Genomic DNA, 111,807 nt, shown 5'->3' with positions numbered 1-111,807 from the left:
CCGTGCACGCGGCCGGCGGTCGTATCTTCCTTCAGCTGTGGCACGTGGGCCGCATCTCGGATCCGCTCTTCCTGAACGGCGACAAGCCGGTGGCGCCCTCAAGCATCAAGCCGGCCGGCCACGTCAGCCTGGTCCGTCCGGTCAAGGACTACGAGACCCCGCGCGCGCTCGACCTGGAAGAGATCCCGGGCATCGTCGCGGCCTACCGCAAGGGTGCCGAGAATGCCAAGAAGGCCGGTTTCGACGGCGTCGAAGTCCACGGCGCCAACGGCTACCTGCTCGACCAGTTCCTGCAGGACAAGACCAACCGGCGCAACGACGCCTATGGCGGCCCGATCGAGAACCGCGCCCGCCTGATGCTGGAAGTCACCGATGCCTGCATCGCCGTCTGGGGCGCCGACCGCGTCGGCATGCACCTGGCGCCGCGCCGCGACGCGCACGACATGGGCGATTCGACCCCGCTGGAGACCTTCGGCTACGTCGCGCGCGAGCTGGGCAAGCGCGGCATCGCCTTCATCTGCGCGCGTGAAGCGGTCGGCGACGACCGCCTCGGCCCCGCACTCAAGAAAGCCTTCGGCGGCGTCTACATCGCCAACGAAAAGCTGACCCGCGAAAGCGCCGAGCAGCTGCTGAGCAGCGGCGAAGCGGATGCGGTCGCCTGGGGCCAGTGGTTCATCGCCAACCCCGACCTGCCGGAGCGTCTGAAGCGCAATGCGCCGCTGAACCCGGCGCGCCCGGAAAAGTTCTACTCTCCGGGCCCGGAAGGTTACATCGACTATCCGGCACTGCAGGCCAACGGCTAAGCGCCGCCTCCCGCCCTTCGATGTATGCATGCATATATCGAAGGGCGGTTTCTTCTCCCTCCAGCCTTCCCCGACAGCAAAAAATCCCTGTTCCGGCCCGCATGCCAGTACGATTGATGTTGCTGACATGCTATTCTTGCGCGATCCATTCCTCGTCAATCGTCGCAAGGACAACCGTGAAAATCTCCGCTCTTCGCCTGCTGCCGCTCGCCATCGCCACCGCGCTGGCCTTCGCCCCCGCCACCCACGCCGCCACCGCGGCTGCCCGTGCCGAGAACGCTTTCCTGTCGCAGGCCGACGCCGCCGCGCGTTCGGCGCGCGTCTCCAACGTCGACTACGTGCTGGACTTCACGCTGACCGGCAAGGAGAACTTCGGCGGCACCACGACCCTGAGCTTCGACCTGAACGACGCCTCGGCCCCGCTGACCGTCGACCTCGACAAGGCCAGCGTCAAGTCGGTGAGCGTCAACGGCAAGAGCGTCACCCCGGCCTACAACGGCTGGTTCGTGACGCTCGCCACGCAGGACCTGGTCAAGGGCCGCAATACCGTCACGATCGTGTACGAGCGCCCGCACAGCACCAACGGCGAAGGCCTGCACCGCATGGTCGACCCGGTCGACGGCCGCGTCTATACCTATTCGCACTTCGAGCCGGCCGCCGCGCACCAGATGTTCGCGGTGTTCGACCAGCCCGACCTGAAGGGCAGCTACCAGGTCAACGTGACCGTGCCCGCCGACTGGGAAGTGATCTCGACCACCCGTGAAACGAACATCGCCGCGAATGGCGACGCCAAGCGCTGGACCTTCCCGAAGAGCAAGAAACTCAGCCCCTACAACTTCTCTATGCACGCCGGTCCCTATAAAAAATGGGAAGACAGCAGCGGCAAGTACCCGATGCGCCTGTTCGCGCGCCAGTCGGTGGCGCAGCAAGTCAAGCCGGCCGAGTGGTTCAAGTACACCAAGGCCGGCCTGGCCTTCTTTGACGACTACTTCGGCATCCCCTACCAGTTCGAGAAGTACGACCAGATCCTGGTGCCGGACTTCCTGTACGGCGCGATGGAAAACGCCGGCGCGATCACCTTTGCCGAACGCGGCTTCATGTACAAGGCCGACATGACGTCCGAGCAGCGCGCGCGCCTGGCCGGCGTCATCATGCACGAGATGGCGCACCAGTGGTTCGGCGACCTGGTGACCATGAAATGGTGGAACGGCCTGTGGCTGAACGAAAGCTTCGCGTCCTTCATGGGCACGCTGGCGACGGCCGAGGCGACCGAGTTCAAGGACGCCTGGCGCGCCTTCTACTCCGAGGGCAAGCAGGCCGCCTACGCGCAGGACCAGCGCGCGACGACCCACCCGATCGAGGTGCCGGTGCCGTCGACCCGGAACGCCTTCGACAACATCGACGCCATCACCTACTCGAAGGGCGCGTCGACCCTGATGCAGCTGCGGCACTTGCTGGGCGCCGACGTGTTCCGCAAGGGAGTGCACAACTACCTGGTCAAGTACCAGTACCGCAACGCCACCCTGGACGACTTCATCGGCAGCCTGGGCGAGGCCGCCGGCCGCGACTTGAAGGGCTGGACCAGGGACTGGCTGTACCAGCCGGGCGTGAACACGATCGCCGCCGACTTCAGCTGCAAGAACGGGAAGATCGCCGCGTTCAGCCTGGACCAGAGCGCAACGAAACAGTTCCCGACCCTGCGCGAACAGCGCGTGCAGGTCGCCAGCTACCGCCTGGACGGCAAGCAGCTCAAGCTCGACAAGACCGTGGCCGTCACCTACAAGGGCGCGAAGACGGAGGTGGCAGGCCTGGTGGGCGCCGCCTGCCCGGACCTGGTGTACCCGAACTTCGAGGATTGGGGCTTCGTGAAGGTCCAGCTCGACAAGCGCTCCTTCGACACCGCGCGCGCGGGAGTCTCCAGCGTCGACGATCCGCTGCTACGCGCCATGCTGTGGCAGAGCCTGTGGGACGGCGTGCGCGACGCCAAGCTGCCGCTCAACGAGTTCATCAGCACCGCGCTGAACAACGCGCCGCACGAAAAGGACTACACGCTACTGGGCGACGTGCTGGGCAAGGTCGGCGCCGCCAAGCACTACCTGGCCGCGAGCGACCCGGACAGCGCGTACGCGCAGCAGGACGGCCGCCAGCTCGAAGACATGGCCTGGAACGCGGCCGTCGCCGCCAAGGGCAACGACGACTTCCAGCGCCGCTGGTTCGGCACCTACGTCAACCTGGCCAGCTCGCGCCAGGCACTCGACCGCCTGGCAAGCCTGCTGGACGGCAAACAGACGCTCGACGGGCTCACCATCAACCAGGACCTGCGCTGGACCATCATCGCGCGCCTGAACCGCTTCGACTACCCGGGCGCGGCCGGCCTGGTGAAGGCCGAGCAAGAGCGTGACAAGTCCGACAGCGGCCAGGCCGCGGCGCTGGCGGCGACCGTCGTGCGCCCGGACCCGGCGGTGAAGAGCGAGTGGCTGGACACCATCCAGGATCCCAAGACCAAGCTGCCGTTCTCGAAGGTGCGCACGGCGATGGGCAGCCTGTACCCGACCGAGCAGAAAGCCCTGGCCGAGCAGACCGCCGACCAGCGCCTGGCGAAGCTGCCGGAGCTGGACAAGAACGCCGGCCCGGTCTACATGCGCGCCTACGGCCCGAGCATGATCCCGGCCAGCTGCACCCCGGCCAGCGTCAAGCGCCTGCAGGCAGCCAGCACGCGCATGACGGCACTGTCGGCCGGCACCCGCCGCGCGCTGCTCGACACGCTGGAAGAAGACCAGCGCTGCGTGGCGATCAAGCAGGCCATGACGGTCAAGTAATGGCCAAGTAAGCGCATGAAGGCAAACGCATGAATCACGGCGCCGGCGCGGCAGGCTTCCCCTCCAGGAACCGGGCTGCGCTGGCGCTGGTGTTCGGCATGCATATGCTGGCGCTGCTGTGCTGGATGCAGCAGCGCCAGCAGCGTCCCTCTACGCCGGCCGTGGCGCGCATGGTGTCCATCCTGCTGCAGCCGCAGCGTCCGCTGTCCCAGCCCCGCGCCGTCCCGCCACCTCCCCCGTCCGCTCCCGCCCGCCCTGGCGCCCGCCCGGCGACGCCCCATGCGGCGCCGCCTCGAGTTCCCGCACCAGTTCCCGCACTTGAGCCCGCAACTGAGACCGCACCTGAACCGGCGGCGCCCGCGGCCGCGCCGCGCCTGGAAGATGCGCGCGTCCCCATCGACGTGCAGCAGGCCATCCGCGCACAAAAGGAAGCCGGAGACGGCTTCGCGCTCGGCCTGTCGAAGCACCAGGCCGGCCGCATCGACCGCGAACTGCGCAAGGGGAAATCCGGCGTACCGGACGAACCAGACACGCCGATGGGACGGTTCCGGCGCGGGCTGGACGCGGCCCACATCGACCGTTCGAACGCAGTCTACGAAGACAGCTATACCTCGCCGGACGGCGTGATCATTTACCGCAAGCGCATCGGCAATACGACCATCTGCCGGCGCAGCGGCAGCATCAATCCGCTGGGCATGCGCGGCATGCTGTTCGCCAACGAGGCGGGCGATGTGCCTTGCCCCAAGGGCGTGCAGTGGAAGAAGGACTAAGAAGCCGGGCCGCTAGCGCTTGCCGCCGGCCTTCTCGCCGCCGTTCGACGCCGGCGGCTTCGCCTCCCGCGGCGGCGGACCGCACATCTCGGCCACCCTTGCCCACGCGCCCTCGGCCTGGCAGCCCAGCGGCGGATTCTGCTGCAGCAGCTTGCCCAGTTCGACCGGCTTCATCTGGTTGACGCTGACGTTCGGGTTGAGCTTGATGCACATGACGTCCTGCCACGCGGCCTGGACGTTGCGCGGAATCGGAATCGGCCCGCGCAGCTTGGCGGCGGCGGCCTCGCAAGCCGCTTTCGTGCGGAATTCGCCGCGCAGGTTGGCCTGGTCGAGCGTGACGTCCAGGCCCGACTGCAGATACAGCAACAAGATCATCGTGTACATGGGTTTCCCCGTTATTGGACGAATGCTTGACCACGAACCTGCCGTGATGTTCCCCGGCGCACGCCTGAGCTGGATCAGCCCGGCCGCCCCGCCCCGCATTAGCCTGAGTGCTTCGAACGCTCAAGCATCCATGGACGCCATGCTCAAGCTCCTTACCTGGAACATCCAGTCCGCGCGCGCGCCGGGCGGCGGCACCGACCTCGACGGCGTGCTCGCCTGCCTCGACGGTTTCGCTCCCGATGCCGACGTGCTGTGCCTGCAGGAAGTCGCTTGCGGCTTTCCCGGGCGCGACGGCAAGCCTGCGGGCGACCAGTTCGCCGGCCTGGTGCAGCGCCTGCCCGGCCGGCATTCCGCGCGCGCCCATGCCGTCGACACCCTGGCGCCCGACGGCGGGCGGCGCCGGCTGGGCAGCATGGTGTTCTCGCGCCATCCCATCCTGCAGGTGCTGCGCCACTCCCTGCCGTGGCCGGCGGATGCCACCCCGAGCATGCCGCGCATTGCCCTCGAAGTCACGCTGGACACGCCGCTCGGCCTGCTGCGCCTGCTGAACGTCCACCTCGAATATTTTTCCGAGCGCCAGCGCCTGGCCCAGGTTGGGGCGCTGCGTTCCCTGCAGCGCGAAGCCTGGAGCCATGCGCGCCAGCCACGCCAGGGCGGCCCCGGCGGCGATCGGGACTCGCCGTTCGCGGCCCTGCCCCGGCCCGCGCCGGCGCTGCTGCTCGGCGACTTCAACATGTTGCCCGGCTCGCGCTGCCACCAGGCCCTGCTGGAACCGTTTGGCGACGGCACCCCACCCTGGCGCGACGCCTGGCCGCTGGCTCACCCGGCCCGGGCGCATGCGCCCACGGTCGGCCTGCACGACCCGGGCGGCGCGCCATGCACCTTCGACTATGCCTTCGTCGGCAACGACCTGGCGTCGCGCGTACGCGGCCTTCATGTCGGCGAGGTCGCGCATGGTTCCGATCATCAGCCGCTGCTGCTGGAGCTCGGCTAACCCTCTTGCCATTATCGCAAACTGCTTCCTGGCGTGTCGCATGGACGGACTGTAGAATGGCTGGCCCAAGCACAACCGCCAGGAAGGAATGCCTTGAACTGGGATTATCCGAACGCGTTTACGCTGCCGCGTGTGCCCCAGGCCGCGGACATCGATGGGCTGAACCACACCAACAATGCCGTCTACGTGCGCTGGTGCGAGCAGATCGGCTGGGCCCATTCCGAATCGCTGGGGCTGGGACTGGAGGACTACCGGCGCATGGACCGCGCGATGGCGATCCGGCGCGGCGAATACGATTACATCCTGCCGACGGTCGAGCACGAGGAGCTGCTGCTTGCCACCTGGCTGGTGGGCGGCGACGGCAAGCTGTCGATGGAGCGCCGCTTCCAGCTGGTGCGCAACAGCGACGGCGCCACCGTGCTGCGCGGGCGCTGGGACCTGGTCTGCATCGAACTGGCGAGCGGCAAGCCGCGCCGCATGCCGCAGGAATTCCTGGACGCCTACATGCCTGTGATCACATCGCGTCGATGATCCAGTCGGCCGGCTTGCCGCTGGCCTGGCGCGGCAGGCGCGCGCCGAAGCTGATCGCGGCCGGCCGTTCGGGTGTCGCCAGGCGCGCCGCGCACCAGTCCAGCAGTTGCCCGCGCAGCGCCTCCAGGCTTGCGTCGTCGCGGGCCTCCGCCGGCACCACGAAGGCTTTCAGGCGCCGGCCCTCGTCCGGCCGCATCAGACGCACGGCGGCGTCCGCTACCGCCGGATGCATGCGCAGCACCTCGGCCACGTAGGGCGGGAACACGTTCACCCCGCCGACCTGCACCGCCGCGTCGACCCGCCCGGCCGGCCTGAACCGGCGTTCGTCCTCCCATTCCAGCTTGTCCTGCAGCGGGTAGCGGGCCATGCCGCCGTCCGGCAAGGCGCGTGCCAATTCCGCCGGCGCATCGACGCGCGACCAGTGCGGCAGCAAACTGAATGGCACGCCGGCTTCCTCACGCCAGCCGATCCCGGCCGTCTCCGAACTGCCGTACACCTGCAGCAGGCGCAGGCCGGCATCCGCCAGCCCGCGCGCCAGCGGGTCCGGGCATGGCGCGGTCGAACTCACGCCCGCCACGCCGGCGGCGAAGCGCGGTGCCAGGCGCGCGGCCTGTTCCCACCAGCCCGGATGGGCCACGACCAGGTCGCCGGGACGCGCCTCGCGCAGCAGCGTGCCCGGCGTCGCCGCGCGCAGGTCCCTCACCTCGGCGGGGGCATCACCGCTGCCGAGTGCGCGCGGCAGCAGGATCGTGAACAGGAAGCCGTAGATGTGATGGCTGGGCACCACGCTCAGGATGCGCCTGCGGCCCGGCTGCAGGCGCGCCAGCTCCAAAGTTTCCTGCCACAGCAGCGCGAGCGCATGGGTGCAGCGTTTCGGGCTGCCCGAACTGCCCGAGGTGCGGAAGCTCATGGGCGCGCCGTCGACGCCGGCCGCCGCGCACAGGCCCGCGCGCGCGGCCTCCACCCAGGCGTCCAGGCGTGGCGTGGCCAGCAGGCGTGCGTCGACATCGGCGCGCTCCAGGTGCAAGGCTTCGGCCAGCGCCGTCCCCATGCCGAGCAGCTCGAGCGAATCGGCGCCGAGGTCGCGCACGAAATCGCACTCCGGCGGCCACGGCAGCGGCGCCGCCATGCGTCCGGGCCGTGCCTGCGCCAACTCCGCCGCCAGCAAGTCGCTCACGAAGCGCCGCACGGCAGCCTGGTCGTTCCACCAGGCGGGCGTGGCTCGATTCCTCATGTCATTTTTCGCCTATAAAAGAGGGGTCCCGGATGGTGCAGGCAGGCGGCGTGCCTGTCAAATCCGCCGCCGCTTGCGCGAATGTCACACCTGCGCACGATTGATTTGACAACAGGAAACCGCCATGTCACCATTCGTTTCTTAGCTGCAACAATCTTCCCGTTTTATCACGAGCACCGCTGCCATGAACGCCGCCACCGACCTGTCCTTTACCGCGCCCGGCCTGCATGGCCAGCTTTCCCGACTGAGCGCCGAACAGCTCGACCGCCTCGATTTCGGCGTGATCGGTTTCGGCGCCGACACCATGGTCAGCCAGTACAACCAGACCGAATCCGAGGCCGCCGGCCTGACCGCGCCGCGCGTGCTGGGTCAGCCCCTGTTCACCAACGTCGCGCCTTGCATGAACAACTTCATGGTGGCCCAGCGCTTCGAGGATGCGCAGGACGAAGCTAGCGCGCTGGACGCCACCATCGACTACGTGCTGACCCTGCGCATGCGCCCGGTGAAGGTGAAGCTGCGCCTGCTGGCCGAACCGGGCAGCGACCGACGCTACGTGCTGGTACAACGCAAGTTGTGAGCGGCGACGCGCACGCCCAGCTGGCGGCCGAGCACGAGGCGCTGATCCAGTTCCTGTACCTGGCTCCGGTGGGCCTGGTGCAGACCGGCATCGACGGCGAGATCGTGATGATCAATCCGATCTCGGCCCAGCTCCTGATGCCGCTGTCGCGCGACGGCAGCCTCACCAACCTGTTCACCGCACTGGAAGACGTGGCGCCGGAACTGCGCCACCTGTGCGCGATGTTCACCCGCCCGAGCGGCATGATCTGCGACGGCCTGCACATCCAGCTGAACAGCGGCAGCGCCGGCAAGCGCACGCGGGTGCCGCAAGTGCTTTCGCTCAGCCTCCTGAAACTGGACGGCGCGCGCCTGATGGCGGTGCTGCAGGACGTCAGCGAGCAGGTGCGCCGCGAGCGCCAGCTGCGCCAGAGCGACGCTTGGCTGAACGCCCTGCTGACCAGCATCAGCGACTACGCGCTGGTGGGCCTCGACCGCGAAGGCCGTGTCAGCGACTGGAACGAAACCATCGGCCGCGTCACCGGCTTCACGCCAGCGGTGGTCGGGCGGCCGTATTCCGTGTTCTACCCTGAAGATGCGACCACGCCGGAACGCGTGCACGACCGCCTGCGCGAAGCGGACGCCAACGGCTGGAGCCTGGACGAAGGCCCGCGCCAGCGCGCCGACGGCAGCCGGTTCTGGGGCAGCACGATGATCTCGCCAATGCCGGAGCGCGACTCCGAAGCCGGCAACGGCGGCGAAGACGACGGCGAGCCCGCCTATTGCCTGGTCCTGCGCGACATCAGCGACAAGCGCGAGGCCATCGACCAGCGCCGCAAGTCGGCGTACTGCGACGACCTGACCGGCGTCGCCAACCGCCGCGCGTTCTTCGAGGCGGCCGAACTGGAGCTGGCGCGCCACCGCCGCACGCCGCGCCCGACCGCCCTGATCCTGTTCGACGCCGACCACTTCAAGCGCATCAACGACCGCCACGGCCATCCGGGCGGCGACTGCGTGCTGCGCCAGTTCGGCGCCGCCCTGGCGATGAGCTTCCGCCAGGTCGACGTGGTGGCGCGCGTGGGCGGCGAGGAATTCGCGGTGCTGCTGCCTTCCTCGACCCTGGCCGCCGCCGCCGCCCTTGCCGAGCGCCTGCGCAAGCTGGTGGAGGGCCAGCCGGCCGTGTTCGACGGCACGCCGATCGCATACACGGTCAGCGCCGGCGTCGCCGCCATCGACGAGGGCGAAACGCTCGACCTCGACACCCTGATCAAGCGCGCCGACCGGGCCCTGTACGCCGCCAAGGCGAACGGCCGCAACCGGATCGCGTGCTGGAACGGAGACCGCGATGCAGCGTGACATGCAGGCCGGGTCGAACGGCATCGACGCCTACGAAGCCCTGGTCCAGTTCCTGTACCGGGCGCCGATCGGGCTGGTGCAGGCGAGCCTGGACGGCACGGTCGACATGCTGAACCCGATGTCGTCCAGCCTGCTGATGCCGCTGGTGCGCGACGGCAGCATGGACAACCTGTTCACCGTGCTGCAGGACGTGGCGCCGCAGTTGCGCGAGCTGACCGAGCACTTCAGCGAGCCCTCCGGCGCCGTCTGCGAAGGCCTGCGCCTGCAGCTGGGCGATGATGCCACGCCTGGGGCGCCGCAGTGGCTGTCGCTGTCGGTGCTGAAGCTCGACCCGGGCCGCCTGATGGCCGTGGTGACCGATGCCTCGCACGAGGTGCAGCGCGAGCAGGAACGGCTGGCGAAGCGCCTGAAGACGGCGGCCCGCATCGACCTCCTGACCCGCATGCCGAACCGCGAAGCGCTGCTGGAGCAGGCCCAGCAGATGCTCGCCCGGTTCCCGGATGGCAGCGCGGGCCGCAGCGGTTTTGCCCTGCTATTGATGAATTGCGACCGCTTTCGCCAGATCAACGACGCCCTCGGCCAGGTCGCCGGCGACCGCCTGCTGGTACAGATCGGCGAGCGCATCCGCGCGACCTTGCGCCCGCCCAGCGACCGCATCGATCCGAACGCCGCCGCCGGCCAGATGGCGGCCCGGGTCGGCGCCGACGAGTTCGCCGTGCTGCTGGACGGCCTGCGCTGCCGCGAGGACGCCGAACGGGTGGCGGCGCGCCTGCTCGAGGCGCTGGCGCGCAGCTACCAGCTGGCGGGCGGCCAGGTCGTCAACTGCAAACTGTCGATGGGCCTGGTATGGGGCGCGGACGCCAGCGATCTGGCCAGCGAGATGCTGCGCGACGCCGGCATCGCGATGGTCGAGGCCAAGCGCGCCGGCGGCGCCCTCTGCACGGTGTTCGAGCCGGCCATGCGCGAACGCGCGGCGCGCCGCGCCGACATCGAATCGGAGCTACGGCAGGCCTTGGTCGGGGACGAGCTGTTCGTGGTCTACCAGCCGGTGGTCGGGCTGCGGCCGGACGGCGGCACCGACCTGTCGGCCGGGGTCGAGGCCCTGGTGCGCTGGCAGCATCCGCTGCGCGGCGTGGTGCCGCCCTTCGAATTCATCCCGGTGGCCGAGGAATCGGGGCTGATTGGCGCGCTCGGCGACTTCGTGCTGCGCCGCGCCTGCCGCGATTTCATGGCTTGGCAGCGCGAACTCGGCGATCAGGCGCCGCGCCTGCTGGCGGTGAACCTGTCGCGCGCCCAGCTGGGCCAGCCGGACTGGCCGGCGACGGTGCGCGGCATCCTCGACGAAGCCGGCATGCGCCCGGCCCAGCTGCAACTGGAAGTGACCGAAAGCCTGGCGGCCCAGGACCAGCAGGTGCAGGACCGGCTGCACGAGCTCAAGGCGCTCGGCATCACGCTGGCGCTGGACGATTTCGGCACCGGCTATTCCTCGTTGTCGAGCCTGCACCAGCTGCCGGTGGACACGGTCAAGATCGACCGCTCCTTCGTCTGCCAGGCCGATACCAGCCACCACCACCGCGTGCTGATCGAAGCCACCGTGAAGGTCGCCCAGAGCCTGGGCATGAACACGGTGGCCGAGGGCATCGAGACCGAGGCCCAGGCCGCCGCCGTGCGCGAGCAGCAGTGCGCCAAGGGCCAGGGCTACCTGTTCAGCCGCCCGCTGGCATCAGAGGCGCTGCTGGACTGGCTGCGTGCCGGCCTACCGGCGGCCGCCTGACATAGCGCCTCATCGAAACATGACGACGATCCGCCTCGTCGTCCTTTGCGCAGGCGGTTTTTCTGCGCATCACGACGCTCGGGCAAACACAACGCATGCCACGGTCCTGGATCTGCTGGCGATCATGGCGCGCACCGTAGGCACGGTCGGCGCGCCGGCAGGCTGGACGTTTCCGTGCTCATTCTTGGCCAGGCCGGGGCACGCAGGCATCAAGGACCGGTCCAGTCTGCGCCGCATCGCTGCACTGCCCGGATCGATGTCCGGGCACGAGGGCCGAGCATATCAGGCACGAACGCTGCGCCGCCCAACGAGCACATGCGCGACGAACAGCAGCGCAGCCAGCCCGCCAACAATCCAGTGCAGCAGGGACCATAGCGGACGGTCGCCCTCGCTGGCCACGTAATACAAGCCGTAGCCGGTCAGGATCAGGAACGACAGCGTCACGATCAGCGCCCACCCCGTGACGAGATTTCTTCCGGCCCTGAGCGCCCGGCGAATATGCAGGTGAAGGACGCTGCCGATCAGGAACAGGACAATCATCGCCGCCGCGCCGTGGAACTTCATGGTCCAGGGTTCGAGTGGATGGACGGCGTCGCCGAACTCGTTCACCGGACGCATGAAGTAATGCAGCACCAGCCACGCCACACCGGACAGCAGTAACAAGAGTCCGCTCGCGTAGATGCTGAGGCGATGCCACCGTTCGAGCTTGAACGAAATGGGTCGTGAGGATGTTGCGCTGGGCATGCGGGTCATGAGTTCAAATCAGAAAAGCGGTCGCGCCGAACGCGGCAAGCGCCGGATGGCCGCAATCACCGGTCGCCAGCACGACCTTGGTCAGGGCGTCCGCGACTACGCAGCGGCCGGCGCGCACGGAGGCGCTGGCGGTAGCCACCAGCGGCCTGCCGTCGCGCGCATCGAGCAAGGCGCTGACACGATGTGACTGGTGATCGCGCTCGGAAAAGTAGCTGGCCGACGTTGCCATCGCTTCGCCGCACAGCATTATATGACGTGCAGCCCGGCCAGGCGCCGCCGGCGAGCGCACGGCCACCGGGGCCTGCATCAATCCGAACACACGCAGGTCGCCCCCCGCATTCACGCAGCCTCCAGCAACACCGGCCGATTCCAGGCTGGCCACGGCGGCATCGACCGCATACCCCTTGGCGATTCCGCCGACGTCGATCCAGCCGGGCGCCAGCTTGCGTACGCGCCATCCATCCTCGAGCGCAAACACGTCGGCCGATGTCCGTGGCGCCGGCCGTTCCGGTGTCGCCGATGCCCAGGGTGCCGGTAATATCCGGCGCTCGACCAGGTGGGGCGCACAAGCCACGTCGAACGCTCCGCCCGACAGGTCCGTCACCTCGCGCGCGAGGCGCAGGACCTGCCATGTGTCGGCGTCGACCTGGACCAGCTCGCCCGGCGCGGCGCGGTTGATGCGCGCGATGTCGCTGGCCTCGTCGTGAAAACTCATCAGCCGGTGCAGGCGCGCAATTTCGATGAACGCGTCCGTCACCACGTCGTGCCCCGGCGCGCCCTCGACCGTGATGTCGACGAGCGTGCCGAGCCAGGGCTGCGCGCGGCGGATCATCTGCCCAGCGCCACCTGGGCCACGGCGGCGATGCGGCGCACGCCGTCGGTGACGTGGGTGCAGGACAAGGTCGCCCCGCTGATATTGCTGATGCCGGCGCCGATCCGCAGCTCGCCGCTCCTGGCACTCTTGCCGACGAACTGCCTGCGCCATGCGGGCAACCTGATCTCGCTGCCATGGCTTTCGCGGTAAGTCAGGATCTCGACCTGGCGTATGCTGGCGTCGGGATTGACGCCGACGGCATACGAGATCAGTTCGAATTTGCCGATCACGTCGTCGAACACCATGTAGCCGAGCAGCGTGTCGCCCTTGTAGGCGCCGACGACGCGCCACTGGGCCGAGCGCGCCGGCAGCCCCGCCAGTTGCTCGACCTGGTGCATCTGCGCCGTTTCCAGCGACAGCGGCTGCGCACGGAATGCGTCCGCTTCCGGAAACATCAGCTTCTGGGCCTGCTCCGGGCTGAGGTATTGCGTCGCAAAGGCCGGCGCGGTGACTGCGCAGGCAGTGAGTAAAGTGAGGGAAACATAGCGCATCGCGACTCCAGATGAGTGATCAATAAGCGAAGCCCAGGCCCAGATTGATCCGGTCGAGAGACTTATCCTGGCGGAATTTCTGATAGTCGGCCTTGAGGACCACGCCCTGCCCGACCATCAGGTTGGCGCCGATGGTGGCCACGCGCTCGTATGGCGTCGCGGGCACACCCAGCCCGGCCGGCTGCGCCGCATAGGATCGCGCCGTGTTGAAGCTCTCGAAGCGGGCGAATGGGCTGAGTACATAGTCGCCGCTCTGCCAGAGCTTGTAGGCCGCCTGCAGGTACCATCCCGCGAAGCTGCTGGGCACCGGCGTCGGGTTGCCAACGAAGGTCGCGTTGAGCGCCTCCGTATTCGAAATGCGGCCGTAGGCCCACAGCGCCGACAGATCCCAGGCGCCCGGCGTGAATCGGGTGTGCAGGTCGAGCAGGGTCAGGCGTGCGTCATTGGCGGCAAATCCGGGCGTGGCATGGCCGGCCTTGCCGGTGAAGACCGAGCCGCCGACCAGCAGGCGCGGATAGCCGCGCCAGTTCAGTGCGCCGTGCAGGGACAGGTCGCGCGACTTGGCCAGTTGCCCCTCCTGGTGGATCGAGCCCGGCGGCGACTCGCGGCCTTCTCCGGACGCCGGATCCCACTTGCTCAGGTCGAAGCCCGTGGTCAGTCCCGTGTCCCAGGCAAAGCCATCTCCGAATTCACCCGACAAGCCAAGCCCGGCTTCGCGCCAGGTGGTCGGGATGATCGCGGTCTCGACAAAGTTGCGCTCGACGCCGTAGTAGGCGGTCGGCTCATGGGTCTGGTTGAGCAGGCCAACCGGCATCAGGAACAGGCCCGCCTTGCCGCGCAAGCCGCCATTGAATTCACGCTCGACGTACAGTTGCTCGACCTCGGATTCGCCCTTGTCCGAGGCCGAGACGACGCCGTGTTCCCACTCGAATTCGGCGACGACCTTGGTCTTGTCGTCGAAGCGGTGCTGGATGCCGATCACGGCGCGGCGCACGTCGGTCTGCGTGCCGCTGGCATTGCGTACCGGACGGTTGTAGTTGACCTCGCCGTAACCGGAGAAGACCGTGTCGGAGGCCAGCGCGGCTGCCGGCGTGGCCCAGGCCGTCGACACCGGCGCGTTGGTCATCGCTTGCGCCGGCGCAGTCGAAGGGACCGGCGCGGCGGTACGCGGCGCGGCGGCCGCTTGCGCACGCTGGGCCGCGAGTTCGGCCTTCACTTTTTCGAGTTCGGCGGCGAGCTGCTCGACACGTTTCGCCAGGTCGGTCTCCTGGGCCATGCCGGCAACCGGGGCGGTGAGGAATACGGCGGCCAGGGCCGCTCTGATCGCGTTCTGTTTCATGAATATCCTTAGGATCGGTGATTTATTGTTTATAGCCGTCGGTAAGCGTGCCCAGGAATTGCACCAGGTCGGCAATTTCCGATCCGTCCAGTGCCGGTGCCATGCCCGGCTTGCGGTTGTAAGGCCCCTCCGTCGTATTTACATTCTTGCGATATGCCGGCGGCAGGTCATTGAACTTGTCCACGGTCCCGTCGGGATTGACGGGATACCAGCGTTCCGGGTTGGTGTCGCGCGTCACGTAGAACCGGACGACGTCGACCAGATTGCTGAACGCACCGTTATGAAAGAAGGTGTTGCGCGTCGCTACGTTGCGCAGCGTGGGGACCTTGAAGGCGCCGCACAGGTCCGTTCGGGCGGCAAGATCGGTCCGATCCGGGCCGCACAAACCCATATCGAAATAGCTCGTTGCCTGCGTGGCCGGAATGCGCGGGTTACGCGGCACGCCAAGATTGTCGTAGCTGAAGTCGGTGAACAGTGGTGCACTGCCATCGGCGCCCCGGGCGCTCGAGTGGCAGGCCGCGCAATTGCCTTTTGCCGGATTGTTGAACAAAGCCAGGCCGCGCAGTTCGGCGTCCGTCAGCGGGACTTTGCCGGCCAGGAACAGGTCGTATTTCGAGTCGAAAGGATGAAAGCGCGGGTCTTCGTTCTCGAATTGCTGCAGCGCGAACTCGGCGCGGCTGAATGCCTGGTCGACGTTATCGAATATGTTTTCGCCGAATACGGCCTTGAATTGCGCAGCGTACGGCGCGCGCTGCAAGCGCGCGACGACGTCAGCCTTGCTGGCGTTGGCCATCTCGTGCGCGGCCAGGAAGGGACGCTCGGCCTGTTCGTGCAATGTGCCTGCGCGGCCGTCACGATCGAAGCCGCCGACCGGCGTGCCGTCCGCCTCGAAGTGAAAGGCCGGTGTCTGCTGCATGTAGCGCAGCGAAGGCGACGCGCGAAATCCGGAAACGTCACCATTGGGACCGCCCAACTGCACGGAAAGACCGTTGCCTGGGCCATGCGCGTTGTCGGGGTTGTGGCAGCTCGCGCACGACTGACGGCCGGATGCCGATAGCGAAACGTCATTGTAGATCTGTCCTCCCAGGGCTGCGCTCTGGGTCAGCGAGCCCGCCGCCAGGGCCGATGACTGGGACGGCGCCGGGCTACCGTCCGTCCCGCCCCCGCAGGCCGTAATGGCGCCGGAAAGCACGATTGCCATGAACGACACTGCGCGCCGTGAAGAAAGTCCAAACATGTGGAGAAACAATCGAAATCTTAATGAGAATGATTCTAATTTACGATTAAGCTTATGGCAAGACGAAAATGTCGTCGAAAGGCAACAATTAATCCTAGTTGTACGGGCCACGGGCACACAAATCCCCCATCTTCGTCGCCACTTGAAAGCACTTCAGTGGCGCCTGCAAAACCCCATCAGATACCCGTCGAACGGTATGGGCCCGACATGATGTTTGCAGCCGAGTTTGCCACGATCTGTTGGGTTCCGACCGGTATGTCCGCCGCCACGTGGCGAGGGAACGCACGCAGGATCAAGGTATGTCAGTTCTAAAGGTAAACAGAATCCCGGTCAGAACAGCCCGGTCACTAATACGTGAACGACCGCGTTCGGGATGGCGGTGTACTGGAAGACGAACCTCGATAAGGGACCAGAGCTCGTCGGACACGAGTGCTTTGGGCATGGCATCAGTCCGGCGAAGAATACACTCGCCAGGTTCATCGCCCTCTGAACCTTCCCGATCTAACTTCGTTCAGTCAGACACACCCTAGCGCATCGCCAGCGGCCGGCGCCGGTGCGGCACCGGAAAACCGGCGTCGAGCTGGGCCAGGTCCTGCGGGCTCAGCACCAGATCGAGCGCGGCGCGGTTCTCGCGCACGTGCCGCGGCTGCACCGCCTTCGGAATCACGACCACGCCATCCTGCCGCAGCAGCCAGGCCAGCGCCACCTGCGCCGGCGTCACCCCGTGGCGGCGCGCGACCGCAGCCAGCTGCGGATTGCCCAGCAAGCCATTTTGCTCGCCCGGATTCGACTCCAGCGGCGAATACGCCATGACCGGGATGTGGCGTTCGCGGCACCACGGCAGCAGGTCCCATTCGATGCCGCGCTGGGACAGGTTGAACAGCACCTGGTCGGTCGCGACCAGTTCGCCGCCCGGCAACGCGACGGCTTCCAGCATGTCGTCAAGATCGAAATTGCTGACCCCGAAATCGCGGATCTTGCCCTGCTCGCGCAGGCGCACGAAGGCTTCCAGCGTTTCCGCCAGCGGCAGCGTGCCGCGCCAGTGCAGCAAATACAGGTCGATGCAGTCCGTGCCGAGGCGCCGCAGGCTGCGCTCGCAGGCCGCCTGCACGCCCTTGCGGTCGGCGTTATGGGGATACACTTTGCTGACCAGGAACACGTCGTCGCGGCGGCCGGCGATCGCCTCGCCCACCACTTCCTCGGCGCCGCCCTCGCCGTACATCTCGGCCGTATCGATCAGCGTCACGCCCAGGTCGATTCCCAGGCGCAGCGCGGCCACCTCGTCGCGGCGCGCGGACGGGTCCTCGCCCATGTTCCAAGTGCCCTGGCCGAGTACGGGGATTCGATTACCCGACGGTAAAAGCAAAGCGTTCATGGCCTCTCCTTTCGCGTAAAGTCCGACGATAACCCAGGCGCGGCGCTTGTGCGCGCTCAAGAGCGAGATTGAGGCAGACGGGCTTGCGCAAAAATCGGGGGCGCACACTTGGCCGGTTAGCTGCTCCATGCCTCGCGACCATGACACTGACACGCCTCGTTTCCCTATTACCCGCCCTCGTCCTGGCCGTCCTCGTGGCCGGCTGCAGCGTCAAGGACGAGCACACGGTGGCGGTCACGCCCCAGGTCGTGCCGACCGAACTGACCGTGGCGCCGGACGGCCTGGACAGCAATCCCGGCACGCCCGCCGCGCCGCTGCGCTCGCTGGCGCGGGCGGCCCAGCTGGTCATGCCGGGCACCACGGTCAACGTGCTGCCCGGCACCTACCAGGGCGGATTTCGCACCACCGTCAACGGCCTGGCCAACGCGCGCATCGTGTTCCGTGCAAGCGAGCGCTGGCAGGCACGGCTGGTACCTCCGCCGCTGTCGCGCAGCGCCGTCGCCTGGGACAACCGCGCCAGCTACGTCGACATCCAGGGTTTCGACATCGACGGCAGCGCCCACATTGCCGGGCAGGCCTGGAATACCGGCATCGACAGCGGCGGCGCCTACAACCGCATCGCGTTCAACCAGGTGCAGCACATCGCCACCGCGCTGCCCTGCGGCGCCAAGGGCGGTACGGGAATCGGCGTCGGCGTCGACGGCGATGGCCAGGGCAAGGGCCTGGTCATGGTGTCGATGGTGGTGGGCAATAGCGTGCACGACGTCGGCGCGGCCGCTTGCCCCTACGTGCAGGGAATCCGCATGAACACGCCGGGCACGGTGCGCAATAACATCGTCTACCGCGTCGCCGGGGCCGGCATCCAGCTGTGGCACGACGCCCGCAAGGTTATCGTGGTCAACAACACGGTCGCGGCCTCGACTACCGGCATCCTGGCCGGCAGCGGCGACCACAACCACGTGATCAACAACATCGTGTTCGACAACCGCTACGGCGTCACCGAACAAGGTGCGAGCGGCAAGCACAACAGCTACCGCCGCAACCTGGTGTTCGGCAACCGGGAAACGGACTGGCGGCTGGCCGAGGGCATGCGCCATTCCGGCACCGTCGCCGCGGCGCCCGGCTTTATCGCCTACTCCCGCACCGGCACCCCGGATTTCCGCCTGGCGGCGGGCTCGGCGGCAATCGGCAAGGGCCTCGAGCATGGCGCAGACGGGCCCGACTTCTACGGCAAGTCACGCGGCCAGCGCGATGCGGTCGACCTCGGCGCCTGCCAGCACTAGGCTAGAGAATTTCCTTGAGCAGCTCGGCCGGCCGGCACAGGCGCACGCCCTTCGGCGTGATCACGAAGGGCCGGTTGATCAGGACCGGGTGGGCCACCATGGCGTCGAGCAAGGCCTCGTCGCTGAGGTCCGGCGCATCCAGGCCGAGTTCGCCGTACACGGCTTCCTTGCTGCGCACGGCATCGCGCACGCTCAGGCCGGCGCTCGCGATCATTTCCCTCAGCTGCGCGCGCGCGGGCGGATTGGCCAGGTAATCGATCACTTCCGGCTCGTGGCCGGCATCGCGGATCAGGCCGAGCGTGGTGCGGGAGGTACCGCAGCGTGAATTGTGAAAAATCTTGATGTCCATCGTTAAATCCCTTGTCGAACCATGCATGAGTCTTGTTGCTCAGGCAAGGCATGATACCGGCGGCGCTACAACGCTTCCAGCTTTTTCGCTTGTCCCGGGTTTTTTCCCGCTATAGAATCCCCGCTTTAATTTCCGCGGCGCAATGGCAGAAGCCCGGTTGAAAGAGACACGATGGAAGAACACCTGATGCGCCCGCCGGCGCTGCCGACCTGGGGCCAGCGCACCGCACTGCGCCTGCTGAACATGATCGGCTGGAAACTGTACTTCCAGCCCCTACCCGGCCCGCACGGCATCGCGGTGGTCTATCCGCACACCTCGAACAAGGACTTTTTCGTCGGCCTGCTGGCCAAGTGGGCGGTCGGCCTGCAGTTCCGCTGGCTGGCCAAGGATTCGCTGTTCCGCGGGCCGATGGGCGTCGTCATGCGCTACTGGGGCGGGGTGGCGGTCGACCGCAGCGCGCCCCAGGGCGCGATCCGGCGCCTGGCCGAGAACATGCTGGCATCGAAGTGGTTCTGGCTGGCGATCACGCCGGAAGGCACGCGCGGCTACCGCCCTTGCTGGAAGAGCGGCTTCTACCGCATCGCGCTGGCGGCCCGGGTGCCGGTGTTGCTGGTGTCGCTCGACTACGGCAAGAAGGTCGTCGACGTTACCAAGAGCATCATGCTGACCGGCGACGAGGCCGCCGACATGGCGGCCATTGCCAGGGCGTATGAAGGCGTGCAGGCGATGTATCCGCAGGATGCGGCGCCGATCCGCCTGGCCGAGCCGGGCTCGGAAGAGGCCCGCAGGCAGGCCTGAGCCGGCAGGCCGGCTTCAGCGCAGCCGGCGGCGCGTGTGGCGGGCGGCGGCGACGGCCCGCACCCGGTCCAGTCCCCGCTTCCAGAGCACCAGCTCGAAGACCATGGCCGAGATCAGGGTGGCCCACGCCAGGCCGATGTCGATGCCGGAATGCATACTGATGGCGACCAGCAGGGCCGCGGACGCCAACAAGACCAGAGTGGTTCGACTTGCCATGCTTCCCTCCGAAATGGATTCAACTGCTCCATACTGCCACAAGCAGCTCAGACTGACCAGGATTCATCCCCGGTGGACAAGGTATTCCAGGCATTCGCCGTGCTCAGGAACACCTGGCCGCTGAGGCGCTCCAGCAGGCTCGACTGCTTCAGCCTGTCCAATACCGGTCCCTTCACCTCGGCCAGGTGCAGGCGCACGCCGCGCCGGACCAGCTCCCCATTAAGCTCCAGCAGGCCGAACAGGGCCGAGGTATCGATCGCATTCACGGCCGACAGCACCAGCACCAGCTCGCGCGTGCCGGGATGCAGGTCCAGCTCTTCCTCGACGTGGGCGGTGACGGCTTCGACGTTGCCGAAGAACAGGCCGGCATCCACGCGCAGCAGCAGCACGCCGCTGCGGGTCTCGGCATCGTAGCGTTCGATATTCCGGAAATGCTCGGTGCCGGGAATGCGGCCCAGCACCGCGATGTGCGGCCGGCTCTCGCGCCAGATCGTCGCGCCCAGCGACAGCAGCAGCCCGAGCATGACCCCTGCCTCGACCCCGAGCAGCAGCACGCCGCCGGCGGTGGCCAGCAGCGCCAGCGCGTCGGCGCGGTCGTAGCGCCAGGCGGTGCGCAGGGTCGTGGCCTCCAGCATGCCGAGCACCGCGACGATGATGGTGGCGGACAGCACCGGCAGCGGCAGCAGCGCCAGCCAGCCGGTCGGCAGCACCAGGGCCGCGCCCAGCAGCAGCGCCGCGATGACGCCGGACAACTGGGTGTTGGAGCCGGCGGCGAAGTTCACGGCCGAGCGCGACAGGCTGCCGGTGACCGGGAAGCCACCACTCAGGAAGCTGCCGACGTTGGCCGCGCCCAGTCCCACCAGCTCGGCGTTCGTCAGCAGCTTCTCGCCCTTGCGCGCAGCCAGCGCCTGGGCGCCGGACATCGAGATCAGGAAGCACATGAAACCGATCAGGAGGGCCGGCTTGGCCAACTCCTGCCAGTGCGCGTTGGACACCCCAAGGTGCAAGCCCGGCAGGCCGGCCGGCACCTGGCCGATCACGCGCACGCCCATCCGCTCCAGGCCGAGCGCGCCGACCACGGCGATCGAGCCGGCCACCAGCAGCATCGGCGCCAGGCGCGCACCGACGTCGGCGGCGGTCGGCGGCAGGCCGCAGCGCTGCAGCAGGCGGGCGCCGTAGCGGCGCGCCAGCACCAGCAGCGCCAGCGCGCCCAAGCCGAGCGCGGCGCTCGGTCCGTGCCAGTGCGGCGGCCGCGCGCCCAGCAGGGTGCCGAGCTGGTCGAACGCGATCAGGACCGAGGAGCCGATGGTGAAGCCGTTCATCACCGGGCGCGAGAAGAAATTGGCGAGGAAGCCCACCCGCAGCAGGCCGCAGGCCAGCAGCACCAGCCCGGACAGCAGGGCCAGCTGGGCCGCCAGCACGCCGTACAGCGCGCTGCCGGGAGCGGCCAGCGGCGCCAGGACCGACGCGGTCATCAGCGAGATGATCGCCATCGGCCCCACCGACTGGGTGCTGCTGGTGCCGAACAGTGCGTACAGCAGCGGCGGCACGATGCTGGCGTAGATGCCGGCTACCGGCGGCAGGCCGGCCACCAGCGCATACGCCATGCCCTGCGGGATCATCATCATGGCCACCACCACGCCCGCCCCCATATCGCCCGCCAGCCACGCGCGGCGATAGCCCTTCAACCAAACAAGCATGAATCCCTTTCTTCTACTGCATCGCCAGTTCGACGCAGTTGCGCCCTGCCCGCTTGGCGCGCGCCATCGCGGCGTCGACCCGCTGGGTCAGCGAATCCGCGCTCTCCTGCTCGCCCAGCTGGGCCACGCCCAGGCTGACGGTGACGTGGTCGCAGCCCGGGATGGCGGCCTGTTCGACCGCATGGCGGATCTTCTCGGCCATCTTGAGGCCGTCGATCGCGCTGGTATGCGGCGCGATCACGTGGAATTCCTCGCCGCCCGAACGCACCAGCACGTCGCTCGAGCGCAGCAGCCCGCGCACGCAGTCGGCCACGGTGCGCAGCGCGACGTCGCCGACCGGATGGCCGAAGCTGTCGTTGATGGCCTTGAAGCGGTCGATGTCGAAGGACAGCAGGGCCAGCGGGGTGCGGTAGCGGCGCGCGCGCCGGACTTCACGCTCGAGCAGCTCCTCGCCGTGGCGGCGGTTCGCCACGCCGGTCAGGGCGTCGGTGGTCGATACATAGGTCAGGCGCGCCAGCAGCTGTTCGGTTTCGAGGTCCATGTCGATCAGGCGCAGGCCCAGCGCGGCCAGGCCGGCGCAATCGCGCAGCGTCGCGAACACTTCCGGCGCCAGCGGGCCGGCATCATCCAGCAGCAGCGACAGCGCGCCGCGCGGGGCACCAGGGCCGTCGGCCGGGACCGGGATGCCGAGCGCCTGCGCCACGCCGTGCGCGCGCAAAGCATCGGCAAGGGCCGGCTCGCCGGCCTGTTCGGGCGTGTCGAGCAGCGCCGGCTCGCCGGTGGCGGCCGCCAGCAGGCCGGGGAAGGCATGGCGCAGCGGCACCTGCAGCAGCCGTTCGCTACGCTGCAGGAGCGTGCCCAGGCGCAGGCCGGCGGCCGGCCCCCGCCCCTGTTCGGCGTCGAGCTGCAGGTCGCCGTCCGCCTTCAGCCGGAACATGGCGGCATGCAGCACGCCGGGCCATTCCACCAAGGCCTGGCACAGGCGCTCGGCCAGGGTCGGCTCCTCGTCGCGTTCGTCGAGCGCCGCCTGGACCCGCGCGCGCAGCGCCAGCAGCGCGCGCAGGGAGTCCACATCGGCGGCCGGGGCCCAGCTGGACGACGATTCCAGGCAGCGGCGCACGCTGGCTTGCAGGCGCTCCGGCTCGATCGGGGTGATCGCGTAGGCGGCCGGGCCGAAGGCGTTCAGCAGCGGCAGCCAGCGCGCGTTGGCGAAGGGGCACAGCAGCAGCGTCGGGGCGCCGGCGCGGCGCGCCAGCAGCGCGCCGAGGGCGTCGAGGTCGATGCCTGGCTCGAAGCGTTCGAGGTCGATGACCAGCAGGCCGGGGGCCGCCTCGGCCATGAGAGCGGCAGCCGTGTCGGCACTGTCCGCCAGCTGCAGGCGCCCGAACAGCGGGCCGCACGCCTCGACGAAGCCGGCGCGCCGCTGCGCCATCGGGCTGAGGTAGATTCCTTGCTGCGACATCCTGTGCTCCCAAGACAGTGTTACGGGGTCAAGTTTGCCACAAAGCACCTAGCGCGCATAGCAAATGCGGCGCTGTGTGTGGAAGCGCACGGTAGCGAAGCCCGGCCGGCGGGAATACTGCCGGATCGAGTCCCACCGAATGCACAAGGAGATCGGCATGGCAAACCAGGACGATGTAGCGAACAAGCAGAAGGCGATCCAGAACCGCCAGGACCAGCACGACGGCAGCATGCAGAAGGGCGATCAGGGCAGCGGCGGCGACAGCGCCGCGCAGACCGGCATCCGGCAGCCGTCCGGCGACTTCCCGTCGCAGCACCTGGCCAAGCCCGGCCTCGAAGCCCAGATGGAACTGAAACCGAAGTTCATGGCCGAGCAATACAAGGGCAGCGGCAAGCTGGCCGGCCAGGTGGCGATCGTCACCGGCGGCGATTCCGGCATCGGCCGCGCGGTCGCGATCCTGTTCGCGCGCGAAGGCGCCGATGTCGCCATCCTCTACCTGAACGAGCACGAGGATGCCGCCGAGACCCAGCGCTACATCGAGGCCGAGGGCCAGCAGTGCGTGACCGTGGCCGGCGACGTCAAGGACATGGAATTCTGCCAGCAGGCGGTCGACCAGATCGTCGCCAAGTTCGGCCGCCTGGACGTGTTGGTCAACAACGCCGCCTTCCAGGAGCACGCCGAATCGCTGCTCGACCTGACCGAAGACCGCTTCGACGAGACCATGCGCACGAACATCTACGGCTACTTCCACATGGCCAAGGCCTGCCTGCCCTACATGAAGCGCGGCGCCGCGATCGTGAACACCGGTTCGGTGACGGGCCTGAAAGGCTCGAAGAAACTGCTCGACTACTCGACCACCAAGGGTGCGATCCACGCCTTCACGATGTCGCTGGCCGCCAACCTGCTCGACAAGGGCATCCGCGTGAACTGCGTGGCCCCGGGCCCGGTGTGGACGCCGCTGAACCCGGCCGACCAGTCGCCGGAAGACATCGCCAAGTTCGGCCAGGCCACCACCTTCGGCCGCCCGGCCCAGCCGGAAGAGCTGTCGCCGGCCTATGTGTACCTGGCGTCGAGCGTGTGCTCGGGTTATGTGACGGGCGTGGTCCTGCCGATCACGGGATCGGTCGGGGAATAATCTAAGGAGGAGTCAGCCATGGCACGCAGCATGTGGAAGGGGGCGATCAGTTTCGGACTGGTACACATCCCCGTCGAGTTATACCCGGCAACCAGCGACAATTCGCTCGACCTGCACATGCTCGACCGGCGCGACTTCTCGCCGATCGGCTTCAAGCGCTACAACAAGAACACCGGCAAGGAAGTCTCCTGGGACGATATCATCAAGGGCTACGAATACGCCACCGATGAATACGTGGTGCTGTCGGACGAAGACCTGCGCCGCGCCAACCCGGAAGCCACCCAGACGATCGACATCCTGGCCTTCGTCGACGCCGAACAGGTGCCGCTGATCTACTATGAGCAGCCCTACTACCTTGCGCCCGGCAAGGGCGGCGACAAGGTCTACGCACTGCTGCGCGAGACCCTGCGCGAAGTCGGCAAGATCGGCATCGCCAACGTCGTCATCCGCGTCAAGCAGCACCTGGCGGCGCTGGTGTGCGTGGGCGACACCATCGTCCTGAATACCCTGCGCTATCCGGACGAGATCCGGCCCACGGACGAACTGAAGATCCCCGACGGGGACTCCCGGGCGGCCCAGATCTCGGAAAAGGAACTGCAGATGGCCAAGGCCCTCGTCGAAGGCATGAGCGAGAAGTGGAAGCCGCAGCAGTACCACGACACCTACCGCGAGGACGTGATGGCGATGGTGAAGAAGAAGATCGCTGCGAACCAGACCAAGACCATCACCATGCCGGAGCCGGAGGAAGACAAGCCGAAGAAATCCAATGTCATCGACCTGGTCTCGCTGCTGCAGGCCAGCCTGGGCAAGAAGCCGGCGCATGCGGATGGCGACGACGACGATGACGACGATCCGCCGCCGCGCAAGTCGCGCAAGCCGTCCAGCGACGAGGACGAGGACACGTCGGACACGCCGCCGCCGCGCGCGCGCAAGACGACCTCGAACAGCCCCGTGCATGCGCGCGCCACGGCGGCCAAGAAGCCGGCTGCGAAAAAGGCAGCGGCGAAGCCGGCGGCAAAGAAAGCCGTCGCCAAATCGGCCAGCACGGCCACCGCCGCGAAGGCGCCGGCGCGGCGCAGGAAGGCGGCCTGAGTGGATTGGGATACGCTGATCGACCTGCTGCAATGGCCCGCCATGGCGGTCACCCTGGGCGCCGCCTTCCTGGTCGGCGCCCGCCACGCGCGGCGCCGGATTGTCGGCTTTTACACCTTCATCGTGTCGAACCTGCTGTGGATCGTCTGGGGCGTGCATGACGGGGCCTGGGCGCTCATCGCGCTCCAGGCCGGCCTGCTGGCGATGAACCTGCGGGGGATCGTGCGCAATCACAAGGAAGCCGAGGCGGAGACGCAGCAGGAGACCAAGGCCGAGCCGGCCCGCAGCTCCTGAACGTCGTTCCCACGTGCCCTCGGCTTGCAAACGTCGTTCCCGCGAAGGCGGGAACCCAAGCGTTCGTCCGGAGCCAGCGCAAGCACCGAACTTGGGCCCCCGCCTGCGCGGGGGCGACGGGCTTTATTTCGGCTTGAACCCGAGCGCCTTCATCGCCTTGGTCAAGGTGGTCGCACTGTCCTCGTAATCCTCCCACGGCGTATTCCCCACCGCCAGACGCTCGCCCACCGTGCGCACCGTCCAGTGCGCCCCCGAGCTCAGCTCCGCCAGCTCTTCCCAGCGTACCGGCACCGAGATGCCGAGCCCCGGCCGCACGCGCGCCGACCAGGCCGAGACCGTGGTCGCGCCGCGACCGTTGCGCAGGTAGTCGATGAAGATGCGGCCGACCCGGTTCTTGGCGCCGCTCTTGTCCGAGAAGCGGTCCGGCAGGGTCTTGGCCAGGTGGGTCACGATCGCATGCGAGAAGTCTTTCACCGTGTCCCAGTCGAGCTTGGGCTTGAGCGGCACCACCACGTGCAGTCCCTTGCCGCCGCTGGTCTTCAGGAATGGGTTCAGGCCCAGCTCCTGCAGGAAGGCGCGCGTCACCTGGGCCGCCTCCTGCACCATCGGCCAATCGATGCCTTCGCCCGGGTCGAGGTCGAACACGAAGCGGTCCGGGGTCTCGTAGCGTTCCTCGACCGCGTTCTGGCTGTGGATCTCGACCACGTTCCACTGGGCGCAGGACAGGATGCCCTCGACGGTGTCGATGCGGGTCATGCGCGGGTGGTCCGGATCGAGGGCCTGGTCGAGCAGGCCCACGCCCGGCATCTTGCGCGGATCGACCACATGCTTCTGGAAGAACAGCTCGCCGCCCACGCCCTCGGGCGCGCGCACCAGCGATACCGGGCGGCCCTTCAGGTGTTCCATCATCAGCTCGCCAACCAGCGCGTAGTACTCGACCAGTTCGAGCTTGGTGACGCCGCTCTGCTTGTCCATCACGCGCTCGCCGTGCGTGACCTTGAAAGTCGCCGGAAGCCCGCTGTCCTGCGTAGCCGCTTCGGCCGTCCCTGCTTCGGCCGTCCTCGCTTTGGCGCCGGCGCGCTTGCGCGGTGCCGGCTTGGCGTCCGCCGCCTGTTCGTCGCTGTTCACGGTTTCGGTCTCCTGAACGTGTTTGGCCTTTTCCCGCACCACGCTGGTGGCCGGCTTGTCCTTGCGCAGGCCCTGGAACACGGGGTGGCGGATCGAATCGGTCGCGGTCCACTCCGAGAAGCTGACCTCGGCCACCAGGATCGGCTTGACCCAGTGGTTGGTGCGGCCGGGGACGGCGCGCGGCGGGAACGGATTCTCGTCGCTGGCGATCGCTTCCAGCGTCTCGCGCATGTGGCGCAGCGACGCGCCGTTGAAGCCGCTGCCGCAATTGCCGGCATAACGCAGCACGCCCTTCTCGTCATAGTAGCCGAGCAGCAGCGAGCCGATGCCGGTGCGCGCGCCGTGTGGATCGGTATAGCCGCCGATCACGAATTCCTGGCGCATCCCGCATTTCAGCTTGATCCACTCCGGCGAGCGGCGCGTCACGTAGCGCGAGTCGCGCCGCTTGCCGATCACGCCTTCCAGGCCGATCTGGCAGGCCGCCACCACCAGCTGGCTGGGGTCGGTGCCGAATTCGCTCGAAAAGCGCACGGTGTCGGACGGCCTTGCCGCCAGCACCTCTTGCAGGAGTGGCCGGCGCTGGTCGAGCCGCACGTCGCGCAGGTCGTAGCCCTTCATATAGGGTGCGTCGAAGATGAAGTAGACGATCTGGGCGCGGTTGGAGCCGTCGAAGGCCAGCTGCAGCAGGTTGAAGTTCGGCTTGCCGTTCTCGTCGTGGACCACGATCTCGCCGTCGTACCAGCCGTCCGGCAGCTTCATGCGCTTGATCTCGTCGCGCAGCGGGCCGAGCTTGTCGGTCCAGTCGTTGCCGTTGCGGGTGATCAGGCGGATGTCCTTGCCCTTGTTGTCGACGCGGGTCAGCATCCGGTAGCCGTCGAACTTGATCTCGAAGATCCATTCCTCGGGGCGCTCGGGCGGGCCGTCGACCAGGGTCGCCAGCTCGGCGCTGAGCGTTTCGGGCAGCTCGGCCTTCACCGCGCCTGCGGGCATGGCGCCGCGTCTGGCGGTTTTTACCGGCGCCTTCGCGGCAGCGGCTTTGGCAGCGGGCTTCTTCGCCGGCTTGGCCTCCGCCTTCAAGGCAGCGAGCTTGGCCCGCGCCGCTTCCCGGTCCTCGGGCGCGCCCGGCATCGGCAAGTCCTTGACGCTGTCCGGCATCTCGTCGACCACCGAAAACTCGGACGCCGGCCGCATGTACTCGTCGTTTTCCTTGATCAGCAGCCAGGGCTCTTGCTTGTCGTCCTCATGACCCCGCAGGCGCACCAGCACCCAGCGTCCGTGCATCTTGTGGCCGTGGATCTCGAACTTGATCTCGCCCTTGGCATAGCCCTTGCGCGGGTCGCCGATCGGCTCCCAGGTGCCCTTGTCCCAGACGATGACCTCGCCCGCGCCGTACTGGTGCGGCGGGATCGTGCCTTCGAAGTCGGAATAGGAGATCGGATGGTCCTCGACGTGCACCGCCATGCGCCGGTCATGGCTGTCGAAGCTGGGGCCTTTCGGCACGGCCCAGCTCTTCATGGTGCCGTCGAGTTCGAGACGGAAATCGTAGTGCAGCCTGGTGGCCCAGTGCTTCTGGATCACGAAGGTCAGCGCGCCCTTGCTGGCTTCGCCTCCTTCCGCGGGTTCCGATGTGACGGAAAAATTCCGCTTGGCCTTGTATTCCTTGAGTGCGTCCGGCATGGCATCACCTGTACATCAGCAGCAATGCTGCCAATATACCGTGATGCCACGGGCGCGACTGTACGGCAGATAACGCTTAAATCCTGCCTGTTTTCAACTTACTTTCGCTCGGCGGCGCTCTGGTCGCGCGCCGCACGGAACTCGGACTCCCGGGACCAGTTCGGCCAGGCGTTCGAATCGGCCAGTTCGCGGCCGACCGCGTACAGGATGCCGAGATCGCGCGCCATGCCGTCGAAGGTCCATTCCGAATGCCATTCGTCGGACGGCTGGTGGTAGTTCTCCTTGACGTAGCGCTCGGCTTCCTTCTTGCCGGCGGCGACGCCGCCCTGCTCCCAGTGCTCGCCCGAACCGAAGGAGATCGCCGGCACGCCGCGCTTGGCGAACGGGAAGTGGTCGGAACGGAAGAAGTGGCCGGCTTCCGGTTTCGGGTCCGGCGAGTAGCTCAGCTTGGCCAGCTTGGCCTTGCTCACCAGGCGGTCCAGCAGTTCCAGCTTGGCGCTGCCGGAAATCGTGAAATCCTTCGCCTTGCCGTGCGGATCGAGGGCGTCCATATTGATCACCCCGACCGTCTTCGCCAGCGGATACACCGGGTTCGCGGCATAGTATTCCGATCCCAGCAGGCCCTTCTCTTCGGCGGTCACGGCCAGGAACACCACGCTACGCTGCGGTGCCGGCGCGGCCGCGTACACGCGCGCCAGCTCCAGCAGGGCGGCGACGCCGGTCGCGTTGTCGACCGCGCCGTTGTAGATGCGGTCACCCTTGGCGTCCGGCAAGCCGATGCCGAGATGGTCCCAATGGGCGCTGTAGACCACGTACTGGTCCGGATGCTGGCTGCCCTCGCGCACCGCGATCACGTTCTTCGAGGTGATCACCTGGGCGTCGACGGCATAGCGGCCGGACATCGAGAGGCCGGTCAGCTCGACCGGCTTGAAGTTGCGCGACTGGGCCGATTTCTTGAGCTTGTCGAAGTCCAGGCCAGCGCGCTTGAACAGGTCGACCGCCAGGTCGCGCTGGATCCAGGCCTCGACCGGCGCGTGGGCCTCGAGCGGGTTCTTGCGCACCACGTCGTACATCACGTTGGTGTTGGAGTTCTTGACGGTCGCCCAGCCGTAGGATGCCGGGGCGGTCTCGTGCACGATCAGGGTGCCGAGCGCGCCGCGGCGGGCCAGCTCCTCGAATTTATAGGTCCAGCGGCCGTAATAGGTCATGGCCTTGCCGCCGAACTCGCCCTTGCCCGTCTCGAAGTCCGGGTCGTTGATCAGGACCACGGCCAGCTTGCCCTTCAGGTCCTGGCTCTTGAAGTCGTCCCACTTGCGCTCCGGCGCGGTCACGCCATAGCCGACGAAGACCAGCGGCGCATCCTTGAATTCGACGCTTTTCGCGCCCGTCATCGCGGCGCGCACGGCGATCTGCTCGCCCTGGGTGAGGGTTTCTTCCTTGCCGCCGCCCTTGATACTGAGCTCGACCGGACCCTTGATCTCGAAACGGCCCAGCGGCACGTCCTGGGTCCAGCCGCGCTTGCCGTCGACCAGGTCGCCGCCCGGCTTGAGGCCGGCCGCTTCGAACTGGTTGACCAGATAGGCGACGGTCTTGGTCTCGCCCGGCGTGTTCGGGCCGCGGCCTTCGAACTCGTCGGACGCGAGCACCTTGACGTCCTGCGACAGGTGGGAGGGTTCGATCTGCACGGCCTGCGATGCGGGCACGGCGGGTTTCAGGGCCGGGGCGGCATTGGCGGCGGCGGCCAGGGCGGCCAGCACGGCCGCGGAAAGGATGGTGGTGGTGTTCTTCACGGTCTCGTTTGATTTTGTTGGTGAACGGAAATGCTGATCGAGTATCCTTGGAATAATTTCCAATGTCAAACAGGCATCAATCGTGCGCATCGCATATAGTTGCGTTTCCGTCAGTATCGTTCAGAGAGGTCTTGTGAAAACGTCCATCGCGCCCGCCCCTTCCCTCTTCCTCGCCGCCTTGCTGGCACTGGCCCTGCCCTCCGCGCAAGCGCAGACCGCGCCGGCGCCATCGCCCGCAGCCGCGGCGCCGGATCCGGTCGCCGCCCTGGTCGGCCAGCTCGACCTGGGGCGCTACAAGGACACCATCCGCGGCTTGGCCCGCTTCGGCGACCGCCGCCAGGGCACGGAACGCAACCGCAAGGCGATCGACTGGATCGAAGCCCAGCTGAAATCCTACGGCTGCGCCACCGAACGGATCCGCTACGAATTCACGCCGCCGGCGCCACGCGCGCCCGGCACCCCGCGCCCGACCGGTACGGGCGGCGGCCGCGGCGGCCCGTCCGGCCAGGGCGGCAGCACCCTGTTCGGCACGCGCGCGCCGACCAGCGTCAACGAAAACCCGCTGGCCCAGCCCGATGAGCGCCTGCGCGCGTTGAATGCCGAGCAGCCCGATCCGAAAGGCGGGCCGCGCGAAGAGGTCTACTGCACCAAGGTGGGCAGCAGCCGCCCCGACGAGATGTACATCGTGGCCGCCCACATGGACGGCATGGGCTACGGCGAGGCCGCCAATGACGACGCCTCCGGCACGGCGCTGGTGCTGGAGCTGGCGCGCATCTTGAACGCGCCCGGCGTCACGACCGAGCGCAGCATCCGCTTCGCGCTGTGGAACAACGAGGAGACCGGCCTGAATGGCGCCTCGGCCTATGTCGCCCAGCGCAAGGATCTGCAGGGAATCGAGTCGCCGAAAGGCTCGGGGCGCTATCCGGAACCGCGCTGGCTGGGCATGGTCCAGCACGACATGATGATGTTCGACCACGGCATGCCGGTGGCGCATAGGGACTCCAGCGGCAACACGGTGACGGCGCCGCCGCCCGAACAGCGCCGCGAAGCCGACGTCAACATCGAGTTCCAGGCGAATTCGCGCCAGGCCGAGGGCTCCCAGAAGCTGGCCTGGGCCTTCCGCGCGGCCAACGACAAGTACGCCTCCGACTACCCGGCCTCGGTCGGACCGCACATGACGAACACCGACTCGACCCCGTTCATGGACCTGGTGCCCGCGATTTCGCTGCGCGAGAACGAGCGCGGCCAGCAGATCGGCGCCGGCTGGGACCCGCACTGGCACCAGCCGAGCGACCTGGTCTCGAGCTTCAGCGACAAGGATTACCTGCTGGGCCTGAACGCCGCTCAGACCACGCTGGCGGCGATCGCGAAGCTGGCCGGCGCGAGGTTGCAGCAGTGAAAGGTATTTGTAAATAAATGTAAAGAGGCGTCAACTGGCCGGCTGGCGGCCGCGTTGAGGGGTCAGCAGCACCCGGGAATGTCCCAACACCTCTACGACAACACTGAAGGAAACATCGCCATGAGCAAAATCGTCGCTACCCTGATCGCCGGTCTGTTCGCCACCTCGGCATTCGCCGCCCAGTCGACCGCCACGTCGCCGACCACGACGACGACCCACGCCGCCAAAGCCGATGTCAAAGCCGACAAGGATGTTACCAAGGCCGAAGCCAAGGAAGCCAAGACCGCCGCCAAGGCCGATGCCAAGGTAGAGAAGAAAGCAGCCGAAGCCAACTCGGACGTCGCCGTCGCCAAGGCCGACGCCGCCAAGACCAAGGCAAAAGCACACAAGAAGGCCGCAAAGGCCAAAGCGGACGCAGCCGCCGACAAGGCCGCCGCTCACGCAGACCAGAAGGCCGACACGGCAGCAGCACACTAAGCCCAGCGGCTCAAGCCCCATCACCTCAGGAAGACAGGGTGCATCATGCCCCTGTCTTTTTTTATATGGTGGGCAGTCGATAAACCTGCTGCGCGTTGCATTTTCGTCCTGCGCTGCTCGCCGTACCGTAAGTACGGCTGCGCTTCTCGGACGAAACTGCGGCCGCTCGCGACGGTTTCTCGATCCGCCGATACAATAGTGGTCTGCTTTTTTCTTGGACCGCTATGAAAATTGTCTTCCTCGACCGCGACAGCCTGATCGCCGACATCCGCCCACCCGCCTTCGAGCACGCCTGGCAGGATTATCCGGCCACCGCGCCGCACGAAGTGGTCGAGCGCCTGCGCGGCGCCACGATCGCTATCACCAACAAGGTGCCGCTGCGGGCGGCCGAGATCGCCCAGCTGCCGGACCTGAAGCTGGTGGCGGTGGCCGCGACCGGCACCGACAACGTCGACCTCGCCGCCTGCCGTGAGCGCGGCATCGCGGTCTGCAATATCCGGAATTACTCGGTGGTGTCGGTGCCCGAGCACTGCTTTGCCCTGATGCTGGCCGTGCGCCGCAACCTGATGGCCTATGCGGCCGACGTCGCCGCCGGGCGCTGGGAGCAGTCGACCCGCTTCTGCCTGCTCGACCACCCGATCGCCGACCTGGCCGGCAGCCGCCTCGGCATCCTCGGCTACGGCGCGCTGGGCCGGCGCGTGGCGCAGATCGGGCGCGCGTTCGGCATGGAGATCGCGGTCGCTTCGCGCTCGCCGGTGGCCGATACGGACGTCGTGCAACTGCCCCTGCCCGAGCTGCTGGCGACGTCCGACGTGATCAGCCTGCACCTGCCGCTGACCGAGCAGACCCGCCACATGATCGGCGCGGCCGAGCTGGCATCGATGAAGAAAAGCGCCATCCTGATCAACACCGCGCGCGGCGGCCTGGTCGACGAGGCCGCGCTGGCCGAGGCGCTCCGCAAGGACGTGATCGCCGGCGCCGGCTTCGACGTGCTGAGCAAGGAGCCGCCGGTGCCCGAGAATCCGCTGTTGACATTGAACCTGCCGAACTTCGTGCTGACGCCGCACGTGGCCTGGGCCAGCGGCGGCGCGATGCAGACCCTCGCCAACATGCTGGTCGAGAACATCGACGCCTGGGAAGCCGGCACCCCGAAGAACCTCGTATGACGCAATGACAGATTCCACCGCCATCACAGCATCAAGCATCGTCCAGCTGGTCGACACTTTCTACGGCCGGGTGCGCGAAGATGCCGTGCTGGGCCCCGTATTCGAAGCCCGCCTGGCCGGCCACTGGGACGAGCACATGCCGCGGATGTACGCCTTCTGGACCAAGGTGCTGCTCGATACCGGCGAATTCCAGGGCAATGTGTTCGGCAAGCACATGGCCTTGAGCGGCATCGGGAAGGAGCACTTCGTTCGCTGGCTTACCTTGTTCAAGATGACCGCGATCGAGGTGTTCGGCCCGGAAGGCGCCGATCCGGCGATCCTGGTCGCGAACCGCATCGCCAGCAGTTTGCAGCTGGGCTTCTTCGGCGACATCCAGGTCCAGGTCTGAACGCTCCGCTCAGTCGAGCCGGGCGATCCGCAGCAGGTTGGTGTTCCCGGAGGCGCCGAAAGGCATGCCGGCGGCGATGACGATGGTCTGGCCCTCGCGCGCCAGGCCCTCGCGGCGGGCGGTGGCGCAGGCGAAGCCGGTCATCTCGGAGACGTCGGCGACATCGTGGGTCAGCACCGCGTGCACGCCCCACACCAGCGCCAGCGCGCGGGCGGTGGCGAGCTTCGGCGTCATGCCGATGATGGGCGCCTGCGGCCGTTCGCGCGCCAGCCGCAGGGCCGAGTGGCCGGAACTGGTGTAGGCGACGGTGGACGCGACCTCCAGCACATCGGCGACATTGCGCATCGCCAGGCCGATCGCATCGGCGATCTCGGCGCGCGCCGGGCTCTGGCTGGCGGCCATGCTCTCGCGGTAAAACGGGTCGGACTCGGTCTGGACGATGATGTTGTTCATCATGGTGACCGCTTCGACCGGATAGCTGCCCGACGCCGACTCGGCCGACAGCATGACCGCATCCACGCCGTCGTAGATCGCGGTCGCGACGTCCGAGGCTTCGGCGCGGGTCGGCACCGGGGTCGTCACCATCGATTCGAGCATCTGGGTCGCGACGATGACGGGCTTGCCGAGGCTGCGGCAGACGCGCACGATGCGCTTCTGGATCGCCGGCACCTGCTCGGCCGGCATCTCGACGCCGAGGTCGCCGCGCGCCACCATGAGGGCGTCGGCTTCCTGGACGATGGCTTCGAGGTCGCGGATCGCCGCCGGCTTCTCCAGCTTGGCGACGATGCGGGCGCGGCCCTGGACGATCTCCTTGATCTCGCGGATGTCCTCGGCCCGCTGCACGAAGGACAGCGCGACCCAGTCGATTCCCAAACTTAAGCCGAACGCCAGGTCCTTGCGGTCCTTGTCGGTCAGCGCCGACAGCGGCAGCACCACGCCCGGGACGTTGACGCCCTTGCGGTCGGACAGCACGCCGCCGTTCACGACCGTCGTCTCCGCCGACTCCGCGTCGAATCGCTCGACCTTCAGCGCAATCCGGCCATCGTCGAGCAGCAGGGTGGTGCCCTGCTCCAGCGCCGCGAAAATCTCGGGATGCGGCAGCGCGACGCGCTTGCGGTCGCCCGGCTGGGCAGCGTTCAGGTCGAGCCGGAACGGGGCGCCGGCTTCCAGCACGACCTTGCCTTCGGCGAAGCTGCCGATCCGCAGTTTCGGTCCCTGCAGGTCGATCAGCACGCCCACCGGGCGGCCCAGCGACTGTTCGAGCGCGCGCAGCTTGTCGAGGCGCGCCTTGTGGTCTTCATGGCTGCCGTGGCTGAAATTCAGGCGGAACACGTCGGCGCCGGCGCGGAACAGGGCTTCGATGGTGGCGCCGTCGGTGCTGGCCGGTCCCAGGGTGGCGACGATTTTCGCCTTGCGACTACGATGCATGTGCTTTTCTCTCGAGGGGCGCGTCGATCAGGATCGCGCGGAAGTCGTTCACGTTGGTCAGCGTCGGGCCGGTCACGACCGCGTCGCCGAGCGCCTGGAAGAAGCCGTGGCCATCGTTCCGGTCCAGGCTTTGCATCGGCCGGATGCCCTTGTCGAAGGCCCGCTTCAGGGTATCGGGCGCAAAGTAAGCGCCGGCGATTTCCTCCTGCCCGTCGACGCCGTCGGTATCGCCGGCCAGGCCGTACACGCCGGGCTCGCCGCGCAGCGCAATCGCGGCGGCCAGCAGGAATTCGACATTCCGTCCGCCGCGGCCGTCGCCGCGCACCGTCACCGTGGTTTCGCCGCCCGACAGCAGGATGCAGGGCGCGGCGAAGGGTTGCCCGCGCCGGGCCACCTGCAGCGCCATGCCGGCCATGAGCTTGCCGACCTCGCGCGCTTCGCCTTCCAGGCTGTCGCCGAGGATGTGGACGGCGACGCCGGCCTCCCTGGCAACGCGGGCCGCCGCCTCCAGCGCCATCTGCGGGGTCGCCACGAAGCGCACTTCATGGCCGGCCAGGCGCGGGTCGCCCGGCTTGATGGACTCGCCGGCGCCGCTCTCCAGCACTTCGCGCACCTTGCCCGGCAGCGCAATGCCGTAGCGGCGCACGATGTCGAGGGCGTCCGCACAGGTGCTCGGGTCGGCCACCGTGGGGCCGGACGCGATGTCGAAGGGCTGGTCGCCCGGCACGTCCGAGATCAGCAGGGTCACGACCTGCGCCGGATGGCAGGCCGCGGCCAGGCGCCCGCCCTTGATGGCGGACAGGTGGCGCCGCACGCAGTTCATTTCGCCGATGCTGGCGCCGGAGGCGAGCAGCGCGCGGCTCACCAGCTGCTTGTCCTCCAGGGTGATACCGGCCAGCGGCAGCGGCAGCAGCGAGGAGCCGCCGCCGGAGATCAGGCACAGCACCGTGTCGTCGGCATGCAGGCCGCGCACCAGCTCGAGCATGCGCTCTGCGGCCCGTTCGCCGGCCGCGTCGGGCACCGGGTGCGCCGCCTCGACGATCTCGATGCGCTCGCACGGAACCGCATAGCCGTAGCGGGTGACGACCAGGCCTTCCAGCTTGCCCGGGTAGCTGCGTTCGACCGCCCGCGCCATCGCCGCCGATGCCTTCCCTGCCCCGATCACCAGCAGGCGGCCGCGCGGCGGCGCCGGCAGATGGGGCGGAATGCATTTGTCCGGCTGGGCCGCCGCGATGGCGGCCCGGAACATCGCTTCCAGCAGTTCCCTGTTTTTCATGTCTGCCCGTCCTCAGGCCGACACGTTCTGGGGCTTCGCCAGGCCGACCGGAAGGTCTTCGCGCATGCCGTCGCCGTGCGGCGCAACCAGGTCCTCGATCTCGACCTCTTCGCCGTTGAGGACGCGCTGCATGCGCGAACGGTCCACCGCGCCCACCCAGCGTGCGACGACCAGGGTGCCGACGCCGTTGCCGATGGTGTTGGTGATGGCGCGGGCCTCGGACATGAAGCGGTCGACGCCCAGCAGCAGCACCATGCCGGACACCGGGATCTTGCCCATCGACGCCAGGGTGGCGGCCAGGGTGATGAAGCCGGAACCGGTGACGCCGGCCGAGCCTTTCGAGGTGATCATCAGCACGCCCAGCACGATGAACTGGTCCATCAGCGACAGCGGGGTGTTGGTGGCCTGGGCGATGAAGATCGCGGCCATGGTGTAGTAGATGCACTGGCCGTCGGGATTGAAGGTGACGCCGGCCGGCACCACCAGGCCCACCACCGGCTTGGAGACACCCAGGTACTCCAACTTCTTCATCAGCTGCGGCACCACCGATTCGGACGAGCTGGTGCCGAGAACGGTGAAGATCTCCTCGCGGATGTAGCGCAGGAACTTCCAGATGCTGAAGCCGGAGATCCGGGCGATCGCGCCGAGCACGATGAACACGAAGGCCACGCAGGTCAGGTACATGGAACCCATCAGCTGGCCGAGCGACAGCAGCGAGCCGAGGCCGTATTTGCCGACGGTGAAGGCGATGGCGCCGAAGGCGGCCAGCGGTGCGATCCGCATCACCATGCCGAGCACCATGAACATGCCGGTGTTGAAGGCTTCGAGCATGTCGACCACCGGCTTGGCGTGGCGGCCCATGCGCGAGAGCGCGATGCCGAACATGGTGCCGAACACCAGGATCTGCAGGATATCGTTCTTCGCCAGCGCATCGATCGCGCTGGTCGGGACCATGTTCAGCAGGAAGTCGACGAAGCCGGTCGATTTCGCGGCCGCCGCCGTGTAGTTGCTGATACTCTTGGTATCAAGGTGGGCGGCATCGACGTTCATGCCGACGCCGGGCTGGACCACGTTCACGACGATCAGGCCGAGCAGCAGGGCGAAGGTCGACATGAGCTCGAAATAGATTAGGGCACGTGCCCCGACGCGCCCCAGTTCCTTCAGGCTTTCCATCTTGGCGATGCCGAGCACCACCATCGCAAAAATCACCGGCGCGAACACCATCTTGATCAGCCGGATGAACAGGTCGCCCAGCGGCTTCAGGTCGGTGCCGAGTTTGGGATACAGGTAGCCGAGCAGGCCTCCTGCGATGACACCGATCAGAACCTGGACGTACAGCCTTCCAAAGAAACTCCTGGACATGATGTCTGTCTCCTTTTATATGTTGTGTTTCGGGTCCCCCCGGCTCTTTGCGGCCGGTCGGGGACGGGCTGAGGTGCGAAGCGGCCGGATCAGGCGGCCGCGCGCTCCCGGCTGCCCTCGAGGATCTCGCACACGGTCCTGGTCACGTCCGCGGTGGTGGCCGTGCCGCCGAGGTCGCGGGTGTGCAGCGATGGCGTCGCGGTGACGCTTTCGATGGCCTGCATGAGCTGCTGCGCTGCCTCGTTTTCACCGAGGTGCTCGAGCAGCATGACCACCGACCAGAAGGTGCCGATCGGATTGGCCAGGCCCTTGCCCATGATGTCGAAGGCCGACCCGTGGATCGGCTCGAACATCGACGGATAGCGGCGCTCCGGGTCGATGTTGCCGGTCGGGGCGATGCCGAGACTCCCCGCCAGCGCCGCGGCCAGGTCGCTCAGGATGTCGGCGTGCAGGTTGGTGGCGACGATGGTGTCGAGCGTGGCCGGGCGGTTGACCATGCGCGCGGTGGCGGCGTCGACCAGCTCCTTGTCCCACTTCACGTCCGGGAAGTCCTTGGCCACCTGCACCGCGACCTCGTCCCACATCACCATCGCATGGCGCTGGGCGTTGCTCTTGGTGATGACGGTCAGCTGCTTGCGCGGACGCGACTGGGCCAGCCTGAAGGCGAAGCGCAGGATGCGCTCGACGCCGACGCGGGTCATCATGCTGACGTCGGTGGCGGCTTCGATCGGGTGGCCCTGGTGCACGCGGCCGCCCACGCCCGAATATTCGCCTTCCGAGTTTTCGCGCACGATGACCCAGTTCAGGTCTTCCGGCGCGCAGCGCTTCAGGGGGCCGTCGATGCCGGGCAGGATGCGGGTCGGCCGCACGTTGGCGTACTGGTCGAAGCCCTGGCAGATCTTCAGGCGCAGGCCCCACAGCGTGATGTGGTCGGCGATGTCGGGGTCGCCGGCCGAGCCGAACAGGATCGCGTCCTTGTTGCGCAAGGCGTCCAGGCCGTCTGCCGGCATCATGACGCCGTGCTGGCGGTAGTAGTCGCCGCCCCAGTCGAAGTCCTCGAAAGCGAACTTGAACTTGCTGCTGGTCGCGGCCAGCGCTTCCAGCACCTGGCGCCCTGCCGGCACCACTTCCTTGCCAATGCCGTCGCCGGGGATCGTCGCGATGTGATAGGTCTTCATATTCCTGTCTCCTGAGGTGGTCTGTATGGGTAAAACTGCATCCGTGGAGCCACTGTATGCGCTGGACGAAGGCAAATATCCTGGCTAGACTTAATCCGTCTTTAACTCAGAGTTAAGAATCGACATGAGCAGTGGCATTCAGCCGGCCGAACTCGGCTTCTTTGTCTCCTTGGGAAACTGCGGCAGCCTGAGCGGGGCGGCGCGCGAACTCGGGATCAGCACGGCGGCCGTCAGCAAGCGCCTGTCCCAGATCGAAGCGCGGCTGGGCGTACCGCTGGTGAACCGCACCACGCGCCGCATGAGCCTGACGCCGGATGGCGAAGTCCTGTTCGAGCACGCCCGGCGGATACTCGGCGAGATCGCCGACCTCGACCAGATCCTGAGCAGCTCGAAAGGCCAGCCGAAAGGCCTGTTGCGGGTGAACGCCACCCTGGGTTTCGGGCGCCTGCACATCGCGCCCGCGATCTCGCAATACGTCCTGAAATACCCGGATGTCGACGTGCAGCTGCAGTTGTCGGTGAATCCCCCGCCCCTGACCGAAGACCAGTTCGACGTCTGCATCCGCTTCGGCGAACCGGGCGACACGCGCGTGATCGCAAAGAAGCTGGCGGCCAACCGCCGCCTGCTGTGCGCTTCTCCCAGGTATCTGGCTGCGCGCGGCGAGCCGCTGACGCCGGCGGACCTGGTGCGCCACAACTGCATCTGCATCCGCCAGGGCGACGAAGCCTACGGCAGCTGGCGCCTGCACCGCGACCGCGACGACGGCCCCGGGGAGACGGTCAAGGTGCGCGGCAATCTGACCACCAACGATGGCGAGATCGCCGTCAACTGGGCGCTCGACGGCCACGGCATCCTGATGCGCGCGGAATGGGACATCGAGCGCTACCTCGAAAGCGGGCGGCTGCTGCGGGTGCTGCCGCAGTACCGCACGCCCGATGCCGACATCTATGCGATCTATCCGCAGCACCAGCACCAGTCGGCGCGGATCCGCACGCTGGTGGCCTTCCTGGCACAGGCCTTCGAACGGTTTGCCTTGCATCGGGGCGAGCGTCCGGCGGAGACGCCGGGAGCGTGAGGGCCGGTGTCAGGCCATCCCTTCGGTCGCCGCGCAGTTTGTCTGGATCTGGTTGCGCCCTTGGCGCTTGGCCAGGTACATCAACTTGTCCGCGCGCTCCAGGACCTCGGCCCGGTTCACGCTAGCCGCGCTGTCGATCAGATACACGCCGATACTGGCGCCTACTTCGGCGCCGGGGGCGATGTTCAGCATCGCGATGTCGGTCCGCAGCCGTTCGAATGAAGTGACGACGTCATGGTGCGTGCCGGGGCTCTTCAGCGCGAAGACGAACTCGTCGCCGCCGTAACGCGCCGCCGCACCGGCAATGTGATAGCGGATGAGGTCACTCACGCGCGCCAGCAATTCGTCGCCGCTGCGGTGGCCATACGCATCATTGAAGCGCTTGAACCCATCCAGGTCCATGGCTGCAACGGCGACCAGGCCGCCTCTCGTGCCGATCGCCGAATCGATGACCTCATCGAGGCCGAAGCGGTTCAGCAATCCGGTCAGCGAGTCCCGCCGGACCTGGACGTCGGCCGCTTCCTTTGCGACCAGCAGCTCACCGGCATGCCGGCGTATGCGCCAGTTGTCCTTCCTGAGCTGCTGGGAGATCGCGGCGGCATACGCGGGCAGGCAGCTGTTCGACACGATCAAGCCCGCAGCGGCCAGCGGAACACTGCGCCAGTATTCCGACAAGGCCATCGCCGGTACCAGGCAGACAAGCCCGGCAGCGGCACTCTTGTAGGCGTAGGCCGGCCCATACCGCACGCCGTAACCGATGGAGGCAAGCGCGGGACACAACAGGAGCGGCGCACCGATCTCCCCGAATGCGACGTACAGCAAGGCCATGCAGAACTGGTCGATCACGAGGCACAGGTTCAGGCGCGTCGCCGAGATCGCCGCCGCCCTCTGCGAGATCACGACCATGCCGCCGGCGAAACTCAAATACAGGGCAAGCGCACAATAGCTGAGGACATTCGCGGCAGCCCGGTCGAACCGGTAGGCACAGGCGAGGTAGGCCATGAAGATGGCCACGAAGGACAAACGGAACCTGGCCTGGCTTTTTTCCAGGGTGTGGAGATACTCTTGCATGGGGATCGTGGTGGCGGCGTGCGCTCACAGGGTTTCCGTTAGCGCGGGAATTGCTTAACTGTACACGATATTTTTCCCAGGAAATTCACGCATTGTCACGGGCTGGCCGGGGGCACGCGATTGATGAGTTCTTCGCCACGTTCGAACGCAGTGATACTGTCGATCGTGGTTTGCATGATCTGTCCGATCGCCTCGACGGTAAAGAATGCCTGGTGACCCGTGACGATCACGTTGGGAAAGGAGACCAGCCGCTGGATGATATCGTCGCAGATGATCGTCGAGGACAGGTCCTGGAAAAACAGATTGGCTTCCTGTTCATAGACATCGATCGCCAGGCCGCCGAGCTGCCCGGTTTTCAGCGCCTGGATCGCGGACTCCGTATCCACCAGGCCGCCGCGGCTGGTGTTGATGAGAATGCTCCCGTGCTTGGCGTGCGCCAGCGACTGCGCGTTGACGATATGTTTTGTCGACTCGCTGAGTGGACAGTGCAAGGACACCACATCGCTGGACGACAGCAGATCGTCGAGCGACACATAGCGTCCACCAGCCGCTTCGAACGCGGGATTCCGGTACGGATCATAACCGACGACCTGACAGCCGAAGCCGCCCATGATGCGCGCGAAGATCACGCCGATCTTGCCGGTGCCGACGACACCGACTGTCTTCCCATGGAGGTCGATGCCCATCAAGCCATCGAGGTCGAAATTGCCGTCGCGTGTGCGGACGCTGGCACGCGCGATTTTCCTGTTCACGGCAAGCAGCAATCCGACCGCAAATTCCGCAACGGAATGCGGTGAGTAATCGGTGACACGCACGACAGCGATGCCGTGCTGCCCGGCGGCAGCGATATCGATATGGTTGTAGCCGGTGGAACGGGTGGCAATCAGGCGCGTTCCCTGTCGCGCCAGGATGGCCAGCACGTCGGCATCGACGACATCGTTGACGAATACGCAGACGGCCTCGCAGCCTTCTGCAAGCGGTGCGTTCTCGACCGTCAAGCGGTCGTCGAAAAAACGCAATTCGTGCCCGGCCGAGCCCTTGGCCCGCGCCAGCATCGTCCTGTCATAGCGTCGCGCACTGAACACTGCTGTCTTCATCGTCACTCCTTGGGTAAATGCAATCGAGGATGAGGGCTGCGTCAGGTCTATTCTAGATTACAAGTTGGTAATGTGTGAACGGACGCACAGTCCTGAGCATACCGAAGGCTTAGCTTGGTCACTGAACCAACACCTGGAGGAAATTGTCATGAATACGAAACTGAAACTCGCCCTCGCTCCTGTCGTCTTTGCGTTTGTTGCCGCTTCCGCCCATGCGGGTTGCGGTAAAGGCGCCGTTGCCGGCGGGGTCGTCGGTCACATGGCAGGCAAGCATGGCGCCGCCGGCGCCGCTGTCGGTTGCGCCATCGGTCATCATTCCGCGAAAAAGAAACAGGCTGCGGCAAACGCCGCTTCGACCACTCCGGCGCCCGCAAGCGCAACCACCGCAACGACCGCAACGTCAAAGTAAATCGATGATGGCCGGGTGCCCGACACATGCGGCACCCGGCCAGCGACATTGTCGGCAACTCAGATGATGTCGCGGATCGCCTCGCAGATCCGGTCGACATCCGCCACCTCCATCCCGCAATGCAGCGGCAGGGTCACCGTCTCATCGCCGATCCGCTCGGCGTTCGGGAATTGTCCGCGCCGGTAACCGAGGCTGCGCCCCAGGCTGGTCGAATGCGAGGGCTCGTAAGACAGGCCCGTCGCAATGCCGCGCTCGCGCAGCGCCGCGCGAAAGGCCTGGCGCGTGCTGCCCAGTCCTTCGTACGGCAGCAGCACGCAGAACATGTTCCAGCTCTGCCCTTCCACGCCGCTCGGCGGCAGCACCGCATTCCCGATCTGCGGGAACACCTCGAAGTAGCGCTCCGCCAGCCTGCGGCGATGCGCCAGAAAGCCCGGCAACTGCGCGAGCTGCGCCAGGCCGATCGCGGCCGACACGTCCGACATGTTGTACTTGCCGCTGGCGACCGCGACGTCGCGCGTGTCGTCCGGCAGGCGCTCGATGCCGTGGAAGCGCAGCACCTCGATGCGGCGCGCCGTCGCTTCGTCCGGCACCACGATGGCACCGCCTTCGATGGTCGTCATGTTCTTGTTCGGGTGGAAGGAGAAGGTCGCGATGTCGCCGAAGCTGCCGACCGGCCGCCCCTGCCACTCCGAGCCTTGCACCAGCGCCGCGTCTTCGATCACGCGCAGGCCGTGGCGCCGGGCCAGCGCGTAAAGCGCATCCATGTCGCCCAGCGCGCCGGGAAAATGGGTCGGCACGATCGCCTTCGTGCGCGGCGTGATCGCGGCCTCGACCTGGTCCAGGTCGATGGCGCGGGTGACCAGCTCGCAATCGACGAAGACCGGATGGGCGCCCACCTTGACGATCATGTTCATCGTCGAAAAGAAGCTCTGCGTCGAGGTGATGACTTCGTCGCCGGGACCGATGCCGCAGGCCAGCAGGGCGAGTTCCATCGCACCGGTCGCCGAGGTCAGGGTACGCGTCGGGCGGCCGCCGAAGGTCTGCGACAGCGCGGCTTCGAACTCCAGCACGCGGGGGCCGCTGGCGATCCAGCCGGAGCGCATGGTCTGCGCCATCGCGGCGATGGTGTCTTCGGAAATGCAAGGTTGCGAAAAATTGAGGATTGCCACTGGACTCTCACTAAAGGAAGGATGACGGGACCGCCTGCGCCGCACGCAGCGGCAGGTCGAGGATGAACGCCGTGCCGCCGTCCGCGCCGCTGTCGACGCGGATGGTCCCGCCCAACAGGCTGGTCACGATATTGTAGGCGATGTTCAGCCCGAGCCCGGTGCCGCCCTGCCCCATCCGCGTCGTGAAGAAGGGGTCGAAGATGCGCGACAGGTGTTCGGCCGGGATGCCGCGGCCGTCGTCGCGGAATTCGATGCGGACCCGGTCCGCGCCGGCACGGCTGGCCGCCAGCACCATGGTCCCGCCGGGGCCGTCGAAGGCGTGCAGCAGCGCGTTGTTGACGAAGTTGATCAGGACCTGGCCGAGCGGGCCCGGATAGCTGTCCATCACGAGGCCCGGTTCGACCCGGACCTCGAGGGCATGGCCGCCGCGCCGCACCTGGTTCATGATGGTGGCGGCGATTTCCTGGCAGGCCTAGGCCAGGTCGAAGCGCCGGCGCTGGGTGCTGGCCTGGTCGACCGATACCTGCTTGAAGCTGTTCACCAGATCCGCCGCGCCGTGCAGGCTGCGCTGGATCAGCGCGCTGGCTTCGCTGGCGGCGGCGATCCAGCCTTCCAGGTCCGATTTCTTCAGGTTCGCCTGGGCGAAGCGTGCCGCCAGCACGTCCGTCTTTTCCCGCAGCGTGCTGGCCATCAGCAGGCTGTTGCCGATCGGCGTATTCAGCTCGTGGGCGACGCCGGCCACCAGCGAGCCGAGCGAGGCCAGCTTCTCGTGGGCCGCCAGCTGCGCCTGGGTATCGTTCAGCTGGCGGTAGGCGTCGGCGTTGTCGAGCGCCACGCCCAGGTAGGCCGCCAGGGTGCCGAGCATGTCGAGCTGCACGTGCTGGTAGGCGTAGCGCGCGCGGCTCTGCACGCACAAGACGCCCAGCGCGCGGGCGCCGACCACGATCGGCATGAACATCAGCGAGGCCGGCGGCCGCGCGCCGGCGTCGTCGGCCAGCTTGCCGATCCAGCGCGCGGCTTCCTGGTCGAGGTCGTCGATCAGGATCTCCTCGCCGGCTTCCAGGCAGCGCCGGCCCAGCGCCAGCACGCGCGCGCTGCACGCGTCCGCCTGACCGACACGCAGACCGTCCTCCATCACGAACGGATAGTCGAGCTGTCCGCCGGGGCCGGCCACGCCGATCGCGAATACCTGCACGTCCATCAGCTGGCGCACCTGGCCGTGGACCTTGGCCATGATCGCTTCGCTGTCCAGGTTGGCGGTCAGCTCACGCCCGATGTCGGACAGCAGCGCGATGTTGCGGCGCGCCCGCAGGGCCGCTTCCTTCTGCTGCTCGGCCGCTTCCTTCTGCAGCACCAGTTCGGCGGTGCGGGCGCCGACCGTGCGCTCGAGCCGTTCGGTCTGCTGGACCAGCACCCGGATGCGCAGGCGGTAGATGGCGACGCCGGCGCCCAGCAGGGTCAGCGTAACGAGGAACCGGAACCACCAGGTCATCCAGAACGACGGCGCGATCGTGATTCCGAGCTGCGCCGGCGTGTCGCTCCACATGCCGTCCTTGTTGGCGGCGCGGACCTCGAACACGTAGTGGCCCGGGTCGAGGTTGGTATAGGTGGCGAAGCGCTTGCCGGCGTCGGTCTCGGTCCAGTCCTCGTCGAAACCACGCAGGCGATAGCGAAAGCGGTTGCTTTGCGGGTCGGCGTAGTGCAGCGCAGCGAACTCCAGGGTGAACACGGAATCGCGGTGCGGCAGTGCCACTTCCGGCGCCGCGCCGGCACCGTGCGGCAGGCGCGAACGGTTCTGCACCAGGAAATCGGTGATGACGGGCTGCGCCGGATACGGGTTGTCGCGCACCGCGTCCGGCATGAAGGAGGTCATGCCGTTCACGCCGCCGAAGTACAGCTCGCCGTCGGCGCCGCGCGCGCCGGCGCCGACGAAATACGTGCCGTCCAGCAGGCCGTCCTTCGCGCTGTAGCTCTTGAACTGGCCGGTGGCCGGATCGACGCGGGTCAGGCCGACCGTGGTGCTGACCCAGATCGCGCCGCGGCCGTCCTCGAGGATCGCGCCGATCGGCACCGGCTCGTGCCCCGCCGTCACCGGAAAATAGCGGAAGCCCACGCGCCCGCCGGCGTCGCGCTCCATGCGCTGCAGGCCGGCCGCGGTGCCGACCCAGATCTCGCCGCGCGCCGACTGGTACAGGTAATAGACGCGGTTGTGGCGCAGGCTGGCCGGATCCCGGTCGTCGTGGCGGTAATGGGTGAAGGTGCCGCTGGCGCGGTCGAGGCGGTCCAGTCCGTTCTCGGTGCCGAGCCAGATGCTGCCGGCGCCGTCTTCGAGCAGGGCGAAGCTGTAGTTTTCGCCGAGGCTGCCCGGGTCCAGCGGATCGTGGCGCCAGGCGCTCAGGATGCGCCCGTCCGGGTCCAGCAGGAACAGGCCGCCGTGGGTCGCCACCCACAGGCTGCCGGCGCGGTCGAGCATCAGGTCCTGGACGACGTTGCCGGCCGAGTCCCGGCCCAGCGGGACGGTGGTGAAGCGGCCGCTGGCGGCGTCGCGCCAGGACAGTCCGGTCGCCGAGCCGACCCACAGGCGCCCGCGCCCCGGCTGCACGGCGGTGATGGTGTCGTCCGGCAGGCTGCCGCGCCGCGCCGGGTCGTAACGGATGCGCTCGACGCGGCCGCTGATCGGTTCGAGGTGGATCAGCCCGGAACCGGTCGTGCCGAGCCACAGCTTGCCGTCGGCGCCGGCGGCGATCGCCCGGATCTTGCGGCTGAGCGTCGCGGAGCCCCCGCCCGGTTCGCCCGGCAGCAGCGTGAAGCTGCCGAAGCCGCCGCTGGCGAGGTCGGCCCGGTTGATCCCGCTGAACAGGGTGCCGACCCACAGCGTGCCGGTGCGGTCGACGCGGACCGCGCTGACCTGGTTGTCGGACAGGCTGTGGCGGTCGAGGGCCACGCTGGTATAGCCGATGAAGCGCTGGCTGACGGGGTCGCGCCATTTCAGGCCGTCGAGGTCGGTGCCGACCCAGAGATTGTTGCCGGCATCGTGGTACAGGGTCAGGATGCCGCTGTCGCCCATGCCTTCATCGGAACCGATATGGCGGCGCTGCGGCGGGCCCTCGCCGGTGCGCCAGGCGTCGAGGCCGGCGGCGGTGCCGATCCACAGGGTCCCGTTCTGCGCCATCGACAGCGACAGCACCGTATTGCGCTTGGCCCCGCCGCGCGGGTCGATGTCGTAGTGATCGAAGCTGCGTGAAGCGGCCGGCAGGTGATCGATGCCGACCCCGGTGCCGACCCACAGGCCGCCGCGTCCGTCCGGGGCCAGCGCGCTGACGCGGTCGTCGCGCAGGCTGGCGGGGTCGCCCTCGGCGTGGCGGAAGGCGCGGAAGCGTCCGCTGGCCGGGTCGAGGTGGACCAGGCCGTCGCCGGTGCCGATCCACAGTCCGCCGGCGCCATCCCCGGTAATGGCGCTGACGGCGCGATTGCGCGCCACCCGCTCGCTGCCGGACACGAAGGGATACCGGACGAACTTCTGGCCGGTCTCGTCGAAGCGGGCCAGGCCGCCGCGCGTGCCGAACCACAGCCGCCCTTCCCCATCCTCGTAGGACGTCTGGACGAAGTTGTCGGGAAGGCTGGCGGGATCGGCGGGGTCGCTGCGGAAGCTGCGGATCCGGTAGCCGTCGTAACGGTTCAGGCCGGCCTGGGTACCGAACCACATGAACCCGGCCCGGTCCTGCAGGATCGTCTTCACGGTTTCCTGCGACAGGCCCTGTTCCAGGCTCAGGTGCTCGAAGCGCAGGCTGCGCGGCGCGCCGGCGTGCGCGGGCAAGCTGGCCGCGGAGATCAGCACGCAGGCCACGGCGGCGAAGAGGGAGCGGAACATAAAGACGGTTTTCCGAAGTACAGCCCTCAATCTACCAGAAGCCCTCGTTATGTTGAGAAAAATTAAGACTTCCACTGGCGGGATGTCACTGCTATAATGCGTGCATCGGGCGGCTGTAGCTCAGCTGGATAGAGTACTTGGCTACGAACCAAGGGGTCGTGGGTTCGATTCCTGCCAGCCGCACCAGTGATTCATGAGGAATGGCTCAGAAAGTTCTGCTTTCTGGGCCATTTTTCTTTGTGCGCTCCGCCCTGAATTGGCATCCACGTGTTCGCTTTCGTAGGGGTTTGCCAATCCTGGAGGCACTGCTATAATGCGTGCCTCGGGCGGCTGTAGCTCAGCTGGATAGAGTACTTGGCTACGAACCAAGGGGTCGTGGGTTCGATTCCTGCCAGCCGCACCAGTGATTCATGAGGAATGGCTCAGAAAGTTCTGCTTTCTGGGCCATTTTTCTTTGTGCGCTCCGCCCTGAATTGGCATCCACGTGTTCGCTTTCGTAGGGGTTTGCCAATCCTGGAGGCACTGCTATAATGCGTGCCTCGGGCGGCTGTAGCTCAGCTGGATAGAGTACTTGGCTACGAACCAAGGGGTCGTGGGTTCGATTCCTGCCAGCCGCACCAGTGATTCATGAGGAATGGCTCAGAAAGTTCTGCTTTCTGGGCCATTTTTCTTTGTGCGCTCCGCCCTGAATTGGCATCCACGTGTTCGCTTTCGTAGGGGTTTGCCAATCCTGGAGGCACTGCTATAATGCGTGCCTCGGGCGGCTGTAGCTCAGCTGGATAGAGTACTTGGCTACGAACCAAGGGGTCGTGGGTTCGATTCCTGCCAGCCGCACCAGTGATTCATGAGGAATGGCTCAGAAAGTTCTGCTTTCTGGGCCATTTTTCTTTGTGCGCTCCGCCCTGAATTGGCATCCACGTGTTCGCTTTCGTAGGGGTTTGCCAATCCTGGAGGCACTGCTATAATGCGTGCCTCGGGCGGCTGTAGCTCAGCTGGATAGAGTACTTGGCTACGAACCAAGGGGTCGTGGGTTCGATTCCTGCCAGCCGCACCAGTGATTCATGAGGAATGGCTCAGAAAGTTCTGCTTTCTGGGCCATTTTTCTTTTCCGCGGCACCCATCCCCATCGACGACATGACAACCCGGCTACTTCCCTGCTCGGCAAGTACATCCTCGTTGGCCTCGCCTATCTCGGCCAGGCCGGCGCGGTGGCGAGGCTTGCCCAGCTGGAGGCCGGGCAAGCCGGGCGACGGACTTGGCCATTCGCGAAGGCACTGCTATAATGCGTGCCTCGGGCGGCTGTAGCTCAGCTGGATAGAGTACTTGGCTACGAACCAAGGGGTCGTGGGTTCGATTCCTGCCAGCCGCACCAGTGATTCATGAGGAATGGCTCAGAAAGTTCTGCTTTCTGGGCCATTTTTCTTTTCGGCAAACGCCCGGAGCGGCACCCGCTGGCCCGGCTGCGCCACACGGCCCAGCGGCTCGATGATCTCGATGGCATGCTCGACGGGCGACGCATCGCCAGCCCGGAGGCCTTCCCGAGAGCGGCGCTGGGCAGATTCGACACGTGACGCTAACCGTGCCTCCTTTTTCGCATCCGGTTTCACAAGCATACTGTCAGCCGATTCCGACCGACTCGGACTCTGCCGTAAGGCCACCGGGCCGATCCTTTGCCAAATGGCAAAATTACGCTATAATGCGTGCCTCGGGCGGCTGTAGCTCAGCTGGATAGAGTACTTGGCTACGAACCAAGGGGTCGTGGGTTCGATTCCTGCCAGCCGCACCAGTGATTCATGAGGAATGGCTCAGAAAGTTCTGCTTTCTGGGCCATTTTTCTTTTCGGCAAACGCCCGGAGCGGCACCCGCTGGCCCGGCTGCGCCACACGGCCCAGCGGCTCGATGATCTCGATGGCATGCTCGACGGGCGACGCATCGCCAGCCCGGAGGCCTTCCCGAGAGCGGCGCTGGGCAGATTCGACACGTGACGCTAACCGTGCCTCCTTTTTCGCATCCGGTTTCACAAGCATACTGTCAGCCGATTCCGACCGACTCGGACTCTGCCGTAAGGCCACCGGGCCGATCCTTTGCCAAATGGCAAAATTACGCTATAATGCGTGCCTCGGGCGGCTGTAGCTCAGCTGGATAGAGTACTTGGCTACGAACCAAGGGGTCGTGGGTTCGATTCCTGCCAGCCGCACCAAATTTTCATGACGAATGGCTCAGAAAGCGATTTCTGAGCCATTTTTCTTTGGCCCAGCCATATCTGCCTCACAAAACCCCTCCTAACTGGAAATTTTATTGCCGAGCGTTCAATAAAAATTCGCCAACGGAAATACCCTGAAACGAGGAGTTGTGCGCGTCATTAAGTAGGACAGGTCCTACAAATACTTGGCAACACAGATAATTTTTTCTACTCGTCAATGCAAACAGCCCCCTCTCCTCTATGAGAAGCGGGTAAATCGTGAATCCAACGGGAAATAATTGAGTGTAGGCATATTTCTGCGAAGAAGCGCACACATCAATCGTTTTTCGCGCACTTTATCGACATTTTGATACGATGAAGTTCCCCGATTCTTGAAAACCAAGCTGCAGGACGCGGCTGTCTAATTTGCGAGGTAAGAAATGAAAAAATCTCTGATCGCTGGTATCGTGTTTGCTACCGCAACGTTCGGTTCCTCCGCTGTCATGGCGCAAACCACTGGTGGTACTGCTTCCACCATCGGCAACACCCCGCAGGTGCTGGACCTGACCAACGGTAGCGGTTTCTTTGGCGATTCCTTTGGCGCCAACCACAACGGTTCCACCTTCGCCGACCGCTTCACGTTCTCGGTCAACGGCACCAGCAACATGAACTTCGATGCCATCATCTCGTCGATCAGCCGCTCGGCAAATACCGGCCTGGATATCACCGGTCTGTCCCTGTACCGCGCAATGGGCACCGGCACCGGCACCGGCACTGGCGGCGTTGGCACCGGCGACACACTGGTCTCGTCGGGCAAGTCGCTGCAGTCGGGCGCCGTGGACGTCTGGACCCTGTCCAGCAGCAACGCGCTGGCTGAAGGTAACTACTACGTGCTCGTCAGCGGCAAACTGGTGTCGGATACCAGCGCAGCCTTCGGCGGCGCCGTCATGATGTCGCCGACCGCTCCGGTTCCGGAACCGGAAACCTACGGCATGATGCTGGCCGGCCTGGGCGTCCTGGGCGTCCTGGCTCGCCGCCGCAAGGCAGCTGGCAAGCAAGCCGCTTAAGTCTTAGCACCCGCCTACACGGCACCGAAGCGGAAGCGCGCAAGCGCCTCCGCTTTTTTTACGTCCGCAGCTTCTTGATCAGGCTGCGGTTGCCGAGGATTTCCTCGATCTGCTCGAAGCGCACCGGCTTGACCATGTGGTGGTCGAAGCCGGCCTCGAAAGCCAGCTGGCGGTCCTTTTCCTGGCCCCAGCCCGTCACCGCGATCATCACCGTCATCGCGCCGCAGGACAGGTTGCGGATGCCGCGCGCCAGGTCGTAGCCGGACATCTGCGGCAGGCCGATGTCGAGGAAGGCGTAATCCGGGCAGAAGCGCTTGGCGGCCGCCAGCGCGTCCGGGCCGTTGTGGGTGATGACCACGCTGTGCCCCATTGCCGTCAGCAGGGCGCCGATACTGTTCACGAAATCGACGTTGTCGTCGGCCAGCAGGATGCGGTAGGTCTCGGCGCTGATGAAGGATGCCGGGGTCGGCTTGGCCGGCAGCTCCGGATCGACCACGATCGGCAGGCGCACCACGAACTGGCTGCCGTGGCCCAGCCCTGCGCTGTGCGCTTCGATGCTGCCGCCGTGCAGCTCCACCAGCTTGCGCGCCAGCGACAGGCCCACGCCCAGGCCGGCGGTCGAGCGCTCCAGCGTCGAATCGACCTGCACGAACATGTCGAACACGGTATCCAGCATGTCCGGCGCGATGCCGATGCCGGTATCGGCCACCACCAGCACCAGGGTGCGCTCGTCGACCGTCGCCTTCAGGCTGACGCGCCCGCCGCGGTTGGTGTACTTGGCGGCGTTGTTGAGCAGGTTCGACAGAATCTGGGCCAGACGGGTGGCGTCGCCGTTCAAGAACACGGGGCGGTCCGGCAGGTCGATCTGCAGCTCGTGGCCGTGCAGCTCTATATAAGAGCGCACTACCTCGAGCGCGTCGTTGACCACCGCCTTCAGCTCGACGCGGCCGGACTTGATCGTGAACTTGCCGGTATTGATGCGCGAGACATCCAGCAGGTCATCCACCAGGCGCACCATCTGGCGCAGCTGGCGTTCCATGATGTCGGTGGCGCGCTGGGTCGCCTGGGCGTCGCCGCTGCGCAGGCGCAGGATGTCCAGGCCAGTGCGAATCGGCGCCAGCGGGTTGCGCAGCTCGTGCGCCAGGGTCGCCAGGAACTCGTCCTTGCGGCGGTCGGCCACGATCAGCGCCTGTTCGGCGCGCTCGCGCACCTGCATCTCGTGTTCCAGGGTCGCGTTGGCTTGCTGCAGCGCGTGCGAGCGGCGCCCGATCTCGGCCAGCATGTCGTTGAAGGCGTCGATCAGCACGCCGATCTCGCCGCGCTCCTTGCCCGGCACGCGCAGGCTGAAGTCGCGCCGCTGCATCACCTGGCGCGCGACGTCGGTAACGGACTCCAACGGGCGGGTGATCGCTTCCTGCAGGCGCGAGGCCACCAGCCAGGCGATCGCCAGCGCGCCCAGCATCACCGCGCCGAGGATGGCGCCGTAGCTGAGCAGGCGGTCGAACAGGCCGTAGCGCGCGCGCAGGTAAACGGTACCGACCATGTCGCCGTTCTCGACGATATTCCGGAACACCACCAGCTCGCTGCCCTCGATGCGGTAGCCGGACGCCTGCGGACGCTCCGGCAGGCGCAGCGCGGCTCCCGAGGCCGAAGGCGCCACGTAGCCGGCGAAGCGCGCGCCGTTGCTGGTATAGATGGCGGCCGCCAGGATCTGCGGGCGCACCCTCAGCACCGCCAGGTTCTGGCGCGCCGTCTCGTCGTCGTTGAAGGCCAGCGCCGGCGCGGTCACGCGCGCCATGATGTCGGCCTGGGTCATCAGGTCGTCGGTCCAGTAGCGCTGGAAGGCGCGCAGGTCGACCAGCAGCATCGCGCAGGATGCCGCCACCAGGGCCGCCAGTGTGGTCGAAACCGCCATGAGGATGAGTTTGCGGCGGACCGAGCCGCCGTCGCGCATGCGCATTATCCTGCTCATTGCTGCGCTCCTTTCTGCACCCGGTTCGCCACCGTCAGCAGGCGCGAACTGAGTTTGATGCCATTACGTTCCGCGGCGTCCAGCGCGACATCGAAGCGCACTCGCTCGTCGACGATGCGGAAATTGATCGCACTGCCCTGGTGCAGGCCGCCTTCGCACTCGGTAACGACCAGCAGCGCGCCGCTGGCCGCGCGCACCATGCGCCCCACCCTGCCGGCATCAAGGCCGCCGATGAACAGCAGGTGCACCGAGGTGCCGAGCTCGGACTCGCGCAGCACGCGCACCGCGATCGGCCGGTTGTTGACGGTGCGTCCGCTGACGATGTGCGCCAGTTCGGCCGCCAGGTCGTCGGCGCCGATCACGCCGATGGTGACCGGGCTGGCGGGATCGGCGAAGGCCCCGGGCGGGAATTCGGCATAGCCGAGGAATTTATATAGAAAGGCTGCCTTCACGCGCCGCTCGAGGGCCGGGCTGGTGGCCGCATTTTCGGCCCGCGCCGGCGCTACCAGGCCGTGCTCGCCGCACAGGGCGGCGGCGCACAGCAGCGCCCAGCCGGCCAGCTTGTGACGCAGGCCGCGATTCAGGGATGAGCTCGGGTGACGATACATCGGCCGGGTCAGAAGGCGAAGACAGCGTTGGAGAAAGCGGTGCGCAACGCCGGCCGTAAGGACGGCGCCCCGGACAATGCAGACGGCAAGGGGGAACTCGTGATCATCTTGCTATCCTAGAGCATTTTCCCCAGTGCACCAAGCGTGCGCGTGCCGGCAAGCGTTCAGACAGCCTCTGCTGTGCTATTTAAGCGATTAATAACCGTCATCAGAAATCTCAATTGGATTTCTTTTTTGCGATGCAGCATGATGCTCATGTCTCCTCTATTCTCCTCCAAGGATAGATTCAGCCCGCTCCCGTAGCGGGCTTTTTTTTGCCTTGTCTCCTTGCGCACGTGCGTGCCGCCCTCCATGAAGGTTTTAGTGTAGGATTTCGTTCTTTTCGTCCAGATAACAATATTTACATCTCGCCATGACCCAAACCGGACAGCCCGCCCGCTCCTCCAGCTCCTTCGACTGGTCCGCCACCCGGCTCGGCGAACCCGGACAGTGGCCATGGCCGCTGCGGATGGCAGCCGACCTGCTGTTCAACCTGCCCCTGCCGGCGCTGCTGGTATGGGGACGCGGCATGACGGTCTTCTTCAACGACGCCTACGGCGCCCTCGCCGGCCCCGGCTACGGCAAGGTGCCGGGCGGCAGCGTGCCGCCGGTGATGCCGCCGCCGCTGGCCGCCGCGCCGGAAGAACTCGAACGCGCCTGGAACGGCGAGGCCGCCATCGCGCGCGCGCGCGCCTTCGGTTTCGCGGGCGCGGCCGCCTCGAACGGCGCGAATTCCCCCCGTGACCTGCACTTCACGCCGCTGCGCGCGGCGGACGGCAGCGTCGAGGGCGTGCTATGCGTGCTGGCCCCTCCGGCCAGCGTTGCCGCTTCCGAGGAAGCGCCCGCCGGCCCGCTGCGCATTCTGGTGGTCGAGGACAATCTCGACTCCCAGTACCTGGTCTGCGAGATGCTGCGCGCCTTCGGCCACCATGCGGACGGCGTCGGCCATCCGGACGATGCGCTGGCCCACCTCGCCGCCGGCCGCTACGACGTGCTGTTCACCGACGTCAGCCTGCCCGGCATGTCCGGTGTCGAACTGGCCCGCAAGGCGGTGGTCGATGCGCCCGCGATGCAGGTGATCTTCGCTTCCGGCTATGGCGACACGCTGCTGCGCCACCTCGAGTTCCCCTATCTGTCGCTGCAAAAACCCTACGAACTCGACCAGCTCCAGGCGGCCCTCGACAAGGTGGCCGCCCAGAAGCAGGCACGCACCTGAAGCGGGCAACGGTGTGCATCAAATCGCTAGGGCTGGGCTAGAATCCATGTACGGCTTGCCAACGACGCAGGGCGGGAGCGTCCGCGCCTGCCGCGCGGCAGCCCCTGGAGCGCGCCCACAGCCACGAACGATGACCCTGACCGATTTCACTGGCATTACCCACCGATCGTCCGCGTTCTTCCGCCGCGGACCAGTCGCGGCACCGGAGGGGCGATGAGCGACGAGCTGCGCCAGGCCAGGGAAGCCCTGCGCCGTGCCAACGAGCGCATGGAGAACATGCTCGAAAGCCTGTCCGACGGCGTCTGCGCCGTCGGCCACGATTGGCGCATCATCTATATCAACGGCCGCGCGCTGGACATGCTGGCGCCGCTGCAGCGCACCCGCGCCAGCCTGGTCGGCAGCGACGTCTGGGATGCCTTTCCCGAGCTGCGCGGCAGCCCGCTCGAGGCCATCTACCGCGAGGCGATGGACAAGCGCGAGACGGCGATCCAGGAATTCTTCTATCCGGCCCTGCGGCGCTGGTTCGAGGTGCGCGCCCATCCTTCGCCGGACGGGCTGACCCTGTACTTCCAGGACATCGACCGCCGCAAGGCCGACCAGCAGGCCCTCCTGCTGGGCAACAGCCGCCTGCAGGTGGCGCTGGCCGCCGGCGGCCTCGGCGACTGGCGCTGGGACGCCGCCAGCGACCGCCTGACCCTGGGCGAACGCGCCGCCGTCATCTTCGGCCTGCCGGCCGAGACGCCGCTGGCCTGGAGCGAGCTGCGCACCCGCCTCGATCCGAACGACCGCGAGCCGGTGCGGCGCGCGGTGCTGCAGGCCTTCGCCGGCCACAGCGACCTCGAACTCGAATGCCGCTTGCTGCCCGACGGCGGCGACGGCAAGGAAACCCGCTGGGTGATCCTGGTCGGACGCGCCGACTATGCCGAGGCGAACCGCCGCGGCGGCGTGCTCGGCATGACCGGCGTGGTCCAGGACATCAGCGCCCGCAAGAGCGCCGAGGACACCCTGCGCCAGAGCGAGGAAGTGCTGCGCGCGCTGGCCAACACGATTCCCCAACTGGCCTGGATGGCCCAGGCCGACGGCGCCATCGTCTGGTTCAACGAACGCTGGTTCGACTACACCGGCACCACGCCCGATCAGGTGGTCGGCTGGGCCTGGCAATCGACCTGCGAGCCGAGCGTGCTGCCGGCCGTGATGGAACGCTGGCAGGCGTGCGTGCGCAACGGCGATCCGTTCGAGATGGAATACCCGATCCGCGGCGCCGACGGCAAGTACCGCTGGTTCCTGACCCGGGTCAACCCGGTGCGCGACCGCCATGGGCGGGTGCTGCGCTGGTTCGGCACGAATACGGACGTGGACGAGGTCAAGCGCGCCGAACAGGCACTGCGCGACGAGTCGCACGTCCTCGAATTGTTGAACAGCACCGGCAGCGCGCTCGCCTCCACGCGTGAGTTGCGGTCCCTGCTGCAGGCTGCGGCCGACGCCGCCACCGGCATCGCCGGCGCCCGCCACGGCGCTTTCCTGTATCACGGCCGCGACGGCGTGGACGGCAAGATGTTCTCGCTCTACACGGTATCAGGCGCCAGCACCGCCGAGTTCGAACCCTTCGGCGAAGCCGGCGCGAACGCCCTGTTCGGCCCGGGCGTGCCGGCCCAGCGGCTGGCACCCCGGGACGTCATGCGCTCCGACGACGTCACCCACGACCCGCGCTTCAAGGACGGCACGCCCTCCGGCCTGCCGGCCAGCCATCCGACAGTGCGCAGCTACCTCGCGGTGCCGGTGGTCGCGCATTCCGGCGAAGTGCTGGGCACCATGTTCTTCGGCCATCCCGAGGCCGGCGTGTTTACCGAACGCACCGAGCGCATCGTACGCGGCATCGCCGCCCAGGCCGCGGTCGCGATCGACAACGCGCGCCTGTACGAAGGGGCCCAGCGCGCCGCCGAGGAGCGCAAGGTGCTGCTCGAAAACGAAAGGCTGGCGCGCGCCGAGGCCGAGCGCACCAGCCAGATGAAGGACGAGTTCCTGGCCACCCTGTCGCACGAGCTGCGCACCCCGCTGTCGGCGATCCTCGGCTGGGCCCAGGTGCTGCGCCGCGGCGGCCGCGACCAGAACGACCTCCAGAAAGGCCTGCAGACCATCGAGCGCAACGCGCGTGCCCAAGCCCAGCTGATCGAAGACCTGCTCGACATGAGCCGCATCACTTCCGGCAATGTTCTGCTCGACATGCAGACGATTCCGCCGACCGGCTTCATCGATGCCGCCATCGAGACCGTGCGTCCGGCCGCCGACGCCAAGAACATCCGCATCGAGAAGCGCTACGTGAGCGATCCGGGGATGATCGCCGGCGACCCGGCGCGCCTGCAGCAGGTGGTGTGGAACCTGCTGTCGAACGCGATCAAGTTCACCCCGCGCGACGGCCTGGTCGAGGTGATCCTGGCGCGCAGCGAGGCGAACGTGGCGATCACGGTGCGCGACAACGGTGCCGGCATCAAGCCCGAATTCATTACCCACGTGTTCGAGCGCTTCCGCCAGGCCGACGCCTCGATGACGCGGCGCCACGGCGGCCTGGGCCTCGGGCTGGCGATCGTCAAGCACCTGATCGAACAGCATGGCGGCACCGTGCGCGCCGAAAGCGCCGGCGAAGGCCGCGGCGCCAGCTTCACGATCGAACTGCCGCTCTCCAAGCAGCAGCCGGCGCCGGGCCGGACGGCGCGCGCCGCGATGATCCTGCCGAGCCCGAGCACCCCGGAAATGACGGTGCGCGACCTCAGCGGCGCCAACGTCCTGGTGGTCGACGACGACCGCGACGCACGCGAACTCATCAAGCGTATCCTGACCGATTGCGGCGCCAGCGTGCGCATCGCGGCCAGTGCGCGCGAAGCGTTCGCGCGCTTCCGCGAAGCCATGCCGAACCTCCTGATCAGCGACCTCGGCATGCCGGAGGTAGACGGCTTCGAACTGCTCGACTGGGTGCGCCACCTGCCCAAGGAAGAAGGCGGCCAGGTCCCGGCCATTGCCCTTACCGCCTTTGCGCGCTCGGAAGACCGGCTGCGCGCGCTCGAGGCGGGTTTCTCGGCGCACATTTCGAAGCCGGTCGAGCCGAGCGAATTGATCGCCGCCGTGGCCTCGGTGGTGGGTCCGACCGCGCCCCTGGCGCACCGGATCGCGACCCCGGCGATGGGGCAAAATGGTGTACGCTAGTGTGTTGTTATAGTTCCTACCCACGCACGCGGCGCTGTCCTACAAGAAATTCTCTGGCATTTGTTAGACTTAGGGATGTTGTGCTGAAGGTGGGTCCGGGGTCAATCCTGCCCGGCCGTCAGCCCTTGATTTGACGAGAGTACGCATGCCCAGCCGCCAAGACATCCTGAACGCAAAGATACTGGTTGTAGACGATTCCCCCGACAATATCGAATTGATGGAAGAGATATTGCGCGAGGAAGGCTACAGCGATGTCAGCTCCACGATGCTGCCGGAGCAGGTATGCCCCTTGCATCGCGAACACAACTACGACCTGATCCTGCTCGACCTGCAAATGCCGGGCCTGAACGGTTTTCAAGTCATGAAGGGCCTGAAGGAAATTGAACAAGGCGGCTATCTGCCGGTACTCGCGCTGACGGCCCAGCCCAGCTTCAAGATCGCGGCGCTCGAAGCCGGCGCGCGCGACTTCATCAGCAAACCCTTCGACCTGCTGGAAGTGCACAAGCGCATCCATAACATGCTCGAAGTGCGCCTGCTCTACAAGGAGCTGGCCCAGTACAGCCGCGCCCAGCAGGAACTGGCGCTGCACGACGCCCTCACCGGCCTGCCCAACCGGCGCCTGCTGGAAGACCGCATCGAGACCGCGCTGCAGCACGCCAACCGCAACCACCACAAGGCGGCGGTGATGTACCTCGACCTGGACGGCTTCAAGGCGATCAACGACACCTACGGCCACGCCTACGGCGACGAGATCCTGAAGATGGTGTCGCAGCGCCTGCTGTCGAATTCGCGCAAGGAAGACACGGTGGCGCGCCTGGGCGGTGACGAATTCATCGTCCTGCTGGGCGACATCCACAGCCTGGGAGACGCCCAGGGACCGGCGGCCAAGCTGGTCGAGGCCCTGTCCGAGCCCTTCTTCATCAATGACCTGACCCTGCAACTGTCGACCAGCATCGGCATCAGCATGTATCCGGACGACGCCGAGAACGTCACCGACCTGATCAGCATCGCCGACTACGCCTTGTACGAAGCCAAGCGCGCCGGCAAGAACCGCTTCTGCGCCAACGGCAGCGCGGCACGCCAGGCGGCCCAGGCGGTCAAGCCGGCCACACCGGCACCGGCGCCCGCCTCGGCGCCGGAGCTGGCGCAGCATCGCTGATACGCACATTGCGGCCGCGGGCGTTCGCACGTCGTTCCCGCCTGCGCGCGAACGACGTATCGCCAATGCAAACAGGCGCAGCCGTTTCCGGCTGCGCCCGCAGCTCAACCCCCGAACAATCAGGCCGCGCCGGCCGTCTTGTCGCCGCCCTGCCCCAGTGCGTGGCAGCCGATGGCTTCCTGGTTATGCGCCTCGATGGCCGCGGCGCCCTGGTGATCGGTGCTCGCGTCGACCTTCTCGGGCGCCACTTCGATGCGGGTGATGCTCGATTGGATCGATACCGGATCGCTGGCCGGGAAGGTCATCTCGACGGCGTCGTCGATCAGGGCTTCCTTGGCAACATTGGCGCTCGGCTCGGATTCGGCCGCGGCCATGGTGCGGATCGCGCGAGCCCATTTGACGGCCTTCAGGTCGGCCAATTCGCCGACGGTATTGATGCCGAACGCATCGCGCAAGGCGTCGGCCTGCTGCTTGGTCATGCCGCGCAGGGCCGTGACCGGCTGGTTGACCAGTTCGCGGAAGCATTTATCGTGATGCGTATCATTTACGATGATTTGAATATTCATGTCTGTCCTTTCAAGTTGGCGCCTGTCTTCCATTGACACGGTTGAAACAGACACGTTTCTACTATCGCACACCCCTTTGCGATGCGTATGTGCGGCAGCGAACCGTGGTGCGGGGCTGCGCACGATTGACTTTTTGTCTGTACCTGGGCCGTGTTATCATGACTGATTGCAACAATTCTTCCAGATTCATTTTGCAATGGAGCATGCTCTGCTATCCTTGCAAGGTTTGTGAATACAATGCAATGACGCCAGCGTGACCGCCGTGCCGAACACTGAAAAACCTAAGATCCTCGTCGTCAACGACGATCCCGCCAGTTTGCTGGCGCTGACCAGCCTGCTCGAACAATGGGCCGAGGAAAGCAATTACGACGTCCTGTCGGCCCGCTCGGGGCAGGACGCGCTACGCCAGGTGTTGCGCCACGACTTCGCCGTCATCCTCCTCGACGTCAACATGCCCGGCATGGACGGTTTCGAGACCGCCGAAGCAATCCACCAGCGGCCGCGCTCGGCCGACATCCCGATCATCTTCGTTACTGCCTTCCTGGCCGACGAGATCGACCGCCTGAAGGCTTACCAGCGCGGCGCCGCCGACTTCCTGTTCACCCCGGTGATCCCGCAAGTGCTGCGCGCCAAGGTGCAGGTGTTCGTGGCGCTGGCCATGAAGAACGAGCAGCTCAAGCGCCAGGCCGAAAAGCTGTCGCAGCGCACCACCGAGCTGACCGCCACCAACAAGCGCCTGGTATGCGAGATGGAAGAACGGCGCGCGGCCGAGCGCAAGAGCAGCGCGAAAGACGAATTCCTGGCGATGCTGGGCCATGAGCTGCGCAACCCGCTGTCGGCCATCAGCAGCGCCTCGTCCCTGCTCGGCTTGCCGAGCGCGGGCGTCGAATCGGTCGGGCGCGCACGCCTGATCATCCAGCGCCAGACCCAGCACCTGTCGCGCATCGTCGACGACCTGCTCGACCTGTCGCGCGCGATGTCCGGCAAGATCCTGCTGTCGAAGAAGCGCCTCGACCTCGGCCCGCTGGTGGCGGGCTGCCTGGACACTTTCCGCGCCACCGGCCGCACCGCCGGCTACCAGCTGAACTCGCGGACCGGCCCCGGCTGGGTCGACGGCGACCCGACCCGCCTTGAGCAGATCGCCACCAACCTGATCGACAACGCGCTGAAATACACGCCGAGCGGCGGCGAGATCGAGATCGCCATCGACACGGCGGGCGATGACGTGGTGCTGATCGTGCGCGATTCCGGGGTCGGCATCCCGCCCGACCTGATACCGCATGTATTCGACGTGTTCGTGCAGGGCTCGATCTCGATCGACCGCTCGCAGGGTGGCCTAGGCATCGGCCTGTCGCTGGTGCGCCGCCTGGTCGAGCTGCACGGCGGCAGCGTCAGCGCCACCAGCGCAGGCAGCGGCAATGGTTCCACCTTCGAGATCCGCCTGCCGCGCGCGGAAGCCGCCGTGGCGGTGGATGCGCCGGCGAGCGCCGTCAGCGCGGACGGCAAGCCGACCGTGCTGCTGATCGAAGACAATGACGATGGCCGCGAGATGATGGCGACCATGCTGGGTTCCTACGGATATGCCGTGATCCAGGCGCGCGACGGCCTGGAAGGCGTGGAGCTGGCCGCCTCCGAGCGGCCCGGCGTGGCCCTGGTCGATATCGGCTTGCCCGGCATCGACGGCTATGAAGTGGCGCGCCGCCTCCGCAAGGATGCGGCCACCCGCGGCATCCGCCTGATCGCCCTGACCGGCTACGGCCTGGCCGAAGACCAGCGCCGCGTGCTGGAGGCCGGCTTCGACCTGCACATGGTCAAGCCGGTCGACCTGGCGACCCTGCTGTCGCAGCTGGCCGAACCGGCCGACGCCTGAGACGCCGGCTGAGGCGAGGGATTACAGGGTCGACAGGATTTCCTGTTTGCGTTGTGCCATTTCCTGGCCCAGCGCCATCAGGTCGAGGCCGCTCTTCCTGGCCTGCTTGAACATTTCCTCTTCTTCTTCCTTGACGTGGTGCTCGACTTCCTCGCCGAGCACCTTGACCTTCGCGTCGTACAGGTCTTCGTCCGGATCCATTTCCTGCAGCTGCTTGATCAGGTCTTTCGCGGCCTGGTGCTCGACCACGGCTTCGTCGACCATGTCGTCCGAATCCTTGATCTGCTCGCGCACCGCCGGGTAGAAGATTTCTTCCTCGATCTGGGTGTGGGCGATCAGGGACTTGCAGATCTTGTCGGTCAGCTTCTGCTTGCTGGCCTTGGCGCGGTCGCTCAGTTCCTCGAACTGCTTGAACATCTCCGACACTTCGCGGTGGTCGGCGACCAGCAGGGCGATGGCGTCCTGGCCATTGATATTGCCGGCATGGATGGCGGCGTTTTTCGATGCGGAATTCGTGGTGGCGTTCGCTTTATTGCTCATGGTGTTCCCCTCGTGATTGGAGGCTGCGGTACAGCCGGTTGCGCCAGCTTGGGGCAAAGCCGCCCCTGCCGACTGTACGGAAACACACACTCGCCTTTCCTGCGCGACGCTGCAGGCCAAGCTGTTGTATCATTTTGGGAAACATTAATTGGTTGCTTCAATGAAAGCTTCGGCACCCCAACCACTTTCACCCACGCAGGATGAGGACCCGGCCGAGCGCGCCGCGGAACTCACCGAACTGCTCGGGCACCTCACCGCTTGCTGGGACGAGGAGCGGCGCCAGCTGGCGCGCCGCCTGCACGACAGCCTCGGCTCGTCGATGACGGCGCTCACCATGCACCTGGGTTTGCTGTCCTCGCACCTGAAGGAACAGCCGCAGCGCGACCGTGCCGCCCAGATGAAGCAGCTGCTCAACAACATCATCGAAACCAACCGCAAGATGCAGCTCACGCTGTGGAACGACAAACTCGAGTTTCTCGGTCCGAAGGCTGCGATCGCCGAACTGGTGGTGGAATGGGGTCGCGAACACGGCATCAAGGCGCGTGCCAGCCTGCCCGACGACGAACCGGAATATTCGCGCGCCCAAGGCGTGACCCTGCTGCGCTGCGCCGAGGAAGGCCTGCGCAACGCCGCCGCCCACGCCCAGGCCACCGAAGTCGACGTGATCCTGGACGATGACGGCGAACAGGCGATGCTGACGGTGCGCGACAACGGCATCGGCGCGGGCGAGGATGCGGGCAATTCGCTGAGCTGCCACGGCCTGCGCCTGCTGCGCGAACGGGCGCGGCTGCTGGGCGGCAGCGTGACCCTCGGCCCCGGGCCGGAGGGCGGAACTGCGTTGACGATGATCCTGCCGAAGCAGGCTTAGAGCGTCCCCAGCTCAGCCACGAGGGGCTGCGGGCAGAAATTAACCTCGAACAGCTCGATCGGCACCGGTTTGCCGAACAAATATCCTTGAAAATCGTGGCAGCCGTTACGGTCCAGGAAGTCGCGCTGCACGTCCGTTTCCACACCTTCGGCAAGCACGTTGCACCCCAGGCTATGCGACAGACCGATGATGGCACGCGCGATGATGCCTTCCTTGTTGTCGGCCACGATGTCGCTGACGAAGGCGCGGTCGATCTTGATCTGGTCCAGCGGCAGCTGCTTGAGGTACGACAACGAGGAATAGCCGGTGCCGAAATCGTCCAGTGAAAAGCGCACGCCGACCTTGCGCAAGGCGTTCATGGCGTCGACCGCCACCTCGACGTTCTCGACCAGCACACTTTCGGTCAGTTCCATCTTGAGCCTGGCCGGATCGATGCCGGTGGCCTGCAGCACGCCCAGCGCATGGGGCACGAAGTCGGCGTGGCGTAATTGCCTGGCGCTGACGTTCACCGCGAGCGACAGGTCGGCGCAGGCCGGCTGCAGCGACCAGGCCGCCAATTGCGTGCACGCCGCCTTCAGCACCCACTGGCCGAGCGCGATGATCAAGTCGCTTTCCTCCGCCAGCGAAATGAATTCGCTAGGGTAGATCAATCCCCGTTCCGGATGATGCCAGCGCACCAGGGCTTCAGCGCCGGTGACCTGACCGTCGGCCAGCACCTGCGGCTGGTAATGCAGCACCAGTTGACCGGCCTGGATGCCGTACGCCAGGGCCGCTTTCAACTGTTCGCGTGCCATGACGCCTGCCTCCATGTCGGGGTCGTACATGCAGTTCCGGTTGCGGCCCAGGGATTTGGCGCGGAACATCGCCTTGTCTGCCCGGCGGATCGTGTCGACGATGGTTTCGCCGTGACCCATCACCGCCAGGCCGGAGGAAAAGCCGACCTTCAAGCCGGATTCGAAGCCCTCGACCGGAATCGCGGCCAGATGATGCTTCAGGCGCTCGAGCGCCAGGAAGGCGGCGTCCTGTTCGGTATTCGGCAACAGCAGCAGGAATTCTTCGCCACCCCAGCGTGCCAGCACGTCGTCGCCACGCAGCAGGCTCCGAATTTGCCGGGCGAAGCCGCGCAGGACGTCATCGCCGGCCGCATGGCCGTAGGTGTCGTTGATCAGCTTGAAATGGTCGATGTCCAATAGCGCCAGCGACAGGCTGCCGGCACCGTTACGATGCCGCTTTTCTTCGTCGCTCAGCACTTCGCGCATGTAGCGGCGGTTCGGCAGGCCCGTCAGATCGTCGCGCATCGCGATCCCCTGCAGTTGCGACAACGCTACGCTCAACTCGTTCTTTTGCTGTTCCAGTGTCGCCTTCTGGTGCTTCAGGCGCTTGCGCATCCAGTTGAACTGGCTCGTCAGGAATACCACCGCTACCATCATGCTGGAGGCCAGCACGAAGTGGACGATTTCAACGTCGACCGGATAGTGCACGGGGTCGCGGCGAAAACACCAAGCCATCGTTGCTCCCAGTAAAAGGACGGCGAAGGCGCTGATCTGGTGCGAGCGGCGAGGCTCCAGCGCGAACGCACAGAACACCAGCACTACCTGCAATAGCGTCAGGGCGGCGCCGCGGACAGCAAACGCGATTGCGTAAGCAGCGATAATGCAGATGATCGCATGTATTCCTTGCCCGGTCGCAAGCTGAGATGGGCTCAGCTTGAGGAAAGCGCTGCGGCGAATCAGACAGTAGAAGACGACAGAACCGAGCAGGATACTGGCGCTCAGCCAAACCGCCGGTAGCACCGGTGCCGCTCGTACGGCAACTTCAGTCAGGAGCAGGCTTACGCAGATCAGGTATAGCAGCGCCGTGATTGCCCAATAGTTGAGCATCCGCCTGATTTTCGCGTCACGGCTGAAGATCAGGTCGTAAAAAGACTGCAACACTGGCATCGGAACAGGCTCCGTTATTATTATTTCTACACGGCAAATAAATTTCGCCAAGTGTAATATAGTAAGCCATGTGTTCAGGAAACAATTTAATTTGAGTAATCTGCTGCGAAAGTGAGACACCGCCGCAGCGCGCTTGAATTCGGCGACACGAAACGTCGTGGTGATGACAAATTTGCCGAATTCAACTCCTCAGTTCGAACGGGCGGCGCTCTCAGTGCAGCTTGACGATCGGCGTCGTCCTGCGGATCAGGAAGCGCGCCACAGCCAGCACCCCGGTCCGCATCGCGCCCAGGATCGCCTGGTGGTGCATCAAGTGCAGGCTCAGATACATCATGCGGGCCATGAAGCCCTCGACGAACCAGGTCGAGCGCAAGGAACCCATCAGGCTGCCGACCGTGGTCTGGTGGCCGATCGAGACCAGCGAGCCGTAATCCTTGTAGACATAGGGGTTCGTCTGCGGCGCCTGGCCCGAGGCCATGTTCATGAAGGTCTTCAGCAGGTACTCGGCCTGCTGGTGCGCGGCCTGGGCGCGTGGCGGGACCGGCTTGCCGTCGCCGTCCGTGCAGGCGGCGCAGTCGCCCAGCGCATACACGCCTTCCACGCCCTTGACCCGCAGATGGCTGTCGACCTCGATCGCACCACCCTTGTTGGTCGGCAGGCCCAGCGAGGCCAGGAATTCCGGCGCGCGGATCCCCGCCGCCCATACGCAGATGTCGGACGGATAGACGTGGCCTTCCTGGTCGGTGACCCGGTGCCGCTCGATCCGCGTCACCCGGCAGTTGGGGACCACGCGGATCGCGCGCTCGTCGAGCAGGCGCGCGGCCGAGGCCGAGACCTTTTCGGGCAGCGGCGCCAGGATCCGCGGCGCCCCTTCCAGCAGCGTGATGCGGACGTCGCGCTGGACCTGCAGGCGGTTGAAGCCATAGGCGGCATAGGCGCCGGACGCTTCGCGCAGCTCCGCGGCCAGCTCGACGCCGGTGGCGCCGCCGCCGATGATCACGATGTCCAGGCCACTGCGCCCGGGGGGCGCCAGGCCGGTGTCCGTCACCGCGGTGTCGTTGGCGGTCAGGGTGGCGGCGGCGCTGGCCGTCTGTGCGCCGCTCCGGGGTGCGTCGGCGGCGACCACGCCGGACTCGAAGCTGCCGGCGCCGACCGCCTTGGCGACCGCCACGCCCGGATTCGATGTGCCCTCCCCCTTGGCCTCGGCGGCTTGGGCGAGCAGGCGCAGCAGGCGCAGGCGGAAGCGCTCGGCGTCTTCGGTGGCGTTCAGGGAAATCGTGTGTTCGCGCGCGCCGGGCACGCCGAAATAATTGGAGGTGCTGCCGACGGCAATCACCAGGGAGCGATACGAGATGGAGCGCGCCGGGAAGATCTCTTCGCCGTCGCTGGCGGCGCTGACCGGGCCGACGCTGATGGCCCTGGCGGCGGGGTCGAGCCCCGTCATGGCGCCGTAGACGAAGGTAAAGCCGCGGTCGTGGGCCAGCATCTGGTAGGACAGGCCCTCCTGGTGGATGTCCAGGGTGCCGGCCGCCACCTCGTGCAGCGAGGGCTTCCAGATGTGATACAGCCGGCTATCCACCAGCATCACCTTGGAGGGGCCCAGCTTGCGCCCCAGTTTGCAGGCCAGCTCCAGCCCGCCCGCACCGCCTCCTACGATCACGATCTCGCTATGCAAGTCTGCCTCCGTCGGTATAGCACCCGGCGCCGCCGGGGCCGGCGGCTTGTCGGGCTAACAAGGGCAGTTTACTACGAGGGCGGAAAAGCTGCTGCCGCGGCAGGCGCCGCTGCTCAGTCGTGACCGCGGCCGTGGCCGTTGCCGTGACCGTTGCCATGGCCGTTGCCATGGCCGCCGCCGTGGCCGCGCTCCTCCCAGCCGCGGTCATCGTCGTGGCCATGGCCGCGCTCGTAGCCACGGTCGTAGCCACGGTCGCGGTCACGGTATTCGACGCGTTCGACCACGCGCACCTCCGGGCGGCGACCTTCATGGAAATGCTCGCGGTAGCGCGGCACGTAGGTGTTGGTGTACCACTCGTCACGCACGAACAGGACCGGACGGCCGCAGGCATCGTAGCGGCCGCAGAACTTGGACCAGTGCTTGCGGTGGCCCGGCGGCACGCGCAGGTAGACCGGCTCGGCCACGTAGTGCGGCACCTGGCGCACGATCACCGGCTGGGGCGCATACAGTACGGGCTGCGGCGCGAAGTCCCCGATGTCGACGCGTCCATAAAAGCCCGGCTGTCCGACGCTGATGCTGACATTGGTCTGGGCCAGGGCCGGGAAAGCGGCGGCGCACAGCGCCACACCGAAGATGAGGGATTTCATGCGTTTCTCTCCGTATAAGAATGTGGCTAGTTTACCAAACGAAATGTTGCGTTCTGTACGTTGCAACACATACTTACATCCGTTACCGATAGAATGCCTGCTTCCCCTTCCATACCTTGAAAGCAGAATTGATGTTCCTGAAATCCGCAAGCCTGGCAAGCGCCCTCCTCCTGGCCGGCGCCGCCCAGGCGCAAGTCGGCATCACCGCCGATCTCGGCACCACCGGCGCCGGTTTCCACCTGGTCATCCCGATGGAATCGAACCTGAACGGCCGCTTCGGCGCCAACATGCTCAACCACGACTTCGACCGCAGCACCAACGGGGTCGACTATGCGATCAAGGGCAAGCTGCGGACCCTCGACGTGTTGTTCGACTGGTATGTGCGCGACGGCAGCCTGTTCCACCTGACGGGCGGCCTGGTCTACAACGGCAACCGCTTCGACGCCACCGCCCAGCCCAATCAGCTTGGCAAGCTTGTCCTGAACGGTAACACCTACACCGCGGCCGACGTCGGCATCCTGAAGGGCCGTATCGACTATCGCAAAGCTGCTCCCTACCTCGGCATCGGCTGGGGCAATGCGCTGGCAAACGACAACCGGAGCCATTGGAGCTTCAACGCCGACCTCGGCGCCTTCTTCCAGGGCAATCCGAACGTCAAGCTGGGCAGCTATGGCTGCACGGTCTCGAAAGAGGTCTGCGACACCCTGGTCAAGGACGTGGCCGCGGAACGCCTGCGCCTGACGGACGACATCAGCGGCTTCAAATTCTATCCGGTGGCACGCGCCAGCCTGAACTACCGCTTCTGATTTCTGGTGGTAGGATACTTCGCACGGAGGCAATCATGCGAAATCATCCACTGCGCTGGAGCCTGGTGCTCCTGGCCTGCCTGACGGCGGTGGCCTGCCACGACCGGCGCGACCCGGTCAAGCCGACCGTCGACCTGTCGGCCGCCGTCGGCATCGCCCGCTGAGCCGCGGCATCCGCGGCTTGGCGCCCGAAACCCGCCGCCCCGCCGGCGGCAGGGTACACTGTCGCCTTTTCATCAGCAAGGACCACGCCTCCCCATGTCGTTCGCTTCGCTCGGCCTGATCGACCAGATCGTCCGCACCCTCTCTTCCCTCTCGTACACCTCGCCGACGCCGGTGCAGTCGCAGGCGATTCCCGCCGTGCTGGCCGGACGCGACGTGATGGCCGCCGCCCAGACCGGCACCGGCAAGACCGCCGGCTTCGCCCTGCCCCTGCTGCAGCGCCTGGCAACGGATGGCGTGCAGGTGGCCGGCAACTCGGTGCGCGCCCTGGTGCTGGTACCGACCCGCGAACTGGCCGAGCAGGTGCACCAGAGCGTGCGTGCCTACGGCGAAGGCCTGCCGCTGCGCACCATGGTGGCCTACGGCGGGGTCAGCATCAATCCGCAGATGATGCGCCTGCGCAAGGGCGTCGACCTGCTGGTCGCCACGCCCGGCCGCCTGCTCGACCTGCAGCGCCAGAACGCGGTGCGCTTCAACCAGGTGCAGGCCCTGGTGCTGGACGAAGCCGACCGCATGCTGGACCTGGGTTTTTCGCGCGACATCGACCAGCTGCTGGCCCTGCTGCCGAAGCGCCGCCAGACCCTCCTCTTCTCGGCCACCTTCTCCGATCCGATCCGGGCCCTCGCCACGAAGCTGCTGCACGACCCCGTCGGCATCGACGCCAGCCCGCGCAACACGACGGTGAAGGCGATCCGCCAGTGGATCGTCCCGGTCGACAAGAAGCGCAAGCCGGAACTGTTCCTGCACCTGCTGAAGCGCCACGCCTGGCCGCAGGCGCTGGTATTCGTGAAAACCCGCAAGGGCGTCGACCAGCTGGTCGAGCTGCTCGACGCGAAGGGATTCAGCGCCGATTCGATCCACGGCGACAAGCCGCAGCCGGCGCGCCTGCGCGCGCTGGAGCGCTTCAAGGCCGGCGAAGTAAAGATCCTGGTAGCCACCGACGTCGCCGCGCGCGGTATCGACATCGACGAGCTGCCGGTGGTGGTGAACGTCGACCTGCCGATCGTGGCCGAGGACTACGTGCACCGCAGCGGCCGCACGGGCCGTGCCGGCGCCTCGGGCGAGGCGGTGTCGCTGGTCTGCGCCGACGAGGTGCAGCAGCTGGCGGCGATCGAAGCCCTGACCGGGCAGACCCTCGAACGCAAGGAAGAGCCGGGCTTCGCGCCCGACCACCGGGTGCCGGAGACGAACGCCGGCGGGCAGGTCGTCAAGAAGCCGAAAAAGCCGAAGAAGTCGAAACACGGTGGCCCGGCGAAGGGCGACGCGCCGGTGGTGCAGGAAGACGTGCGTTTCAGGCGCTGACGAAAGCGTGGACCAGGCGGTTGAAGGCGGCCGCGTGCGTGAAGGTCATCCCGTGCGAGGCGCCGGCGATGGATCGCTTGTCCACATGCCCGATCCACTCCGCCAGCTTGTTGACGTTATCGCGGTACATGCGCGGGCTCTTTTCTCCGGCGATCAGCAAGGTCGGGCACTTCACCTGGCCCGCCGCGGCGCGCGTATAGGCGGGCAAGGGATCGCGGAACTGCTTCGGCAGCGTGCTCGCATTGTCGGTCGCCATGGTGCGGAAACCCGGGGTACTCCTGCGCCAGATGCCGGGCATGCTGACCGAGTCGACGAAGGTTTCCAGTCCGGCCTCGATGGCGCCCTCCTCGATCAGGCAGGCGACTTTCTCGCGCAGGAGCGTGATCGCCGGCGGCATTGCCGCTTCCGGCATGCCGTCGATCTGCAGCGGGCCGCCCGGATCGGCCAGCGTCAGCGTCTTCACCAGCTCTGGAAACTCGCGCGCCAGGTGGAAGGCCACGCAGCCGCCGCGCGAGTGCCCCACCAGATGGACCGGACCGAGGTTCATCGCCGCGATGAACTCGGCGAGTTGCGCCACGTGCGCCTTCCAGCCGAAGTCTCCCTGATCGGCGCCATCGTCGACCGGCCAGTAATGGCTGAGGCTGACCGAAACGCAGAGGAAATCCTTCGACAGTACGGCCGTCTGGCCGCTCCAGTAGCGGTAGTCGCACAGCGAGCCGTGCACGAACAGCAGCGGCTCGCCGGAACCGCTGGCCACGTAGGGCACGCGGATGCCGGAGGGGACGGTGGCGAAAAACACCTCGGGCACTGAAAGGTTTTGCAGGTCGGTTCGTGCGTTCATGATCGGGCTCCTTTCCAATACTATGCACCACACACGAATCTAAGAAAATCGCATAATATTGATCGTACCTATCAATCTTTCTGATACATTTTCCATGTCCATGAATGCACTCGACCTCGACGTCCTGACCATGATCGTGGCGGTGGCCGATACCGGCAACATCAGCCGCGCCGCGGAAGTCGTGCACCGCTCGCAATCGGCGGTGAGCATGCAGATCAAGACCCTCGAGACGGCGCTCGGCAAGCCGCTGTTCGTGCGCCGGCCGCGCAGCGTCACGCCGACGCAGGACGGCGAGGTCCTGCTGAGCTTTGCGCGGCGCATGCTGGCCCTGCGCGACGAAGCCTGGGCCGCGGTGGTGCGGCCCGACATCACCGGACGCGTCGTCATCGGCGTGCCCGACGACTATGCCTCGTCCCTGCTGCCCTCGATCCTGAAGAAGTTTTCGGCCACCTACCCGAAGGTCGAGATCCAGGTGGTCGGGCTGCCCAGCGTGGCGCTGGCGCCGATGGTCAAGGACGGCTCGGTCGACCTGGTCTGCGCCACGCGCGTAAAAGGCCTGTCCGGGGAATTCGTCCGCTTCGAGCCGATGGTCTGGGCCGCCAACCCCAGCGCCCTCGACATCTGGAAAGAGCGCCCGCTGCCGATCGCCGTGTTCTTGCCGGGCAGCGTGGCGCGCGAAAACGCGATCCGCAGCCTGGAACGGGCGAAGATTCCCTACCGGACCTCCTACGAGAGCCCAAGCCTGATGGGGCTGCTCAGCATGGTCGAGGCGGGGCTGGCGGTGGCGCCGCTCGCGCGCTGCGCGGTGCCTGGCCACCTCAGCCTGCTCGGCCAGGCGCAGGGCCTGCCGGAAATCGACCCGCTGGAAGTCATCCTCGCGCGCAGCACCAAGTCGAAACGGCCGCCGTGCGACTTCCTGGCCGAGAAGATCATGTCCGAGCTGCGGCGCTAAATCGGCTATTCTATTGCCCTCGTTCATCCAGCCAGTTCACGCCATGCAATTCTTCGGAATCGGAATCCACATCATCATCGCCATCTTTTTCGCGGTGCACGCGGTACGCACGCAGCGCGAAATGGTCTGGCTGCTCGTGCTGTTCCTGTTCCCCCTGCTTGGCAGCATCGTGTATTTCGTGGCCGTGTTCCTGCCCTCGATGCGCCTCGACCATTCGGCGGCAAAGGCCGGCCGCGCGCTGCAGGCCGGCCTGGATCCGGGCCGCGAAGTGCGCGAGGCCCAGCGCGCCTTCGAACTGACCCCGACCGCGCACAACCAGATGCGCCTGGCGAGCGCCCTGCTCGAAACCGGCCAGGCCGCAAAAGCCGCCGAGCAGTACGACGCTTGCCTGCAGGGCCCTTTCGCGCGCGACGCCGAGCTGCGCCTGGGCGCGGCGCATGCCCGCCTGGCGGGCGGCAATGCCGCCGGCGCCATCGCCCTGCTGGAAGCGCTGGCCGCCGAGCAGCCGAACTTCCGCCCCGAGCAGGTCGGCATCCTGCTGGGCCAGGCCTACGCCGCGGCCGGGCGCCAGGATGAAGCGGGCGCGCAGTTCGCGGCCGCCGCGCAGCGTTTCGGCAGCCTTGAAGCGCGCGCCGAACTGGCCATCTGGGCGCTCGCCAACGGCAAGCCGCAGGTGGCCGAACCGGAACTGCAGGAGATCGAGCGCACCCGCAAGCACATGCCGGCGCATTCCCGGACCCTGAACCGCGAACTGTTCAGGCGCGTGGATGCGGCGCGGGCGCAGGCGCGCTGAGGCGCGTCACCGGATCCCCTTCAGCGCAAGGTCAGCCAGAACTTGCGCACGCCCTCGTCCTCGTCCACCGGCCCGACCGTGAAACCGAGCTTCTTCACCAGCCCGATCACCGGCGCGTTCTGGGGCAGCGCCTCGCCGACGATCTCGCGGGTGCCGCGCGCGCGGCAGTAGGCGATCAGCTTGTCCATCAACATGCGGCCCAGGCCCTTGCCCTTCAGGTCGGAACGCACCGTCACCGCGAATTCGGCGCTGACGTTGTCCGGGTCGGCCACCACCCGGCCCACGCCGAGGGTCTCGTCCTGGCCGTCGGGACCGGGGTGGGTCGCGATGAAGGCCATCTCGCGGTCGTAGTCGATCTGCGTGAAGCGCGCCAGCTGGGCCGGCTGCAGCTCGCGCACCCGCACGAACATCCGGTAGCGCACGTCGTCGGGCGTGAGCGCATCGAAGAAGGCCACGTGGGCCGTGCCGTCCTCGGGGCGGATCGGGCGCAGCAGGATGGTGCCGCCGTTCCAGGCCACCTTCTCTTCGAGCTCGGCCGGATAGGGCCGGATCGCCAGGCGGTCGAGCGTGGAGCCGGAGCGGTCGGCCATGCCGATGCGCATGCGCGCGTCCAGCACCACGGCTTTGCTACTGTCGGCCAGCAGCGGGTTGATGTCCAGCTCGACGATCTCCGGCACGTCGGCCACCAGGCGCGAGACCTGCACCAGCACCGCCAGGATCGCATCCATGTCGGCCTTCGGGTGGTTGCGGTAGCCCTCGAGCAGGCGCGCGACGCGCGTGCGCGCCACCAGCTCCCGGGCCAGCACCGTGTTCAGCGGCGGCAGCGCCACCGCGTGGTCGTCCGCCGCTTCCACCGCCATGCCGCCGTGGCCGAACAGGATCACGGGGCCGAACACCGGATCGGTGGCGGCACCTAGAATCAGCTCGTGGGCTTCCGGATTGCGCGCCATCGCCTGCACGATGAAGCCCTCCAGGCGCGCGCCGGGCTGCAGCTCGGCCAGGCGGCGGCGCATGCGCTCGGCCGCCGCCAGCACCGCCGCATCGCTGTCGAGGTCCAGCGTGACGCCGCCGACGTCGGTCTTCTGCGCCACGTCCGGCGACAGGATCTTCACCGCCACCGGATAGCCGATCTCGCGCGCCGCGCGCACCGCGTCCTCGGGTGCGGCGGCGGCGCGGGTCGGCACCACCGGAATGCCGTAGGCTTCCAGGATCGCCTTGGTGTCGGGATCGGACAGCAGGTAGCTGCCCTTGTTCAGCGCCTCGCGCACCAGCCGGCGCGCGCGCTCGCGGTCCGGCTGGCCGTCGCCGACCGAGCCCGGCACCTGCATCAGGAGGGTCTGGTTTTCGCGGTAATGCACGATCTGCAGGAAGCCGTTGACCGCGTCCTCGGGGGTGCGGTAGGCCGGCATGCCGGCAGCGGCGGCGATGGTCCGCGCTTCCAGCACCGACTGCACGCCCAGCCAGCAGCCCAGCACATTCCGCGACGACGACCTGGCCAGCGGCGCCACCGCGCGCGCGACGTCGGCCGGGTCGACCACCGCGTTCGGTGCGTGGATCATCAGCACCGCGTTCGCGCCCGGGTCGTGCAGCAGCACCTCGACGACGTCACGGTAGCGTTCCGGCGGGGCGTCACCGCGCAGGTTCAGCGGGCCGTCGCCGCGCCACTCCGGCACCAGTTCGCGCAGGCGCCGCACCGTGTCTTCCTGCAGCAGCGCCTGGTGCCCGCCGCCATATTGGAGGGCGTCGCCGGCCAGCACCACCGGGCCGGCGCCGTTGCCGAGGATGGCGAGCCGGTCGCCGTACAGCGGCTTGGCGCGCGCCAGGGTCTCGACCGCCGCGAACAGCTGCTCGGTGGTGTACACGCGCAGCATGCCGGCGCGCCGGATCGCGGCGTCGTAGACGTCGTCCGGGGTCGCCAGCACGCCCGACAGGCAGGCGCCGGCCGTGGCAAGCTCGAGCGAACGCCCGGCCTTCAGCACCAGGGTCGGCTTGCTGCGTGCCGCCGCGCGCGCCGCCGACATGAACTTGCGCGCATAGCGCAGGCTCTCGACATGCAGCAGGATCGCGCTGGTGCCGCCGTCGCTGGCCAGGTAGTCGAGCACGTCGCCGAAATCGACGTCCGCCGATTCGCCCAGCGAGATGAAATGCGAAAAGCCGATCCCGCGCGTGCGGGCCCAGTCCAGCACCCCCGTCATCAGCGCGCCCGATTCCGAGACGAAGGCGATCTTGCCCGGCGCGGCGCCGCCGGCGGCGATGCTGGCGTTCAGGCCCATGCCCGGCGCCAGCATGCCGGCGCTGTTCGGGCCGAGGATGCGCAGCAGGTAGGGATTGGCGGCGTCGAGCATGGCCTGCTTCAGGCTGCGTCCGCGCGCATCGCGCCCGCTGGAAATCCCGGCGCTCATCACGATCGCCGCGCGGGTGCCGAGTTCGCCGAGCGCGCGCACGATGCCGGGCACGGTATGCGGCGGCGTGCAGACGATCGCGAGGTCCGGTACCGCGGGCAGGCTGGCGACGTCGGGCCAGGCGCGCAAGCCGGCGATGCTGTCGTACTTCGGGTTGACCGGATAGATCTGGCCGGCGAAGCCGCCCTCCCTCAGGTTGCGCAGCATGGTGGCGCCGACGCTGCCGGGCCGCTCGGTGGCGCCGACCAGGGCGACCGACTTCGGCCCAAACAGCTGGCGCAGGTTGCGGACGCTCATGCCGCTTCCCTCGCCGCGCGCTCCCAGCCGTGCAAGCCGATGTTGGCGGATTGGCTACACTGGACCCAAGAGAAAACAGACCACGGAACCGAACAATGACGACCGAAACCAGCGGCTCGCTGAAGGTGATCTATGCGGCCATCGCTGCCAATCTCGGCATCGCCGTCAGCAAATTCATCGTTGCCGGCATTACCGGCAGCGCCGCGATGATGGCCGAAGGCATCCACTCGGCGGTGGACACCGGCAACGAACTGCTGCTGCTGATCGGCGAGCATAACAGCGTCAAGCCGGCCGACGCCAAGCATCCCTTCGGCTACGGCAAGGAGCTGTACTTCTGGGCCCTGATCGTGGCCATGTCGGTGTTTTCGCTGGGCGGCGGACTCTCGATTTACCACGGCTACGAAGCCTTGCGCCATCCCGAACCCCTGCAGGATCCGACCTGGAACTATGTCGTACTGGGTGTCTCGGCGCTGTTCGAGGGCTACAGCTGGAACGTGTCGCGCAAGGCTCTCAACGAACGCCGGAAACCGGGGGCCTCGCTGTGGCAGACCATGCGTGCCAGCAAGGACGCGTCCGTGTTCACGGTCTTCATCGAAGACTCGGCCGCCCTGCTCGGCCTGGCGATCGCCGCCCTCGGCATCGTCCTCGGCCATGCCCTCGACAACCCGTATCTCGACCCGGCCGCCTCGGTGCTGATCGGCCTCTTGCTGGTGGGCGCCGCCTTCACTCTGGCGCGCGAGACCGGCGGACTGCTGGTCGGCGAAAGCATCGGCGCGGACGCCACCCGCAGGGTCCGTGACGTGTTCGAGAAGGATCCCGCGATCCTCTGCGTGGCCGAGCTGCAGAGCATGCAACTGGGGCCGGACGAGGTGCTGCTGACGGCCTCCGTGCAGTTCAGGCGCGGCATGCGCATCGACGAGGTCGAAGCGGCCATCGAACGCCTTGAAAAGACGGTGGCCGCGCTCTACCCCTCGATCCGGCATATCTATTTCGAATCCGGCGCGCTGCGCTCGGCGATGGGCTGAGTGGGCCGACAAGATCATGCGCGTGTGCTCCGTCGAGATGACAATGCTTGGCACAATGCTACCATCTTATCGGGCCGCGACGCATGCTAGAATGGCCGCGTGAAACCGACCCTCCGACTGCTGCTCGTGTGCTTCCTGATGCTGGCGCTGCCTTTCCAGGCATTCGCCTCGGCAAGCATGCGGCCGCCCGTCGCGCACGCGATCACGCACGTGGCCACGCCGGGGCAGGAGGCGCCGGCGGCGCAGTTGCCGCCCTGTCACCAGCAGATGGCGATGGCCGCGGCGGCGGCGAAGTCCACGCATTCTGCGCATTCCGCACCTGAGAACCACGCCGGCCAGCATGCCAAGGGCAAGTGCGGCACCTGCACAGCCTGCTGCGTGGGCGCGGCGATGGCGCCCGGCCTGCCCGCCGCCCTCGCGCTGGCGGCGCCCGCTACCTCCTCGATTCCCTTCCGCGCCGGCCACCTGCCGAGCGTCGATCCGGTCCTGCCCGAACGACCTCCCAGCACCCTCCTCGCCTGATTTCCGCGCGCCGTCGCCCCATGGCCGACGGCTGTCATCACGCATCGTCAACGAGGATACCCATGAAAACCCCATTGAATCTGGCACGCGCCGCCGCGTGCCTGCTGCTGGCCGCCGCCGGCACCCACGCCTACGCCCAGCAAGCCATCCAGGCCGCCGCCGACCCGCAAGCCTCCGTACCGGCCACCCGCTACCAGTCCGCGCTCGGCAAGGGCGCCGGGCCCGCCCCTGAAACCAGCCCGGACGCCAACTGGGTCGCGAGCAACCAGACCGTCGCCGCCACCGATTCGATGGCGCTCACCATGAAGCCGATGGCCGGCCAGGCGGCCGATCCGCATGCCGGGCACGCGATGCCTCCCGCACAGTCTGCCGATCCGCATGCCGGACACGCGGGCATGCATGGCATGCAGGGCATGGGGATGAACATGGACAAGAAGGACGGCCCCGCCATGTGCGCGCCCGGCAGCGGCAGCCAGGCCATGCAGTGCATGTCCGGCGACAAGGCCGGCGACAAGGCCGGCGAAGGCAAGATGTCCTGCTGCCAGTCCTGCTGCAAGGACAAGATGAAGAAAGGCAAGGAGAGCCCATGAGCGTCAGAATGCTTGGCGCGCCGCTCGTGCTGGCCCTGCTGGCCGGCTGCGCGGCGGTCGCGCCGGACGGGGGCTTCGGCAGCGTCGCCGCTAGCAGCCGCGAGCGCATCGGTGCGGAACCGCGCTTGGCGCGCGACGATGCCGCTGCACGCGAACTGCAGCAGTCGGTGCAGGCGATGCTGGCAAAGCCGCTCGGCATGGACGACGCCGTCAAGGTCGCCGTGCTGGCCAATCCGGGCCTGCAAGCCGGCTACTGGAAGGTCGGCATCGCCCAGGCCGACCTGGCGCAGGCCGGCCGGCTGCCGAACCCGGTGCTGGGCTACAAGCACGTGGCGAACGGCGGCGACATCGCCATCGAGCGCACCTTCACCGCCAACCTGGTCGGCCTGCTGACCATGCCGCTGGCGGCGCGCCTCGAAGCGCGGCGCTTCGAACAGGTCAAGCTGGAGGTCGCGCGCGAGATCGAGCTGCATGCGCGCGACACGCGCATCGCCTGGGTCGACGCGGTGGCCGCGAACCAGACGCTGGACTACGCGCGCCAGGTGGGCAGCGCGGCGCAAGCCAGCGCCGAACTGGCCGAACGCATGGCCAGGGCCGGGAATATGAGCCAGCTCGACCTGGCCCGCGAACAGCTGTTCCAGGCCGAAAGCCAGGCCGCGCTGGCGCGCGCCGGCAAGCAGGCCGTGGCGGCGCGCGAGAAGCTCACCCGCCTGCTCGGCCTGTGGGGCAAGGACGCGCAATACAGCTTGCCCGAGCACCTGCCGGAGCTGCCGCCGTCGCCTGCCGAACCGGCGGACGTGGAGCGCATCGCCATCGAGCAGCGCCTCGACGTGCAGGCGGCCAGGCTGGATGCGCAGGCCACCGCGTCGGACCTCGGGCTGACCAAGACGACGCGTTTCGTCAACGTGCTCGACCTCGGCTTCGTGAACGAGACCACGACCAATGCGCCGACCGCGCGCGGCTACCAGCTGACGCTGGAACTGCCGCTGTTCGACTGGGGCGGCGCTCGGGTGGCGCGCGCGGAAGGCGTGTACATGCAGGCCGTGAACCGCGTCGCCCAGGCGGCCGTCGCGGCGCGCAGCGATGCGCGCGAGAGCTATCTCGGCTACCGCACCGCCTACGACGTGGCCGCGCACTACCGCGACCACATCATCCCGCTGCGCAAGCGGATCTCGCGCGAAGTCCTGCTGCGCTACAACGGCATGCTGCTGTCGACCCGCGACCTGCTGGCGGATTCGCGCGAACAGGCGGGCGCCGTCTCGGCCTACATCGAGGCATTGAAGGAGTTCTGGAGCGCTTCGGCACAGCTCGAAGCCGCCCTCGGCCTACGCCTGGGTGGAGAACAGGTGCGGCACCGGAACCAGGAACACACGGAACACGAGGAACACGCAGAATGACATCCCGCAGGAATTTCATCACCGGCGCCGGTGCTGCCATGGTCGGCGCCTCGTTGGTCGGCAAGGCAGGCACCGCCGCCATCCCCGAAGCCCCGCTGCAAAGCTCGGCCGGCACCGCGCCGCCCCTTAGCCCGCCGAACGGCCGTCCCTACAACCCGGTCGTCACGCTGAACGGCTGGACCCTCCCCTGGCGCATGAAGGACGGCGTCAAGGAATTCCACCTGGTGGCCGAGCCCGTGGTGCGCGAGATCGCGCCCGGCATGAAGGCCAACCTGTGGGGCTATAACGGCCAAAGCCCGGGCCCGACCATCGAGGTGGTCGAGGGCGACCGGGTGCGCATCTTCGTCACGAATAAACTGCCGGAAGCGACCAGCATCCACTGGCACGGACAGTTCCTGCCGAACGGCATGGACGGCGTGGCGGGCCTGAACCAGCCGGCGATCGCACCGGGCAAGACCTATGTGTACGAATTCGTGGCGCGCTACGCCGGCACCTTCATGTACCACCCGCACGCCGACGAGACGGCGCAGATCGGCATGGGCATGATGGGGTCCTGGGTCACGCACCCGAAGGACCCGCGCCAGCATGCGGTGGACCGCGACTTCGTGTTCCTGCTGAATGCCTACGACATCGCTCCGGGCAGCTACACGCCGAACGTGAATACGATGCTCGACTTTAATATCTGGACCATCAACAGCCGCGCTTTTCCCGGCACTGACCCGATGGTCGTGAGAAAAGACGACCGGGTGCGCATCCGCATCGGCAACCTGTCGATGACGAACCACCCCTTCCACATCCACGGCCACCGCTTCGAGGTCGCCGGCACCGATGGCGGCTGGATACCGCAGGCCGCGCGCTGGCCGGAAGTCACGGTCGACATCGGCGTGGGCCAGATGCGCGCGATCGAGTTCGTGGCGGATGCGCCCGGCGACTGGGCCTTCCACTGCCATAAATCGCACCACACGATGAACGCGATGGGCCACGGCGTGCCGAACCTGATCGGGGTCGACCACCGCGGCGTGGCCGGCAAGATCAACGACCTGGTGCCGGGCTATATGGTCATGGGCGACAAGGGCGGCTCGATGGGCGGCATGCGCCCCCCGCTGCCGGAGAACACCTTGCCGATGATGGACGGCAAAGGCCCCTTCGGCGAGATCGAGATGGGCGGCATGTTCACGATGATCAAGGTGCGCGAAGGCCTGGCGCGCGGCGAGTTCCGCGATCCGGGCTGGTACCAGCATCCGCAGGGGACGGTGGCGCGGGAGTGGACCGGGGCGGCGCCGGAGCCGGTCCGCGCGCCGGCGACACAGGCAGCGCCGGGCGAGCCGGTGGCGACCGTCAAGCGCGGCGGCGGCCACGGTGGGCACTAGCTTTCGGAATTTCCGAAGCCTCGTACCGGAATTGCCGGATTGCGGGCAAGACGCCCCTGCCACTAAGATCGGTGCATGGACCCGATGATTCTGACTTTTACTGCAGGAATAGTGGCTGGGGCGATGAATGCGCTGGCGGGCGGCGGCTCGTTCGTGAGCCTGCCGGCGCTGATCGCGGCGGGCGTGCCTCCGGTCCAGGCGAATACTTCCAGCACCGTCGCGCTGTTCCCGGGCGGGCTGGCCAGCGCCTGGGCGTATCGCGACGGCTCGAGGTCGGTCGGGACCGTGCCGCTGCGTGCCCTGCTGCTGACGACACTGTGCGGCGGCCTGGTCGGCGCCATCCTGTTGCTGCGGACCTCCTCCGCCGCGTTCACCTTCGTGCTGCCCTGGCTGCTGCTGCTGGCGTCCCTTGCGCTCGCGTTCGGACGACGCCTCGGCGAGGCATTGCGGGCACGCTGGCATATCCACGCGTACGCGGTGCTAGCCGTACAGTTCGCGCTCGGCGTCTATGGCGGCTATTTCGGCGGCGCCGTCGGGATCATGATGATCGCCGTATGGGGACTGCTCGACAGCCGCGACCTGAAACACCTCAACGCGCCGCGCACGCTACTGGTCAGTGCGGCGAATGCGGTGGCGGTACTGGCCTTCGTCGTGGCCAACGCGGTGCGCTGGCCGGAAACGCTGGCCATGCTGGTGGGCGCCATCGTCGGCGGCTACGGTGGCGCGCATCTGGGGCGGCGTGCGCCGGCGGGCGCGATCCGCGCCCTCACCCTGCTTGCTACCTCCTGCATCACGCTGGCCTTCTTCGTGAAAACCTATGCGCCGGCACTGCTGCACCGCGTGTAGCGGCGCGGGTACCGATCAGGCAGCGAACTTTTTCGACCCGGCCACGCAGGCAACCGCCATCAGGGTCACGCCGAGCATGGCCGGATCGACCGTCTCATGCAGCAGCAGGGCCGCAAAACCCAGCCCGATGAAGGGCTGGAGCAACTGCAACTGGCTAACCGACGCAATGCCGCCCTGGGCCAGGCCGCGATACCAGAACACGAAGCCGATCAGCATGCTGAACAAGGAGACGTAGGCCAATCCGCCCCATGCCGATGTCCGCACGAAGGCAAACGAGGCCGGCATGGTCCACAGGGCGGTCGTGAGCGTGAGGGGCAGCACCAGGATCAGCGCCCAGCTGATGACCTGCCAGCCGCCCAGGCGACGCGACAGGCGGGCGCCTTCCGCGTAACCGAGTCCACAGACGACGACAGCCGCCAGCATCAGCGCGTCGCCCTTCAGGGAGGTCTCGATACCGTTGCAGGCGGCATAGCCGACCACGAAAGCGCTGCCGGCCAGGGAAAACAGCCAGAAAGCCGGTTTCGGACGCTCGCCCCCGCGAAGCACGCCAAAGATCGCCGTGCACAAGGGCAGCAGCCCGAGGAAGACGATCGAATGGGCGGACGACACATGGCGCAGCGCCAGTGCCGTCAGCAGCGGAAAGCCGATCACCACGCCCAGCGTGACGGCGCCCAATGTAGGCATGTCGGCCGGCGCCGGGCGGCGTTGGCGAAAGCCGAGCAGGATGGCTGCACCCAACAGCGCCGCAATGCTGGCGCGGGCGGATGTGAGAAACACCGGATCGAAGTCCATGACCGCCGCCCGCGTGGCCGGCAGCGAACCCGCGAAAATCACGACGCCGATGAATCCATTGATCCAGGCGCTGGCTGTTTTATTCATCGCTTTTCCCATCGATCGTGCGTGCAGTAGACCACGCGGATGGTGGAATAGCTAGACAAAGTGCAACGCTTTGGGAAAACGCTGAACTGGGCGATCGACTGCGCGATGGACAGCGATCGCCGCCTAGCGCTTGCGCAGCGCCGCGATCTGCGCGCGCAAGTCCTTGTTCTCGGCTTCCAGGCTGTCGCGTGCGGTCTTGGCGCCGACCAGTTCCATCTCGGCGGCCAGGCGCGCATCGGACAGCGCCGCGGTCTGCGTGACGTTCTTTTCGATCTGGGCGCGCAGCTCGGCCAACTGGGCGTCCTTGCCTTCGATCGCCAGCTGGTCCTTGGCCTTGCCGACCAGGGCTTCCATCGCCACCTGGCGGGCGTTGCGCAGCTCGGCGTTCAGGCGCTCGATTTCCTCGTCGCGCTCGGCCAGCGTGGCCAGGGCGTCGTCGCGGGCGGTGGCCAGCTCGTCGCGCTGCGCCTGCAGCGCGTTGCGCTCGGCTTCCAGCGCATCGCCGGCTTCGCGCAGCGATTCCAGCTCTTCCTCATGGCGGGCCAGTTCTGCGCGAGTGCCGCTGCCCGCCTCTTCCGCGAACTGCTGGGCCCAGCGCGCCAGGTCGGCGACCAGGTTCTGCGGCAGTTCGGCCCGGGGCGGCTCGGCCGGCTTGTCCTTGGCTGCGCGCCAGTCCGCCAGGTGGCGCGAAATGGCGCTGGCCGAGCCGCCGCCGAGGGCGTCGCGCACCGTGTCGATGGTGACCGGCATGCCGCCGTCCTGCAGCTTGCCGGCTGCTGCCGCTACGTCGTCGAAATTCATAGAATGCGTATCCGTTATTGAAGACCGAATGATACGCGACGCCCGTCATCGGCGACAGGCGCTACCGGACAATTTCAGATCCTGAACTCGTCCAACGACTTGCCGCCGGCCAGCGCCTCGGCGACCCACTTCGGCTGGCGCCCACGCCCGGCCCAGGTCTGCGACGCGTCGGCCGGATTCCGGTAACGCGCTTCGCCCGGCTGCCCGTCGGCTTTTTTGGCGCCGCCCTTCTCCGCGCCGCGCGTCTTCGCAGCGCCCTTCTTCGCGCCGCCAGCCTTGGCGATCAGGTCCGCGACCGGCACGCCCACGCCCTGGGCAATCGCCAGGATCCGTTCGCGCGCCTTCCTGACCTCGTCGTGCTGGCGGGCCTTGATCTCTTTTTCGATATCGAATTGCAGGCCCTTCAGCTCGGCCAGGTTGTAGTTCGACAGGTCGGTCTTTGCCATGTGCGCGCCTTTCATGTGGTGATTGCCAAAACAATACTCTTGGCAATCTTACACGAAATCGCTCAGGCCGAGCGCGCACTGACCGGATAGCCCGCCGCATCGATCGCCTGCACGATCTTGTCGAGATTCGCTTGGCTGTCGATCTTCACTTTCTTGGCCGGCAGGTCGATGTCGACCTTCGCCGCCGGGTCGATCTCCTGCACGGTCTTGGTCACGCGGCCCACGCAGTGTTTGCAAGTCATGTCTTCCACTGTCAATTCATACATCGTCGTTTCTCCTTGGGTTGAAGTTGAGGTTGGGGTGAACGTTGGCGCCCAGCGCCGCAGCAGCAGGGCATTCGTGACCACGCTGACGGAACTCAGCGCCATCGCCGCCCCGGCCAGCACGGGATTGAGCAGGCCCAGCGCCGCGACCGGGATCCCGACCACGTTGTAGACGAAGGCCCAGCCCAGGTTCTGGCGGATCTTGCGGTAGGTACGGTGTGAGATCGCGATGGCGTCGGCCACCAGCAGCGGGTCGCCGCGCATCAGCGTGACGCCGGCCGTGTGCATCGCCACGTCGGTGCCGCCGGCCAGGGCGAACCCGACGTCGGCGGCGGCCAGGGCCGGGGCGTCGTTGATGCCGTCGCCGACCATCGCCACCTTGCCGCTGCCCTTCGCCATCAGGTCGCGGACGGCCTGGGCTTTATCCGCCGGCAGGACCTCGGCCACGTAGCGGGTCAGCCCCAGTTCGCCTGCCGCCAGCGCGGCCGCCCCCTGGTTGTCGCCGGTCAGCATGACGACGTCCACGCCCATCGCCTTCAGGCGCGCGACCGCCGCCACGCTGGTCGGCTTGAGGCGGTCACCGAAGGCCAGCAGGCCCTCCACGCGCAGTGCGCCGCCCTCGTCCACGGCCAGCCACGACACCGTGCGGCCGTCGCCCTCGTGCCGGCGCGCCGCCTCTTCCCAGCGCTCGACCGGCGCGCCGATCTCCTGCATCAGGCGCCGGTTGCCGAGATGGACAGTGGCCGCGCCGACCCGCGCCCGCACGCCGCGGCCGGGCAAGGCGGAGGCCTCATCGGCGGCCGGCAGCGCGAGGCCGCGTTCGCGGGCCGCCTGCGCCACGGCCTTTGCCAGCGGATGCTCGCTGTACTGCTGCGCGGCCCAGGCCAGCGGCAACAGGGCATCGCCACCTTCGACCGCGACCACCCGCGGCTTGCCTTCGGTCAGCGTGCCGGTCTTGTCGAACACCACGGTGCGCACCGCGTGCGCCGTCTCCAGCGCCTGCGCGTCCTTGATCAGGATGCCGTGGCGCGCCGCGACGCCGGTGCCGACCATGATCCCGGTCGGCGTCGCCAGCCCCAGCGCGCACGGGCAGGCGATCACCTGCACCGCCACCGCATTCAGCAGGGCCTGCTGCCAGTCGCCGGTCGCCAAGCCCCAGCCGAGCAGGGTGACGAGGGAGATCAGCAGCACCGCCGGCACGAACACGCTGCTCACGCGGTCGACCAGGCGCTGGATCGGCGCCTTGACCGCCTGCGCATCCTCGACCATGCGGATGATCCGGGCCAGCATGCTGTCCGCGCCGACCCGGGTCGCCTCGACCAGCAGCAGGCCTTCGCCGTTGACCGCGCCGCCCAGCACCGCTTCGCCGACGCGCCGCGCCACCGGCAGGCTCTCGCCGGTGAGCAGGGATTCGTCCAGGTGGCTGCTGCCCTCGATCACGCGGCCGTCGGCCGGCACGCGCTCGCCGGGACGCAGCACCATCAGGTCGCCGGTCCGCAGCTCGGCCAGCGGCAGCTCGACATCCTGCCCGCCACGCCGCACCAGGGCCGAGGTCGGGCGCAGCGATTCGAGGGCGCGGATCGCTTCCACGGTCTGGTGCTTGGCCCGGCCTTCCAGCCACTTCCCGAGCAGCACCAGGGTGATCACCACCGCCGAGGATTCGAAGTACAGCTGCGGCATGCCGTGGCCGGCCGGGCCGCGCAGCAGTTCATAGACCGAGAGGGCATACGCCGCCGAGGTGCCGATCGCCACCAGCAGGTCCATGTTGCCGGCGCCCGCGCGCAGCGCCTTCCAGCCGGCGCGGTAGAAACGCGCGCCCAGCCAGAACTGCACCGGGGTCGCCAGCAGCAGTTGCAGCCAGCCCGGCAGCATCCAGCCATGGAATACCATCGGCAGCACCAGCGGCAGGCTGAGGATGGCGGCCGCCGCCACCGGCCACCAGGACGGCAGGCCGGACGCTTCTTCCTCGACGCGCGGCGCGCCCCGCTGCACCGGCGCCGCCTCGTAGCCGGCCTGCGCCACCGCGGCGACGATGGCGTCCGCGTCCAATGCCGCGCCCTGCACGGTGGCCTGCTCGGTGGCCAGGTTGACGCTGGCATCAAGCACGCCGGGAACCTTCTTCAATGCCTTTTCGACGCGCGCCACGCAGGACGCGCATGTCATGCCGCGCACCGCCAGCTGCAGCTCGGCGGGCGCCGTGTCGATCGTGGACTCCATGGTTTCTCCTGTCAGCATGATGACAGGATAATCCTTCCCACGATGGGAAGGTCAAGCCCCGTCGGCGGGATCCCCGCGAAAATCATCCGGCGCGAAGGCGGATGGGGTGGGCGGCAGCGGCAGCATCGGTCGCATCTCGTACACCATGTCGGCCCGGTCGTGCGCTGCCTTCGCCGTGATCAGGAAGCTGTCGCGGCCCAGGCGCTGCGGCCCGCCGGCCAGGCGCACCGGCCGCAGTTCGCTGCGTGCCAGCACCAGCACCACCTCGTAGCTGAGGGTCGGGGCGGCGAACAGGCCGAGCATGGTGCGCAGGGCCCGCGCCCCGGGCGCCTGCGGCAGGAAGCGCTCGAACTGCGCCCGGCGCAAGGGGCCGACGCGCACGCGCACGCGCAGGTCCGGGCGCCAGCAGCGCTCGCCCAGCACCGCCGCCTGGCCGAGCACGGCGCCCGGCCAGCCGCCCTTCCCGGCCTGGCCGCCGAGCATGCTCTGCTCGGCGGGCGCCAGCGGGTCCCAGTGGCCGATCCCTTCCTGCAGCGCGACCGGCACCCCGAAATGCTGCGCCAGCACCCTGGCCAGCACCACGGCGGAGGCCGGGCGCTGGCGCAGCACGCCGGCATAGCGCGCCAGCGCGGCGTCGAGCACTCCCTCGTGCGGCACGCCGGGGGGAAAGCCGGCCAGCGCCAGCAGCAGCGGCAGGAAGCCGTCGCCGCCGTCAGGCCCGCTCACGGAATCCTCGACCCGGTATTTGCGCCAGGCGCCGTAGAACAGGGCCAGCATGCGGGTCGTGAAGATGTCGAGGAAGGCGCGCGGCGCTTGCGCCAGCTCGGCATCCGGCTGGCTCGACTCCCACGCCGCGATGCGCTCGGTGAAGTGGCTCGGCAGCGCGCCATGCGCGCCCAGCAGGCCCATGAAGGTCGGGGTCAGGTGGAATTGCGGCGGCTCGTCCTCTACCCGTTGAGGCACGAGCGCCTCGACCTGGCCGGCGGGGAAGCCGAGCGCCAGGCTGTTACGGAAGCGCAGGTGGCGTTCCAGCGCCCGACGCGGCGGCACCCCGTGCTCGCCCAGCCACAATACCAGCAGCCGCACCGCCTGGAAGAACTCGAAGCGCTGCGGCTCGGCCAGCAGGCGCGCGATCAGCCCAGCGGCTGGCTGCTGTGGCGGGGTTCGCATGCAAGGATTTCCTGGCCGGTCCGGCGCGACACGACCTGCAGCCGGGTAAAGCAGTTCAGTTGCCCGTTCAGAGCGAAGTAATGGTCGAGCACCTGGGCGAACACGAACAGGCTGCTGCCGGCGAAGGCATCCTCGTCGACGATCAGGCGGATGCCGATGCCCGGCATCAGGGTCGACACCGGCGCGTTCCTGACCCAGGCGCGCACCGCGCCGTGCTCGAGGCCTTGGATGCCGGCAATCAGGCGCCGCGCCGCCGGCGAGCGCGGCAAGTCGTACAGGGCCAGCATCTTGCGGAAGTCGTCCAGGCCGGCCATGGTCAGGCTGGCGTGGTTCAGCGACAGATGCGAGATCAGGCGCCAGTGCGCGCCCTTGGCGGTGCCGAAGCGGTAGCTCGGGCTGGGCTTGCGCAGCATGCGGATCGGCGCCACCGCCGCCAGTTCGTCGGTGCGCAGGTCGCCCTGCGGGTCGCCGTAGCGCAGCTGGGCCGGCAAGTCGCGGTTGGTGCAGGTCAGCATGGTCGACAGCGTGGTCCGGTACCCCGGGGCGCCGGCGGTGCGGAAATCGGCGTCGATCAGGGCGATGCGCATCTCGTGGCCGGGGCTGAGCGCCGCCACCGCGTGGTCGCGCCGGGTGATCCAGTAGTGCTTGCCGGGATCGTGCCGGACCCCGGCGTCGGCATCGGCGTCGGCGCCGTTGGCGGCATACAGCGGGGCGAACTGCGTCACGCCGCCCGGACCGCCGCCGCCCGTGCCTGCGCACGGGCCCTCGCGCACCAGGCGCACCGCGTCGACGCTGTGGATCTCGTAGTCGGCGGCATGGAAGCCGTCGGCCAGCAGCGGGTAGTCGGCGCTGGTATACGTGAGCTGCAGCGGCGCGCCCGCCTTCGGGAACAGGTTGATCACCGGTGTGCAGGCCGGCAGCAGGTTGCCGGCGCCGACCTCGGCCAGCAGGCGCGCCGGATCGGAGTCGGCGGCCACGCCGTTCAGGACCACGTGCAGGGTGAAGGCGCTGCAGCGCGGCGGCAGCAAGGCGCTCAGCGCGGCGGTGTCGAGATCGATGAAGTTGAATTTCTCGGGATAGCAGAAGTACTCGCTCAGCAGGCGCAGCGCCGGATGCGAGCGCGCCGGGAACGGGATCATCGCATCGTCCTCGGCAAACCCGCCGGGCGCCAGCGGCACCGCCGGCAACGGCAGCCAGGCGGACTCGCCGACGACCTGGACGAAGGCGCAGGCGCCGCGCAGGAACAGCGCGTCGAGCAGGGCCGCGCGGGTGGACGCTTCGCCGTCGGCGAACAGGCGCAGGCGCGCCGGCAGGATCTCGGCCAGCGGACGCGGCCCCGGGGTGTCGATGGTGATGCCGATGCTGCTTCCGGCGCCACGCGGCAGGCGCAGCGAGCGGGGCGCCTGCGCCAGCGGAGAAAAGCCCAGATGGGCCACCCGCAGCGGCGCCAGCAGCACGTCGTAGACGGTGCGGAACAGGCACACCCTGTCATCCCGGGCGCTGGTGCGCAGCATCGTCCCCCTCGGCAGCAGCAGCGGCGCGTCCGGCAGTTCGGCATCGCCGCGGCCGCCCACCTGCACGATGGTGTGCGAGGGCATCGGCCGCAGGTAATGCGGGTACAGGCTTTCGAGCAGCGATTCGGTGAATTTCGGATAATCGTCGTCGAGGCGCTTGCGGATCCGGGCGCTCATCAGGGCCACCGACTGGATCAGGCGCGCCACGCCCGGGTCGTCGTAGGTCTCGCCCGCTAGGTGCAGCTCGCTGGCCGGCTTCGGGTAGCGGGCGCGGAATTCGCGCGCGAACTGACCGAACAGGCCCAATTCTTCCTCGTAGTAGCGCAGGAGTTCATCCATGATTTTCCGCCGATGATTGCTTGGGACCAAGACCTATGCTCCCACCCGCGCCGCAAACCTATCTTGAGTACAATCAACACCGACCATTCACCCCGAGGGAGACGTCCATGACCGACCAGAGCAAGGATTTGAGCCAATTTCCCATCACCCGCAAGTGGCCCGCCCGGCACCCGGAGCGCCTGCAGCTGTATTCGCTGCCCACCCCGAACGGCGTGAAGCCCGCGATCATGCTGGAAGAGATCGGCCTGCCCTACGAGGTGCACCGGGTCGCCTTCGACCAGAACGAGCAGCTGTCGCCCGAGTTCGTGTCGCTGAACCCGAACAACAAGATCCCGGCCATCCTCGACCCCGACGGTCCCGGCGGCCGGCCGCTGCCGCTGTGGGAATCGGGGGCGATCCTGATCTACCTGGCCGAGAAGACCGGCAAGCTGCTCCCGGCCGACCCGGCCTTGCGCTACCAGACGATCCAGTGGCTGATGTTCCAGATGGGCGGTATCGGCCCGATGTTCGGCCAGCTCGGCTTCTTCCACAAGTTCGCCGGCAAGGACTATGAGGACAAGCGCCCGCGCGACCGCTATGTGGCCGAATCGAAGCGCCTGCTCGCCGTGCTGGACAAGCAGCTCGAAGGCCGCGCCTGGATCATGGGCGAGGAATACACGATCGCCGACATCGCGACCTTCCCGTGGGTGAACAACCTGATCGGCTTCTATGGGGCGGGCGAGCTGGTGGGGTTCGGCGACTTCAGGAACGTGGCGCGCGTACTGCAGGCTTTCGTGGCGCGGCCGGCCGTGGCCCGCGGCCTGCAGATTCCACCCGCGCCTTAGGCCCCCAGCGTGCGCAGGTCGGCCACGACCTCGTCGCCGAAGGACTTGCCGAGCAGGTAGTCGATCAGCTGCTCGGCGCATTCGTCGGGGTCGATCAGGGTGCCGGTTTCCTTGAGGTCGACGAAGCGCTGGCGCATCGGGAAGCGCTCTTCCGGCGTGGCGCGGATTTCGGCCTGCATGCCGGTGTCGATCACGCCCGGAGCCAGGCTGCAGATCTGCACGTCCTGGCCGCCGTCCAGCACCACCGCGCGCGCATGCTGGTCGAGCGCCGCCTTGGTGGCGCAGTACACGCTCCAGCCTGGATAGGCATGCCGGCCGGCTCCGCTGGAGATGTGCATGATGCGCTTCTGCCCGCCGTCGCTGGCGCGCACCACGGCCGCCGCCAGCGCCATCGGGGCGGCCACGTTCAGGGTCACGGCGCGCAGCACTGCGCGCGGGTCCTGCTCTTCGAGCGGTCCGACCGGGCTCACCATCCCCGCGTTGTTGAGCAGCAGCACGGCGCCGGTGCCGTCCAGGTAATCGGTCAGCCCGTCGCCGTCCAGCCAGTCGATCAGCGCCGGGCCGTCGGCCAGGTCCAGTTCGACCTCCTCGAACAACTCGGGCCAGGTTTGCGCCAGTTCGTCGGAGCGGGTGCGGGCCAGGCCCAGCACCGGCACGCCGCGCGCCAGCAGGTTGCGCGCCAGGGCGGCGCCGAGGCCCTTGGTATGGCCGGTTACGATCGCTTTCATGTCCGTCTCCTTCTCCCGCCCGCCGCCGTGCGGGGCACCCGTCACGCATGGTAACGCAATAAGGGACGTCCGATAAAGGGAACTTCGCCGCCCCGGCAGTCGCGTGCTCCAGTACGGCATGCCATGGCAGAATGGGTTCTCGCCGACCAGTTCCAAACACGAGAGGACCAATGCAGATTCCAGATATTCCCGTCGACGAAGCGCGGCGCCTGACCGCGCTGCACGCCACCCGCCTGCTTGGCAGCGCGCCCGAAGAAGCTTTCGACCGCATCACGCGCATGGCCGCGCGCCTGCTGAACGCACCTACCGCGCTGGTCTCGTTGGTCGACAAGGATGTCCAATGGTTCAAGTCGCGCTGCGGGTTCGAGCCGCATGAAACCGCACGCGACATCTCGTTCTGCGGCCACGCCATCCTCGACCACGAGCCGCTGGTGGTCGGCGACGCCACCATCGACCCGCGCTTTCGCGACAACCCGCTGGTGACCGGCGAACCGCATGTGCGCTTCTATGCCGGCGTGCCGCTGTATTCGGTGGACCGCATGCCGATCGGCACCCTGTGCGTGCTCGACCGGGTGCCGCGCCAACTGAGTTCCGACGAACTGGACATCCTGCGCGACCTGGCACGCATGGTCGAACAGCTGATCCACCATCGCCAGCTGGCCACCGCGGCCCAGGCGCTGTACTCGCATGTGCTGCAGGATGCCGCCAACCCCGAGCTGAGCGCGGCCGCCGGCCAGGTCGAGTTCCTCCTCAACCACGACCAGCTGACCGGGTTGTCGAACCGCCAGGCGCTGGCACGCATCATCGGCAAGGGCATCGGCGAATGGCGCAGGCAGGGCATGCAGACCCTGGTGGCCTCGATCAACCTCGACAAGTTCAAGCGCCTGAACGAAGCGCTCGGCCACCACGCCGGCGACCAGGCCCTGGTCTCGATCACCTGGAGCCTGCAGGGCGTGCTGCGTCCGGGCGACCTGCTGGCGCGGGTCGGCAACGACGAATTCGTGGTGCTGCTGCCTGGCCTGGGCGACGACAGCGTGGCGCGCGACCGCCTGCGCCAGCTGACGCAGGCGGTGCACCGCGAGTTCAGGACCCCGGCCGGCGGCGCCATCCCCCTCACCTGCAGCATCGGCTATGCGATCTTTCCGCACGACGGCGACAATGCCGAGGTCCTGCTGAACAACGCGACCCTGGCGACGCGGCGCGCCAAGCGGATGGGCGGCGGCCAGATCCAGCATTTCTCCGAAGAGCTGAAGCAGGCCTTCAACCGCAAGCTGGCGCTGGAAAGCCAGCTGCGGGCCGCGCTCGACCACAAGGAACTGTTCCTGATGTACCAGCCAAAGATCGCGCTGAAGGACGGCTCCGTGGCCGGACTCGAAGTGCTGCTGCGCTGGCGCCATCCGAAGTACGGCCTGATCTCGCCGGTCGAATTCATTCCGGTGGCCGAAGAGGCCGGGCTGATCGTCGAAATCGGCGAATGGGTGCTGAAGAGCGCCGTCGACCAGTGCCGCAGCTGGCGCGCCGCCGGCATCGAGACCGTGCCGGTGGCGGTCAACCTGTCGGCGCACCAGTTCCATCGCACCGACATCGTCGGCTGCGTCGACACCGTGGTCCACGATGCCGGCCTGGCGCCGGGCGACCTCGAACTCGAACTCACCGAGAGCATGGCGGTCCAGTGCCCCGAGCGCAGCGCCGGCCTGATGGGCAGCCTGCGCGAGCTCGGGGTCACCCTCAGCATCGACGACTTCGGCACCGGCTATTCCAGCCTGAGCTACCTGAAGCAGCTGCCGGTCGACAAGATCAAGATCGACCGCTCCTTCGTGCAGGACATGCACCAGAGCGAGGATTCGATGGCGATGGTGAAGGCCATCATCGCCATGGCGCACAGCCTGCGCCTGGAAGTGATCGCCGAGGGTGTCGAATTGCAGGAGCAGCTCGACGGACTGCGCGCGGCGGGCTGCGACCAGATCCAGGGCTTTTATTACAGCAAGCCGCTGAGCGCCGACGAGTGCGCCGGCTACCTCCGGCGCTCTCAGGGATAACGCACGGGGCGGCCGAGGGTATCCGGCAGCGGGATGAACTCGGTCTCTCCCGGCACCTGCGGGAAGCGCATCGCACGCCAGTCTTCCTTGGCCTGCTCGATGCGGTCGGATGAGCTGGAGACGAAATTCCAGGTGAGATAACGCGGACCGTCCATCGGCTCGCCGCCCAGCAGCATCACGCGCGCGCCGCCGCCATTGCCGGCCGCAAGCGTCACGGCCGCGCCCGGCTTCAGCACCAGCAGCTGGCCGGCACCGAAGCTGCCGTCGCGGCCGAGGTCGAGCGTGCCCTGCACCACATAGATCGCCTGCTCGCCGTACTCGGCCGGCATGCCGATCCGCGCGCCGGGGGCAAGCGCCAGGTCGACGTAGAACAGCGGCGATTCGACCGGCACCGGAGCGCGCTTGCCGAAGTATTCGCCGGCGATGATGCGGGCGCTGGCGCCGTCGCCGTCGACGATCGGGAGCTCGCCGGCGCCGATGTGCGAAAAGCTCGGGTCCTTCTCTTCCTTGGCCTTGGGCAGCGCCACCCAGCACTGCAGGCCGTACAGCGTGGAGCCTGCGGCGCGCGCCTGCGGACCGGTGCGCTCGGAGTGGACGATGCCCTTCCCGGCCGTCATCCAGTTGACCGCGCCGGGGCGGATGTCCTGCACCGTGCCGAGGCTGTCGCGGTGCGAGATCTCGCCCTCCAGCAGGTAAGTTACGGTGGACAGGCCGATGTGCGGATGCGGCCGCACGTCGAGGCCCTGGCCCGCGTTGAACACGTGCGGCCCCATCTGGTCGAGGAAGACGAAGGGACCGACCATGCGGCGGTCGCGGTGCGGCAGCGCGCGCCGCACTTCGAAGCCGCCGCCGAGGTCGTGGGTGCGCGGCACCACGATGGTTTCCAGCATGCTTTCTTCATCGTGCTTGTCGTGTTCCATGTTATTCAGCCTCCGTGGTGATCTCGATGTTCCCGGACAGGGTCTTGTGGACCGGGCACTTGTTGGCGATGTCGGTCAGGCGCTGCTTTTCTTCTTCGGTAAGCTGTCCGACGTAGCGGATGCTGCGGTGCAGGGCGTAGGCCGCCCCTTCCTGGCCATGGCGTATGCGCACCTGCACTTCGTCCAGCCGGTAAGCCTTGCGCTTGGCATACAGGGTGACGGTCAGCGTGGTGCAGGCCGCCAGCGCCGCCGCCAGCAGGTCGTGCGGTTCAGGGCCGCTGCCCTCGCCGCCCAGCTCGGGCGCGACGTCCGTCAGGAGCCGGTGCGGCCCGATTTCGATCACCTGCTGCAGCGGCCCCCGGCCGCGGTGCGTCGTCACTTCCATGATGGCTCCCTGGTTCTCGAACGATTGTACGTGATGTGTCGATGGAAGCCATTATGGGCGCCCGGCCGGCGGAAGCAAAACGAGTTATTTCACTGTCCATGATCGAATTTTTCGATGGGCCGGCTGTCGTCAGGCGTCGGCGTCGAAGGCCAGTTCGGACTCCTTGATGTTGGCGATCGGCCCCAGGATGGCACCGTCGAAGCTGCGCGGCGCATGCCGTTTCTCGAAGACCTTGGGCATGTCCGGATTCGCCAGCGCGCCCCGGCCCAGCGCAACGATGTCGGCGCCCAGCTCCAGCGCCTGTTGCGCACGCTCGATGCTGTGCAGCGAGCCGTTGGCGACGATCGTCACATCGGGGGCATAGCGGCGCGCCAGGGCAATCAGGCTGTCGCTGCCGCCCTCGAACGCCGGCTTCCACGCCTCGAATTCGGTCACATGGATGAAATCGGCGCCGGCGCGGGCGAGCGTGCCGAAGATGACTTCCGCATCGGCATCGCGGCCTGGCCACTTGGCCGTGAAATCGTTGACCTTGCCCTGCGAGATGCGGATGCCCACCGGCACTTCAGCGCCGACCGCGGCCTTCACCGCCTTCACGACTTCTTCCAGCAGGCGCACCCGGCCCTGTACGCCGCCACCCCAGCGGTCCGTGCGCAGGTTGGTGTGCGCGGTCAGGAACTGGTCGAGCAGGTAGCCGTTCGCGCCATGGATCTCGATCCCGTCGAAACCGGAAACACGCACCGCGCGGATCGCCGACTGGACGAACCCGTCGATGACGTCCGCGATCTCCTGTTCGCTGATCTCGGCCGGCACCGGGTAGCGTCCTTCGCCATAGTAGAACGCCATCTGTTCGCCGGCAGGCTGCACTGCGGAGGGCGCGATGGCGTGGCTGCGGAACCGGTTGCCCTGGCTGATGCCGCCCGCGTGCATCAGCTGCGCGAACATCAGCGCACCCTGTTGCTGGATGTCGCGCGTGATCGCCTTCCAGCCCTCCGCCTGCGCGTTGTCTGCAATGCCGGGCTGGTTCCGATAGCCTTGCGAGAAGGCTTTGTCGGTGTACAGCCCTTCGGTGATCACCAGGCCGAAACCGCCCTTGGCGAACCTGGCGTAGTAGTCGTGCATGGCCTGGGTCGGAACGCCGAGCTCGGTCGCGGTGACCCTGGTCATCGGCGCCACGGCCAGCCTGTTCCTTAACACCACAGCTTTCATAACGTGTTTCGATAGAATCTGGGTCGGATGATTGTTCATGTTCTGTTCGCTTTCGAAAAGGGTTCGCTGCATTGGCAGCACGACGGCCCCTATAATAGGAACAGGAGCGATCGGTGGAAAGCCCAGGGCAGGTGAAGACGCCTTATCGAAAAAGGTTACGATGCAAGTATCGGATGTCAGGATTTTTCTCGCCGTCGTGAGTGCCGGCAGCTTGTCGGCCGCGGGGCGACAACTCGACATCGGCCCGATGCAGGTCTCGCGCCGCCTTGCCGTGCTCGAAGACGAGCTTGGCGTCCGGCTGCTGCACCGGACCACCCGCTCGATCTCGCTGACCGCCGAGGGCGAAGCCTTCCTGCCGTATGCGAACACGATGTCCGAGGCCGAAGAAAGCGCGCGCGGTGCGCTGAGCCCGACGTCGGCGGCCGCGTCGGGTGTGCTCAAGCTGACCGCCCCGAGCGTACTCGGCCAGACCATCGTCCTGCCCGTGCTGGCATCGCTGCTGGACCAGCATCCCGGGCTGCGGATCGACCTCGACCTGTCCGACCGCGTGATCGACATCGTGGGCCAGGGCCTGGACCTGGCCTTGCGCGTGGCGACGCTGGAAGATTCGGAACTCGTGGCAAGGCGCATCGTCGGCAATCCGCGTGTCATCTGTGCATCGCCGCGCTACCTGCAGCGCCAGGGCGTGCCGTCCCGGATGGCGGACCTGGACGACCATCAATGCATCGTCCTGCACGCCGTGCCGCGCTGGCCGGTGGTGGCCCAGGGCGAGCTGCAGCGCAGGCGCGTGAATGCGCGCGTCACGACCAGCAACGTGGATGCTGCGCGAACGGCCGCCATGCAGGGGCTCGGCCTGGCGATGCTCACCTACTGGGACGTGCATCAGCAGCTCGGCGAGGGCAGCCTGGTCCGTGTGTCGCTGGAGGACGCCACGATGGAAGACCTGTCGGTATGGGCACTCATGCCGACCCGCCGCTACGTGCCCACCCGGGTCAAGGTCTTCCTCGACGCGCTGGAGCAGGAACTCGCGCGGCTTTACTCCGCGCCGTCGATCCAGCGCTGAACCTGGGCCTCCAGGATGGGCAGCGGCAGCGTGCCGTCGCCCAGCACCACCTCGTGGAACTTCGCATAGCTGAACTTCGGCCCCAGCGCCTGGCGGGCGCGCTCGCGCAGTTCCAGGATCTTCAGCGCGCCGATCTTGTAGGCCAGGGCCTGGCCCGGCCACACCATGTAGCGCTCGATCTGGTTGGCGGCCCGCTCCTCGCTGTAGCCGAGATTTTCCATCGCATACGCGACCGCCTTTTCGCGCGACCAGCCCTGGGCATGCATGCCGGTGTCGACCACCAGGCGCACGGCGCGCAGCAGTTCGTCGTTCAGGTGGCCGTAGTAATAGGCCGGATCGTCGTAGAAGCCGAACTCGCGGCCCAGCGTCTCGCAGTACAGCGCCCAGCCTTCGGTGTAGGCGGCGGCGCTCGGGTGCTCGGTGAAGAACCTGCGGAAGTCCGGCAGCGGCAGTTCCTTCAGCAGGGCGGCATGCAGGTGGTGGCCCGGCACGCCTTCGTGCAGCAGCAGCGTGGCCATGCCGACCGTGTCGTAGTCCTTCGGATCGTTGACCACGGCCCAGAACACGCCCGGATGCGAACCATCCGCCGCCACCGGCGTGTAATGGTCGGACGCGGTGGCGCGGGTCAGCTCGGGCTCCAGCTGGATGTCGAGCCTGGCCTTTGGCAACAGGATGAAGTACTGCGGCAGCTTGCTTTCCACCTGCGCGTAGATCTGGCGGTAGCGCTCCAGCACCTGCTGTTCGCTGGTGAATGGCTTGAATTTCCGCTGCGCGGCCACCCATTGCGGGAAGTCCTTCAGCGGGCCCGCGTAGCCGAGCTTCGGCGCCAGCTTCGCCATCTCGGCCTGGATGCGCGCGACTTCCTTCAGGCCGAGCTCGTGGATCTGGCCAGGGGGCAGGTCGAGGTTGGTGTTGTTCCGGATACGGGCCTGGTACCAGGCGGCGCCATCCGGCAGCGCGCCATAGCCGGCGGTGGTGCGGCCGGCCGCCAGGTAGTCCTTCTCGAGGAAGGCGCACAAGCGGTCCAGGGCCAGGCCGATCTTGACCGCCGCCTGGCGGTAGCCGCTGGCCAGAGCGCGCTTGTCCTTGTCCGCGAAGCCGGCCGGCAGGCGCGTGGCCGGCGAGTAGAACACGCTGGCCTGCGGATCGCTGCTGCGCAGCTGCCGGAACTGCGGCAGCATCTTGGCCGTGATCGCCTTCGGCTGCACCACGCCGGTGCGGATGCCCTCTTTCATGTCGACGATCGCCTGGTCGATCCAGGCCGGCAGCTGTTCGAGCCGGCGCAGGTAGGCGCGGTACTGGGCCGGCGTCTCCAGCGGCTGCGAACCGGTACCGCTGGCGTAGTTGGCCAGGTTGCTGGGCATGTTGTCGAAGTGGTTCAGCGGCAGCAGGTGCTCGGGAAAGCGCTCCAGGTCGAGCTGGGCCCCGATCTCGGCGGCCAGGATGTCGTAGTTCAGCCGCGCCTTGTCCGTCAGTCGCGTGCGGTCGATCGCCTGCAGCTGCTTCAGGAAGGCGTGGTTCGCGGCCAGGTAGCGCTTGCGCACCTTCGGGTCGATCGCCATGCCGAGCTGGTCGTCGTAGCGGCTGTCGCCGTTGGCGGTCGCGTACAGCATCGGATCGAAGCGCGCGCGGGCGTCGTAGAATTTCGCGGCGATCTGGCTGACTTGATCACTGAGCTTGTGTTCGGGCGCCCGTTCGCTCGCGGGCGCGGGCGCGGCGTGCGCCTGGGTGACGGGCACGCTGGCGGCGAGGATCGCGGCAGCCAGGCTGGCGGCGCGCAGGGACCGGACGGACGGGAGCATGCATTTCCTTTGCGAATGAAGTTCCGACAAGGATACCGCAGCTTCGACGCCTCGGGCAGGCGCATCTAGGCGCCGAAGCGGCTGAAGGCGCGCTCCACCAGCGCGTGCGCATCCTGCTCGACGATGGCGTTATGTGCCGTGATCACGCGCGTGAACGGCCACTCCAGGATGATCCGCGCGCTGCCCGCCGCCAGCGCCCTGTCGCGCGTGACCAGGCGCACCGTGCGCGGGACGTCGAGCCGCCTGCGCACGCCCGTCAGGCGCGCGTACGCGGCGCTCCGCCAATCCAGCGCGCCGCACCAGCACTGCAGCACGTCGGTCATGATCAGGGTGGCGGATGCCTTGTGAAACCACACCACCTCGTTCACGAAGGGCATGCCGCGGATGCACACCTGCCCGAGCTCGTGCTGCCACTCCGGCGGGACGGTATCCTGCAGCTCGACCAGCCCGGCCAGGTCCGGGCGCTTGGCGGCCAGCCCGGGCGCGCCGTACAGCGCCGCCTCCGGGAACATGCGCCGGGCGTGCCCGGCGAACAGGTGGTGCGCGCGGTTCGGGGCGACGATCCAGGCGACCGTGCCGAGGCTGCGCAACTGGTCCGCCACGGCCTCGCCGAAGCGCACCGGCGAGTGCAGCCACAGGCGGCCGTCGTCGAAACGGACGACCGTCATGCGGGACGTGACCGGCAGGCCGGCGGCCGTGAAGCAGCGTTCCATATGCCAGAGATTGGGGGCGACTGGTGTCAGCATGGCCCTATTGTAAAATACTTATATGTTAAGAATCAGCCTGGACGCCCTCCTCACCGTCGACACCATCGCCCGCCGCGGCAGCTTTTCCGCCGCCGCCAAGGAACTGTTCCGGGTGCCGTCGACGATTTCCTATACCGTTTCCAAGCTCGAGGAAGACCTCGGCGTGCAGCTGTTCGAGCGCTTCGGCCCGCGCGTGGTGCTCACCCCGGCCGGCGAGGAATTGCTGAAGGAAGGCCGCTACCTGCTGAAGGCCGCCGGCGACCTCGAAAGCCGGGTGCGCCGCGTCGCCTCTGGCTGGGAGACCGAATTCACGATCGGGATCGACTCGGCGCTGTCTGCGCTCGGCCTGCAGGACGACATCCGCGCCTTTTACGGGGTGGCGGACCAGACCCGCCTGCGCATCGTGAAGGAAGCCTTGTCCGGTTCCTGGGAGAGCCTGCTCGACCGCCGCGTCGACTTCCTGGCCGGCGCCGCCGGCGAAGGCCCGTCGGGCGGCGGCTACACCGCGGAGCCGATCGGGACGATGTCCTTCGTGTTCGTGGTCGCGCCCTCCCACCCGCTGGCGAGCGTGCGGCACCGCCTCGGCAAGGCGGAACTGAGCGAGCACCGCGCGGTGTCGGTGGCCGACTCGGTACGCCTGCTGCAGGCGCGCACCGTGGGGCTGCTGTTCGGCCAGGACACGCTGACGGTGCCCGACATGCAGACCAAGTACGATTTCCAGATGGCCGGCCTCGGCTTCGGCTTCCTGCCCGAAGCCTGGGCACGTCCGGCGATCGCGGCCGGGCGCCTGGTCGCCAGGGAGGTCGAGGAACCGAAGCCGGACGAGACCCTGTTCATGGCCTGGCGCACCGGCGAGGAAGGCGCGGCCCTGAAGTGGTGGCGCGAACGCCTGCGCACGGCGCCGCCGCTGGAGCGGATGCTGGCGCGCATGTAGACAATAGGCTGTCCGGTGGAGCGCGCGCTGCCGGATCAGCACGGCTGAGCGATCGCGCGACAGGGCATTCACGAAGTTGTCATAATCGGGCTCTACACTCCGTTGCCACGAGTGAAATATCCGAGCCCAATGGACATGAAGTTGAAACCGGACGAGGCGCTCGCAGCGCTGAACGTCGACAGCCCGGGCCTGTTCCTGAACCGGGAGCTATCGCTGCTGGAATTCAACCGGCGCGTGCTGGCGCAAGCCGAGGACGCTGCCTTGCCGCTGCTCGAACGCCTGCGCTTCCTGTGCATCGTCAGCAGCAACCTCGACGAGTTCTTCGAAGTGCGCGTCGCCAGCCTGCTGGCCCAGCACCGCCACCAGAGCGGCATCGCCGGCTTCGACGAGGTCCCCAGCGTCAACCTGGACGGCGCCAGCGAGGAATGCCGCCAGATCATCGCACGCCAGTACGCGCTGCTGAACGGCGAGATCCTGCCGCGCCTGTCCGAGAACGGCATCCACCTGCTGCGCCGCTCCGACCGCAACGCGGCCCAGAAGGCCTGGGTCAAGCAGTACTTCGACAAGGAAGTGCGGCCGCTGCTGACGCCGGTCGGGCTGGATCCGGCCCACCCCTTCCCGCGCGTGATCAACAAGAGCCTGAACTTCATCGTCGAACTGGCGGGCAAGGACGCGTTCGGGCGCGGCACCGGGATCGCGATCATGAAGGCGCCGCGCGTGCTGCCGCGCGTGATCCGCCTGCCGGACGAATTGTCCGACAAGCCGGGCGCCTCCTACTGCCTGCTGTCCTCCGTCATCCAGGCCCACATGGCCGACCTGTTCACCGGGCGCGACGTGGTCTCGTACTCGCAGTTCCGGGTGACCCGCAACAGCGACCTGTGGGTCGACGAGGAAGAAGTCAAGAACCTGCGCCAGGCCCTGCAGAGCGAACTGCACAGCCGCAACTACGGCTTCGCGGTGCGGCTCGAAGTCGGCCGCGGCTGCCCGCGCCATCTGGCGGACTTCCTGCTCGACCAGTTCTCGATCGACCGCTCGCGCCTGTTCAGCGTCGACGGCCCCGTCAACATGGGCCGCCTGCTGGAGATCGTCAACAGCAACGCGCGTCCCGAGCTGAAGTTCGCGCCCTTCGTGCCGGGCTTCCCGGCCAAGCTGGCGAGCCACCAGGACATCTTCGCCGTCCTCAGCCGCCAGGACCTGCTGCTGCACCATCCCTTCCAGTCCTTCGAGCCGGTGATCGACTTCATCCGCTGCGCGGCAAGCGACCCGAACGTGGTCGCCATCAAGCAGACCATCTATCGCGCCGGTTCGAATTCCGAGCTGATGGAAGCGCTGATCGAGGCTTCGCTGCGCGGCAAGGAAGTCACCGTCATCGTCGAGCTGATGGCGCGCTTCGACGAGGAAGCCAACATCAACTGGGCCGAGCGCCTGGAGGAAGCCGGCGCCCAGGTCGTGTACGGCGTGGTGGGCCTGAAGACCCATGCCAAGCTGGCCCTGGTGCTGCGCCGCGAGCCGCAGGGCCTGCGCCGCTATGCCCATCTCGGCACCGGCAACTACAACACGACCACGGCCAAGCACTACACCGACTTCGGCCTCCTGACTTCGAACGACGAGCTGACGGCCGACGTCAACGAGGTCTTCATCCACCTGACCAGCATGACGCGCCCGACCCAGCTCTCCAGCATCTGGCTGGCGCCGTTCTCGCTGCAGAAGGAAGTGGTGAAAGCGATCCGGCAGGAAGCCGCGATCGCGCGCGAAGGCAAGCCGGCGCGCATCATCGCCAAGATGAATTCCCTGACCGACGAATCGGTGATCCGCGCCCTGTACGACGCTTCCGGCGACGGCGTGCGCATCGACCTGATCGTGCGCGGCGCCTGTTCGCTGCGGCCCGGCGTCCGGGGCTTGTCCGAGAACATCCGGGTGCGCTCGATCGTCGGCCGCTTTCTCGAGCACAGCCGCATCTTCTACTTCCGCAACAAGCTGCAGCACGACGTCTACCTCAGCAGCGCCGACTGGATGAACCGCAACCTGTTCCGCCGCGTCGAGATCGCCTTCCCGATCCGCTCGCCCGCGCTGAAGAAGCGGGTGCTGCGCGAAGGCCTGCAGGTCTACCTGAAGGACAACGTCGACGCCTGGGAGCTGGGCAGCGACGGCCACTACCGGCGCCGCAAGCCGCGCGGCAGCCAGGCGCCGTACAGCGCCCAATTGCACCTGATGGAGGCGCTGGGCATGGGGATGGACCAACACGACAAGGACAACGAACATGGAACTGATCCTGTGGCGCCACGCCGAAGCTGAGGCGCACAAGCCGGACCAGCTGGGCGACCAGTTGCGCGCGCTGACCCCGAAGGGCTCGCGCCACGCCTCGCGGGTCGGCGCCTGGCTCGACCGCCAGCTGCCCGCGCATTGCCGCATCCTGTCCAGCCCCGCCACCCGCTGCGTGCAGACGGCCGACGGACTGGGCCGCAAGTTCCAGATTGTCGATGCGCTGAACACGGACTCGACCCCGCAAGCCATTCTCGAAGCCAGCGGCTGGCCGAACGCGCGCCAGCCGGTCGTGGTCGTCGGCCACAACCCGCTGCTGGGCCAGGTTGCTTCCCTGATCTTCAGCGGCCAGGTGCACGACTGGAAGATCCGCAAGGCCAGCGTGTTCTGGATCTCGCACAAGGGCGAGGATGATCCGGCGCCTTTTGTGCGCTTGGCGGTCGGCCCGGATATTATCGGCAAGCTGCGCTGAATTGTTGAAGACGTGGCGGGGCCGGCACGGCCCCGGCTTGTGCGGTTTCTTATTTTCTATTGTCGGTTAGTTGCATTTTTTATGGCCGCCAGTCCCGCCTGCTGCGCAATTACCTTGTCTATTTGCATTTATTTGCGCAAAAGCAGCACATTCACAAAGAGTATTGCGCCGTCTCAGACAAGCGCCGGCCCTGCCCGGTAGCAGCTTCAAACACCCCTCGCAGCGCCCCGCCGACAATGACACCAGTTTCATGACCGCCTGTTCATTGTCCTGGAGGTGACGCAAAGATGAGAGCAAACTGCCTGCCGTGCATGACGCCGGATGTCGCAGCGCCCGGTCCGTATCGGGCCGCCGCCGATTCCCATGCCGCCTACCCTGCCGCCGGGGAAGGCGGTGTCGAATGATCAGGGTGCCGCCCCATGTCGTGCTCGGGCTCGGGCTCGGCCTTGCACTGGCGGTCGCGCGGGCCCGGGCCGGCCAGCTCGCGCCGCCCGAGCTGCCGGCCGAGCTGTCGGCCGGCGCCGGCATCGTCCGGGACGGTAGCGCCAGCGTGCAGCAGCCGCTCGGCAGTCCCCTCGCCCGCGGCGGCGGCGGGCTGCCCGCCCGGGGCGCCGGCCACCGGGGACGTCCTCCCCTTTAGGCCTGGGTGACCTGGAAGCCGATCCCGACCTCGGTCCAGGCCGCGGCTTCCTTCTCGAACCAGGCCGCCACCGTCGGGTGCTGCTTCAGCCAGCCGCGCGGCGTGTCGATCTCGATGCGGTTCTTCATGCGCAGGCGCAGGGCGTCAACGTCGCCGTCCACGCGCGCGTGCATGAACACGGCGGCCAGGCGCATCGCCAGCACGGCCCGCGCCAGCTCGGGCGCGCCGAGCTCTTCCCGCACCTTGCGCAGGTTGCCCTTCTGGGCCAGCACGATGGTGCTCATCAGGCGCTGCTCGCGGCTGGTGAAGCCCGGCAGGTCGGCATGCTCGACGATGTAGGCGGCGTGCTTGTGCGCGCCGGTATGCGAGACCGCCTGCCCGACCTCGTGCAGCAGGCAGCTCCACAGCAGGTGGCGGCGCAGGCTGTCGTCGCCCGTGCCCAGCCGGTCGAACAGCTGGCGCGCGATGGCGGCGGTGCGCAGCGCGCGCTGCTCGTCCACGCCGAAGCGGCGCATGCAGTCCTGGACCGCGCTGTCGCGGCGGTCGCTGCGGCGCGCGCGCAGCTCGAGGTCGGACAGCACGCCCAGGCGCAGGCCGGCGTTAATCGCGGTCATCGCGCGCACCCCGAACTCCTCCATCGCGCCAATCAACACGCTGAGGCCGCCCGCCATCACGATCACGCGCTCGCGCTTGATGCCGGGCAGATCGAAGGCGTCGACGTGGCCGGCACCGATCAGCCGGTCGCGCAGCGCCAGCAGGCTTTCCAGGGACATCGTGCCGTCGCCGAGGCGGCTGCGCGAGATGACCTCGTTGATCGCGCGGATCGTGCCCGAGGACCCGTACACGGCCTGCCAGCCGTGCGCGCGGTACTGGTCGGCCACGTCCTCGAAGCGCGCACGGGCGCCATTGACGGCGGCCTCGAAGGCCGCGGCGTCGACGACCCCGCCGGGGAAGTAGGCGGCGCTCTGCGGATGGGTGCCGATGCTGAAGGACTCGACCAGCTGGATCTCGTCGCCGCGGCCGGCGATCACCTCGGTCGAGCCGCCGCCGACGTCGATCACCAGGCGCTGTTCAGAGGGCCGGCCGAGCGCGGCGGAGACGCCCATGTAGATCAGCCGCCCCTCTTCCTCGCCCGAGATGACTTCGATCGGATGGCCGATCGCCGCCTCCAGGCGCGGCAGCAGGGCCTGGGCGTTGGTGGCCACGCGCATCGTGTTGGTGGCCACCACCCGCACCGCGTCCAGGCGGTACTGGCGCAGCAGCAGGCCGAACTCGCGCAGGCTGCGCACCGCCGTCTCCATCGCCTCACTCGTCAGCGCACCGTCCGGCCCCAGCCCGGCCGCGAGGCGGATCGGGTCGCGCGCGGTGCGCACGATGTGCATGTGGCCGGCGATGGCTTCGCCGATGTGGAGGCGGAAACTGTTAGAACCGAGGTCGACTGCTGCGTACATGAAATCTGTCCGGAAAGGCGTTGTATGCAGTATAGCCGCATGGGCTACGGCCTTGCACGCCGCCGCTGACGCTCCTGCCGAGTTGCTCGTTCGCCGCAGCTGTCGCGCCCGCCATCGTGCGCGCCGTGCCGTCTGCTAAGCTGTCGGGATCGTGCTTGCAGGAGGCCGCCATGCCGCTTCGCTCCATCGCAACCGCCTTCATTGCCGCCCTGGCCGGCCTGGCGCCGCTGGCCGCGCAGGCCAGCGCCACCGGCCACATCGTCCAGGGTCCGCTCACCTGGACCCTGGTCGACCTTCGCCCCGACGACGGCATCGCGCCCTCGCTCGTCTTCCAGCCCATCCCCTACGGCAAGCAATCGCCGGGCGCCATCAACATCAGCATCTGGTCGAACGGCAGCCATTCCGGCATCGACAAGATGGGCGACGGCAGCGGGGCGCTGTCGGCCGACTATACGGATGGCTTGCACAGCGGGTTCGGGCGGATGAGCGGGGCCGGACCGGGCAGCCCGCGCCTGGAAGCCGGGGCGTCCACCACGGGCACGGGCACCGCGGGCGCGTTCGACATGACCGACAGCCAGGTCAACGCGCCCTTCCTCCAGTTCCTGCTGGGACCCGGCACCGGCGTGGTGCTGAGCGCCGCCGCGCATGCCACCGGCAAGGTCAGCGACCTGTCCACGGACGAGTACGCGCGCGCCCAGCTCGACCTGGAGGCCGGCCTGTACTTCGGGAACGGCAACGCCAGCTTCTGGAGCGACGGCGCGCAATTGGAAGCCTCGACCTCGTCCGGCAAGCCGAGCTTCGACGACGAGCTCCGGCGCAGCCTTACTTTCGGCAACGGCACCGACGCCGCCGCTTACGGCTATATCGCTACCGACGTGTTGGTGTGGACCCGTGCCGCTTCCACGGTAGCGGCCGTGCCCGAGCCGGCCGCGGCCTGGATGCTGGCGCCGGGCCTGGTGCTGGTGGGGGGCGCGCTGCGCCGCCGCGCTCAGATCGGGTCGGTCGCCAGCTTCGAGCGCCGCACCGGCGCACCGATGCCGTAGCGCCGCGCCGACTGCCGCACCAGCGCCTCGAACCAGGGAGGCGCGTCCGGCGCGATCACGATGCTGCGCAGCAGCCGGCCGGCGTCGATCGGCACCACGATGCCGGCATGGGCGATCTCGGGCACCGGATCGCGCCCGGTGCGGTCGATGATGACCCGCACTTCCTTTTCGTATTCGTAGGCCTTGGTCTTGTAGGCGAAGATGCGGGCGTAGTCGGGCGAGACGTCCAGCTTGGGATCGCTCCAGTGCTTGACGTACTCGACCCGCTCGATCGAGATGTCCTGCTCTTTTTCGATGCCGCGCACGGTGTCGGCCAGCTGGCCCACCGTGGTCGTCAGCGCCACCGCGCATTCCGACTTGCCGTACAGCGCCCACATGGCGGCGCTGTCGTCCTGGCTGCGGTGCCAGCAATTGATGAAGACGGACTCACGCATGCGCCGCTTGAACTGTTCGTAGGTGTAGTCGATCTCACCCTTCGCATAGGCTTCGCTGATCTGTTGCCGCAGCGAGGGCGTGAACGCGCCTTCGAACTTGTCGCTGAAGCGGTCCGCGCGGCAGAAGAACAGGGTCGAGTTCTCGAAAAAGTCGAACAGCTTGGCGGCGTCCAGGTAGCGCCACAGGACGGTGTCCGGCCTCAACTGCTGGTTGATTTTCGGCTCGACAAAATTTCTGGCTTCAAGGGTGTCCATCGCTGAATCATTCTGGTTTCATTGGCTGGATAGGTTTGCACGATTGTAGTGCGGAGCACGCCGGGGCTGCCGGAAGCGGCGCAGTCTCCGGTGCGCTTGTAGGAATCGGCCGTATCAGGTCTTGCGTGCCGCAGCAAGGGGTAGGGGTTGATCGCTCCGCCCGCCGAGCCGGTTGCTGCCGGCATCGCACCCAGCCGGATCGCGTAGGCCAGGTTCTCCAGCCACGGAGCCAACACCGCCCCGAGGGCGATCAGGACGAGGGCAAGGGCCGGGCTCCGGAGGAACGTGCGCATGGCGGCGATAGGGGGCGGCGGGCGGATTTCCCGGCAGCCGGGCGCCCCCGGCCAGATCCCTGTGCAAGAATGAAAGCATGGAAACCGTCTGCACCATCGGCCATTCGAACCGCTCGATCGAGGAATTCATCGGCTTGCTGAAGCAAAACGGCGTCGCCTGCGTGCTCGACATCCGCACGGTGCCGAAGTCGCGCCACAATCCCCAGTTCGGCCAGGACCAGCTGCCGGGCTCGCTGGCCGCCGCCGGCATCGACTACCGCTATCTGGCCGGCCTGGGCGGCTTGAGGCGTCCACGCCCGGACTCGCCGAACAGCGGCTGGCGCAATACCTCCTTCCGGGGCTACGCCGACTACATGCAATCCGCGGAGTTCGCACGGAATGTCGAGGCGGTGATCGCGCTGGCCGAAAACACCCGCTGCGCATTGATGTGCGCCGAGGCCGTGCCCTGGCGCTGCCACCGCTCGCTGGTGGCCGACGCGCTGCTGGTGCGCGGCATTCCGGTCGAGGAAATCATCGGCCCCCAGAAACCGCGGCCGCACAAGCTCACGCCGTTTGCCAAGGTCGACGGCTTGCGCATCACCTATCCACCGGAAGAAGCCTCAACCAGTCCTGCATCCTAGTCCGGCATCGCCTGCAGATTCGCGCGCACCCGCGCCGGCGCGTCCAGCAGCGCGTCCTTTTCCTCGTCCGTGACCCGTCCAGCGCAGCTTCCTTCAGCCTGCCGTCCTTGCTGTGCAGGGCGCATGCACGGCCCTGCCCGGCGCGGGTGCGCCAGCTGCTGCTCGACAAGGCCGTGCCGAAACGGCATATGCGGGTGTCGCGCTACTGGAGTGAACAGCCGGTCCGCTCAGGCCTGCAGCGTGAGCCGCCGCTCCCGGTCCAGCACGTAACGGTCGAAATCGCTGGCCAGGAACAGCTGGCCGTCATACACCTCGCGCGCTTCGTTCTCCAGGTCCGCCATCGTCTGCGTCCCTTTATTCTCCAGCTGGTAGCGCGGACTGAAATGGGTCAGCACCAGGTTCGGCACCCCGGCCCGCGCGGCCGCCAGCGCCGTCATCCGCGCCGAACTGTGCTGCGGTCCGGGCCCGACCTTCTTCAACACCTCCTCGGTGTAGGTTGCTTCGTGGATCAGTACCTCGGCGTCGCGCGCCTCGTCGGCGAGCAGCTCCGGACTGTCGTTGTCGCCGCCGACGATGAGCTTGCGCGGCTTGCGGCCCGGCAGCAACCAGTCGCGCGGATCGAGCACCCGGCCGTCGGCCAGCGTGACACGCCTGCCGTGCTGCAGTTCGCCCCAGGCGACACCGCGCGCCACGCCGCCCGCCTCCAGCTTCGCCGTGTCCAGCTTGCGCTCGACCTCGCGCTCCGTGAACGAATAGGCCCACGAGGGCATGCGGTGCGACAGCGCGGTCGCGGCTACCCGCAGGTCCGGCAGCACCTCGGATTCCTCGAGCCGCGTGACGTCGACGAATTCGATCGGGAACGGCAGTCCCAGCTCCGTGGTCGCCATCACCCCCTCCAGGAAGGGGCGCAGCGGCGCCGGCCCGACCAGGGTCAGCGGCGCGGTGCGGTTCAGCATGCCGGCGCTGGCCAGCAGTCCGGGCAGGCCGTAGCAGTGGTCGCCGTGCATGTGGGTGATGAAGATGGCGCGCAAGTCGTGCAGCGACCAGTGGGTGCGCAGGATGCGGTGCTGGGTCCCTTCGCCGCAGTCGATCAGCGACCAGTGGCGCGCGGCGCGCGACGCGCCCAGCGAGCGCAGCGCCAGCGCGCTCACGTTGCGGGTCTTGCTCGGGGTTCCCGATGAGGTGCCGAGGAACTGGAATTCCATGCTGTCGTTCTCCTGTCTGCTGCGTCGATGCCATTATCGGGCATGCGATTCCCTGCCTTCGCTCCGCTGCAGCCCCGTTTCGCGCCACCTTCCCAAGGCTTCGTCGCATTCCGGCTTGTCCTCGCGCCGCCGGCTCGGCACAATACCCGGCATTGTTGGCAGAAAGGCAGAGCATGACGACCCTTACCGATTCCCTTGCCCTGGGCGCCGCCGTGCCGGCAAAGCTGCGCCGCCTCTTCCGGGACCTGCGCCTGGCCGCCGTCTACAGCACCCTGGCCGGGGTCCTGATCACGCTGGTGGAGGGCAAGCCGCAGATTCTGGTCAGCCAGATCGTGTACTCGCTCTGCATCGGACTGGTGTCGCTGCTGATCGTCGACGGCGCCCGCCTGCTGTTCTGGGACGATCCCTCGGCGCGGCGCAACATATGGCCGCCCTTCATCGCCCTGGTCGTGGCGACGGCGCCGGTGGCGCACTACAGCGGCATCGTGCTGGGCGCGCTGCTGCTGGGCGAGCGCTGGCCAAGCCTGGCCGATTATCCGTCGCAGCGGCAGGTCAGCATGATCCTGTTCTCGATGCTGTGCATTGGCGCATTCTCGCTGCTGATCGTCAGCCGCGAGCGGGTCGAGCGCATCAAGGTGGAACACAGGGAGGCACAGGCCCGGGCCGAGGCCGTCGAACGCCAGGCCCTGCAGGCCCAGCTGCGCCTGCTGCAGGCCCAGATTGAGCCGCACATGCTGTTCAATACCCTGGCCAACCTGCAGGGCCTGATCGCCATCGACCCGCAGCAGGCCGGCACGATGCTCGACCAGCTGATCCAGTACCTGCGCGCCACCTTGAGCGTCTCGCGCGCCGAGACCACCACGCTGGAACAGGAATTTTCGGCGCTCGAAGCCTACCTCGGCCTGATGTCGGTGCGCATGGGCGCCCGCCTCGCCTACCGCTGCAAGCTGCCGAACGAACTGCGCGCGGCGCGCCTGCCGACCATGCTGCTGCAGCCGCTGGTGGAGAACGCGATCGTGCACGGCCTCGAGCCGAAGCTCGACGGCGGCACGGTCACGCTGGAAGCGGCACAGCGCGGCGACCGGCTCGACATCACGGTGCGCGACACCGGCCTCGGCCTGGATCGCCCCGGCCCGGATCACAGGCACGGCGGTGGTGTCGGCCTGTCCACCACCCGCGAGCGCCTGCGGGTACTATATGGCGAGCGCGCCTCTGCCGAGCTGCTCCCCTCCCCGCCGCAAGGCGCGCAAGTCCGACTCACCCTTCCCCTGGAGCTCCCATGAGCGCATTCGCTGTCGATGTCCTGATCGCCGAGGATGAACCGATCCTCGCCGCCGTCCTCGCCCAGTCGCTGCAACGGCTGTGGCCGGGGCTCCGGATCGTGGGCACCGCGCCGAACGGCCTGGCGGCGGTCGAGCAGGCGCTGGCGCTGCGTCCGGATATCCTGTTCCTGGACATCAAGATGCCCGGCCAGACCGGGCTCGAAGCGGCCGAGGAGCTGGCCGAACGCTGGGACGGCACCCAGCCTTTCCCGGAAGTGGTGTTCGTGACCGCCTACGACGACTACGCGCTCAAGGCGTTCGAGCAGGCCGCCGCCGACTACGTGCTCAAGCCGGTCAGCGACGAGCGCCTGCGCCGCACGGTCGAGCGCCTGCGCACGCGCCTGCTCGCCCGCGGCCAGGCCGGCGGCGACGACGACGGCATGGCCCGGCTGATCGAGCAGATGCGCGCCCTGTTGCCGCTGGCTTCGGTGCCGGAACGCCTGACCACGATCCGCGCCGCGGTCGGCAACGTGGTGCGCATGATCCCGGTGCAGGACGTGGTGTACTTCCAGGCGCTGGACAAGTACGTCAACGTCGCCACCGCGGACAGCGAAGCCCTGATCCGGCTGCCGCTCAAGGAGCTGATGGCGCAGCTCGACCCGGCCCAGTTCTGCCAGGTCAGCCGCGGCAGCATCGTCAACATGAAGCACGTGGCCAGCGCCAGCCGCGACGAGCTGGGCAAGCTCAGCCTGGCGCTGCACGGCAGAAACGACCGACTCAAGGTCAGCCCACTGTTTGCGCACCTTTTCCGGCAGATGTAACATAGGCCAGGCAGTCAGGCGTCCTCCGGCCGGCTTCCTGACCCATCGGTGGAGACCGAACGATGATTCGGCGAACGCGCTTCCTGGCCTTCGCAGCGGTGATGTTCCTGCTCGCCCTGGTCCTTTCACCTGCCGCCCACGGCGCCGCAGGAGTCGGCCTGCTGACCGTCGACGGCGTCATCGGCCCGGCGAATGCCGACTACATCGTGCACGGCATCGCCCGCTCCGCCAGGCTCGGGCACCAGCTGGTGATCCTCGAAATCGACACGCCGGGCGGGCTCGACACCGCCATGCGCGAAGTGATCAAGGCGATCCTGACCTCGCCCGTGCCGGTGGCCGCCTATGTCGCGCCCGGCGGCGCCCGCGCCGCCAGTGCCGGCACCTACATCCTGTACGCGAGCCATGTCGCGGCGATGGCGCCCGGCACCAACCTCGGCGCGGCCACGCCGGTCGAGATCGGCCTGGGCCAGCCCCGGCAGCCCGGAGGGCAGAAGCAGCCGGATAAGGCTGCAAATAGCGAGACAAATAACGCCAACGAAGCCTCCACCATGGCGCGCAAGCAGGTCAACGACGCCGCAGCCTACCTGCGCGGCCTGGCGCAGATGCGCGGACGGAACGCCGACTGGGCCGAGCGCGCCGTGCGCGAATCCGTCAGCCTGAGCGCCGAGGAAGCCTTGGCACAGCACGTCATCGAGATCGTCGCGCCGGACGTGCCGAGCCTGCTGGCCCAGCTCGACGGCAAGACGCTCACCGCCCTCGGACAGGCCCGGCGCCTCGCTACCCGCGGGGTGGTGCCGGCCGAATTCGCGCCGGACTGGCGCACCCGGCTGCTGGCGGCGGTCACCCATCCCAGCGTCGCCCTGCTCCTGATGACCATCGGCGTCTACGGCCTGGTGTTCGAATTCATGAACCCCGGCTTCGTCGCGCCCGGCGTGGTCGGGGCCATCTGCCTGCTGCTGGCGCTCTATGCCCTGCAGCTGCTGCCGGTGAACTACGCGGGCCTGGCGCTCGCCCTGCTCGGCCTGATGCTGATGGTGGCCGAAGCCTTCCTGCCCAGTTTCGGCGTGATCGGCTTCGGCGGCATCGTCGCCTTCATCGCGGGCGCGCTGATGCTCGTGGACACGGACGTGCCCGGGTACGGCATCCCGCCGGGACTGATCGGCGCGCTCGGCCTGGCCAGCGCGCTGCTGCTGATCGGCACCGCCCGCCTCGCACTGGCCAGCCGCAGACGCCCGGTCGCCAGCGGTGCCGCCACGCTGATCGGCGCGACCGCCCAGGTCGAGACAGTCGCGCCGGACGGCGGCCGCGAGGGCTGGATACGCATCGAAGGCGAACTGTGGCAGGCAGCCTGCGCCCTGCCCCTGCGTCGCGCACAAACGGTCAAGGTCGTGGGCCGCAAGGGATTGACGCTGGAGGTCGTCCCGGTCGACGCCGCACAGGGAGGGCAAGGATAATGTTCAATATCGGTATCGGCTTCGGCGCGCTCATCATCCTGCTGTTCCCGCTGCTGGCCTCGGCCATCCGGGTGCTGCGCGAGTACGAACGCGGCGTCGTGTTCCAGCTCGGGCGCTTCTGGGGCGTAAAGGGTCCCGGCCTGATCATCCTGATTCCGCTGTTCCAGCAGATGGTGCGGGTCGACCTGCGCACCGTCGTGCTCGACGTGCCGACCCAGGACGTCATCTCGCGCGACAACGTGTCGGTCAAGATGAATGCGGTGATCTATTTCCGCGTGGTCGACCCGGAAAAGGCGATCATCCAGGTGGCGAATTTCATGGAAGCGACCAGCCAGCTGGCGCAGACCACCTTGCGTTCCGTGCTGGGCAAGCACGAACTCGACGAGATGCTGGCCGAGCGCGAACGCCTGAACCTGGACATCCAGAAGGTGCTCGACGCCCAGACCGACGCCTGGGGCATCAAGGTCTCGAATGTCGAGATCAAGCACATCGACCTCGACGAATCAATGGTGCGCGCGATCGCCCGCCAGGCCGAGGCCGAGCGCGAGCGCCGCGCCAAGGTGATCCACGCCGAGGGCGAACTGCAGGCCTCGGAAAAGCTGCAGCAGGCGGCCTTCGTGCTGTCGCAGCAGGAAGGGGCGATGCAGCTGCGCTACATGCAGACCCTGGGCGCGATCGCCGGGGACAAGTCGTCGACCATCGTGTTTCCCTTGCCGATCGATCTGCTGGCGGGGGCCAGGGACAAGGCGTCCGGTGCGGGCTGAATCACGCCGTGACGGCCCGGTCGGCTCGATATGGTCGATCATGATGGTTCTTTTTGGGGCA

General features: G+C 67.4%; 100 protein-coding genes, 8 tRNA genes and 1 pseudogene (2 of these 109 running past the window's edge). 59 read left to right on the top strand and 50 right to left on the bottom strand.

Annotated features, from left to right (window positions below; genetic code table 11):
• The 3 genes from ACI48D_RS12645 to ACI48D_RS12635 all read left to right on the top strand — a co-directional run.
• On the top strand, positions 1 to 803 hold the 3' portion of the coding sequence (locus ACI48D_RS12645; RefSeq protein WP_435571562.1) for an alkene reductase. 262 nt of this gene lie to the left of the window's left edge; the window shows 803 of its 1,065 coding nt (coding positions 263-1,065); its start codon lies off the left edge, out of view; the stop codon is at positions 801 to 803.
• Positions 804 to 979: 176 nt separating this feature from the next.
• The gene (pepN, locus tag ACI48D_RS12640; RefSeq protein WP_435571561.1) at positions 980 to 3,622 is read left to right on the top strand and encodes an aminopeptidase N; all 2,643 of its coding nucleotides are present in this window, start codon (positions 980 to 982) and stop codon (positions 3,620 to 3,622) included.
• Between the two features lie 29 nt (positions 3,623 to 3,651).
• Complete coding sequence (locus ACI48D_RS12635; protein WP_435571560.1) at positions 3,652 to 4,392, top strand: hypothetical protein; 741 nt, start codon at positions 3,652 to 3,654, stop codon at positions 4,390 to 4,392.
• 12 nt (positions 4,393 to 4,404) lie between these two features.
• On the opposite strand, the gene ACI48D_RS12630 is transcribed toward ACI48D_RS12635, so the two are convergent.
• Complete coding sequence (locus ACI48D_RS12630; RefSeq protein ID WP_435571559.1) at positions 4,405 to 4,776, bottom strand: hypothetical protein; 372 nt, start codon at positions 4,774 to 4,776, stop codon at positions 4,405 to 4,407.
• Positions 4,777 to 4,915: 139 nt separating this feature from the next.
• Here ACI48D_RS12630 and ACI48D_RS12625 point away from each other — a divergent pair, with 139 nt between their 5' ends.
• Together ACI48D_RS12625 and ACI48D_RS12620 are read left to right on the top strand one after the other, a co-directional pair.
• On the top strand, positions 4,916 to 5,770 hold the full coding sequence (locus ACI48D_RS12625) for an endonuclease/exonuclease/phosphatase family protein (protein ID WP_435571558.1): 855 nt from the start codon (positions 4,916 to 4,918) through the stop codon (positions 5,768 to 5,770).
• Between the two features lie 93 nt (positions 5,771 to 5,863).
• A complete protein-coding gene (locus tag ACI48D_RS12620) occupies positions 5,864 to 6,301 on the top strand; it encodes an acyl-CoA thioesterase (RefSeq protein WP_435571557.1) in 438 nt (145 codons plus the stop codon).
• Here the strand turns inward: ACI48D_RS12620 and ACI48D_RS12615 are convergent.
• On the bottom strand, positions 6,285 to 7,535 hold the full coding sequence (locus tag ACI48D_RS12615; RefSeq protein WP_435571556.1) for an AMP-binding enzyme: 1,251 nt from the start codon (positions 7,533 to 7,535) through the stop codon (positions 6,285 to 6,287). The two genes, ACI48D_RS12620 and ACI48D_RS12615, sit on opposite strands and share 17 nt — an antisense overlap.
• 184 nt (positions 7,536 to 7,719) lie before the next feature.
• Here ACI48D_RS12615 and ACI48D_RS12610 point away from each other — a divergent pair, with 184 nt between their 5' ends.
• The 3 genes from ACI48D_RS12610 to ACI48D_RS12600 are packed head-to-tail and all read left to right on the top strand — an operon-like array spanning position 7,720 to position 11,220.
• Positions 7,720 to 8,112 carry a phosphonate transporter gene (locus tag ACI48D_RS12610; protein WP_435571555.1) on the top strand — a complete coding sequence of 131 codons (393 nt, stop codon included), beginning with the start codon at positions 7,720 to 7,722 and terminating at the stop codon, positions 8,110 to 8,112.
• On the top strand, positions 8,109 to 9,446 hold the full coding sequence (locus ACI48D_RS12605) for a sensor domain-containing diguanylate cyclase (RefSeq protein WP_435571554.1): 1,338 nt from the start codon (positions 8,109 to 8,111) through the stop codon (positions 9,444 to 9,446). The genes ACI48D_RS12610 and ACI48D_RS12605 overlap by 4 nt, the downstream gene beginning before the upstream one ends.
• Entirely contained in the window at positions 9,436 to 11,220 is a 1,785-nt protein-coding gene (locus tag ACI48D_RS12600) for a putative bifunctional diguanylate cyclase/phosphodiesterase (RefSeq protein WP_435571553.1), read from the top strand. The genes ACI48D_RS12605 and ACI48D_RS12600 overlap by 11 nt, the downstream gene beginning before the upstream one ends.
• 282 nt (positions 11,221 to 11,502) lie before the next feature.
• On the opposite strand, the gene ACI48D_RS12595 is transcribed toward ACI48D_RS12600, so the two are convergent.
• The 7 genes and pseudogenes from ACI48D_RS12595 to ACI48D_RS12565 all read right to left on the bottom strand — a co-directional run bounded on the left by ACI48D_RS12595 (position 11,503) and on the right by ACI48D_RS12565 (position 17,289).
• On the bottom strand, positions 11,503 to 11,973 hold the full coding sequence (locus ACI48D_RS12595; protein ID WP_435571552.1) for a DUF4405 domain-containing protein: 471 nt from the start codon (positions 11,971 to 11,973) through the stop codon (positions 11,503 to 11,505).
• A gap of 4 nt (positions 11,974 to 11,977) precedes the next feature.
• Positions 11,978 to 12,805 carry an FAD:protein FMN transferase gene (locus tag ACI48D_RS12590; protein ID WP_435571551.1) on the bottom strand — a complete coding sequence of 276 codons (828 nt, stop codon included), beginning with the start codon at positions 12,803 to 12,805 and terminating at the stop codon, positions 11,978 to 11,980.
• The gene (locus tag ACI48D_RS12585; protein WP_435571550.1) at positions 12,802 to 13,338 is read right to left on the bottom strand and encodes an FMN-binding protein; all 537 of its coding nucleotides are present in this window, start codon (positions 13,336 to 13,338) and stop codon (positions 12,802 to 12,804) included. Before ACI48D_RS12585 ends, ACI48D_RS12590 begins: the two co-directional genes overlap by 4 nt.
• Positions 13,339 to 13,357: 19 nt before the next feature.
• Entirely contained in the window at positions 13,358 to 14,677 is a 1,320-nt protein-coding gene (locus tag ACI48D_RS12580; protein ID WP_435571549.1) for a hypothetical protein, read from the bottom strand.
• 22 nt (positions 14,678 to 14,699) lie between these two features.
• A complete protein-coding gene (locus ACI48D_RS12575; RefSeq protein WP_435571548.1) occupies positions 14,700 to 15,878 on the bottom strand; it encodes a cytochrome-c peroxidase in 1,179 nt (392 codons plus the stop codon).
• A 240-nt stretch (positions 15,879 to 16,118) separates the two neighbouring features.
• Positions 16,119 to 16,211: pseudogene (locus ACI48D_RS12570) on the bottom strand (IS5/IS1182 family transposase); the annotation flags it as partial.
• A 229-nt stretch (positions 16,212 to 16,440) separates the two neighbouring features.
• On the bottom strand, positions 16,441 to 17,289 hold the full coding sequence (locus tag ACI48D_RS12565; RefSeq protein ID WP_435571547.1) for an aldo/keto reductase: 849 nt from the start codon (positions 17,287 to 17,289) through the stop codon (positions 16,441 to 16,443).
• A 140-nt stretch (positions 17,290 to 17,429) separates the two neighbouring features.
• Here ACI48D_RS12565 and ACI48D_RS12560 point away from each other — a divergent pair, with 140 nt between their 5' ends.
• On the top strand, positions 17,430 to 18,572 hold the full coding sequence (locus ACI48D_RS12560) for a DUF1565 domain-containing protein (RefSeq protein ID WP_435571546.1): 1,143 nt from the start codon (positions 17,430 to 17,432) through the stop codon (positions 18,570 to 18,572).
• A gap of 1 nt (position 18,573) precedes the next feature.
• On the opposite strand, the gene arsC is transcribed toward ACI48D_RS12560, so the two are convergent.
• Positions 18,574 to 18,921, bottom strand: coding sequence for an arsenate reductase (glutaredoxin) (arsC, locus tag ACI48D_RS12555; RefSeq protein ID WP_435571545.1), 348 nt, complete (start codon positions 18,919 to 18,921; stop codon positions 18,574 to 18,576).
• A gap of 171 nt (positions 18,922 to 19,092) precedes the next feature.
• On the opposite strand from arsC, the gene ACI48D_RS12550 reads away from it, so the two are divergent.
• Positions 19,093 to 19,719 (top strand): 1-acyl-sn-glycerol-3-phosphate acyltransferase, encoded by a 627-nt coding sequence (locus ACI48D_RS12550; RefSeq protein ID WP_435571544.1) that lies wholly within the window; start codon positions 19,093 to 19,095, stop codon positions 19,717 to 19,719.
• 15 nt (positions 19,720 to 19,734) lie between these two features.
• On the opposite strand, the gene ACI48D_RS12545 is transcribed toward ACI48D_RS12550, so the two are convergent.
• Genes ACI48D_RS12545 through ACI48D_RS12535 form a run of 3 tightly spaced genes read right to left on the bottom strand, consistent with a single transcriptional unit; the run spans position 19,735 to position 23,097 of the window.
• Positions 19,735 to 19,935 (bottom strand): hypothetical protein, encoded by a 201-nt coding sequence (locus tag ACI48D_RS12545; protein ID WP_435571543.1) that lies wholly within the window; start codon positions 19,933 to 19,935, stop codon positions 19,735 to 19,737.
• Positions 19,936 to 19,982: 47 nt separating this feature from the next.
• The gene (locus ACI48D_RS12540) at positions 19,983 to 21,635 is read right to left on the bottom strand and encodes a SulP family inorganic anion transporter (protein WP_435571542.1); all 1,653 of its coding nucleotides are present in this window, start codon (positions 21,633 to 21,635) and stop codon (positions 19,983 to 19,985) included.
• A gap of 13 nt (positions 21,636 to 21,648) precedes the next feature.
• Positions 21,649 to 23,097: a GGDEF domain-containing protein gene (locus ACI48D_RS12535; RefSeq protein ID WP_435571541.1), complete on the bottom strand. Its 1,449-nt coding sequence runs from the start codon at positions 23,095 to 23,097 to the stop codon at positions 21,649 to 21,651.
• A gap of 157 nt (positions 23,098 to 23,254) precedes the next feature.
• Here ACI48D_RS12535 and ACI48D_RS12530 point away from each other — a divergent pair, with 157 nt between their 5' ends.
• The 3 genes from ACI48D_RS12530 to ACI48D_RS12520 are packed head-to-tail and all read left to right on the top strand — an operon-like array spanning position 23,255 to position 25,618.
• Complete coding sequence (locus tag ACI48D_RS12530) at positions 23,255 to 24,232, top strand: SDR family oxidoreductase (protein WP_435571540.1); 978 nt, start codon at positions 23,255 to 23,257, stop codon at positions 24,230 to 24,232.
• An 18-nt stretch (positions 24,233 to 24,250) separates the two neighbouring features.
• Entirely contained in the window at positions 24,251 to 25,324 is a 1,074-nt protein-coding gene (locus ACI48D_RS12525) for a Ku protein (RefSeq protein WP_435571539.1), read from the top strand.
• Positions 25,325 to 25,618 carry a hypothetical protein gene (locus tag ACI48D_RS12520; protein WP_435571538.1) on the top strand — a complete coding sequence of 98 codons (294 nt, stop codon included), beginning with the start codon at positions 25,325 to 25,327 and terminating at the stop codon, positions 25,616 to 25,618.
• A 123-nt stretch (positions 25,619 to 25,741) separates the two neighbouring features.
• On the opposite strand, the gene ligD is transcribed toward ACI48D_RS12520, so the two are convergent.
• The gene (gene ligD / locus ACI48D_RS12515) at positions 25,742 to 28,423 is read right to left on the bottom strand and encodes a DNA ligase D (RefSeq protein WP_435571537.1); all 2,682 of its coding nucleotides are present in this window, start codon (positions 28,421 to 28,423) and stop codon (positions 25,742 to 25,744) included.
• 98 nt (positions 28,424 to 28,521) lie between these two features.
• A complete protein-coding gene (locus tag ACI48D_RS12510; RefSeq protein WP_435571536.1) occupies positions 28,522 to 30,213 on the bottom strand; it encodes a M28 family metallopeptidase in 1,692 nt (563 codons plus the stop codon).
• 133 nt (positions 30,214 to 30,346) lie between these two features.
• Here ACI48D_RS12510 and ACI48D_RS12505 point away from each other — a divergent pair, with 133 nt between their 5' ends.
• From ACI48D_RS12505 to ACI48D_RS12490, 4 genes are all read left to right on the top strand, one after another.
• Positions 30,347 to 31,612, top strand: a complete 1,266-nt coding sequence (locus ACI48D_RS12505; RefSeq protein ID WP_435571535.1) for a M28 family metallopeptidase — start codon at positions 30,347 to 30,349, stop codon at positions 31,610 to 31,612.
• Between the two features lie 120 nt (positions 31,613 to 31,732).
• Positions 31,733 to 32,089, top strand: coding sequence for a hypothetical protein (locus ACI48D_RS12500; RefSeq protein WP_435571534.1), 357 nt, complete (start codon positions 31,733 to 31,735; stop codon positions 32,087 to 32,089).
• A gap of 224 nt (positions 32,090 to 32,313) precedes the next feature.
• Positions 32,314 to 33,255 carry a D-2-hydroxyacid dehydrogenase gene (locus ACI48D_RS12495; protein WP_435571533.1) on the top strand — a complete coding sequence of 314 codons (942 nt, stop codon included), beginning with the start codon at positions 32,314 to 32,316 and terminating at the stop codon, positions 33,253 to 33,255.
• A 4-nt stretch (positions 33,256 to 33,259) separates the two neighbouring features.
• Complete coding sequence (locus tag ACI48D_RS12490; protein ID WP_435571532.1) at positions 33,260 to 33,643, top strand: group III truncated hemoglobin; 384 nt, start codon at positions 33,260 to 33,262, stop codon at positions 33,641 to 33,643.
• Positions 33,644 to 33,652: 9 nt separating this feature from the next.
• Here the strand turns inward: ACI48D_RS12490 and pyk are convergent, their stop codons facing one another.
• The 4 genes from pyk to ACI48D_RS12470 all read right to left on the bottom strand — a co-directional run bounded on the left by pyk (position 33,653) and on the right by ACI48D_RS12470 (position 38,887).
• Positions 33,653 to 35,071 carry a pyruvate kinase gene (gene pyk / locus ACI48D_RS12485; RefSeq protein WP_435571531.1) on the bottom strand — a complete coding sequence of 473 codons (1,419 nt, stop codon included), beginning with the start codon at positions 35,069 to 35,071 and terminating at the stop codon, positions 33,653 to 33,655.
• Entirely contained in the window at positions 35,061 to 36,347 is a 1,287-nt protein-coding gene (locus ACI48D_RS12480) for a glycerate kinase type-2 family protein (protein WP_435571530.1), read from the bottom strand. Before ACI48D_RS12480 ends, pyk begins: the two co-directional genes overlap by 11 nt.
• A gap of 12 nt (positions 36,348 to 36,359) precedes the next feature.
• Complete coding sequence (gene dctA, locus ACI48D_RS12475; RefSeq protein ID WP_435571529.1) at positions 36,360 to 37,709, bottom strand: C4-dicarboxylate transporter DctA; 1,350 nt, start codon at positions 37,707 to 37,709, stop codon at positions 36,360 to 36,362.
• A gap of 89 nt (positions 37,710 to 37,798) precedes the next feature.
• On the bottom strand, positions 37,799 to 38,887 hold the full coding sequence (locus ACI48D_RS12470) for a tartrate dehydrogenase (protein ID WP_435571528.1): 1,089 nt from the start codon (positions 38,885 to 38,887) through the stop codon (positions 37,799 to 37,801).
• A gap of 124 nt (positions 38,888 to 39,011) precedes the next feature.
• Between ACI48D_RS12470 and ACI48D_RS12465 the strand changes: the two genes are divergently transcribed.
• Positions 39,012 to 39,962, top strand: coding sequence for a LysR family transcriptional regulator (locus ACI48D_RS12465; RefSeq protein ID WP_435571527.1), 951 nt, complete (start codon positions 39,012 to 39,014; stop codon positions 39,960 to 39,962).
• A 9-nt stretch (positions 39,963 to 39,971) separates the two neighbouring features.
• On the opposite strand, the gene ACI48D_RS12460 is transcribed toward ACI48D_RS12465, so the two are convergent.
• Both ACI48D_RS12460 and ACI48D_RS12455 read right to left on the bottom strand, forming a co-directional pair.
• On the bottom strand, positions 39,972 to 41,033 hold the full coding sequence (locus ACI48D_RS12460; protein WP_435571526.1) for a GGDEF domain-containing protein: 1,062 nt from the start codon (positions 41,031 to 41,033) through the stop codon (positions 39,972 to 39,974).
• Positions 41,034 to 41,128: 95 nt separating this feature from the next.
• Positions 41,129 to 42,130: a 2-hydroxyacid dehydrogenase gene (locus ACI48D_RS12455; protein WP_435571525.1), complete on the bottom strand. Its 1,002-nt coding sequence runs from the start codon at positions 42,128 to 42,130 to the stop codon at positions 41,129 to 41,131.
• A gap of 148 nt (positions 42,131 to 42,278) precedes the next feature.
• Here ACI48D_RS12455 and ACI48D_RS12450 point away from each other — a divergent pair, with 148 nt between their 5' ends.
• A complete protein-coding gene (locus ACI48D_RS12450) occupies positions 42,279 to 42,539 on the top strand; it encodes a hypothetical protein (RefSeq protein ID WP_435571524.1) in 261 nt (86 codons plus the stop codon).
• 59 nt (positions 42,540 to 42,598) lie between these two features.
• On the opposite strand, the gene ACI48D_RS12445 is transcribed toward ACI48D_RS12450, so the two are convergent.
• The 3 genes from ACI48D_RS12445 to ACI48D_RS12435 are packed head-to-tail and all read right to left on the bottom strand — an operon-like array spanning position 42,599 to position 47,579.
• Positions 42,599 to 43,702 (bottom strand): DegT/DnrJ/EryC1/StrS family aminotransferase, encoded by a 1,104-nt coding sequence (locus ACI48D_RS12445; RefSeq protein ID WP_435571598.1) that lies wholly within the window; start codon positions 43,700 to 43,702, stop codon positions 42,599 to 42,601.
• Between the two features lie 16 nt (positions 43,703 to 43,718).
• Entirely contained in the window at positions 43,719 to 44,153 is a 435-nt protein-coding gene (locus ACI48D_RS12440) for a sensor histidine kinase (protein ID WP_435571523.1), read from the bottom strand.
• A gap of 27 nt (positions 44,154 to 44,180) precedes the next feature.
• Positions 44,181 to 47,579: a two-component regulator propeller domain-containing protein gene (locus tag ACI48D_RS12435; RefSeq protein ID WP_435571522.1), complete on the bottom strand. Its 3,399-nt coding sequence runs from the start codon at positions 47,577 to 47,579 to the stop codon at positions 44,181 to 44,183.
• A 109-nt stretch (positions 47,580 to 47,688) separates the two neighbouring features.
• Between ACI48D_RS12435 and ACI48D_RS12430 the strand changes: the two genes are divergently transcribed.
• From ACI48D_RS12430 to ACI48D_RS12380, 11 genes are all read left to right on the top strand, one after another.
• Positions 47,689 to 47,765, top strand: a tRNA-Arg gene (locus tag ACI48D_RS12430).
• Between the two features lie 140 nt (positions 47,766 to 47,905).
• A tRNA-Arg gene (locus ACI48D_RS12425) sits at positions 47,906 to 47,982 on the top strand.
• Positions 47,983 to 48,122: 140 nt separating this feature from the next.
• Positions 48,123 to 48,199, top strand: a tRNA-Arg gene (locus tag ACI48D_RS12420).
• A gap of 140 nt (positions 48,200 to 48,339) precedes the next feature.
• Positions 48,340 to 48,416, top strand: a tRNA-Arg gene (locus tag ACI48D_RS12415).
• A 140-nt stretch (positions 48,417 to 48,556) separates the two neighbouring features.
• Positions 48,557 to 48,633 (top strand) — tRNA-Arg (locus ACI48D_RS12410).
• A 241-nt stretch (positions 48,634 to 48,874) separates the two neighbouring features.
• Positions 48,875 to 48,951 (top strand) — tRNA-Arg (locus tag ACI48D_RS12405).
• A gap of 7 nt (positions 48,952 to 48,958) precedes the next feature.
• Positions 48,959 to 49,150, top strand: coding sequence for a hypothetical protein (locus ACI48D_RS12400; RefSeq protein ID WP_435571521.1), 192 nt, complete (start codon positions 48,959 to 48,961; stop codon positions 49,148 to 49,150).
• 138 nt (positions 49,151 to 49,288) lie between these two features.
• A tRNA-Arg gene (locus ACI48D_RS12395) sits at positions 49,289 to 49,365 on the top strand.
• A 7-nt stretch (positions 49,366 to 49,372) separates the two neighbouring features.
• A complete protein-coding gene (locus ACI48D_RS12390) occupies positions 49,373 to 49,564 on the top strand; it encodes a hypothetical protein (protein ID WP_435571521.1) in 192 nt (63 codons plus the stop codon).
• A gap of 138 nt (positions 49,565 to 49,702) precedes the next feature.
• Positions 49,703 to 49,779: transfer RNA gene (locus ACI48D_RS12385), tRNA-Arg, on the top strand.
• A 422-nt stretch (positions 49,780 to 50,201) separates the two neighbouring features.
• Positions 50,202 to 50,828, top strand: coding sequence for an FxDxF family PEP-CTERM protein (locus tag ACI48D_RS12380; RefSeq protein ID WP_435571520.1), 627 nt, complete (start codon positions 50,202 to 50,204; stop codon positions 50,826 to 50,828).
• A 58-nt stretch (positions 50,829 to 50,886) separates the two neighbouring features.
• On the opposite strand, the gene ACI48D_RS12375 is transcribed toward ACI48D_RS12380, so the two are convergent.
• Positions 50,887 to 52,800 carry a hybrid sensor histidine kinase/response regulator gene (locus ACI48D_RS12375; RefSeq protein ID WP_435571519.1) on the bottom strand — a complete coding sequence of 638 codons (1,914 nt, stop codon included), beginning with the start codon at positions 52,798 to 52,800 and terminating at the stop codon, positions 50,887 to 50,889.
• Positions 52,797 to 53,408, bottom strand: a complete 612-nt coding sequence (locus ACI48D_RS12370) for a YfiR family protein (RefSeq protein ID WP_435571518.1) — start codon at positions 53,406 to 53,408, stop codon at positions 52,797 to 52,799. Before ACI48D_RS12370 ends, ACI48D_RS12375 begins: the two co-directional genes overlap by 4 nt.
• Before the next feature lie 412 nt (positions 53,409 to 53,820).
• Here ACI48D_RS12370 and ACI48D_RS12365 point away from each other — a divergent pair, with 412 nt between their 5' ends.
• From ACI48D_RS12365 to ACI48D_RS12355, 3 genes are all read left to right on the top strand, one after another.
• Entirely contained in the window at positions 53,821 to 54,663 is an 843-nt protein-coding gene (locus ACI48D_RS12365; RefSeq protein WP_435571517.1) for a response regulator, read from the top strand.
• Positions 54,664 to 54,876: 213 nt separating this feature from the next.
• Positions 54,877 to 57,864: an ATP-binding protein gene (locus tag ACI48D_RS12360; protein ID WP_435571516.1), complete on the top strand. Its 2,988-nt coding sequence runs from the start codon at positions 54,877 to 54,879 to the stop codon at positions 57,862 to 57,864.
• A 145-nt stretch (positions 57,865 to 58,009) separates the two neighbouring features.
• Positions 58,010 to 59,023 carry a diguanylate cyclase domain-containing protein gene (locus ACI48D_RS12355; RefSeq protein WP_435571515.1) on the top strand — a complete coding sequence of 338 codons (1,014 nt, stop codon included), beginning with the start codon at positions 58,010 to 58,012 and terminating at the stop codon, positions 59,021 to 59,023.
• Between the two features lie 119 nt (positions 59,024 to 59,142).
• On the opposite strand, the gene ACI48D_RS12350 is transcribed toward ACI48D_RS12355, so the two are convergent.
• Entirely contained in the window at positions 59,143 to 59,589 is a 447-nt protein-coding gene (locus ACI48D_RS12350) for a hypothetical protein (RefSeq protein WP_435571514.1), read from the bottom strand.
• 262 nt (positions 59,590 to 59,851) lie between these two features.
• Here ACI48D_RS12350 and ACI48D_RS12345 point away from each other — a divergent pair, with 262 nt between their 5' ends.
• Complete coding sequence (locus tag ACI48D_RS12345) at positions 59,852 to 61,459, top strand: response regulator (RefSeq protein ID WP_435571513.1); 1,608 nt, start codon at positions 59,852 to 59,854, stop codon at positions 61,457 to 61,459.
• A 21-nt stretch (positions 61,460 to 61,480) separates the two neighbouring features.
• On the opposite strand, the gene ACI48D_RS12340 is transcribed toward ACI48D_RS12345, so the two are convergent.
• Positions 61,481 to 61,999 carry a hemerythrin domain-containing protein gene (locus ACI48D_RS12340; protein ID WP_435571512.1) on the bottom strand — a complete coding sequence of 173 codons (519 nt, stop codon included), beginning with the start codon at positions 61,997 to 61,999 and terminating at the stop codon, positions 61,481 to 61,483.
• Positions 62,000 to 62,159: 160 nt separating this feature from the next.
• On the opposite strand from ACI48D_RS12340, the gene ACI48D_RS12335 reads away from it, so the two are divergent.
• A complete protein-coding gene (locus tag ACI48D_RS12335) occupies positions 62,160 to 62,867 on the top strand; it encodes a sensor histidine kinase (protein WP_435571511.1) in 708 nt (235 codons plus the stop codon).
• Here ACI48D_RS12335 and ACI48D_RS12330 read toward each other — a convergent pair.
• The 3 genes from ACI48D_RS12330 to ACI48D_RS12320 all read right to left on the bottom strand — a co-directional run bounded on the left by ACI48D_RS12330 (position 62,864) and on the right by ACI48D_RS12320 (position 67,129).
• On the bottom strand, positions 62,864 to 64,858 hold the full coding sequence (locus tag ACI48D_RS12330) for a putative bifunctional diguanylate cyclase/phosphodiesterase (protein ID WP_435571510.1): 1,995 nt from the start codon (positions 64,856 to 64,858) through the stop codon (positions 62,864 to 62,866). The genes ACI48D_RS12335 and ACI48D_RS12330 overlap by 4 nt on opposite strands.
• A gap of 160 nt (positions 64,859 to 65,018) precedes the next feature.
• A complete protein-coding gene (locus ACI48D_RS12325) occupies positions 65,019 to 66,482 on the bottom strand; it encodes an NAD(P)/FAD-dependent oxidoreductase (protein WP_435571509.1) in 1,464 nt (487 codons plus the stop codon).
• A 113-nt stretch (positions 66,483 to 66,595) separates the two neighbouring features.
• Complete coding sequence (locus ACI48D_RS12320) at positions 66,596 to 67,129, bottom strand: hypothetical protein (RefSeq protein WP_435571508.1); 534 nt, start codon at positions 67,127 to 67,129, stop codon at positions 66,596 to 66,598.
• 131 nt (positions 67,130 to 67,260) lie between these two features.
• Between ACI48D_RS12320 and ACI48D_RS12315 the strand changes: the two genes are divergently transcribed.
• The 3 genes from ACI48D_RS12315 (at position 67,261) to ACI48D_RS12305 (ending at position 69,459) form a co-directional block, all read left to right on the top strand.
• Positions 67,261 to 67,935, top strand: coding sequence for a hypothetical protein (locus tag ACI48D_RS12315; RefSeq protein WP_435571507.1), 675 nt, complete (start codon positions 67,261 to 67,263; stop codon positions 67,933 to 67,935).
• A 35-nt stretch (positions 67,936 to 67,970) separates the two neighbouring features.
• The gene (locus tag ACI48D_RS12310; protein ID WP_435571506.1) at positions 67,971 to 68,099 is read left to right on the top strand and encodes a hypothetical protein; all 129 of its coding nucleotides are present in this window, start codon (positions 67,971 to 67,973) and stop codon (positions 68,097 to 68,099) included.
• A 94-nt stretch (positions 68,100 to 68,193) separates the two neighbouring features.
• Positions 68,194 to 69,459 carry a DEAD/DEAH box helicase gene (locus tag ACI48D_RS12305; protein WP_435571505.1) on the top strand — a complete coding sequence of 422 codons (1,266 nt, stop codon included), beginning with the start codon at positions 68,194 to 68,196 and terminating at the stop codon, positions 69,457 to 69,459.
• Here ACI48D_RS12305 and ACI48D_RS12300 read toward each other — a convergent pair.
• Positions 69,449 to 70,300, bottom strand: a complete 852-nt coding sequence (locus ACI48D_RS12300) for an alpha/beta fold hydrolase (RefSeq protein ID WP_435571504.1) — start codon at positions 70,298 to 70,300, stop codon at positions 69,449 to 69,451. The two genes, ACI48D_RS12305 and ACI48D_RS12300, sit on opposite strands and share 11 nt — an antisense overlap.
• 100 nt (positions 70,301 to 70,400) lie before the next feature.
• On the opposite strand from ACI48D_RS12300, the gene ACI48D_RS12295 reads away from it, so the two are divergent.
• Together ACI48D_RS12295 and ACI48D_RS12290 are read left to right on the top strand one after the other, a co-directional pair.
• On the top strand, positions 70,401 to 71,252 hold the full coding sequence (locus tag ACI48D_RS12295) for a LysR family transcriptional regulator (protein WP_435571597.1): 852 nt from the start codon (positions 70,401 to 70,403) through the stop codon (positions 71,250 to 71,252).
• Positions 71,253 to 71,295: 43 nt separating this feature from the next.
• Complete coding sequence (locus ACI48D_RS12290) at positions 71,296 to 72,045, top strand: PLDc N-terminal domain-containing protein (protein ID WP_435571503.1); 750 nt, start codon at positions 71,296 to 71,298, stop codon at positions 72,043 to 72,045.
• 20 nt (positions 72,046 to 72,065) lie between these two features.
• On the opposite strand, the gene ACI48D_RS12285 is transcribed toward ACI48D_RS12290, so the two are convergent.
• Positions 72,066 to 74,744: a bifunctional acetate--CoA ligase family protein/GNAT family N-acetyltransferase gene (locus ACI48D_RS12285; protein WP_435571502.1), complete on the bottom strand. Its 2,679-nt coding sequence runs from the start codon at positions 74,742 to 74,744 to the stop codon at positions 72,066 to 72,068.
• A gap of 95 nt (positions 74,745 to 74,839) precedes the next feature.
• Here ACI48D_RS12285 and ACI48D_RS12280 point away from each other — a divergent pair, with 95 nt between their 5' ends.
• The 6 genes from ACI48D_RS12280 (at position 74,840) to ACI48D_RS12255 (ending at position 80,494) form a co-directional block, all read left to right on the top strand.
• On the top strand, positions 74,840 to 75,769 hold the full coding sequence (locus tag ACI48D_RS12280) for a cation diffusion facilitator family transporter (RefSeq protein WP_435571501.1): 930 nt from the start codon (positions 74,840 to 74,842) through the stop codon (positions 75,767 to 75,769).
• Between the two features lie 99 nt (positions 75,770 to 75,868).
• Positions 75,869 to 76,291 (top strand): hypothetical protein, encoded by a 423-nt coding sequence (locus tag ACI48D_RS12275; protein ID WP_435571500.1) that lies wholly within the window; start codon positions 75,869 to 75,871, stop codon positions 76,289 to 76,291.
• A 62-nt stretch (positions 76,292 to 76,353) separates the two neighbouring features.
• Complete coding sequence (locus tag ACI48D_RS12270) at positions 76,354 to 76,881, top strand: hypothetical protein (RefSeq protein ID WP_435571499.1); 528 nt, start codon at positions 76,354 to 76,356, stop codon at positions 76,879 to 76,881.
• A complete protein-coding gene (locus ACI48D_RS12265) occupies positions 76,878 to 78,278 on the top strand; it encodes a TolC family protein (protein ID WP_435571498.1) in 1,401 nt (466 codons plus the stop codon). The genes ACI48D_RS12270 and ACI48D_RS12265 overlap by 4 nt, the downstream gene beginning before the upstream one ends.
• Positions 78,275 to 79,648, top strand: coding sequence for a multicopper oxidase family protein (locus tag ACI48D_RS12260; RefSeq protein ID WP_435571497.1), 1,374 nt, complete (start codon positions 78,275 to 78,277; stop codon positions 79,646 to 79,648). The genes ACI48D_RS12265 and ACI48D_RS12260 overlap by 4 nt, the downstream gene beginning before the upstream one ends.
• Before the next feature lie 75 nt (positions 79,649 to 79,723).
• A complete protein-coding gene (locus ACI48D_RS12255; RefSeq protein ID WP_435571496.1) occupies positions 79,724 to 80,494 on the top strand; it encodes a sulfite exporter TauE/SafE family protein in 771 nt (256 codons plus the stop codon).
• Positions 80,495 to 80,509: 15 nt separating this feature from the next.
• On the opposite strand, the gene ACI48D_RS12250 is transcribed toward ACI48D_RS12255, so the two are convergent.
• From ACI48D_RS12250 to tssF, 6 genes are all read right to left on the bottom strand, one after another.
• On the bottom strand, positions 80,510 to 81,373 hold the full coding sequence (locus tag ACI48D_RS12250) for a DMT family transporter (RefSeq protein ID WP_435571495.1): 864 nt from the start codon (positions 81,371 to 81,373) through the stop codon (positions 80,510 to 80,512).
• 123 nt (positions 81,374 to 81,496) lie between these two features.
• Positions 81,497 to 82,174 carry a DNA-binding protein gene (locus ACI48D_RS12245; protein WP_435571494.1) on the bottom strand — a complete coding sequence of 226 codons (678 nt, stop codon included), beginning with the start codon at positions 82,172 to 82,174 and terminating at the stop codon, positions 81,497 to 81,499.
• A gap of 74 nt (positions 82,175 to 82,248) precedes the next feature.
• A complete protein-coding gene (locus tag ACI48D_RS12240) occupies positions 82,249 to 82,620 on the bottom strand; it encodes an H-NS histone family protein (RefSeq protein WP_435571493.1) in 372 nt (123 codons plus the stop codon).
• Between the two features lie 62 nt (positions 82,621 to 82,682).
• A complete protein-coding gene (locus tag ACI48D_RS12235) occupies positions 82,683 to 85,100 on the bottom strand; it encodes a heavy metal translocating P-type ATPase (RefSeq protein ID WP_435571492.1) in 2,418 nt (805 codons plus the stop codon).
• A 51-nt stretch (positions 85,101 to 85,151) separates the two neighbouring features.
• Entirely contained in the window at positions 85,152 to 86,270 is a 1,119-nt protein-coding gene (gene tssG / locus ACI48D_RS12230; protein ID WP_435571491.1) for a type VI secretion system baseplate subunit TssG, read from the bottom strand.
• On the bottom strand, positions 86,234 to 88,123 hold the full coding sequence (tssF, locus tag ACI48D_RS12225; protein WP_435571490.1) for a type VI secretion system baseplate subunit TssF: 1,890 nt from the start codon (positions 88,121 to 88,123) through the stop codon (positions 86,234 to 86,236). Before tssF ends, tssG begins: the two co-directional genes overlap by 37 nt.
• Positions 88,124 to 88,230: 107 nt before the next feature.
• Between tssF and ACI48D_RS12220 the strand changes: the two genes are divergently transcribed.
• The gene (locus ACI48D_RS12220) at positions 88,231 to 88,947 is read left to right on the top strand and encodes a glutathione binding-like protein (protein ID WP_435571489.1); all 717 of its coding nucleotides are present in this window, start codon (positions 88,231 to 88,233) and stop codon (positions 88,945 to 88,947) included.
• On the opposite strand, the gene ACI48D_RS12215 is transcribed toward ACI48D_RS12220, so the two are convergent.
• Complete coding sequence (locus ACI48D_RS12215; protein WP_435571488.1) at positions 88,944 to 89,675, bottom strand: SDR family oxidoreductase; 732 nt, start codon at positions 89,673 to 89,675, stop codon at positions 88,944 to 88,946. The two genes, ACI48D_RS12220 and ACI48D_RS12215, sit on opposite strands and share 4 nt — an antisense overlap.
• A gap of 170 nt (positions 89,676 to 89,845) precedes the next feature.
• On the opposite strand from ACI48D_RS12215, the gene ACI48D_RS12210 reads away from it, so the two are divergent.
• Entirely contained in the window at positions 89,846 to 91,714 is a 1,869-nt protein-coding gene (locus ACI48D_RS12210; RefSeq protein WP_435571487.1) for a putative bifunctional diguanylate cyclase/phosphodiesterase, read from the top strand.
• Here ACI48D_RS12210 and ACI48D_RS12205 read toward each other — a convergent pair.
• The 3 genes from ACI48D_RS12205 to ACI48D_RS12195 all read right to left on the bottom strand — a co-directional run bounded on the left by ACI48D_RS12205 (position 91,705) and on the right by ACI48D_RS12195 (position 94,264).
• The gene (locus ACI48D_RS12205; protein ID WP_435571486.1) at positions 91,705 to 92,634 is read right to left on the bottom strand and encodes a pirin family protein; all 930 of its coding nucleotides are present in this window, start codon (positions 92,632 to 92,634) and stop codon (positions 91,705 to 91,707) included. The two genes, ACI48D_RS12210 and ACI48D_RS12205, sit on opposite strands and share 10 nt — an antisense overlap.
• A 1-nt stretch (position 92,635) precedes the next feature.
• Entirely contained in the window at positions 92,636 to 93,019 is a 384-nt protein-coding gene (locus ACI48D_RS12200) for an OsmC family protein (protein ID WP_435571485.1), read from the bottom strand.
• 129 nt (positions 93,020 to 93,148) lie between these two features.
• Positions 93,149 to 94,264 (bottom strand): NADH:flavin oxidoreductase, encoded by a 1,116-nt coding sequence (locus tag ACI48D_RS12195; protein WP_435571484.1) that lies wholly within the window; start codon positions 94,262 to 94,264, stop codon positions 93,149 to 93,151.
• A 121-nt stretch (positions 94,265 to 94,385) separates the two neighbouring features.
• On the opposite strand from ACI48D_RS12195, the gene ACI48D_RS12190 reads away from it, so the two are divergent.
• On the top strand, positions 94,386 to 95,288 hold the full coding sequence (locus ACI48D_RS12190) for a LysR family transcriptional regulator (protein WP_435571483.1): 903 nt from the start codon (positions 94,386 to 94,388) through the stop codon (positions 95,286 to 95,288).
• On the opposite strand, the gene ACI48D_RS12185 is transcribed toward ACI48D_RS12190, so the two are convergent.
• Together ACI48D_RS12185 and ACI48D_RS12180 are read right to left on the bottom strand one after the other, a co-directional pair.
• Entirely contained in the window at positions 95,261 to 97,090 is a 1,830-nt protein-coding gene (locus tag ACI48D_RS12185) for a DUF885 domain-containing protein (RefSeq protein ID WP_435571482.1), read from the bottom strand. The two genes, ACI48D_RS12190 and ACI48D_RS12185, sit on opposite strands and share 28 nt — an antisense overlap.
• Before the next feature lie 65 nt (positions 97,091 to 97,155).
• The gene (locus ACI48D_RS12180) at positions 97,156 to 97,836 is read right to left on the bottom strand and encodes a DUF4336 domain-containing protein (protein WP_435571481.1); all 681 of its coding nucleotides are present in this window, start codon (positions 97,834 to 97,836) and stop codon (positions 97,156 to 97,158) included.
• A 22-nt stretch (positions 97,837 to 97,858) separates the two neighbouring features.
• On the opposite strand from ACI48D_RS12180, the gene ACI48D_RS12175 reads away from it, so the two are divergent.
• The 4 genes from ACI48D_RS12175 to ACI48D_RS12160 all read left to right on the top strand — a co-directional run bounded on the left by ACI48D_RS12175 (position 97,859) and on the right by ACI48D_RS12160 (position 102,144).
• Positions 97,859 to 98,770, top strand: a complete 912-nt coding sequence (locus tag ACI48D_RS12175) for a LysR substrate-binding domain-containing protein (protein ID WP_435571480.1) — start codon at positions 97,859 to 97,861, stop codon at positions 98,768 to 98,770.
• A gap of 129 nt (positions 98,771 to 98,899) precedes the next feature.
• Positions 98,900 to 101,065: a polyphosphate kinase 1 gene (ppk1, locus tag ACI48D_RS12170; RefSeq protein ID WP_435571479.1), complete on the top strand. Its 2,166-nt coding sequence runs from the start codon at positions 98,900 to 98,902 to the stop codon at positions 101,063 to 101,065.
• Entirely contained in the window at positions 101,031 to 101,504 is a 474-nt protein-coding gene (locus ACI48D_RS12165; RefSeq protein WP_435571478.1) for a SixA phosphatase family protein, read from the top strand. Before ppk1 ends, ACI48D_RS12165 begins: the two co-directional genes overlap by 35 nt.
• Positions 101,505 to 101,904: 400 nt before the next feature.
• Positions 101,905 to 102,144 carry a hypothetical protein gene (locus ACI48D_RS12160; RefSeq protein WP_435571477.1) on the top strand — a complete coding sequence of 80 codons (240 nt, stop codon included), beginning with the start codon at positions 101,905 to 101,907 and terminating at the stop codon, positions 102,142 to 102,144.
• On the opposite strand, the gene ACI48D_RS12155 is transcribed toward ACI48D_RS12160, so the two are convergent.
• Positions 102,141 to 103,595, bottom strand: a complete 1,455-nt coding sequence (locus ACI48D_RS12155; protein WP_435571476.1) for a Ppx/GppA phosphatase family protein — start codon at positions 103,593 to 103,595, stop codon at positions 102,141 to 102,143. The two genes, ACI48D_RS12160 and ACI48D_RS12155, sit on opposite strands and share 4 nt — an antisense overlap.
• Positions 103,596 to 103,765: 170 nt before the next feature.
• Between ACI48D_RS12155 and ACI48D_RS12150 the strand changes: the two genes are divergently transcribed.
• Positions 103,766 to 104,638 carry a hypothetical protein gene (locus tag ACI48D_RS12150; protein ID WP_435571475.1) on the top strand — a complete coding sequence of 291 codons (873 nt, stop codon included), beginning with the start codon at positions 103,766 to 103,768 and terminating at the stop codon, positions 104,636 to 104,638.
• On the opposite strand, the gene ACI48D_RS12145 is transcribed toward ACI48D_RS12150, so the two are convergent.
• Positions 104,584 to 105,327 carry a hypothetical protein gene (locus ACI48D_RS12145; RefSeq protein ID WP_435571474.1) on the bottom strand — a complete coding sequence of 248 codons (744 nt, stop codon included), beginning with the start codon at positions 105,325 to 105,327 and terminating at the stop codon, positions 104,584 to 104,586. The two genes, ACI48D_RS12150 and ACI48D_RS12145, sit on opposite strands and share 55 nt — an antisense overlap.
• Before the next feature lie 370 nt (positions 105,328 to 105,697).
• On the opposite strand from ACI48D_RS12145, the gene ACI48D_RS12140 reads away from it, so the two are divergent.
• Positions 105,698 to 106,240 carry a DUF488 domain-containing protein gene (locus ACI48D_RS12140; protein WP_435571473.1) on the top strand — a complete coding sequence of 181 codons (543 nt, stop codon included), beginning with the start codon at positions 105,698 to 105,700 and terminating at the stop codon, positions 106,238 to 106,240.
• Here the strand turns inward: ACI48D_RS12140 and ACI48D_RS12135 are convergent.
• Together ACI48D_RS12135 and ACI48D_RS12130 are read right to left on the bottom strand one after the other, a co-directional pair.
• A complete protein-coding gene (locus tag ACI48D_RS12135; RefSeq protein WP_435571472.1) occupies positions 106,237 to 106,365 on the bottom strand; it encodes a hypothetical protein in 129 nt (42 codons plus the stop codon). The two genes, ACI48D_RS12140 and ACI48D_RS12135, sit on opposite strands and share 4 nt — an antisense overlap.
• A 102-nt stretch (positions 106,366 to 106,467) precedes the next feature.
• Positions 106,468 to 107,445 (bottom strand): ribonuclease Z, encoded by a 978-nt coding sequence (locus tag ACI48D_RS12130; RefSeq protein WP_435571471.1) that lies wholly within the window; start codon positions 107,443 to 107,445, stop codon positions 106,468 to 106,470.
• 173 nt (positions 107,446 to 107,618) lie between these two features.
• Between ACI48D_RS12130 and ACI48D_RS12125 the strand changes: the two genes are divergently transcribed.
• The 4 genes from ACI48D_RS12125 (at position 107,619) to ACI48D_RS12110 (ending at position 111,746) form a co-directional block, all read left to right on the top strand.
• Positions 107,619 to 108,728, top strand: a complete 1,110-nt coding sequence (locus ACI48D_RS12125; RefSeq protein ID WP_435571470.1) for a sensor histidine kinase — start codon at positions 107,619 to 107,621, stop codon at positions 108,726 to 108,728.
• A complete protein-coding gene (locus tag ACI48D_RS12120; protein WP_435571469.1) occupies positions 108,725 to 109,528 on the top strand; it encodes a LytR/AlgR family response regulator transcription factor in 804 nt (267 codons plus the stop codon). The genes ACI48D_RS12125 and ACI48D_RS12120 overlap by 4 nt, the downstream gene beginning before the upstream one ends.
• Positions 109,529 to 109,590: 62 nt before the next feature.
• The gene (locus tag ACI48D_RS12115; protein WP_435571468.1) at positions 109,591 to 110,982 is read left to right on the top strand and encodes an NfeD family protein; all 1,392 of its coding nucleotides are present in this window, start codon (positions 109,591 to 109,593) and stop codon (positions 110,980 to 110,982) included.
• Entirely contained in the window at positions 110,982 to 111,746 is a 765-nt protein-coding gene (locus ACI48D_RS12110) for a slipin family protein (protein WP_435571467.1), read from the top strand. Before ACI48D_RS12115 ends, ACI48D_RS12110 begins: the two co-directional genes overlap by 1 nt.
• Before the next feature lie 38 nt (positions 111,747 to 111,784).
• Here the strand turns inward: ACI48D_RS12110 and ACI48D_RS12105 are convergent, their stop codons facing one another.
• Positions 111,785 to 111,807: the end of a cation:dicarboxylate symporter family transporter gene (locus ACI48D_RS12105; protein WP_435571466.1), read on the bottom strand. The gene runs 1,213 nt beyond the window's last position; the window shows 23 of its 1,236 coding nt (coding positions 1,214-1,236); its start codon lies off the right edge, out of view — the gene reads right to left on this strand; it ends in the stop codon at positions 111,785 to 111,787.

Origin of the sequence: Massilia sp. LXY-6 (assembly GCF_051233485.1) — a bacterium.
Classification (GTDB): Bacteria; Pseudomonadota; Gammaproteobacteria; order Burkholderiales; family Burkholderiaceae_D; genus Telluria.
This window is presented reverse-complemented; position numbering and strand designations above follow the sequence as displayed.

Coding starts and splice junctions, on each gene's coding strand:
- ACI48D_RS12250 (WP_435571495.1), bottom strand. CDS start 81,373: ATGAATAAAACAGCCAGCGCCTGGATCAATGGATTCATCGGCGTCGTG.
- ACI48D_RS12635 (WP_435571560.1), top strand. CDS start 3,652: ATGAATCACGGCGCCGGCGCGGCAGGCTTCCCCTCCAGGAACCGGGCT.
- ACI48D_RS12130 (WP_435571471.1), bottom strand. CDS start 107,445: ATGGAATTCCAGTTCCTCGGCACCTCATCGGGAACCCCGAGCAAGACC.
- ACI48D_RS12370 (WP_435571518.1), bottom strand. CDS start 53,408: ATGTATCGTCACCCGAGCTCATCCCTGAATCGCGGCCTGCGTCACAAG.
- ACI48D_RS12260 (WP_435571497.1), top strand. CDS start 78,275: ATGACATCCCGCAGGAATTTCATCACCGGCGCCGGTGCTGCCATGGTC.
- ACI48D_RS12235 (WP_435571492.1), bottom strand. CDS start 85,100: ATGGAGTCCACGATCGACACGGCGCCCGCCGAGCTGCAGCTGGCGGTG.
- ACI48D_RS12165 (WP_435571478.1), top strand. CDS start 101,031: ATGGAACTGATCCTGTGGCGCCACGCCGAAGCTGAGGCGCACAAGCCG.
- ACI48D_RS12450 (WP_435571524.1), top strand. CDS start 42,279: ATGAATACGAAACTGAAACTCGCCCTCGCTCCTGTCGTCTTTGCGTTT.
- ACI48D_RS12590 (WP_435571551.1), bottom strand. CDS start 12,805: ATGATCCGCCGCGCGCAGCCCTGGCTCGGCACGCTCGTCGACATCACG.
- ACI48D_RS12190 (WP_435571483.1), top strand. CDS start 94,386: ATGCAAGTATCGGATGTCAGGATTTTTCTCGCCGTCGTGAGTGCCGGC.
- ACI48D_RS12195 (WP_435571484.1), bottom strand. CDS start 94,264: ATGAACAATCATCCGACCCAGATTCTATCGAAACACGTTATGAAAGCT.
- ACI48D_RS12460 (WP_435571526.1), bottom strand. CDS start 41,033: ATGCAAGAGTATCTCCACACCCTGGAAAAAAGCCAGGCCAGGTTCCGT.
- ACI48D_RS12565 (WP_435571547.1), bottom strand. CDS start 17,289: ATGAACGCTTTGCTTTTACCGTCGGGTAATCGAATCCCCGTACTCGGC.
- ACI48D_RS12180 (WP_435571481.1), bottom strand. CDS start 97,836: ATGCTGACACCAGTCGCCCCCAATCTCTGGCATATGGAACGCTGCTTC.
- ACI48D_RS12350 (WP_435571514.1), bottom strand. CDS start 59,589: ATGAATATTCAAATCATCGTAAATGATACGCATCACGATAAATGCTTC.
- ACI48D_RS12155 (WP_435571476.1), bottom strand. CDS start 103,595: ATGTACGCAGCAGTCGACCTCGGTTCTAACAGTTTCCGCCTCCACATC.
- ACI48D_RS12205 (WP_435571486.1), bottom strand. CDS start 92,634: ATGGAACACGACAAGCACGATGAAGAAAGCATGCTGGAAACCATCGTG.
- ACI48D_RS12340 (WP_435571512.1), bottom strand. CDS start 61,999: ATGAGCAATAAAGCGAACGCCACCACGAATTCCGCATCGAAAAACGCC.
- ACI48D_RS12600 (WP_435571553.1), top strand. CDS start 9,436: ATGCAGCGTGACATGCAGGCCGGGTCGAACGGCATCGACGCCTACGAA.
- ACI48D_RS12630 (WP_435571559.1), bottom strand. CDS start 4,776: ATGTACACGATGATCTTGTTGCTGTATCTGCAGTCGGGCCTGGACGTC.
- ACI48D_RS12360 (WP_435571516.1), top strand. CDS start 54,877: ATGAGCGACGAGCTGCGCCAGGCCAGGGAAGCCCTGCGCCGTGCCAAC.
- ACI48D_RS12335 (WP_435571511.1), top strand. CDS start 62,160: ATGAAAGCTTCGGCACCCCAACCACTTTCACCCACGCAGGATGAGGAC.
- ACI48D_RS12215 (WP_435571488.1), bottom strand. CDS start 89,675: ATGAAAGCGATCGTAACCGGCCATACCAAGGGCCTCGGCGCCGCCCTG.
- ACI48D_RS12530 (WP_435571540.1), top strand. CDS start 23,255: ATGGCAAACCAGGACGATGTAGCGAACAAGCAGAAGGCGATCCAGAAC.
- ACI48D_RS12265 (WP_435571498.1), top strand. CDS start 76,878: ATGAGCGTCAGAATGCTTGGCGCGCCGCTCGTGCTGGCCCTGCTGGCC.
- ACI48D_RS12115 (WP_435571468.1), top strand. CDS start 109,591: ATGATTCGGCGAACGCGCTTCCTGGCCTTCGCAGCGGTGATGTTCCTG.
- ACI48D_RS12175 (WP_435571480.1), top strand. CDS start 97,859: ATGTTAAGAATCAGCCTGGACGCCCTCCTCACCGTCGACACCATCGCC.
- ACI48D_RS12150 (WP_435571475.1), top strand. CDS start 103,766: ATGCCGCTTCGCTCCATCGCAACCGCCTTCATTGCCGCCCTGGCCGGC.
- ACI48D_RS12280 (WP_435571501.1), top strand. CDS start 74,840: ATGACGACCGAAACCAGCGGCTCGCTGAAGGTGATCTATGCGGCCATC.
- ACI48D_RS12380 (WP_435571520.1), top strand. CDS start 50,202: ATGAAAAAATCTCTGATCGCTGGTATCGTGTTTGCTACCGCAACGTTC.
- ACI48D_RS12295 (WP_435571597.1), top strand. CDS start 70,401: ATGAATGCACTCGACCTCGACGTCCTGACCATGATCGTGGCGGTGGCC.
- ACI48D_RS12390 (WP_435571521.1), top strand. CDS start 49,373: ATGAGGAATGGCTCAGAAAGTTCTGCTTTCTGGGCCATTTTTCTTTTC.
- ACI48D_RS12270 (WP_435571499.1), top strand. CDS start 76,354: ATGAAAACCCCATTGAATCTGGCACGCGCCGCCGCGTGCCTGCTGCTG.
- ACI48D_RS12490 (WP_435571532.1), top strand. CDS start 33,260: ATGACAGATTCCACCGCCATCACAGCATCAAGCATCGTCCAGCTGGTC.
- ACI48D_RS12435 (WP_435571522.1), bottom strand. CDS start 47,579: ATGTTCCGCTCCCTCTTCGCCGCCGTGGCCTGCGTGCTGATCTCCGCG.
- ACI48D_RS12465 (WP_435571527.1), top strand. CDS start 39,012: ATGAGCAGTGGCATTCAGCCGGCCGAACTCGGCTTCTTTGTCTCCTTG.
- pyk (WP_435571531.1), bottom strand. CDS start 35,071: ATGCATCGTAGTCGCAAGGCGAAAATCGTCGCCACCCTGGGACCGGCC.
- ACI48D_RS12220 (WP_435571489.1), top strand. CDS start 88,231: ATGACCGACCAGAGCAAGGATTTGAGCCAATTTCCCATCACCCGCAAG.
- ACI48D_RS12255 (WP_435571496.1), top strand. CDS start 79,724: ATGGACCCGATGATTCTGACTTTTACTGCAGGAATAGTGGCTGGGGCG.
- ACI48D_RS12125 (WP_435571470.1), top strand. CDS start 107,619: ATGACGACCCTTACCGATTCCCTTGCCCTGGGCGCCGCCGTGCCGGCA.
- ACI48D_RS12500 (WP_435571534.1), top strand. CDS start 31,733: ATGAGCAAAATCGTCGCTACCCTGATCGCCGGTCTGTTCGCCACCTCG.
- ACI48D_RS12545 (WP_435571543.1), bottom strand. CDS start 19,935: ATGGCAAGTCGAACCACTCTGGTCTTGTTGGCGTCCGCGGCCCTGCTG.
- ACI48D_RS12470 (WP_435571528.1), bottom strand. CDS start 38,887: ATGAAGACCTATCACATCGCGACGATCCCCGGCGACGGCATTGGCAAG.
- ACI48D_RS12535 (WP_435571541.1), bottom strand. CDS start 23,097: ATGTCGCAGCAAGGAATCTACCTCAGCCCGATGGCGCAGCGGCGCGCC.
- ACI48D_RS12455 (WP_435571525.1), bottom strand. CDS start 42,130: ATGAAGACAGCAGTGTTCAGTGCGCGACGCTATGACAGGACGATGCTG.
- ACI48D_RS12245 (WP_435571494.1), bottom strand. CDS start 82,174: ATGAATTTCGACGACGTAGCGGCAGCAGCCGGCAAGCTGCAGGACGGC.
- ppk1 (WP_435571479.1), top strand. CDS start 98,900: ATGGACATGAAGTTGAAACCGGACGAGGCGCTCGCAGCGCTGAACGTC.
- ACI48D_RS12120 (WP_435571469.1), top strand. CDS start 108,725: ATGAGCGCATTCGCTGTCGATGTCCTGATCGCCGAGGATGAACCGATC.
- ACI48D_RS12580 (WP_435571549.1), bottom strand. CDS start 14,677: ATGAAACAGAACGCGATCAGAGCGGCCCTGGCCGCCGTATTCCTCACC.
- ACI48D_RS12480 (WP_435571530.1), bottom strand. CDS start 36,347: ATGAAAAACAGGGAACTGCTGGAAGCGATGTTCCGGGCCGCCATCGCG.
- ACI48D_RS12310 (WP_435571506.1), top strand. CDS start 67,971: ATGCGAAATCATCCACTGCGCTGGAGCCTGGTGCTCCTGGCCTGCCTG.
- ACI48D_RS12615 (WP_435571556.1), bottom strand. CDS start 7,535: ATGAGGAATCGAGCCACGCCCGCCTGGTGGAACGACCAGGCTGCCGTG.
- ACI48D_RS12300 (WP_435571504.1), bottom strand. CDS start 70,300: ATGAACGCACGAACCGACCTGCAAAACCTTTCAGTGCCCGAGGTGTTT.
- ACI48D_RS12610 (WP_435571555.1), top strand. CDS start 7,720: ATGAACGCCGCCACCGACCTGTCCTTTACCGCGCCCGGCCTGCATGGC.
- ACI48D_RS12285 (WP_435571502.1), bottom strand. CDS start 74,744: ATGAGCGTCCGCAACCTGCGCCAGCTGTTTGGGCCGAAGTCGGTCGCC.
- arsC (WP_435571545.1), bottom strand. CDS start 18,921: ATGGACATCAAGATTTTTCACAATTCACGCTGCGGTACCTCCCGCACC.
- ACI48D_RS12625 (WP_435571558.1), top strand. CDS start 4,916: ATGCTCAAGCTCCTTACCTGGAACATCCAGTCCGCGCGCGCGCCGGGC.
- ACI48D_RS12200 (WP_435571485.1), bottom strand. CDS start 93,019: ATGGAAGTGACGACGCACCGCGGCCGGGGGCCGCTGCAGCAGGTGATC.
- ACI48D_RS12575 (WP_435571548.1), bottom strand. CDS start 15,878: ATGGCAATCGTGCTTTCCGGCGCCATTACGGCCTGCGGGGGCGGGACG.
- ACI48D_RS12365 (WP_435571517.1), top strand. CDS start 53,821: ATGACCCAAACCGGACAGCCCGCCCGCTCCTCCAGCTCCTTCGACTGG.
- ACI48D_RS12210 (WP_435571487.1), top strand. CDS start 89,846: ATGCAGATTCCAGATATTCCCGTCGACGAAGCGCGGCGCCTGACCGCG.
- ACI48D_RS12140 (WP_435571473.1), top strand. CDS start 105,698: ATGGAAACCGTCTGCACCATCGGCCATTCGAACCGCTCGATCGAGGAA.
- ACI48D_RS12375 (WP_435571519.1), bottom strand. CDS start 52,800: ATGAGCAGGATAATGCGCATGCGCGACGGCGGCTCGGTCCGCCGCAAA.
- ACI48D_RS12145 (WP_435571474.1), bottom strand. CDS start 105,327: ATGGACACCCTTGAAGCCAGAAATTTTGTCGAGCCGAAAATCAACCAG.
- ACI48D_RS12560 (WP_435571546.1), top strand. CDS start 17,430: ATGACACTGACACGCCTCGTTTCCCTATTACCCGCCCTCGTCCTGGCC.
- ACI48D_RS12495 (WP_435571533.1), top strand. CDS start 32,314: ATGAAAATTGTCTTCCTCGACCGCGACAGCCTGATCGCCGACATCCGC.
- dctA (WP_435571529.1), bottom strand. CDS start 37,709: ATGTCCAGGAGTTTCTTTGGAAGGCTGTACGTCCAGGTTCTGATCGGT.
- ACI48D_RS12110 (WP_435571467.1), top strand. CDS start 110,982: ATGTTCAATATCGGTATCGGCTTCGGCGCGCTCATCATCCTGCTGTTC.
- ACI48D_RS12585 (WP_435571550.1), bottom strand. CDS start 13,338: ATGCGCTATGTTTCCCTCACTTTACTCACTGCCTGCGCAGTCACCGCG.
- ACI48D_RS12135 (WP_435571472.1), bottom strand. CDS start 106,365: ATGCGCCCTGCACAGCAAGGACGGCAGGCTGAAGGAAGCTGCGCTGGA.
- ACI48D_RS12315 (WP_435571507.1), top strand. CDS start 67,261: ATGTTCCTGAAATCCGCAAGCCTGGCAAGCGCCCTCCTCCTGGCCGGC.
- ACI48D_RS12320 (WP_435571508.1), bottom strand. CDS start 67,129: ATGAAATCCCTCATCTTCGGTGTGGCGCTGTGCGCCGCCGCTTTCCCG.
- ACI48D_RS12290 (WP_435571503.1), top strand. CDS start 71,296: ATGCAATTCTTCGGAATCGGAATCCACATCATCATCGCCATCTTTTTC.
- ACI48D_RS12550 (WP_435571544.1), top strand. CDS start 19,093: ATGGAAGAACACCTGATGCGCCCGCCGGCGCTGCCGACCTGGGGCCAG.
- tssF (WP_435571490.1), bottom strand. CDS start 88,123: ATGGATGAACTCCTGCGCTACTACGAGGAAGAATTGGGCCTGTTCGGT.
- ACI48D_RS12185 (WP_435571482.1), bottom strand. CDS start 97,090: ATGCTCCCGTCCGTCCGGTCCCTGCGCGCCGCCAGCCTGGCTGCCGCG.
- ACI48D_RS12595 (WP_435571552.1), bottom strand. CDS start 11,973: ATGACCCGCATGCCCAGCGCAACATCCTCACGACCCATTTCGTTCAAG.
- ligD (WP_435571537.1), bottom strand. CDS start 28,423: ATGCCGGACGCACTCAAGGAATACAAGGCCAAGCGGAATTTTTCCGTC.
- ACI48D_RS12525 (WP_435571539.1), top strand. CDS start 24,251: ATGGCACGCAGCATGTGGAAGGGGGCGATCAGTTTCGGACTGGTACAC.
- tssG (WP_435571491.1), bottom strand. CDS start 86,270: ATGCGAACCCCGCCACAGCAGCCAGCCGCTGGGCTGATCGCGCGCCTG.
- ACI48D_RS12540 (WP_435571542.1), bottom strand. CDS start 21,635: ATGCTTGTTTGGTTGAAGGGCTATCGCCGCGCGTGGCTGGCGGGCGAT.
- ACI48D_RS12240 (WP_435571493.1), bottom strand. CDS start 82,620: ATGGCAAAGACCGACCTGTCGAACTACAACCTGGCCGAGCTGAAGGGC.
- ACI48D_RS12355 (WP_435571515.1), top strand. CDS start 58,010: ATGCCCAGCCGCCAAGACATCCTGAACGCAAAGATACTGGTTGTAGAC.
- ACI48D_RS12400 (WP_435571521.1), top strand. CDS start 48,959: ATGAGGAATGGCTCAGAAAGTTCTGCTTTCTGGGCCATTTTTCTTTTC.
- ACI48D_RS12440 (WP_435571523.1), bottom strand. CDS start 44,153: ATGAACCAGGTGCGGCGCGGCGGCCATGCCCTCGAGGTCCGGGTCGAA.
- ACI48D_RS12160 (WP_435571477.1), top strand. CDS start 101,905: ATGATCAGGGTGCCGCCCCATGTCGTGCTCGGGCTCGGGCTCGGCCTT.
- ACI48D_RS12305 (WP_435571505.1), top strand. CDS start 68,194: ATGTCGTTCGCTTCGCTCGGCCTGATCGACCAGATCGTCCGCACCCTC.